This is a genomic window from Taklimakanibacter lacteus (assembly GCA_003576695.1).
Taxonomy (GTDB): Bacteria; Pseudomonadota; Alphaproteobacteria; order Rhizobiales; family Aestuariivirgaceae; genus Taklimakanibacter; species Taklimakanibacter lacteus.
Window position 1 is genome coordinate 1 of sequence record QOZQ01000006.1, and the last position, 114,014, is coordinate 114,014.

Below are 114,014 nucleotides of genomic sequence, written 5' to 3' on the forward strand. Positions count from 1 at the left end.
AAAAACGAAATTGCAAGCTTTTGAGGCCTCAACCCCCCAAAGCATGCAAACTCAATGCCGGCCTTCTTCCGAAAATCGAATCCCAATCAATGGCTTGGAAGTTCTTCACGGACGACTGCTGAATAAGTGCCGTCTGGGCAGCTCTGATCGCCTGGATAGAATTTAATAGGCCCCGGCTTTCGCCGGGGTGACGGTTCTAGCTTACGCGATTGCCCTTGAACAGGTCCGAGGCCTTCTCCGCCATGGCGATCGTCGGCGCATTGGTGTTGGACGAGACGAGGCGCGGCATGATCGATGAGTCGCACAGGCGCAGGCCTTCGACGCCATGCACCCGCAGCGTCGCGGGGTCGACCACCGCCATCTCATCGGTGCCCATCTTGCAGGTGCCGACCGGATGATAGGCCGAGCGCGCCACCTGGCGGGCGAAGGCTTCATGGTCGGCCTTGCTGCGGCACTCATCGCCCGGCAGATGCTCGCGCGCCACATATTTGCTGAAGGCGCGGGTGCGGCCGATCTCGCGGCTGATGCGGATCGCATCGACGGCGCGGTCGAGATCGTAAGCTTCGGCGAAGGAATTGGGATCGACCACCGGCGGATCGAGCGGATTGCTGCTTTGAAGCTCGACGAAGCCACGCGAACGCGGCCTTAAGTGATAGGAATTGAGCGTGGCGCCGTTGCCGCCGGGCACCGTGCCCACGCCCTCCTCGACGCCGGCGCCGGGGAGGAAATGGAATTGTAGATCGGGTGTCTTCTCGGCGCGGTCGCTCCACCAGAAAGCGCCACCCTCGACGAGACTTGAGGCGACGGGACCGGTTCGCGCCAGGAGATACTGCACCCCGGCAATCGCCTGCCAGTGCAGCTTCTTGTATTTGTCATAGGAGTGCGGGCCATTGAGCTGCCAGACGATGTCGCTCGCCATATGGTCCTGCAGATTGCGGCCGACGCCCGGCAGGTCCTGCTGGACGGTGATACCTTTGCTCTTGAGATGCGCCGCGGGACCGATGCCTGAGAGCATCAGCAGCTTGGGCGAGCCGATGGCCCCCGCCGTCACGATGACATCGCGCTCGGCCGCGATGATCGCCTCGCGCCCGTTCTCGATGATGGCGACGCCCTTGACGCGGCCCTTCTCGACGACGAGGCGGGTGATGAATTCATTGGTCTTGACGGTGAGATTGGCGCGGCCGAGCGCCGGCTTCAGATAGCCGACCGCGGCGCTGCAGCGGCGCGCCCGGCGGATCGTCATCTGATAGACATTGGCGCCTTCCTGATGGCCCGAATTGAAATCGGGATTGCGCGGCATGCCGAATTCGACGCAAGCCTCGACAAAGGCCTTGGTCATGGTGTTGGGCTCCTTCAGCGTCGACACGCCGAGCGGACCGCCCTTGCCATGCTCATCGCCATCGAGCCGGTCATTGTCTTCCGACTTCACGAAATAGGGCTTGAGTGCTGCCCATGACCAGCCCGCGCAGCCGTCCTCCTTCGCCCAGTGGTCGTAATCCTCAGGCGCGCCGCGCGTATAGACCTGGGCGTTGATCGAGCTGCCGCCGCCCAGCACGCGCGCTTGCGGATAGACCATCTGGCGCCCGCCGGCATGGCGCGCCGGCGCCGTCTTGTAGCCCCAGGTGAGCGGCCCGCCGGTCATCTTGAAGAAGCCGCAGGGCATATGGATATAGGGATTGCGGTCGGAGGGACCAGCTTCGAGCAGCAGCACTTTCGCATTCGCCATCTCGCTCAGGCGTGCCGCCATCACGCATCCCGCCGATCCGCCGCCGACGATCACATAGTCATACATGGGAGCCCATCACCTCCGCTTTGGCCAACAAGTAACCAAATGGTGCATTAATTGGCAAGAGGCATCAGCGCATCGGGCCGAAAAGTGCGAGCGGTTTTCGGATAACCCGATGCGCAAAAGAGCTAGAGGAAGCTGTAGGGATCGACGTCGATGGCAAGCCGGAGCGAGCCCTTGGGTTTCACCTCGGCAAGCCAGGCGCGCAGGAAGGCCTGGACATTGATGCCGCGCCGTGCCCGCACCAGATAGCGCCAGCGATAGAGGCCGCGCACCAGATGCATGGGCGCCGGCGCCGGCCCCAGGAGATGAACGCCCTCGCCATAGGGCGCCAGAGGCTGCAGCGACCGGGCGAAGCGTTCGGTCTCGAGCCCGTCGCGCCCCGATATGACGATGGCGGCGAGAAGACCATAGGGCGGGAGCTCGGCACCCTCGCGCAGGCGCTTCTCTTCGGCGAGGAACCCGTCGCGGTCGCCCTTGGCGAGCGCCTGCATCAGGGGATGCTCGGGCCTGTAGGTCTGGATCAGCGCGCGCCCTGGCTTCTCGCCGCGCCCGGCGCGCCCGGCCACTTGCGCCATCTGCGCCCAGCTGCGCTCGCCGGCGCGGGGATCGCCGGAATCGAGCGCCAGATCGGCATCGACGACGCCGACCAGGGTCAGATGCGGGAAGTGATGGCCCTTGGCGACGAGCTGCGTGCCGATGACGAGATTATGCACGCCCTCCGACACTTCGCGCAGCGCGTCCTTCAGCAAGGTTCCGCGCGCCAGATCGCTCGACAAGATGGTGAGGCGCGCCTCCGGAAAGCGCTGCGCCACTTCCTCCGCCAGTCTTTCGACGCCCGGCCCGCAGGGCACGAGCTTGCCTTGCGTCGCGCATTTGGGGCATTCGGGCGGGATCGGCGTGGTATGGCCGCAATGATGGCACATCAGCTGCTTGCGGAAGCGGTGCTCGACCAGCGATGCCGCGCAATTGGGGCAATCGATGCGATGGCCGCAGGCGCGGCACAGGGTCAGGGGCGCATAGCCGCGCCGGTTGAGGAAGAGCAGGGCCTGATCGCCGCTCGCCAATGTCTCGGCGACCGCCTGGGCCAGGGGTTCCGAAAGCCATGAGCCCGAAGGCGGCGCGCTGGCGCGCATGTCGATGATATGGCTCGGCGGCAATTCCGCCGCGCCATGGCGGGTATCGAGCCGCACATGGCCATAGCGCCCGCGCTCGGCATTGACGAGGCTTTCAAGCGACGGCGTGGCGGAGGAGAGAACGACCGGGAACTTGCCGAGCGCGCCATAGACGATCGCCATGTCGCGCGCATGATAGGGCACGCCGTCTTCCTGCTTGTAGGCGCCCTCATGCTCCTCATCGACGACGATGAGGCCGAGCCTGGCCCAGGGCAGGAACAGGGCCGAGCGCGCGCCGACGACGATCTTCGCATTCCCCTGTGCGACGCCGCGCCAGACGCGTTCGCGTTCGCGCGGGCGCATGCCGGAATGCCATTGCGCCGGCGGCGCGCCGAAGCGGCGCTCGACGCGTTCGATGAATTGCTGGGTGAGCGCGATCTCGGGCAGCAGCAGCAGCACTTGCTGCCCGCCGGCAAGTGCTGCCGCCATGGCCTCGAAATAGACTTCCGTCTTGCCGGAGCCGGTGACGCCGTCGAGCAGCTGGGTGCTGTGCCCGCGCCGCGCCACGCTGGCGCGCAGTTCCTTTGCCGCCTCTTCCTGTTCGCGCGACAGCGAGAGCTTGCCCGCCGCGGGATCGGGCGTGGCGAAGGCGCGATGCGGCGGCAAGGCGACGGCTTCCAGCGCGCCCGCTTTGGCAAGCGCCTTCACCACCGACGTTCCGACACCCGCGAGCTCAGCCAGCTCCGAGGCCTTCATGGCCGGACCTTCGCGCGCGATCTCGAGCACGCGGGCGCGCTGCGCCGTGAGCTTCTGCGGACGGATACGGCCGATGCGATAAGCGATCTCTGTCTTCGCATCACCGAAAGCGCCGGGCGCCCTGAGACAGAGGCGCAGCACATTGCCCAGGGGCTCGACATAGTAGTTCGCCACCCAGTCGATGAAGGCGCGATGCGTGTCGCTCAAGGGCGGCAGGTCGAATTTCTGCACGACCTCCCGCAAGGTCTTGCCGCCGCCATCGCCTTCGCTCAGGCGCCAGACACAACCGAGATAGGAGCGGGGCCCGAGCGGCACTTCCACATAGTCGCCAGGCTTCACCGACAGGCCGTGCGGCAGGGCATAGGTATAAGGGCCCTCGAGGGCCAGCGGCAGCAGCACATCGGCGGTTTTGGGGGAATCGGCGGACATTGCCGCAGACTTGCGCCACTTGTCGCCCAGGGACAAGCCCATGGCAGAAAGGTGACGTAACGCCTATATCACCGCTCATGAAACATGTGCCGCAAGCCCTGGACGAGCCGCTCTGGCGCGAGGTCGCTTATGCAGATCCGGCAGGCCTCCTCACGCGTTTCTCAGGGCTCAGGGACCTGACCTTCCTCGACAGCGCGATGCAGCAAGGCGAGCTTGGCCGCTATTCCTATCTCGCCGCCGATCCCTTCGAGACCTTCACGCTGGCGGATGGCGAAAGCGGCGGCGCCGCGCTGGCGCGGCTCGACCGCAGGCTTACGCGCTGGAAGCTCGAGCCGGTCGCGGGCCTGCCGCCCTTCCAGGGCGGCTTTGCCGGCTTCATCGCTTATGAACTCGCGCAGCTGCTCGAGCCGCAGATCAAGGCGCATACGCCGCCGCCCGATATCCCGCCCATCACGCTGCATGCCTATGACACGGTCATCGCCTTCGATCACCAGACGAGACGCTGCTGGATCATTTCGACCGGCTTTCCCGAGACTGATCCGCAAGAACGCATCGCGCGCGCCGAGCAGCGCATCGCCGAGTTCGAGGCCTTGATCCTCTCACCCTCCAAGGGCTCGCCCGGCCGTCATGTCATCGAATTCTGGCAGTCGAATTTCACGCGCTCCGATTACGAAGCGGCGATCCAGCGCACCATCGACTACATCCTGGCGGGCGACATCTTCCAGGCCAATATCTCGCAGCGCTTTTCCGCCGATATTCCGGCGGGCTTCGATCCCCTCGCCTTCTATCTCAATCTGCGTGCCCGCAACCCGGCCACCTTCGGCGCCTTTCTCGATTATGGCGGGGTTGCGATCGCCTCGAGCTCGCCCGAGCGTCTGATCAGCTTCGACGGCTCGCTGGCCGAAGCGCGCCCGATCAAGGGCACGAGGCGGCGCGATGCCGATGCCAATATCGATGCCGAGCTCAAGGCCGAGCTTCTCGCCAGCCGCAAGGACCGCGCCGAGAATGTGATGATCGTCGATCTCCTGCGCAACGACCTGTCGCGTGTCGCCGAGCCCGGCACGGTGCAGGTGCCGGTCCTGTGCGGGCTAGAGACCTATGCCTCGGTGCATCATTTGACCTCGGTCGTCACCGGGCGCCTCGCGCAAGGCCGGACGCGCGGCGATCTCATCGCCGCCTGTTTCCCGGGCGGCTCGATCACCGGCGCGCCCAAGATCCGCGCCCAGGAGATCATTGCCGAGATCGAGCAGCTGCCGCGCAACATCTATTGCGGCTCGATCGGATTCCTGAGCTTCTCAGGCTGCATGGATCTCAATATCGCCATCCGCACCGTTCTCTTCCATGCGGGCCAGGCGCATTTCCAGGGCGGCGGCGGCATCACCGCCAAATCGAATCCGGCGGATGAATATGAGGAGACGCTCGCCAAGGTGAACCGCATCGCCGAGAGCTTCGCATGATCCTCGTCATCGATAATTATGACAGCTTCGTCCACAATGTGACGCGCTATTTGCGCGAATTGGGCGCCGCGGCCGAGGTCAGGCGCAATGACGCCGTGAAGCCTGACGCCATTTCGGACAATGTGAAGGGCATCGTGATCTCGCCGGGTCCCTGCACGCCGCATGAAGCCGGTGTCTCGCTCGATACCGTGCGCAGATTCTCCGGCCGCATTCCCATTCTCGGCATCTGCCTCGGCCATCAATGCATCGGGGAGGCCTTTGGCGGCAAGGTGAAGCGCGCCAAACGCCCGATGCATGGCGAGGCCTCCGCCATTCGTCACGGCGGAAAGGGCGTGCTCGCGGGACTTCCCGATGGCTTCAATGCCGGGCGCTACCATTCGCTGATCGTCGAGCTCGACGGCGATGAGCCGCTCGCCGTCACCGCCCGTTCTGATGACGGCGAGATCATGGGGCTCGAGCACATATCGCATCCGACTTTCGGCGTGCAGTTTCATCCCGAATCGGTGCTGACCGAGCATGGCTACGACATCCTGCGCAACTTCCTCAAGGTGGCGCGATGACGGCGGTCGTCTGGTGCAACGGGACGCTCGTCGCGCAATTGCTCAGCCTCGATCCCACCGATCGCGGCTTGCTGCTGGGCGACGGCCTGTTCGAGACGCTCGCCGTCTTCAACCATATGCCGATCTGGCAGAGGGATCATCTCGCGCGCCTCGCGGCGGGCGCGGCGCTTCTGGGAATCGACTGCGATCTCTCCTTGATCGAGTCCGCTGTCGCCAGCGTGCTTGGTGAAGCCGCACATCCGCATGGCATCCTGCGCATCACGCTGACGCGAGGACCCGGCGTTCGCGGTCTCGCGGCGGACGGCAAGAGTCCCAGCCTTCTGGTCACGCTGGCGCCATGGAGCGCCGGAACGCTGTTCACACCGGTGAAGCTGACGACATCTCCCATCCGGCGCAATGAAACTTCGCCTGCCTCGCGCCTCAAGACCCTGTCCTATGCCGACAACATCCTCGCCGCGCGCGAGGCCGCCGCGGCCGGAGGCGACGATGCGCTTTTCCTCAACGGCAAAGGCGAAATCGCGGCAACCACCATCGCCAATCTCTTCATCCTGCGGAACGGCCGCCTCGCGACGCCGCCGGAGAGCGCCGGCATTCTGCCGGGCATTGCCCGCAAGACGCTCATGGCGCTGACGGACGCGGAAGAAAGACCGATCGCGCCCGCCGACCTGCTGCAGGCCGATGCGGTGTTCCTCACCAACAGCCTTCGTCTCGTAAGGCCGGTCCATGCTCTTGATGGCACGGCGCTCAATCGCGACGACGCGGCAGTTGCCCGGGTCTTCGAGAAACTGTGCCAATCGATTGCCGAAGAATCGGGCATCGATCCGCGCAAGGCCGATGCGCTTTGACCTTGTCAGGCCGGAGCATGGGGACTAGTTTGCCGCCGGAACCTGCAAGGACAACGTCATGAAATTCTTTGTCGACACTGCCGAAATCAAGGAAATCAAGGAACTCGCCGCCACCGGCCTTCTCGATGGCGTGACCACCAACCCCTCGCTCATCGCCAAATCCGGCCGCGATTTCAAAGAGGTGATTGCCGAGATCTGCAATGCGGTGGAAGGCCCGGTCTCAGCCGAGGTGACCGCCCTTGACGCCGACGGCATGATCACAGAGGGCAGGAAGCTCGCCAAGATCGCCAAGAATGTCGCCGTGAAAGTGCCGCTCACCCTCGACGGGCTGAAGGCCTGCCGCACGCTGAGCCAGGCCGGCACCATGGTGAATGTGACGCTGTGCTTCAGCGCCAACCAGGCGCTGCTCGCCGCCAAATCCGGCGCCACCTTCATCTCGCCCTTCATCGGCCGCCTCGACGACATCAATATCGACGGCATGGAGCTCATCCGCGAGATCCGCCAGATCTATGACAATTACGATTTCACCACCGAGATCCTGGCCGCCTCGATCCGCACGCCCAATCACGTGAAGGAAGCCGCTCTCATCGGCGCCGATGTGGCGACGGTTCCGCCCGCCGTGCTCAAGGGCCTGGCCAAGCACCCGCTGACCGACAAGGGCATCGAGTCCTTCATGGCCGACTGGAAGAAGACCGGCCAGTCGATCTGAGTCCCACACTCATTCGTCACCCCGGCGAAAGCCGGGGCCCCCTGACTAAAGTCAACCGGGCGGCACTGCCGGCGCTTCACCGATTTAATGGGTCCCGGCTTTCGCCGGGATGACGGTTGAGTGTGGAGAGGAGACTCTCCTCATCCATGTTATCGTAACCAATTGGGCGTTAGTCTCGGCCGCATGGCCGACTCGCCCGATCTTACCCAGTTCCACGCCGCGCCGGAAACGGCGAAGACCATTGCGGCGTGGCTCGCCTATTTCAAGACCGAGCGGCGCTCTTCGGCCCATACGATCGAGGCCTATGGCCGCGACATCATGCAGTTCATGGCCTTCCTCGCCGATCATCTGGGCGAGGCTCCGGCCATCGCCGACCTGGCTAACCTGACGCCGTCCGATTTCCGCGCTTTCATGGCGCGTCGGCGCAATAAAGGGAGCGGCAGCCGCACGCTGGCGCGCCAGCTCTCGGCCATCCGCAGCTATTTCCGTTTCCTCGAGCGCCGCAAGATCCTGAGCAACGCCGCCTTGAGCGTCTTGCGCGCGCCCAAGATTCCGCATGGCGTGCCGAAGCCCTTGACCTCGGCGGCGGCGCGCGATCTCGTCAAGGCTGATGCGCTGGCGGATACGGAAACGCCGCCCTGGGTCACCGCCCGCGATGCCGCCGTCCTCACTCTGCTCTATGGCTGCGGCCTGCGCATTTCGGAAGCGCTGGGCCTGACGCCGCATGGCGTGGGCCATGATCCACTGACCATTCTCGGCAAGGGCGGCAAGACCCGCATCGTTCCGGTTCTGCCGGTGGCGCGCCGGGCGATCGATGCCTATCTGAAGCTCTGCCCGTTCTCGCTCGATCCCAGGGCGCCGATGTTCCGGGGCGTGAAAGGCGGTCCGCTCAATGCCCGCAATATCCAGCTGCTGATCGCCAGATTGCGCGGCGCGCTGGGCCTGCCCGATATGGCGACGCCGCATGCTCTGCGCCACTCCTTCGCCAGCCACCTTCTCAGCTCCGGCGCCGATCTGCGCACCATCCAGGAATTGCTCGGCCATGCCTCGCTGTCGACGACGCAGGTCTATACCGAGATCAACACCCAGCATCTCCTCGAGCAATATGCCAAGGCGCATCCACGCGCCTAGAGCGCCGGACGCTCCGATGGAATCGGCCCGGCACTCTATCTCTTTGATTTGCGCATCGGATTATCCGAAAACCGCTTCGCACTTTTCGGTCCGATGCTCTAGACTCGCCCGACATAGCGAAAGACGAGATCGCTTTCATCCTGCCTCGGCGCGACATGGTCCAGGACGCCGCCCAGACGCTTCGCCACCGCGGCTGAGCGGACATTGCCGGGATCGACATAGCTGACAAGCGTGGCGAGCTTGAGCTCGTCGAACGCCCAGGCGAGCAGGGCCCTGGCCGCTTCGGTTATATAGCCGTGCCCTTCATAGTCCTCATAGAGCTGCCACCCCAGCTCGCGTTCGGGGAAAAGCGGTCCGTGATTTATTCCCACCTGGCCGATGCATTTGCCCGTCGAGCGCAGAGCGATCGCCAGCCCGCCATGGCCGGCCAGATGCCAAAGCGCAACCTCGTGGCAGAACAGGCCCCAGGCCACCGAAAGATCGAAGGGACCGCCCATATAGGTTGCGCGCGCAGATGCCATGAGCTTCGCATAGTCGCCGAAATCGTCGAGAAGGATCGGACGCAGCGTGAGGCGCTCCGTCGCGAGCGTGGGAGCCGTGCGCGGAATGGTAAGCTGATGCGATGCCATGGCCATAGGAAGCATGCTATGCGTGTCCGCGCAAGCTGGCCTGCTCCGCTCGCTTGTCCAGCGACAAAGGTCTTGTGGAACTCTTCCGTCAGGGGGGCTACGAAGTGACGCCCGTCAACTGATCTTCCCGCCATGCCCGTCACACCCGATCCCGTTTATTCCGACACCGAGCTCCCGAAACAAACCAATGTCGCCATCATCGGCGGCGGGATCATCGGCGTCTCGACCGCGCTCGAACTTGCCGAGCGTGGCATCGATGTGACGCTGATCGAGAAGGGCGTCATTGCCGGCGAGCAGTCGAGCCGCAATTGGGGCTGGTGCCGGCAGATGGGCCGCGATTCGCGCGAAATCCCGCTGATCCTGGTGGCGCTCGAGGCCTGGCGCGGCATGAATGCGAGGATCGGGGCTGAGACCGGCTTCCGCCAGTCGGGCATCATCTATCTCTGTGAGACCGATGAGGAGCTGGCGGCGCGCGAGGCTTGGTATGAGCGCAATGCCAGACCCTTCAATCTCGCCACCCGGATCGTCACGGGGGAAGAGGCGGCACAATTGCAGCCCGGCTCGACCCGGAAATGGAAGGGCGCGCTCTTCACCTCGGAAGATGGCCGCGCCGAGCCTTTCATGGCGGCTCCCGCCATCGCTCATGGCGCGCGCACCAAGGGTGCGAAGATCCTCACCCAATGCGCCGTGCGCGGGATTGAAAGCTCGGGCGGCAGGATATCGGCCGTCATGACCGAGAAGGGCCGCATCGCCTGCGACACGGTGGTGCTGGCGGGTGGCGCTTGGTCGCGCCGCTTCCTCGGCAATCTCGATATCCCCTTCCCGCAGCTCTCGGTGGTCAATTCGGTGATGCGCTCCGAGCCCATCGAGACGCCGCTCGAGCGTTCCTGCTCGGCCGGCAAGTTCGCCATCCGCAAGCGCCGTGACGGCGGCTATACGATCTCCCATCGCCATCTCTCGGTCGCCGACATCCTGCCCGACTCCTTTCGCCTCTTCCGCGAATTCCTGCCCGCCTTGAAAGTCGACTGGAGCGGCCTGCGCCTCAGATTCGGCAAGCGCTTCTTCGATGAAGCGCGCCTCAAGCGCCGCTGGGCGCTCGATGAGACATCGCCCTTCGAGGAGGTGCGCGTGCTGGATCCGGAGCCGGTTACGCCGATCCTCGATGAAGCGGCGGCGAGCCTGAAGGACTACTTCCCCGTCTTCCGCGACATGCAGATCGCCCAAAAATGGGCAGGTGTCATCGACGCAACGCCCGATGCCGTGCCGGTAATGTCGCCGATCGGCAAATTGCCGGGCCTCTATCTCGCTTCCGGCTTTTCGGGCCATGGCTTCGGCCTGGGCCCCGGCGCCGGCAAACTCATGGCCGATCTGGTCACCGGCGCGACGCCTTGCGTCGACCCCGAGCCCTTCCGCTACACGCGCTATTTCGACGGCACCAATCCCAGGCCGACGACAGGGCTTTGACGGGTACAGTGAGAATACAGGAAGCCTGAGCAGGAAAATCCAAAGCCGATCAGCGCGAACCTATGGTCAGTTCCTGGCCGAAGCGGTTCAAGCCGATGGCCCACGGTGCGAAAGCCTCCATCCTGAAGCCGGCCAGTTCCTCGACCGTGCTGATCGGCCGGCCGTTGATCGCGCGAATGATGTCTCCCGCCCTGAGGCCCAGCCGGCCGGCGGCCGAGCCGGCATTCACATTCAGAAGCACAACACCCGAAATGCCGCTGTCGACACCGATCTCTTCGGCCAGCGCCGGCGACAGGCTCGCCGCCTCTGCGCCACTGAGCGGGCTGAGGCCGGAGAGCCATCTGTCATTGCGCGGCGGAACATCCGGCGGCGCCTTCAACGCGACCAGGATTTCGATGGGCGCGCCTCTGCGAATGAGTCTCAGGCGAGCATTCGTGCCGACGAGCCGTGTCGCGATGCGGTACCGCAGAACCTGCGGATCATCTACCGCAAGGCCATCGACCGACAGGACGATATCCCCTGTTGCAATTCCGGCGGCGGCCGCCGGCCCTTCCTTGTAGAGACCCGTCACCAGCACCCCTTTCGCCGGAAGGCCGAGCATCGTGGCGGCCTGTGCCGGTACGGGACGTCCGGACAGCCCGATCCACGGTCGTATGAGCGGGCGGCGCTGCACGGCCGTCTCCACCACCATGCGGACCATATTGGCCGGAATCGCGAAACCCAAGCCTTGCGAGCCGCCCGTCGTCGAATAGATGGCGGTGCTGATGCCGATGAGCTTGCCGTCCATGGCAATCTGCGCCCCGCCCGAATTGCCCGGATTGATGGCGGCGTCCGTCTGGATGAAGAAACGGAAATCGCTGATTCCCACGCTGGTGCGGGCGAGCGCCGAAACGATGCCGCTCGTCACCGTCTGGCCCAGCCCGAAGGGATTGCCGATCACCAGCACCGGGTCACCCACCCTGACGAGATCGGAATCGCCGAATTCAAGACTGGGCAGCGTTTCGCCGCGCGTCGCGATCTTGAGGACAGCAAGGTCGGTGCGCTTGTCGGACAGGAGCACCTCGGCATTGAACACCCTGCCGTCGGCGAGCGCCGCGACAATGCCGTCAGCGGCCTCGACGACATGGTGGTTGGTGACGATGACGCCGTCCGAACGCACCATGACGCCGGAACCGAGTGAATTCTCGATGCGCTCGCGCCCATAGCCGAACAGCAGCGTGTCCCGGAACAGACGCCAGAAGGCAGAGCCGTCCAGCGACTGGGTGCGGGAGCGGACGATCTTCCGCGCATAGATATTGATGACTGCCGGCGCGGACTTCTCCACGAGGGCCGCAAATGATCGCGGAACGCCATCGTCCGCCGTTTCCTCGGCCGGAGAATCCTGGGGGAGCAGCAGAAAGGCAAGCAGGGCAAGCGTGACGACCGTCGTACCGCATCCACCGATCTTGTTGTTTTGCGGACCTGGCATCTAACGCCATGAAAAATACTGGGGCACGAGAACAAGCGCGATGATGATCCAGAACAGGGCGACCGACAGATATCCGGCGCTCTTGAACTGGGCGGTTATCCGCCGGTCGCCGGGAAAGTCCTTATCGTTGAAATTGCTGTAGATCTGATCCCACAGCTCCTTCAACGACCCGGCTTCGATCTGCTCGCATCTTTCGATGAAGGAGCGCTCGGTGTCGCCGCGCGGCCGCCGTCTGAGATAATCGCGATAGAAATCATAGCCGAGCGCCAGTTCAAGGAAGATGATCCGCGGATAGAGGGCGACGACACCGCGATCGATGCCCAGCACCACGCGATAGGCGAACCAGACGACAGCGCTCGCCGAGGCGCCGGCGGCGAACAGCATCGGCTGGCTGGACAGGCTCAGGCTGAGATTGAGCAGCAGCCAGAAATAGGCGAGCGCGAACGCATGGCCGAAAGCATACCAGAGATTATACGAACGGATCAGCGCCAGGCGCTGGTCATGGATGGCCTTATACTCCGCCTCGAGTGTATCGCGCCCGGGATTGGGTTGATCCGATCCAGGGGCGTTGCCCGGTTTTCGCGCCATTGTCGTGCTCTCCGCCGAACGGCTTCTTGGCCACCTGCTTCGGACACATCATGATACCGGGCGCCTGGATGGGCAAGCCGGCGGCGCGCCGTGAACCCGACCACTGATTTGGCTGGGCAACCCGCGAGATTCGCTCTAGGACTTCGCGCGTGTCCCTTCGGCGAGGCAGCTCTTCAGTTCCGCGATCGCTCCACCGATCCATTCCTCGGTCATCATTTCGAGCGGCACCGTGAAGGAGATCGCGATATTGACCTCGAAGGGATTGGCGCCCGGTAAAGGCAGGCCAAGCCCGCCTTCGCCGGGAAGGTAGTAACCCATATTGACGGCATATCCCCTTCGTCGGGCGTCCTCGATCTGCGCCGCAACGATCGACCGGTCGACGGGGCGAACCGAAGGATGGCTGACATAGCGCTCGGCATTGGCGTCGAGCAATTGCAGACAATCGGCTTCGGATTGCAGCGACATCAGGGCCAGGCTTCCGGCCGCCACGCCCATGGGTACACGTCCGCCTATCCCCATCGAGAATTGCCGCCGCGGCGAGCGGCTCACCATCTCGGCACAGACCGCATCGACACCGGCCTGCACCATCATATAGACCGTGTGGCCGCTGCGCCGGGCGAACTCGGTCATCCCGGCCCGGTATTTCAGAACGAGAGGATCGAGCCGCGCCTGGCTGCGCGCCAGAACCGAGATGGCCGGACCCAGCCGATAATGGCCGTGCTTGCCGGTCGTCTCGACGAAGCCCTTGTGCAGGAGCGAGGCGAGGCTCCTATGCACCGCGGGCTTCGCCCCTCCGATGCGCTGGGCGATGTCGGCCAGGCCGAAGCCTTCGGCACCGGCCTCACCCAGGACGAGCAGGATGTCGAGCGCCCGCACCGCATTCGACGAAAGGCTGGCAGCCACCGCCCAAGCTCCATATTCTGATAATTAGAATTATATGTCATTTCTGTTTCAAATAGAAGAATTTCTTGACACCCGCGTCATTTTTGTTTGTCATCAGAAGTTGAAGCCGGAAAAGCTGCCAGCCCGTCGGTCGATGGGACAAGGATCACTTCAGCCTTCCGCTTCGGTTGACGATGGTGATCGCGTAACCAGGGGGCACGTCATAATATCGTTCCTGATCAAGCGGCTGGGCTTTGCGGCATTTACGCTGTTTGCCGTCCTGACGCTCGTCTTCCTGATCGTCCGCATCCTGCCGGGCGATCCGGCGCTGGTCATTCTCGGCGACCAGGCGAGTCCCGAGAGCATCGCCGCCTTGCATCATCGCCTGGGCCTGGACCAGCCGATCCTCACCCAATATGGCCAGTTTCTGTGGAATGCCCTTCGCGGCGATCTCGGCAACTCGATGATCACCGGGCGTTCGATCTCGGTCGAGATCATGTCAGTGCTGCCCTACACGATCGAGCTCACCATCGCTTCACTGCTCTTGGGCGTGCTGCTGGGCGTGCCGGCCGGTGTGTGGGCCGCGGTCAAGCGCAACCAGATCCCGGACATCGCGCTCCGCCTCGTTTCGCTGATCGGGCTTTCGCTTCCCGCTTTCGTGGCGGCGATCATCCTCCTGATGATCTTCGCCATCTATCTGCGCTGGTTTCCGGTGATCAGCGCCGGGGGCGGCACGGATATTATCGATCGCCTGCGCCAGATGGCCCTGCCGACCCTCTCTCTGGCGCTGATCATGATGGCCTACATCACCCGCGTGACGCGCTCGGCCATGCTCGAAGTGCTCAATCAGGATTTCGTGCGCACGGCGCGCGCCAAGGGCGCGTCGCAATATGCCACCATCTGGCGCCATGCTCTGGGCAACAGCCTGATCCCGATCACCACCGTCGTCGGCCTCTATCTCGGCATCCTCATCGGCAATTCGGTGCTGACCGAGATCGTCTTCTCAAGGCCCGGCCTCGGCAAGCTGATCCTGACGGCCCTGACCCAGCGCGATTATACGCTGCTGCAGGGCATGATCGTCATCTACACGCTGATGGTCGTCGTCGTGAATCTCCTGACCGACCTGACCTATGGCTTCCTCGACCCCCGGGTCCAGTACAAATGACGGACGCCCTTTCCCCGACCGCGGAAAGAGCGGCATCGTCAAAATCCGCCTGGGCGGTTCTGCACCGGTTGAACATGACGACCTGGTTCGGCGTCGCGATTGTCGCGGCCCTCATCCTGGCGGCGATATTGGCACCACTCCTCGCCACCCATGATCCCGATGCGCAGAACATCATCATGTATCTGTCGCCGCCGGGGCCCGACAACATCCTGGGAACCGACCAGTTCGGCCGCGATATCTTTTCACGGTTGCTCTTTGGCGCGCGCTATTCGCTCACCATCGGCTTCCTGGCGATCGTCGTCGCCCTCATCATCGGCTCGCTGATCGGCATGGTGGCGGGCTATGCCGGCGGCAGGACGGACATCATCCTGATGCAGATCATGGATGTCGTGCTGGCCTTTCCCTCGCTGATCCTCGGACTGGCGCTGGTCGCCCTCATGGGCGCCACATTGACAAACATCGTCATCGCCATCGCCTTCACGGCCATCCCGGCCTTTGCGCGCATCGCCCGGGCCGGTGTCATGACCCAGCGCGACCGGGAATATGTCCAGGCCTGCCATGCCATGGGATTCTCCAATCCGCGCATCCTCTTCCGCCACATCCTGCCTTCCATCCTGCCCGAGATCATGGTCATGGCGTCGCTGTGGATGGCGACGGCGGTGCGCACCGAGGCATCGCTGGCCTTCATCGGCCTCGGCCTCGCGCCGCCGACGCCGACCTGGGGCGGCATGGTGCGCGAAGGCTTCGACAATATCCTGAGCTCGTTCCACCTGGCGCTGTTTCCGAGCCTCGCGATCCTGCTTCTGGTTCTCGCCCTCAATCTCATCGGCGACGGCCTGCGCGACGCCATCGATCCGCGCCTGAAGGATGCCAGCTGATGCGCGACGATGCTGCTCTTTCGGTCAAGGACCTGACGATCTCGCTCGGACGAAATCAAGTCGTGCATGGGCTGAGCTTCGAAATCCAGCCGGGCAAGACCCTGGCGCTGGTCGGCGAATCGGGCTCCGGCAAGAGCGTCACATCGCTGGCGATCATGCGGCTGCTGCCCGACCGCATCGGCCGCGCGCTTGGCTCCATAAGGCTCGGCAAGCAGGAGCTCCTGACCCTGCCCGAAGCGCAGATGCGCAAGGTCCGCGGCGGCCGCATCAGCATGATCTTCCAGGAGCCGATGACCTCGCTGAACCCGGTGCAGACGATCGGCACGCAGCTCGCGGAAGTGATCCGCATCCATCGCAGGCTCAAGGGCCAGGCGCTGCAGGAAGCTGTTCTCGACATGATGCGCAAGGTTCGCATTCCCGATCCGGAAGAGCGGGTGAAACAATATCCGCACACATTTTCCGGCGGCATGCGCCAGCGCGTGATGATCGCCATGGCGCTCGCCTGCAATCCCTCGCTCATCATCGCCGATGAGCCGACCACCGCCCTCGATGTGACGGTGCAGGCGCAGACGCTCGAGCTGCTCAAGGAGCTGCAGCGCGTCACGGGCACGGCCGTGCTGTTCATCACCCATGACATGGGCGTCGTCGCGGAAATGGCCGATGATGTCCTGGTGATGCGTGATGGCCGCGAGGTCGAGCATGGCTCGGTGCATGAGGTCTTCACCCGTCCGAAGTCGCCCTACACACGCAGCCTGATCGAGGCCGCCCCGAGCCTTGTCGGCAAGCTCGGCACCGACACGAAGGCTGCCGAACCTGTCGCCGAGCTGCCGATCGCTGCGGGCGTGGAGCCGCTGCTCGTCGTCCGCAACATGACCGTGCAGTTTCCGGTCCATGGCGGTCTCCTCGGGCGCGTGAAGGGGGCCGTCCATGCCGTCGAGGACGTCTCCTTCGCCATCGGCAAGGGTGAGACATTGGGGCTGGTCGGCGAATCGGGATCGGGGAAGTCGACCATCGGCAAAGCGATCATCAATCTGGCGCCGCTCCATTCCGGAAACATCGAGGTCGCCGGCCAGGCTGTCGACTACCGGGATCGCAAGAGCCTGGCCCTGCTGCGCCGCCATGTGCAGATGATCTTCCAGGACCCGTTCGGATCGCTCGATGCCCGCCAGACTATCGGCTCGGCGATCATGGAGCCCATGCGGGTCCACGGGCTCCAGACCGGCCGCGCCGCCGAGGAGCGCATGGAATGGCTGCTCGAACGTGTCGGCCTCGACCCGGCGCGCGCCTCGAGCCTGCCGCATGAATTTTCCGGCGGCCAGCGCCAGCGCATCTGCATTGCGCGCGCGCTCGCCATGTCGCCGCAACTCATCATCGCGGACGAGGCCGTGTCGGCGCTCGATGTCGCGATCAAGGGCCAGATCATCGAGCTCATGATCGACCTGCAGAAGGAGTTCGATGTCTCCTATCTCTTCATCAGCCATGACATAGCCGCGGTCGAACGCATCTGTGACCGCGTCGCGGTCATGTATTTCGGCGAGATCGTCGAGATCGGACCGCGCGACGATGTCATCGGCCGTCCGGGCCATCCCTATACGCGCCGGCTGCTCTCCGCCATTCCGATCACCCATCCCGACCAGCGCGCGACCGGAACGCGCCGCGCGCCGGATGCAGCGCCGCCCCGCAGCCCGCTCAAGCCCCTGGATTACAGGGCCCCGCCGGCGCGCTGGGCCCGAGCGTCGGATGGCCATTTCATCCGCGACGCCAGCTGAGCAGGAGAAATCCGAACGTGCATGCCATCACCAAGCTCGCCGAATTCGTCAGCCAGTATCCGGAAGGGAGGCTGCCGCAAAAAGCGCGCGATTTCATCTCCCAGCTGGTGCTCGACCTGATCGGTGCGGCGGCGGCGGGCCTCTCTTCACCGCTGGCGAGCGCCGCCCGGCAGGCCGCGCTTGATGTCTATGGCGGCGGTGATGCGCAAATCTGGCTGACCGACAAACGCTCGAGCACCATGGGTGCCGCCATGGCCAACAGCGCCGCCGCGAGCGCTCTCGACATCGACGACGGGCACCGGGGCGCCGCAGGCCACGCCGGCGCCGGTGTCATTCCGGCGGCACTGGCGGTCGGCCAGGCGCTGGGCGCCTCGGACGCGCAGATTCTCGATGCCATAGCGCTCGGCTATGAGATCGCCCTGCGTGTCGCCAGCGCCCGCCCCACCGCGACGATCGAGACCTATGCCAGCGGCCGCTGGGTCGGCTATGGCGCGGCGGCCGCGGCCGCGCGCCTGCTCGCGCTCGATCCCGTCCAGACGGCGCATGCCCTGGCCATCGCCGGCGCCGAGGGGCCGATCATGTTTCCGACCGGAACATCGAAGTTCCAGGGCAGCACCGTCAAGGAGGGCATTCCCCCCGCCGTCGTGGCGGGGCTGACCGCCGCCTATCGCGCCCGCGCCGGGGCGAGCGGACCGCTCGACCTTCTCGACAATGGCGAGCGCTATGATCGGCATCTCCTTCTGGGGCAGCTCGGCGATACATGGGAACTGCAGAAATGCTATCTGAAGCCCTATGCCTGCTGCCGCTACATGCATGCGGCGATCGACGGCATCCTGGCGCTGCGCCAGAACGGGCGTGAAATCCGCAAATTGCGCATCGAGACTTTCCCGCAAGGGCTCAGGCTTGCCAATGAGCGCCAGCCGCGCTCGCTCGAGGGCGGACAATACAGCTTCTATTTCAGCTGCGCGCTGGCGGCCCTGCACGGCGCCGCAGCACTTCAGCCGGTCGCGCGCGCCAGCCTCGCGGACGCCGATGTGCTCGGCCTCGCTTCGCGGATCGAGCTGGACGTCGCGCCCGATTTCGCTACTTCCTTTCCGGCCGGCACGCCGGCCAAAGTGATCCTCGACCAGGGCGACGGTCCGCAGGAGCTGATCGTTCTCCATGCGCTTGGCGATGTGGCGAACCCGATGAGCAGGGATGAGATCGCCCTGAAATTCCGCAATATCGGCAGAGAGCATCTGCATCCCGAATGGCAGGACGGGATCCTGGCCGCCATTGACGGGCTGGAGACCGGCGGCTTTCGCCCTTTGCTTTCCGCTTTGAACCTATCCGCACCGAGAAACTGAAATGGAGGAATTCATAATGTCTCATTCACGCCGCCTGATATTGGGAGCCGTGGCAGCACTCCTGGCCTGCACGGCCTTCACCGCATTGCCGGCCGAGGCTGCGAAGACGGAGCTGCGCGTCGGCGCCGCTTCGGCCGATGTCGGCAATCTCGATCCGCATTTCTCGTCGAGCACGTCGGATCGCACCATCGTCGCCTGGGTCTATGGCGCGCTCGTCCGCTTCGCGCCGGGCTCGACCGATCCTTCGACCATCGAGGGGGATCTGGCGGAGAGCTGGGAGGCCACCGACAACAATCTGGTCTGGACCTTCAAGCTGCGCAAAGGCGTGCAATGGCAGCATGGCTATGGCGAAGTGACGGCCGATGATGTCGTCTTCAGCCTGCAGAAATCGGCTGACGCCAAGCGCTCCGCCTATGCCAGCGATTATTCGGCGTTCAAGACCGTGGAAGCGGTCGATCCCTCTACGGTGCGCATCACCCTGTCGAACCAGGTGCCGAGCATGCTGGGCCTTCTCACCAACTATGCCGGCGGCTTCATCATCTGCAGGAAAGCCTATGAGGAGCGGGGCGAAGGCTTTACCCGGAATCCGGTCGGCTTCGGACCGTTCCAGCTCGAATCGACGGAGCCCGGCGTCGCCATCAATTTCAAGGCGCATGACGGCTATTTCCGCGGCAAGCCGAAGATCGAGAAGATCATCTATCGCTTCCTGAACGCCGCCGCCGGGCGCGACCTTGCTTTCGCCTCGGGCGAAGTGGACGTCGTCGCCGGCACCATCGATCAGCGCTGGTTGCAGCGCATGAAGGCGACGCCGGGCGCCATCGTCGACATTTTCGATCCGGCAGAGCTCAGCGTGCTGCATCTCAACCGCAACCAGAAGCCGTTCGACAACATAAAGGTCCGCCAGGCGATCGCCTATGCCGTCGATCCGGCGCAGATCGCGCAATTCCGTGGCGCCGAATTCACCCGCGTCTCGAAGTCGGTCATTCCCTCCAACAATCTGGGCCTCAATCCGGAGCCGGGCCTCTTGCCGCATGATCCGGCGAAGGCCAAGGCGCTGCTGGCCGAAGCGGGCTTTCCGGACGGCATCACCATCAAGATGATTTCGAGCCAGCTGCCGAGCTATGCCCAGACCGACCAGATCCTGCAGGCGCAACTGGCGAAGTCCGGCATCAAGCTCGATCTCCAGCCGGTCGAGCATGCGACCTGGCATCAGATGATCCGCAAGGACCTGAGCCCCATCGTCGATTATTCGGCGGCCCGCTTTCCCGTCGCCAACACCTATCTGACGCAATTCTACTACTCGAAAAGCGCAATAGGACAGCCCGGACAGGTGACCAATTTCAGCCATTGCGATGTCGCCGACAAGCAGATCGAGGCGGCGCGCACCGAAACCGACCCGAAGAAGCAGGTCGAGCTGTGGCAGGAGGCGCAGAAGCTGATCGTTGCCGATTTCTGCGCCGTTCCGCTGACCGAGACCGCGCAGGCCTGGGCGCGGACCGACAAGCTGGAATGGGGCTTCGATCTCAAGGGCTCCCTGTCGCTCGGGCCGCTGGTGACCGAGCAGGCCCATTTCAAGGATTGAGTGACACTTAAGGGATCGCGCGCCTGGCGCAATCCCGCTTTCTTTTTCAGGCGAACAGAGTGACCCGTCTTACCTATCCGAATTATTCCAACCACTGCGGCTGGAATGCCATGCTGCCGAAACGCAGGCCGCGCCCGGCTCTCAGCCGCGACACCACCGTCGATTTCGCCGTCATCGGAGCCGGATATACCGGCCTCGCCATTGCGCGACGGCTGCACGAACTCAATCCCGACGCCCGCATCGCCATTGTCGAGGCGACCACCATTGGCGAGGGCTCCTCGGCGCGCAATTCCGGTTTCACCAGCGCCCATGTGCTGCCGCGCACCGCTTCCATGGAGATGGCCGAGAAAGCCAGGATCCAATCGGCTTTCTTCAGCGAAGCCTTCGAGCAGCTGAAGCGCATCATCCGCGACAACAATATCGACTGCGACCTCCATCAGGTGGGATCGATCCGCGCCGCCGCCACGGAAGCGGGCGAAGCGTCGTTGCGGCGCGTCGTGGAAGTCGCCGTCGCCAACCAGATCCCGCACACCGTCTTGGGTCGTGAGGATATAAGCCGTCGCATCGGCTCGCCTTACTATCGCTTCGGAATCCACATCCAGGATACCTGGCTTCTCCAGCCGGCCGCGCTCATTCGCGGGCTGGCGGATGCTTTGCCGGCCTCGATCGAGTTCTATGAGGAAACCCCGGTCAAGCGGCTGAGACGGGAAGATGGCTGGCTGCTCGAAACTTCGGGCGGCGTGCTGCGCTGCAAGAGCCTGGCGCTCGCCAATAACGGGTTCATTCCGAAATTCGGCTATCTCAAGTCGCGCATGGCGACGATCTATACCTATGCCGCGGTGACCGAGGCGATCGGCGATGACCGTCTCGGCGAAATCGGCGAGGCGGAATCCTGGGGGCTGCTTCCGCCGCACCGGCTGGGCACCACTTTACGCCGCATCGGGCGCAACCGCGTCATGGTGCGCAGCCTCTATTCGCTCGAGTCCGAGATCGAGGAGAAGCGCGCGACGCGCGAGCTGCGCCGCCGCTTCGAGCGCCGCTGGCCGAAGCTCAGCGACGTTCAGTTCGAATATCTCTGGGGCGGCACCACTGCTTTCACCATGAATGGCTCGCCCTGGTGGGGCAAGCTCGATCAGGGGCTTTATGCGTCGGGCGGCTGCAATGGCAGCGGCATCACCAAGGGCACCATGCTCGGTGGCCATCTTGCCGAGCTGATGCTGGGAAAAGGCGATCACGACCGGATGATGAAAAGCATGGGCGGCGCCAGCTGGATCGCACCCGAACCTTTACGCTCGATCGGCTTCCAGATCGTCTCGGCGCTGGAAAGCCGCAAGGCCGGGCTGGAGATGTAGTCCGACCGGAACCGCTCTTCTCCACTCGATCACGCAGACCTTTGATCCAGCTGGATAATCAAAAATTACGTTACGGAAATATATTGCTTTCTTTCGGCAGCCGGCGCGCGCACAATGGCGCCAAGACGAGGCTTGCCATGAGCAGAACGCGTGTTCGTGTCGCCGTGATTGCCGTCTTGCTGGGGCTGGGACTGCCGGCCGCGGGCGCGGACAGTCTGGACAAACCCGGCATCGCCGTCGCCACCATCAATGCCGACACCGGACCAGGGCAAGCGCAAAACGCCTCGCGCGCCTTTTCCTTGCACACGGCCGCTCTCTACAACCGGCCCAAGGCAGTCAAGCTTCTGGTCGATCGCGGGATGCCGGTCGACCTGCGCAATGCCGATGGCCTGACGCCCCTGATGGTCGCTTCAGCCTTCGGCAATGTCGAGGTGGCGGAGATGCTCCTGGCGCTTGGTGCCGACCAGCGTATCCACAACGCGGCCGATGGCCATGCACCGATCCATATTGCCGCCATGGCGGGCCATGTCGGCATTGTGAAGGTGCTTCTCGACCGGGGCGGCGATATTGCTCTTCGCGCCAACCGCAACGGCGAAACGCCGCTCCATTATGCCGCCCTCTATGGCCGCATGAAGATGATCGATTTCCTGATCGCCAATGGTGCCGGCCTCGATGTCACGGACAAGTCGGGCCTCACCCCCTTGCAATATGCAAGACGGCGCCTGCAATCGAAGGCGGTGGACCGGCTGATCGAACAGGGCGCGCGCATCGATAGCTTGCATGATGCGGTGAAGGCCGGCGACGTCGCCCGCGTTGTCGAATTGCTGGCGAAGGGTGCCGATGTAAATGGCCTCGATCTGTCCGGCACGCCGTTGCATGCGGCGGCGGCGCAAGGCCAAGTCGGCATCGCGGTGATCCTCATCGATCGCGGCGCCGATCTCGAGGCGCCAGGCGAGCCCGTCAATGCCCGCCCCTTGCATACGGCGGTTCTCAACGACCAGCCGGCCATGGCGGCCCTGCTGATTGATCGCGGCGCCAAGGTCGATGCGCGCGATGGCGCCGGCATGACGCCGTTGATGACGGCCGCCAGCTTCGCTCATTCGGGCATGGCAAGATTGCTGCTGGCGCGTGGGGCGGATCCCAGGGCCGAAGACACCACCTGGCGCGACATGCCGATCCACTATGCCGCGTGTTCCGGTGATCTGGAAACGGTGAGACTGCTTCTCCATTATGGTGTCGACGTCAATGCGCAGGGCCGTGGCAACGGCACGACGCCGCTTCACTATGCGGCCGCGAAAGGTGATCCGCGGATGGTCGACCTCCTGATTGCCGCCGGCGCCCGCTTGAACGTTTCCGACAAGAGCGGATGGACTCCCCGCATTCAGGCGAGCAACAATCTCCACCCGGATGTCGCCGACAAGCTGCGTGATCTCGCCAACTTGAAGTGAATCAACAGCCGATGGTTCTCATCAGCCCCCCGGCATTCGAAAGCCCGGGAGTTACGAATGTATCGCCCGTCCGGCAACCGCCAGCGCGGCTTCCTTCACCGCTTCGGCGAGGGTGGGATGGGCGTGGCAGGTGCGCGCCAGGTCTTCCGCCGAGCCGCCGAATTCCATCAGCACCGCGACCTCATGGATGAGCTCGCCCGCCTGGGGTCCGAGAATATGGGCGCCCAGCACCCGGTCGGTCTTGGCATCGGCCAGGATCTTCACAAAGCCGTCGGTCGTCTGGTTGGCCTTGGCGCGGCCATTGGCCAGGAACAGGAATTTGCCGGCCTTGTAGTCGACACCCTGGGCTTTCAGCTCTTCTTCGGTCTTGCCGACCTGCGCCACTTCCGGCGTCGTATAGACGACGCTCGGGATCACATCATAATTCACATGTCCCGCCTGGCCGGCGAGAAGCTCGGCCAGCGCCACACCTTCGTCTTCGCCCTTATGCGCCAGCATGGGCCCCCGAATGACATCGCCGATCGCATAGATGCCGGGCACATTGGTCTCGAAATGCGGACCGACTTCCACGCGGCCCTTCGCATCGCGCTTGACGCCCGCTTCATCGAGGCCGAGACCGTTGGTGTAGGGAATACGCCCGATGGCGAGCAGCACCGCATCGGCATCGATCGTCTCTGATGCGCCGCCTGCCGCCGGCTCGACCGAGAGTTTCACCTTGTCCTTGGTCTTCTGCGCGGCTGTCACCTTGCTCGACAGCTTGAAGGTGAAGCCCTGTTTGGTGAGGAAGCGCTGGAAGGTCTTGGCCACTTCGAGATCCATACCGGGCAGGATGCGGTCGAGATATTCGACCACCGTGACCTTAGCGCCGAGCCTGGCCCAGACCGAGCCAAGCTCGAGCCCGATCACGCCGGCGCCGATCACCACCAGATTCTCCGGTACCTTCTCGAGCATCAGCGCCCCCGTCGAGGAGACGATCCGTTTTTCGTCGACCTCGACGCCCTTGAGGCCCGCCACATCGGACCCGGTGGCGATGACGATATTCTTGGTCTCGATGATGTCCTTGCCGTCAATCTGAACCTTGCCGGCGCTCAAGATCTTGGCGGTACCGCGGAACGGCGTGATCTTGTTCTTCTTGAACAGGAAGTCGATGCCCTTGGTATTGCCGTCGATCGCCTCCTGCTTGAATTTCATCATCTGGACGAGATCGAGCGACGGCGTGACGCCGATGCCCATCCTGGCGAAGGAATGCTTCGCCTCGCCGAAGAGCTCGGAGGCATGCAGCAATGCCTTGGAGGGAATGCAGCCGACATTGAGGCAGGTGCCGCCATGGGTGGCGCGCTTCTCGATCACCGCCACTTTCATGCCGAGCTGGGCGGCCCGGATGGCGCAGACATAGCCGGCAGGGCCGGTGCCGATGATGGTGACGTCGTAGGTGTCGGCCATTTTCAAAATGCCTTTCTGCGAACGTCCCTCGCCCTGAGGCGCGAACCCCTCATTTCCCCTTCTCCCGTCCGGAGGATGGGAGAAGGTGCCCAAAGGGCGGATGAGGGCTCTTTCTCGAAGTGAGCGACGCTTTCAAATGTATTTCGGGTTGCAGGCAAAGAGCCCTCACCCGGCCTTCGGCCACCCTCTCCCATTGCTGCGCAACGGGCGAGGGGGAAAACTTGGAGATGCTGAACGACGTTTCCCGATGTCATTACAGATCGAGCAGCGCGCGCTGCGGGTCTTCGAGGCCTTCCTTGACGCGCACCAGGAAGGTCACGGCTTCCTTGCCGTCGACGATGCGGTGGTCATAGGAAAGCGCCAGATACATCATCGGGCGGATCACCACCTGGCCGCCCAACGCCATCGGCCGTTCCTGGATCTTGTGCATGCCGAGAATGCCGGATTGCGGCGCATTGAGGATCGGCGTCGACATCAATGAGCCATAGACGCCGCCATTGGAGATGGTGAAGGTGCCGCCCTGCATCTCGGCGATCTGCAACTGCCCGTCGCGGGCGCGCTTGCCGAAATCATTGATCGTCTTCTCGATCGTGGCGAAGGACATCCGGTCGGCATCGCGCACCACCGGCACCACGAGGCCCTTCTCGGTGCCGACCGCGACACCGATATGGTAGTAGTTCTTGTAGACGAGGTCATCGCCGTCGATCTCGGCATTGACCGCCGGGATCTCCTTCAACGCATGGATGACCGCCTTCACGAAGAAGCTCATGAAGCCGAGCTTCACGCCATGCTTCTTCTCGAACACTTCCTTGTATTGATTGCGCAGCGCCATGACATGCGTCATGTCCACCTCGTTGAAGGTGGTGAGCATCGCCGCGGTGTTCTGTGCATCCTTGAGGCGGCGCGCGATGGTGAGGCGGAGCCTCGACATGCGCACCCGCTCCTCACGCTCGGCATCGGCCTGAGGCGAGGGCGCGCGGGGCACTGATGGAACCGGTGCGGCAGGTGGCGCTATCACCGGCGGCAACGCTGCCGGCTTGGCCGCCTGCTCCAGCACGTCGCCCTTGGTGAGCCGCCCGTCCTTGCCGGTGCCGGCAATCGCTGCCGGATCGAGCTTGTTCTCCTCGACGATCTTGCGCACGGCTGGCGACAGCGGCTTCGCTTCCACGGCAACAGCGGCTGGAGCTGCCGGTGCGGGCTCAGCCGGCTTGGCGGCCGGCTTCGCTTCCGCTTTCGGCGCTGCGGCGCCGGCCGCGCCTTCCTCGATGGCGCCGAGGAGCGCGCCGACATTCACGGTCTGGCCGGGCTGTGCCGCGATCGACGACAGCACGCCGCCTGCGGGCGCCGGCACTTCCACCGTCACCTTGTCGGTTTCGAGCTCGACCAGCGGCTCGTCCACCTTCACCGCATCGCCTTGCGCCTTGAACCATTTTCCGATCGTCGCTTCGGTGACCGATTCACCGAGCTGCGGCACGCGGATTTCCTTAGCCATGATCTATTTTTCCCCAAGCGCGTCTTCGAGAAACGCCTTCAATTGCTTCTGGTGCTTGCTCATCAGGCCGGTCGCGGTGGCGGCCGATGCCGCCCGTCCGGTGTAGCGCAGCCGCTTGTGCTGGCCGCCGATGAAGTCGATGGCGCGCTCGATGCCGGGCTGCACGAAGGTCCAGGCGCCCATATTCTGCGGCTCTTCCTGGCACCACACCATCTCGGCCTGCTTGAAGCGCCCGAGCTCCTGGATCAGCGCCTTGTGCGGCCACGGATAGAGCTGCTCCATGCGCAGCAGATAGACGTCCTTGAGCCCGCGCTTCTCGCGCTCCTCATAGAGATCGTAATAGACCTTGCCCGAGCAGATGACCACGCGGCGGATCTGATCGTCGGCAACGAGCGCACCCGTATATTGCGCATCGTCCCACAGGAGACGATGGAAATAGGTGTCGGTGCCCATCTCGGCGAGCGTCGAGACCACCCGCTTGTGGCGCAGCAGCGATTTCGGCGTCATCAGGATCAAGGGCTTGCGGATGTCGCGCTTGAGCTGGCGCCGCAATATGTGGAAGTAGTTGGCGGGCGTGGTGCAGTTCGCCACCTGCATATTGTCCTCGGCGCACATCTGCAGATAGCGCTCGAGCCGGGCCGAGGAATGTTCCGGCCCCTGCCCTTCATAGCCATGCGGCAGCAGGCAGACGAGGCCAGACATGCGCAGCCATTTGCGCTCGCCCGAGGAGAGGAACTGGTCGAACACCACTTGCGCGCCATTGGCGAAGTCGCCGAACTGCGCTTCCCACAGAACCAGCGTGTTGGGCTCGGCCAGCGAGTAGCCATATTCGAAGCCGAGCACCGCCTCTTCCGACAGCATCGAATTGATGACGTTGATCCTCACCGTCTGCTGCTTGACGAGATGGTTGAGCGGCGTGAAGCGCTTCTCGGTATCCTGGTCGACCAGCACCGCATGGCGCTGCGAGAAGGTGCCGCGCTGCACATCCTGGCCCGACAGCCGGACCGGGAAGCCTTCCTGCAGCAGCGTGCCGAAAGCCAGTTGCTCGGCCGTCGCCCAGTCGATGCCCTGGCCTTCCTCGATCGTCTTGCGCCGGGCCTCCAGCACGCGCTGCAAGGTGCGGTGCGGCTTGAAGCTCTTCGGCACCTTGGTGAGCTTGAGGCCGATCTCCTTGAGCTTGGTGAGATCATAGCCGGTCTGGCCGCGGCGCGGATCATCCGCATCCTTGGCATAGCTCAAATGTGCCCAGCGTCCGTCGAGCCAGTCGGCCTTGTTGGCCTTGTAGGATTCGGACGCCGAGAAATCATCGTCGAGCCGCCGGCGGTAGTCGGCCTTCATCGCCTCGAACTGGTCCGGCGTCAGCACGCCGGTATCGACGAGGCGCTTGCCATACAGCGACACCACCGTCTGATGCGCCGCGATCTTCTTGTACATCAGGGGCTGGGTGAAGGACGGCTCGTCCGATTCATTGTGCCCGAATCGGCGGTAGCAGAACATGTCGATGACCACCGGCTTCTTGAATTTCTGCCGGAACTCGGTGGCGATCTTGGCCGCGAACACCACCGCTTCCGGGTCATCGCCATTCACATGGAAGATCGGCGCCTCGATCATCTTGGCGACGTCGGAAGGATAGGGCGAGGAGCGCGCCCAGAGCGGGCTGGTGGTGAAGCCGATCTGGTTGTTGACGATGAAATGGATCGAGCCGCCGGAGCGGTGGCCCCTGAGCCCCGAGAGCCCGAAGCATTCCGCCACCACGCCCTGGCCGGCAAAGGCCGCATCGCCATGGATGAGGAGCGGCAGCACCGTGATGCGCTCCTTGTCGCCGCGCTGGTCCTGCTTGGCGCGCGCCTTGCCGAGCACCACCGGATCGACGATCTCGAGATGCGACGGATTGGCGGTGAGCGAGAGATGGACCGTATTGCCGTCGAAGGCGCGGTCGGACGAGGAGCCCAGGTGATATTTGACATCGCCCGAGCCTTCCACTTCATCGGGCGTCGATGAGCCGCCCTTGAACTCATGGAAGATCGCCGAGAACGGCTTCTTCATCAGATTGGCGAGCACATTGAGGCGGCCTCTATGCGCCATGCCGAGCACGATTTCCTGCATGCCGAGCTGGCCGCCGCGCTTCACGATCTGCTCGAGTGCCGGAATCATGGCTTCGCCGCCATCGAGGCCGAAGCGCTTGGTGCCGGTATATTTCACATTGAGGAAATGCTCGAAGCCTTCCGCCGCGATGAGCCGGTTGAGGATGGCGACCTTGCCTTCCGGCGTGAAGGTGATCTCCTTGTCCGGTCCCTCGATGCGCTCCTGGATCCAGGCCTTCTGCTCAGGGTCCGAGATATGCATGAACTCGACGCCAAGCGTGTTGCAATAAGTGCGCTGCAGGATGTCGACCATCTGCCGGATGGTCGCCTGCTCCAGGCCCAGCACCCTGTCGATGAAGATCGGCCGGTCGAGATCGGCCTCGGTGAAGCCGTAGGATTTAGGATCGAGCTCGGGCTGCGGCACCGGCTCGCGCAGGTGCAGCGGATCGAGATCGGCGGCGAGATGGCCGCGCATGCGATAGGCGCGGATCATCATCAGCGCGCGCACCGAATCCATCGTCGCCTTGCGCACTTCCTCGATGGAAAGCGCCTGGCCCTTGTCCTTGGCTTTCGCCGCGATCTTGGCGCCGACCTGGGCTTCCGCCGCGGGCCAGTTACCGTCGAAGGCGGAGATCAGCTCGCCATTCGGCGCCTGCGGCCAGTCGGCCCTTGCCCATGACGGGCCCTTGAGCTGCTTCTTCGCCGCATCCTTGTCGTCGGCCAGCGTGGCGAAGAACTGCCGCCAGGCCGGATCGACGGAGGCCGGATTGTCGAGATATCTGGTGTAGAGCTGCTCGATGAAATGGGCGTTGCCGCCATAGAGGAAGGAAGTCTGCTCGAAAGCCGTCGTCAGGTCAGTCTTGTTCATTTCGTTGGGAAACCGGGAACTCTGTCCGGCCCTCCTTATTTCAAGATAGAACTCATCACTTGCCTTTCAAGACACGCTTTAATGTCTTTCCAAGGGCGGCGGGTGAATCCGATATCGCGATGCCCGCGCGCTTCATCGCTTCAATCTTGGTTTCGGCCTTGCCCTTGCCGCCCGAAATGATGGCGCCGGCATGGCCCATGCGCCGTCCGGGCGGCGCGGTACGGCCGGCAATGAAGCCGGCCATGGGTTTCTTGATCTTCGATTTGCGGATGAATTCGGCGGCGTCTTCTTCGGCCGAGCCGCCGATCTCGCCGATCATGATGATCGATTCGGTCTTGGGATCGGCGAGGAACATCTCCAGCACATCGATGAACTCGGTGCCCTTCACCGGATCGCCGCCGATGCCGACGGCGGTCGTCTGGCCGAGGCCTTCCTGCGTCGTCTGGAACACCGCTTCATAAGTGAGGGTGCCGGAGCGCGACACGATGCCGACCGAGCCCTTCTTGAAGATATTGCCCGGCATGATGCCGATCTTGCATTCGCCGGGGGTCAGCACGCCCGGGCAATTGGGCCCGATGAGGCGCGATTTCGAGCCGGTGAGCGCCCGCTTGACCTTGACCATGTCCATCACCGGAATGCCTTCGGTGATGCAGATGATGAGCGGGATCTCCGCCTCGATCGCTTCCGAGATGGCATCAGCCGCGAAAGCGGGCGGCACATAGACGACGGTCGCATCCGCTCCCGTCGCATCGCGCGCTTCCGCCACCGTGTCGAAGACGGGAAGCCCGATATGAGTAGTGCCGCCTTTGCCCGGCGTCACGCCGCCCACCATCCTGGTGCCATAGGCGATGGCCTGCTCCGTATGGAAGGTGCCGTTATTGCCGGTGATGCCCTGGCAGATGACCTTGGTGTTCTTGCCGATCAGGATGGACATGTCAGGGAGCAACCTTTCGGGATTCGGGTTTCCGGCTGATCAGCCAGCCGACGAGAAGAATGATCGAAGAGATGAGCGAAGCGCCGATTATGGTGATGTCAAGCATAGCTCGGGCGATGATTCTCTCTCGGCACATGAACATTTCCAATTCTGGAAGGGTTTCGCAGTCAGGCTGAAATGACCGATAGACCATTTGACCGCAATAGAGCGCGATCATTGTAACCGCAACGCTCGACGCCACAATCCATCGAGATCGAGCATTCCAAGCGCCAATACCCACAGCCAGCGGAGCCCAGATGATGCTGGTCCAACTGGCTAGGAACATTGCGCCTGTGAGATGCTCCAACACGCTTATGCAATCTCCCTCATTTTCCCCTTCAACGCATAAGCGAGATAGGTCGACGCACCGATGACTGCGAAGAGGAAGAGGACGAACAACACACCCACCCTGTCGGACCAACCGATCATCTCGCTGATGCACAGATCGTCGCCACCGCAGGACGCAATATCCACCGTTCTGATCGACCCGGCGAGCCAACCGACCGCTATTGCCTCGAGCAGCGCAATTGCCGCGATCACTGGCCGGCCTCCCATCTTCATGCCGAGCCATGGCAGAGCCGCAAGACCCGAGATGAAAATAAGAAGATAGAGCGCCTGCATCAGATCATCCCTTCCCCACGGCTTTGACGATCTTCTGCGCCGCGTCGTCGAGATCATCGGCGGGGATCACATTGAGCTTGGAGTCGCGCAGGATCTGCTTGCCGAGCTCGACATTGGTGCCTTCGAGGCGCACGACCAGCGGCACTTTGAGGCCGACTTCCTTCACCGCCGCGACCACGCCCTCGGCAATGATGTCGCATTTCATGATGCCGCCGAAGATATTGACCAGGATGCCCTTCACCTTGGGATCGGCGGTGATGATCTTGAAGGCGGCCGCGACTTTTTCTTTCGACGCGCCGCCGCCGACATCGAGGAAGTTCGCCGGCTCGGCGCCATAGAGCTTGATGATGTCCATCGTCGCCATGGCGAGGCCGGCGCCGTTCACCATGCAGCCGATGGCACCATCGAGCGCCACATAGGACAGATCGAATTTCGACGCCTCGATCTCCTTGGGATCCTCTTCCGTGACATCGCGCAGTTCCTTGATATCGGGATGGCGGTCGAGCGCGTTGCTGTCGAAATTGATCTTGGCATCGAGGCAGAGAATGTCGCCCGCCTTGGTGACGATCAGCGGGTTGATCTCGAGCAGGCTCATATCCTTCTCGACGAAGGCGCGGTGCAGTTCGGTGACGAGCTTGGCGAGCTGCTTCTGCTGCGGCCCGCCGAGCGGCAGCTTCAGCGCCTTGGCGATGGCGCGCACGTGATGCGGGCAGATATTGGTGGCGGGATCGACCGAGACGGTGACGATCTTGTCAGGCGTGTCATGCGCCACCTTCTCGATATCCATGCCGCCTTCGGTCGAGACGATGAAAGCGAGCCTGGATGTCTCGCGGTCGACGAGAAGTGCCAGATAGAACTCCTTCTCGATGGCCGAGCCCTCTTCGATATAGAGGCGCTGCACCAGCTTGCCCGAAGGGCCGGTCTGATGGGTGACGAGCGTCGAGCCGAGGATGCGCCTGGCTTCATTGCGAACGTCATCGATGGATTTCACCACCTTGACGCCGCCTGCCTTGCCGCGCCCGCCAGCATGAATCTGCGCCTTCACCACCCAGACCGGTCCGCCCAAGGTCTCGGCGGCCTTCACGGCTTCATCCACCGTGAAGGCGGGGATGCCCTTGGCCACCGGCACGCCATAGGCCTTCAGAACCTGCTTGGCCTGGTATTCGTGAATGTTCATGCGGCCTCTCCCAACGTGTCGTGCCGGTATAACAGCGTCATCCCGGCGAAAGCCGGGACCCATTGAATGGAAGCAAGCGGGCGGTGATTGCCAGGCTTCACCGGTTCAGTGGATACCGGCTTTCGCCGGGATGACGGAATGTGGCTCCGATGACGATCCCGCATGTCGTTCACATCACGCCAAATCCGGCGCGATCTTCTTCGCCGCATCCATCAGCGCCTTCACCGAATCGACCGACTTGCGGAAGGCCGTCTTCTCTTCCGGATCGAGCTTGATCTCGACGATACGCTCGACGCCGCCCGAACCGATCACCACCGGCACGCCGACATAGAGATTGTCGACGCCATACTGGCCGGTGAGCTGCGCGGCGCAGGGCAGCACGCGCTTCTTGTCTTTCAGATAGGATTCCGCCATCGCGATCGCCGAGGTCGCCGGCGCGTAATAGGCCGAGCCGGTCTTGAGCAGGCCGACGATCTCGGCGCCGCCGTCACGGGTGCGTTGCACGATCTGATCGATGCGCTGCTGCGTCGTCCATTTCATCTGCACGAGATCGGGCACCGGAATGCCGGCCACCGTCGAATAGCGCGTCAGCGGCACCATCGTGTCGCCATGGCCGCCGAGCACGAAGGCGGTGACGTCCTCGACCGACACATTGAATTCCTCGGCAAGGAAATGACGGAAGCGCGATGAATCGAGCACGCCCGCCATGCCGATCACCTTGTTGGCCGGCAGGTTCGAATATTTCTGCAGCGCCCACACCATGACATCGAGCGGGTTGGTGATGCAGATGACGAAGGCCTTGGGCGCGTATTTGGCGATGCCGGCGCCGACCTGCGCCATCACCTTGAGATTGATCTCGAGCAGGTCGTCGCGGCTCATGCCGGGCTTGCGCGGCACGCCGGCCGTGACGATCACGACATCGGCGCCCTCGATGGCTTCATATTTATTGGTGCCGGACAGCTTGGCGTCGAAACCCTCGACCGGACCCGATTGCGCGATATCGAGCGATTTGCCCTGCGGCAGGCCCTCCGCGATGTCGAAGACCGTGATGTCGCCGAGTTCCTTCAAGGATGCGAGATGCGCGAGAGTCCCGCCGATCATGCCACCGCCGATCAGCGCAATTTTGTTTCGAGCCATTTGATTTTCCCTGTGACGTGCAGGTCAACGCGTATGGACGCGCGCCAATGCAGAAAGCGAGGGAAGCTGTACCTCGCAACACTGACACCTTCAAGCTTCATATGGGTTAAATCCTGACCAAAACGTCAAGTTTCGGCGATTTTTGCACCCCACCAGGAGGCAGACTGCATTTCCTGCAGCCGCGAGACCGTTCGCGCGAACTCCTTGACGTGATGGCCCCTGGGGTGGAGCTCCTCCGGCGGCCCGGCGGCGGAGGCGACGAGCCGCACATGCGCGTCATAGAGCGTGTCGATGAGGAGGATGAAGCGTTTGGACGGGTTGCGATAGGGGGGGGTCAGAATGGGGATGCGCTCGATGAACACCGTGCCGAAATTCCGGGCGATGGCGAGATAGTCCGGGGGGCCGAGCGGCGCCTCGCAGAGATCGGCGAAGCTGAAGCGCGCCGCGCCATGCGCCGCCTGCGGCACCGGGAGCGTGCGGCCGAGCACGTCGAGATTGCGCGTCTCGCCCTGCTCCGTGTCGGTGAGCTTCTGCCACAGATCCTGGAGCTTGCGGTCGGCGTCGCATCCCAGGGGATGGATGAAGGTTTCGTGTCCTTTTACCCGGCCGAGGCGATAGTCCATCGGGCTGTCGAGCGTCACCACATCGAGCTTCTCTTCGATGAGTTGGACGAAGGGCAAAAAGAGCTGGCGGTTGAGGCCGTCGGGATAGAGATCGGCGGGCTTCTGGTTGGAGGTCGTCACCACCACGCTACCCTCTGCGAGCAGGATCTCGAACAGGCGCCCGACGATCATCGCATCCGCAATGTCGGCGATCTGCATCTCATCGAGGCAGAGAAGGCGCGCTTCGCCGGCCACCGCCCTGGCCACGTCTTTCAAGGGATCCCTGGCATGGCGGCGCGCCGCATGCAGGCGCCGATGGATGTCCTGCATGAAGCCGTGGAAATGCACCCGCCGCTTCGGCGCGATGTCGGCCACCGCATGGAAGAGGTCCATCAGCATCGTCTTGCCGCGCCCGACCTCTCCCTGGATATAGACGCCCTTTGGCGCGCGCCCGTTTTTCGCGCCGATCAGGCGCCCGAAAAATCCGCCGGGCTGCGGGTCATAGTCGGCAAGCACCGAGGCCAGCGCATCGAGTCGGCGCGCCACTTGCGCCTGCGCTTCATCGGTGCGCAATTCGCCGGTCTCGACCTTGTTCTGGTAATCCGCCCACAACCCCATGCCGCCTTATGGCGTGCGGCGTCCTGAGGCGCAACAGGGACCTAGCTGCCGAGCCCGGCCACCGGCACCGGCACGGTCTCGTCCCAGGCTTCACCGGCCGCCATGATGCATGTCAGCCCTGCTTCATTGGTGACGACCATCGTCCAGGTGCCGTTGGTGGAAATATAGACTTCCATCATCGCCTTCTCATTGATGAGTCCGACGGCGCGCTGACGCTCCTGATATTTGGCGTTCAGCACCTTGATGACTTCATCATGTGGCGCGCAGTTCTGAGTCTGGGCTTCGACCGCCGTCACTGACAGCGTGCCGAACAGAAGGGCGCATGCAAGCCCGATGATCCTAGGCATTTTGTTCTCCAAACCTGCTCACCGGAGCAGGACAGGCTTCTGACCTGACTGCTAATGCGGAAGCGCAGGCGAAGGTTCCTCTTTGATCGCAAAGTCGATAATCCTGAAGGGAATCGCAAGCTTAGCCTTTGATGGGCATATCATTCATCGGCGATGCCTGAAGCGTGATCATAATTCATTAGACCTCGGGAGCGGCAGTCTCTAACGTCTCTATTCCCAGGCGAATCCGATTTCGCCCCATTGGCTTCCAGCGCCCGCTTGATCCCGGCAGACGTTGGTCACGACCGGGAAGCAACCTCCCACCGATGGAAATAGTGAGTGGTGCTGCGCGTGATCCCATCACCGATGGGAAACTGTTTCGCACCTTCCAGCCGGTCAGGAGCCTGCCTATGCCCGAGCCATCTCGCGATGCCCCTCTTGCGCCCAATTCGCGCCAGCTGATGAAGGATCTCGCCCCCTATCGCGAGCCCAATATCGCGCGCAGCCTGTTCGAGCTCTGCGTCACGCTCGTGCCGTTCCTGCTCATCTGGTTTGTGATCTGGGTCGCCGTGCGTGAAGGCTATTGGATCGGCTTGCTGCTGGCCGTGCCGGCGGCGGGCTTTCTGGTGCGGCTATTCCTGATCCAGCATGATTGCGGCCACGGCGCATTCTTCCGTCACCGGCCCAGCAATGACTGGGTCGGCCGCGTTCTTGGCGTGCTGACCCTGACGCCCTATGACTACTGGCGGCATTCGCATGCTCTGCACCATGCAACGTCCGGCAATCTCGATCATCGCGGCATCGGCGACATCGACACGCTGACCGTGGATGAGTTTCAGGCCCGCTCCCCCTGGCGCCGGCGTCTCTATCGCCTCTACCGGCACCCGCTGGTGATGTTCGGCATCGGTCCAGCCTATCTCTTCCTTTTGCGCCACCGGCTGCCGATGGGGCTGATGCGCGACGGCTGGCGGCCCTGGGTGAGCGCCATGGCGACGAATGTCGCAATCGCGCTCCTCATTGCCGCCGTCATCTGGCTGGTGGGTGTAGGACCGTTCCTGCTCGTTCATCTGCCGATCACGCTCATCGCGGCCTCGATCGGCGTCTGGCTGTTCTATGTCCAGCACCAGTTCGAGGAAACATTCTGGGACCATGACGCCGACTGGAGCTTCCATGATGCCGCGCTGCATGGCAGCTCGCATTATGATCTGCCGGTCGTGCTGCGCTGGTTCACCGCCAATATCGGCGTGCATCATGTGCATCATTTGTCGAGCCGGATCCCCTACTACCGGCTGCCGGAAGTGCTGCGCGACCGGCCGGAGCTCAAGGATGTCGGCCGTCTCACCTTGCTGGAGAGCCTGAGGTCGGTGCGACTGGTGCTCTGGGACAGGAAGAAACGCCGTCTCGTGTCGTTCAAGGAAGCGCTTGGCGCCGCCTGATCGCTTTACATCGAAAGTCTTGGCGCCCGATCAGATCCCGGTGCCCTGCGCCAGTGTGGGCGCCGAATCCCAGGAATGGCCGGCGGCGATGATGCAGCTCTTGCCGCTCTCGACCGTCACGATCATGGTCCAGGTACCCTTCTCCGACACGAAGAGCTCGGCGGCACCGTTGTTGGAGATGAGCCCGACCGCCTGGCGGGTCTCTTTGTATTTCGCCTTGAGCTGATCGATGATCTGCGCCCGCTCGCCGCACATGGCGAACTGGGCGGAAGCGATGGCGGGCGTGGCAAGGATAAAGCCGGCGGCGAGAAAGCTGCGCCGGAATGTGTTCGGCAACATGCAAACCTCCATCTCGGTCCGAGACGCCGTTTGGCCGGAGGTTTTTGCCGTGTCGGTCAGGCGGGCCCCGGAGCATCAAAAGGCGACGCTCCGCGTTAGACTCATCAGACTCGCACCCAATCCTTACCGGGGAATTAACGGCGCGTTCCAGCGGGGAACGCGCGCATCAGCCATCATAGCCCCGTGCTACGCAGGACTCCAGGAACCGCCACTGCGTTTACCAACAACAACCGTCCCCATTATTTTCTTCTTTTCAAATGAAAAAACCAATCCCGTGACTCGCTTTTTTAACCCCATCATAGAGTGCGAAAGCACGGCACACGCCAGAAAACGCCGACTGGGAGACAGTACGGCATTTACTACGTGTCCTCGCTCATTACCGGTTTTGGATGCAAATGCAGATTCAATGATAGGCCACCACTGACGTACATCTGTGCTCAAATTATCACCGTGGAGCAACTCGACAAGCGGCAGCAGCTTCGGTGGCTGACTAACGGTGAAATCAACGTGCACAGACACTTGGGTCAACGAGCAGACTCTAATGTCATCAGGATGCCAAAACTCACCGCTCCACAAACAATATCCACACTCCGACGGCCGACAAACACTGCCTCCAATAGCAGCAACAGCATACTCTTTAATGAAATTGGCCCCGGACACACTACTCGACACGAAGCGATCCTTAATGGCGACTCTTCCCGACTCTGCACAAACTTTTAGTTCCGTCGGAACAACCATCTGGCCAGTCACATCGCATCTCCGGAGAATCCCTGGAGCGACTAACTTTCCAGTTACGTCGCAGCGCACAGCTTCGTCAGGGAGGAGAGATTTGTTGCTGTATTCGCAATTTACAAACTCGCTCTTGTCACCTTTACGATCAGAAAGACTAGAGACTCTTTGCCTGTCAACACGATAGCGCCGACCGCTCACTTCGCTCACGTTAAGTTCATCTAAAAGAGCCGTAGTCGAAGTAAATTCGCACTGCCCACACTCTGAAGGTGCTGCCTTTCTACCGCTGACGGCAGATGTCTTGAGTAGATGTTTTAGAATGTGCTTCCCCGAAACAGCAGATACTTCAACTTCATCAATGAGGACCCTTTTCCCAGTAAGCACGCAGGGAACGACATATTCAGCAAGCGCCAGACGTTTGGAGTACTCGGACTGTACAAGTAGTTCTTTAAGGCATTTGCTGCCCGATATCTCACACCCAGCCAAACAGTCGATTGGTACGTTCCGCTTTGAATAAGCGCATTGACCTATACTTGGACTGTTCAAAATTTGCCCGCGCGAGGGTAGTATCGACAGCTTACTTTCATAAAGAAATCCGGTCCCAAGGCTGTAATTTACGGTAGTTTCCAGGCAGTGCTCAGTACGCCCTTCGAGTCCGACAATCGTCGCCTCCAATCGTGGAGTGTACTCATCTTCCAGCTTCTTGGCCTTCCGATTGTCGTTAATTGCGGCGGCAACTTCATCTGCCCTTCGCTCGACATAAAAACGTGAAAATTCTGCGATTGCTTCGTCAGCCTCAATGGCCGATTGCAAAGCGGTTTGGTTCAAACCCAGCTCGCCAAGATCGCCGATCTCGGACTTGAGTGCTGATGGTCGCTCATTCTTCGTAATGGAATGTTGCGCTGAATTGCATTCCGTTCTGATTAATCGTTCGTATGAATCATGCGCAACAAATGCTCTCGCTCGCACCAATGCTCGTCCCTCAAACGAGATTTTCGTAGAGATTATGGACGTGCCACGTGGAGCTCCCTCAAAAGTCGCCACCCATTGACGCGCCAGATGATCGGCTTTTTCCGGCAGTCCATCAACGTCGCTGATAACGCGATGAAGCGGCTGACTCGACAAGCGCGTTGCCAGCCTATCAAACGCGGGTGAGCCAGGGCGATAGTCGACAAAGCGAGTATCTGAAGGGGCCTCTGTGCCTTCTGCGAGAACGATGTCACTACGGCCTTCTACTCTAGCGAGAAAGCAACCGTCGGGTCTATCTGTAAGCGTCGCACCCAAATGCCTCAAACCCGCGAGCGCGAACTCCCGTGCCGTCATTATCCTTTCAAGTGCAGGAAGTGTTGGAGAGCGCGGACCAGTAACACCAACATCTCCCATATTCCCTAGGAGGGTATTGATCGTCTTTTCTTGCTCAATGAGAGTGGATCTCGCCTTCTCTATACTTTGAAGTTCCCGTTGCGTAGATAACTCAACATTTTGGCCAGCGAGTGAGGCCATCACAAGTTTGCGAATTTTTTCCTCAAAACTCTCATTCTCGCCTTCATCGTCAATCCCCGCCGTTTCCAGCAGTGCCTCGATATCCCCAATCGCATGTGAAGCCAATTGCAGTTTTTCCATTAAACGGCCAACGATAAATTCATCGAAGGTACCGGCAAGCACCAGGTTGTAGATTGAGACAGATCTATGAACTGAGCCCAAGCGCTGAATGCGACCGACCCTTTGCTCAACAATCATTGGATTCCAAGGCAGATCAAAGTTGACCAAGACATTGGCCGCTTGAAGATTCACGCCTTCGGCACCAGCCTCTGTGGAAACAATCGCGTTTATTTCAGGAGGAGTAGTTCTGAATTTCCTCAATGTCTCCTGATTTCGATGACCCGACTGTCCATTAATGGTTTCGACATTTACTCCCTGGGCCTTTAGCAAGCTCTCTATGCTGGTTTGCGTTTCACGACTTGTAGTAAAAATCACAAGCCGCCAATCGCTCGGACGCTCGCGCCGTACATGGTTTACAAGCTCTGCCAAACCATCAAGCTTTGCAAAGCTCTTCATCGATTGAATGATTTTCCTTGTACCCACCGCAAGTGAAGGAGGGGCAGTCTTGTTTCTGGCCATGCTTTCCACGAAGGAGAGCAGAGCGTAAGGACTACTAGTAAATGCTTTCAATATTCCAATCTGGGCGAGTGCATTGAGGTCCAGGATCGAATTCGCAACGAAATTCAGCAGCTCCATTTCAGCTTCGGTCGGAGCGATCGGATGTAGCAATACCTGGCGCTCTGGAAAGATTAGGTGTGCGTCACCTCTCCTGATGCGCGACATATAACTGTAGACTATGGATCTAAATTGATCCTTTGCTTCTGGCTTCAAATGACGCGCGCCTGTTGCGGCGTCGGCAATATAGTTCCTCTTGAACAATCCTGGCGTACCGAAGGGATTCTCGTGCCCTCTTGCCGTGGATAACAAATCCACAAGGGAATAAAGATCCCACAATCGGTTCTGAATTGGAGTTGCTGTGAGCATCAGTACGTATTTGAAGAAGCGGTCCCTTAAGACCTGAATCATCATTTGCGCAATTTTGGGAGGATTGTCGACACCGTGCAAATTTCTAAGCTTGTGCGCTTCATCGAGGACGAGCATCTGAAATCGGTCTTGCGGCACCTTTTTCAAATGCAATCGGGCCGAGTTGTACGTTGTAATTACCGCATATCTGTCATCTTTAAGTTCAGCAGAAATGAGCTCTCCCCCTACTGCAATGACAGACGGAATGCCAAACTTCGTCTCGAGTTCCTCTTTCCACTGAGGTCCAAGAATCTTCGGGCATATGACGAGGAGATGCGCCACCCGCTTCCGGGCCATAAGCTCACTTGTGATGAGGCCCGCGCTGATGGTCTTACCCAAACCAACATCATCTGCGAGCAAAGTAACAGGTAGCCTACGGCAAAACGTAATTAGATTGGTAACCTGGTGTTCGTATGGCTCAACCAGATCTCGCCACTTAGTTTCGGATTTTAGATCGTCACGATTGTCGATGACGATTGGATCATCGAGCGACCACTCCAATGCCGCCCGATAGAGATCGTATGCGTCGGCAGTGGAAGCACGACGCATAGGGAGAAAGCGCAAGGGCTGGCTGACGTAGTCCGGCAAGTGGCTTTATCACAGGTTAGAATATCTTGGGGAATCTCCTTGGAACCGACAGTATCCTGTCCCTGGGTAAGTTGCAAACAAGAGACCAGTATCCCTGAGCAATCGTCCGAGCACATTCAGATGCGCTGGCGACGCTTCAGCCTGCGCGCATTGGCCCTGACGCGCCGCTGAACCGGCCGTATCGCCGCTTTGGTGATCTCCTGCCCTGCCGTTCCCGCCGAGATGCGCTGCCCACCGGCGAACCTCATCCATGTCGTAAGCGCGGACAGGGCAGCGGCATTCATGCCTACCGCCACCGCCATCTGCTTCTCGACGATCATCCGAACCGCCTCCGCACGCCGCGCCGGCGTCGGCGAGAACGTCATCGCCCATAGCATAGGCAGCCTGAAGCTCAGCACTTGTGCGGCAGCAATGGCGTTCTCGATATTCTTCATGCTTAGCGCATCGTCGGGATGGAGAACTGCGCGCCTTCCTTGATGCCGGAGGGCCAGCGCGAAGTCACCGTCTTGGTGCGGGTATAGAAGCGCACCGCGTCGGGGCCGTGCTGGTTGAGATCGCCGAAGGCCGAACGCTTCCAGCCGCCGAAAGTGTGATAGGCGAGCGGCACCGGGATCGGCACGTTGATGCCGATCATGCCGACCTGGACGCGCGAGGCAAAATCGCGCGCCGCATCGCCGTCGCGCGTGAAGATGGCGACGCCATTGCCATATTCATGGTCATTGGCAAGCTCGAGGCCTTCCTCATAGGTCTTGGCGCGCACCACCGAGAGCACCGGACCGAAGATCTCTTCCTTGTAGATGCGCATGTCCTTGGTGACATTGTCGAACAGCGAGCCGCCGAGGAAGAAGCCGTTCTCATAGCCCTGCATCTTGAAGCCGCGGCCATCCACCTTGAGCTTGGCGCCTTCCTGGATGCCGAGATCGATATAGGACTTCACCTTGTCGAGATGCATCTTGGTGACGAGCGGGCCGTAATCAGCCTCGCGGTCCGTCGACAGGCCGACCTTCAGCTTCTCGACGCGCGGGATGAGCTTGTCGACCAGCGCATTGGCGGTGGCCTCGCCGACCGGCACCGCGACCGAGATGGCCATGCAGCGCTCGCCCGCCGAGCCATAGCCCGCACCGATCAGCGCATCGACGGCCTTGTCCATGTCGGCATCGGGCATCACGATCATGTGGTTCTTGGCGCCGCCGAAGCATTGCACGCGCTTGCCATTGGCGGTGCCGCGCGAATAGACATAATGCGCGATGGGCGTCGAGCCGACGAAGCCGATAGCCGCGATGTCGGGATCATCGAGCACCGCATCGACCGCTTCCTTGTCGCCATTGACGACATTGAGGATGCCGGGCGGCAGGCCCGCTTCGATGAAGAGCTCGGCGAGGCGCATCGGGCAGGACGGATCGCGCTCGGACGGCTTCAGGATGAAGGCATTGCCGCAGGCGATCGCCGGGGCCGCCTTCCACAAGGGGATCATCGCCGGGAAATTGAACGGCGTGATGCCGGCGGCGATGCCGACCGGCTGGCGCATCGAATACATGTCGATGCCGGGGCCGGCGCCATCGGTGAACTCGCCCTTCAGCAGATGCGGGATGCCGGTGCAGAACTCCGCCACTTCGAGACCGCGCTGCAGATCGCCCAAGGCATCGGGGATCGTCTTGCCATGCTCCATCGAGATGAGGAGCGCCAGCTCCTCGCGATGCTGGTTGGCAAGCTCGAGGAACTTCATCATCACGCGCGCCCGCACCTGCGGGTTCTTCGCCGCCCAGGCCGGCTGCGCCGACTTGGCATTGAGCACCGCCTCATGCAGCTCCGCCTTGGAGGCGAGCGCCACTTTCGCCTGCAGCTCGCCGGTATTCGGATCGAAGATGTCGCCGAACCGGCCCGACTTGCCCTCGACCCGCTTGCCGCCGATGAAATGTCCGATTGTCCTGGTCATGAAAATCCTCCCGTGGCCGATGGCCGTCTCGATGATGGCTCTATAAACGCCTTGCTCTCCGAAAACATGCGCCAAATTGCCGTGACAGGGCCAACCAGGCTGATGGGCTTTTCATCATGCACTGCACAAAAAATCTCCTTGATTTTGATGCAATGCAGCATAATTCTTGTCATGTTCGCGATGGACAGTCCGGCCGGAGAGCAGTCGAAGGCTTGAGACTTTTATTCAACATGCAGAAGACCTTACGCAAATTATGGATCGGCGATCTGGGGGCCTTGCGGGCCCATCTCAAACGCCTTGACCCTGAGGCAAGACGCCTGCGCTTCGGCGGCGTCACCACCGACCATTTCATCGATGCCTATGTCGACACCGCCTTCCGGCTCGACGCCACCATCTTCGCCGTCTTCATCGACGGCGAGATCAGGGGCTCTGCCGAATTGCGCAGCATCTTCGGCGGCGCCTCGCCCGATGCCGAGGCGGCTTTCGCGGTCGAAAAGGACTGGCAGGACCAGGGGCTGGGCAGCGAGCTGATGGACCGCATCCTCACTTCGGCGCAGAACCGCGGCATTGCCCGTCTCCATATGATCTGCCTCAGCGAGAATGCGCGCATGCGCCATATCGCCGGAAAGTTCGGCGCCCGCCTCACCTTTGCCGAAGGCGAGGTTACGGGCGAGATGACGCCCGCGCAACCAACCCCTTTGTCCCTGCTCGATGAGCTGGTCCATGACGCGCAGGGCTTCGTCACTGCGGTCTTCGACTGGCGGCGCTGATGTCCCGCGCTCATTACTGGTCGTCGATCCGCTCACGCACTCCCGAGCAGGAGCGCATACGCCTGCGCTGGATCGGAAATCCCTACCCGCCGGATATTGTCCTCACTTGTCGGGAATACCGATGCCCGGAACCCAGGCATAGCCTTCATGGTCGAGGATGACGCATTCGCGAAGCCCATGCGGCTTGTCGATCGCGCCGGCGAGAACCGTCCAGCCGCCAGCCCGCGCCCGGGCTTCGGCTTCATCGGGCGGGCAGCCATAGAGCCTGAGCTCGATGCCGGCGCCACGGCCTTCCATACCCTGGACGAGGCCCAGCACCGCATTGCCGCGATAGGTCCGGTCGTGATGCAGCATCCACACGCTGTCACCGAACCGGATGGCGGCGAAATCATCATCGGCATGCAGGATGGTGGCGCCCAATACGTCCCTGGCGAAGCGCACGCCTTCGTTTACATCGCGCATCAGGAGATTGACGCCGAGCCCCGGACGGAATGACCGGCCAAGCTCCGGCGCCGGCATGAAGCTGTCCTTCTCCGCCATGGGCTAGGCCCGCTTCAGCACGAGTTCCTGCCGCTTCTCCTCGTCCCACAGCAAGGTGCAGGGCACGATCTCGTCGGGAGTCCGCACCCCGGCGCGGCGCATGGCGAGGAGGAATAGGACGGCGGCATCGCTCACCACATCGGTCAGATCGGCCGAGCCGATATTGTCCTCGAGCACCGAGGCGAGACGCGCGCCGGCGAGCCTGCTCATATCGGCAAGGGCTGCGGCCGGCAGATGCACCGCGGTCTCCCAGCTCTCGGCCAGATCGCCCTGCGCGATCTCGGCCAGCAGCCGGTCATCGATCATCAGGGGCAGGTTGCCGCGCGCCCTTATGGCCCTGACCTCGCGATCTGGGCTGTCCTTGGCCGGGCAGGTCAAGGTGAAGGCCGGAGCTTCAGGCAGGGCGGTCGGCATGGCACGGCGCTTTCGAGACGATTGCTCGCGCAAGTGTGCGCTTGCGACCTTGAAAAGGCGTTAACCACGCCGCTCCTCCCCGGAGCGCCCGAGCACCGCATGCACGCGCCTCCGGTGCATGACGTCGCCGGGCCCGATGGCAAATTCAAAGGCAAGTTCTTCGACCGATATCTCCATCAAGCCGGATTTTCGAATGAGACTCCTGACCTCCGCCAGCGATCGAAACTCCCCCGGCCGCCCCTGACCGTCGCCTTTGGCGCGTTCGAGACGATCCAGCGTCGCTCCGGCTGATTCCGAAAGGGTGAGCCGTCCTTCCGCCAAAGCCTGTCGGGCCGCGGCATTCGCGGCTGTGCGCTTGCGCATTTCACCCTTTGACTCCGCTCCATCATCATCGAGCAATATGCGGTTGGACAGGATGAGGCGGCCCCCGGGCGCAAGCCAATTTCCGATCCGCCGCAGCAGGGTCGCCTGAGCTTCATGCGGAATGAATCTGAACACGCTGTGGGTGACGATCAGATCGGCGGCGCATGGTGCCACAGCCGAAAGCAGGTCACCCGCCTGCGCCGCGAAATCGAGCCCATGTCGCGCCGCGAACTCGGCGCAGATCAGAAGCGGCGTCGTGCAGCGATCGAGCACGGTGAACCGGCAGCGCCCGAGAATGCCGGCGCCGAGCGTCGCTGCCGCATGCGCGCAAGTGGCGAGCATGGCCGTATCGGCCGCCCCGGCGATGACGATCTCGATCGTCCGGTCGGACTGCACGGCCTTCTCGGCGATGAGCCTCGATGCGAGCCGGATGAGCTCCGGCCGGTCGAAGAGCTTGCGCGGACCGGCATACCGATGGAGCGCGCTGCGGATATGATAGTCGGCGCAGCCGTCGCAATGAAGCGGCGCCAGCGCACTGAAGCGCGCCGCATTGTGGGCCAGATCCTCGCCGCAGTGGACCGGATCGAGCAGCGAGGGGTCGCCGGATATCGCTGAATTGCTCATGGTTGCGATTGACTATGCCGCGAAGTAAGACAGTGTCCAGTGGGCAGAACAAGGGGTGAGACCATGAACCGGATATTGGCGCTTACGGCCTCTTTGATCCTGCTGGCTCTCGGGTCGATTCAGCAGGCCGGCGCTCAAAGCAATCTCTTCGACGGCAAGACCATCACCTATATCGTGGCGACCAAGCCGGGCGGCGGCTACGACACGATGGGGCGGCTGGTCGCGCGCTTTCTGGAGAAGCATCTTCCCGGCTCACGCGTCATCGTGAAGAATGTGCCGGGGGCGGCTCATCTCATCGGCGCCAAGATGATCAATAGCGCCGATGCCGACGGCCTGACCATCGGCACCTTCAACACCGGCCTCATCTCCTGGCAGCTGACCGCCACCGAGACAGATGGCCTCGATCTCGCCAGGATGAGCTGGATCGGCAAGGCCGCGAGCGAGAAGCGCGTCCTCGTCGTCTCGGCCAAGTCCGGCCTCAACAGTCTTGATGATCTGCGCAAGCCCGATCACAAGGTCAAGATGGCGGCGTCCGGCAAGGGCGCCGCTTCCTATCAGGAGACCCGCATGTTGACCCGCGCCTTCGGTCTCAACCTCGAAATCATCCCGGGCTATGAGGGAACCGAGGCCGAGCTCGCCATGCTGCGCGGCGAGATCGAGGCCTATGTCGGATCGGAGAGCTCGCTCAAGCCCTTCATCGCCAATGGCAACGGCAAGATCATCCTCGAGATCGGCGGCCAGGCGGATTCGCCAAATCCGCAGGCAAGCGCCCATGCCAGGGACGACACCGCGAAAGCCATTATCGACTTCATCGCCACACAAGCGCAACTGTCGCGCCTGACCGCCGGCCCGCCCGGCATTCCGGCCGATCAGCTGAAAGCGCTGCGTGAGGCCTATATGGCCGCGCTGGCAGATCCCGAGCTTGTGGCGGAAGCGGAAAAACTCGAACTGCCGATCGCGCCCGCTTCCGGCGATGCCGTCGCCGAACGTGTCCGCGCCGCCTTCGATCAGCCGCCTGCGACCTTGGCGCTGCTCAAGGAGCTGCTGCAGGAAGAATGAGCGGCCGGATCGCAGGTGATGCGGCCTCACCCTCTCCCCGCTTCAGCGGGGAGAGGGCCAAGAGGCTCGCCTGATGCTTGACAGCTCGCTCTCCTCGCTCTTCGGCATCCTCTTCTCACCTCATATGATGATGCTGATGACGCTGGGCGTCCTGGTCGGGCTGTTCTTCGGCATCATGCCGGGACTCGGCGGCAAGCTCGGCATCATTTTCCTCATTCCCTTCGTCTTCGGCATGGACCCGATCCCGGGCGCCGTCTTTCTGCTCGCCATGCATTCGGTCGTCCACACATCGGGCGCCATTCCCAGCATCCTGTTCGGCATTCCGGGCACCGGCCCCGATGCCGCCACCATCGTCGATGGCTATCCGATGACGCGGAAGGGCGAAGCCGGCCGCGCGTTGGGCGCCACGCTCTGCGCCTCCGGCATCGGCGGCGTGATCGGTGCTGTGTTCCTCAGCCTTCTATTGCCCTCTGTCGAGCCGATCGTATTGGCCTTCAGCCCGGCCGAGTTCTTCCTCCTCGCCGTGCTCGGCATCACCTTCATCGCCGCCTTGAGCGGCGACAGCCTGGTGAAGGGCCTGATCGTCGGCCTGTTCGGCCTCATCATCGCAACCGTCGGGCTCGATCCGGTGAGCGGCCAGGATCGCTACACTTTTGGCCAGCTCTTCCTGTGGGACGGCATCGACCCCGTCACCGCCGTCATCGCCATCTTCGCCATCCCCGAAATGGTAGCGCTCGCACTGCGTGGCAATCTTACCGCGGGGAGGAGCGAGACGAGCTACAGCATGAGCGATGTGGTAAGGGGCTGTATCGACGTCTTCCGCCACTGGTTTCTCACCTTGCGCACCTCGCTCATCGGCGCCTTCATCGGCCTCATCCCGGGGCTTGGCGGCGATGTCGCCTCATGGCTCTGCTATGGCCATGCGGTGCAATCGTCGAAGACCCCCGAACGCTTCGGCAAGGGCGCCGTCGAAGGCGTCATCGCGCCCGAGACCGCCAACAATTCCAAGGAAGGCGGCGCCCTGCTGCCGACCCTCTATTTCGGCATTCCCGGCAGCTCCGGCATGGCGATCCTGCTCGGCGCCTTCGTCATGCTGGGCATTCAGCCCGGTCCCGGCTTCGCCGCCGGCAAGAGCGACGTCGTCTGGGCGCTGATCTGGACGCTCGCCATCGCCAATATCCTCGCCGTCCTGCTACTGCTCGCGATGGCGCCCTGGCTCAGCCGCATCGCCGGCCTGCGCACCGGACTTCTCATTCCCTTCGTCATCGCCTTGTCGCTGCTCGGCTCCTATCTGGGCGCCGGCGCCTGGCAGAATTTCATGCTCTTCCTCGGGCTCGGCGCGCTCGGCTGGCTGTTCAAGAAATATGACTGGCCGCGACCGCCTTTCGTGATCGGCATCGTGCTGGGGCCCATCGCCGAAAACTCTTTCCACAAGGCGATGGCGCTGTGGGGACCAGCTTTCCTCCTGCGCCCCCTTTCGCTCGTGCTGCTCGCGATCATCGCCGCGACACTCGTCCTCTACATCATACGCGCGCGGCGCGAGGCGGTCGCTACATGAAAATGAACGGGCGCATCGTGACGAGCCTGGTGATGACACTGGTCTTCACGCTCTTCGTCATCCAGGCCCTCTCCTTCAGGCATGAGGCCGCGGTGATGCCGCTGCTGGTCGGATTGCCTGGCCTTGTCCTGAGCCTCGTCCAGCTCTTCATCGAAATGAGAGCAAGCGCCGCTCGGGCCGATGATCCCCCGGTCGCCTCCACCCGCGAAGTGACGATCATGCTGTGGATCACGGGCTTCACGCTGGGCGTTATCGGCTTCGGTTTCGTCCTCGGCGCTCCCTTGCTGCTTGCCGCCTATCTCTATTTTGTCGCCGCCGAGCGCCTCCCCGTGGCGGCGCTGGGCGGCCTGCTGTGCCTCGCAGTAATGGCAGGACTCGAGCGCCTGCTGAATATCCCGCTTTTTGAAGGCCTCGCTTTTCACTATCTTTTTTGATCACAAGGCGAACATGACCGACAGCAAGACAGAAACGATCCGCAAGCAGGCGATCGCCCTGCACCGGGCGGGCAATGTCGCGGAAGCGGTCGTCCAATATCGCGCCCTCCTGGAGCAGCGCCCGAAGGATGCCGAGATCCTGGGCTTTCTGGGCCTCGCCCAGTTCCAGCTCGGCCGCGAAGAGGAGGCTCTCGCCGGCTGGCGGTCCAGCCTTGCCGGATCAGCGTCCGCGCAAGTGAAGCTCCGCACCCTTGCCGGTGCCCTGACGGCGCTCAAGGCGAGGCCATCGCCAGCAGTTGCGCGGTTCCTGTCCACTGTCGCCGTCCCTGTCTGGCCGAGAAACGCGCCTGCCGATCTCTCCGACAAGCACATGATCATCACGCTGGCCCGCGGCCTCGTCACGGCAAAGCGCCCGGATGAGGCCGCTGCCCTGCTCAACAGCACCTTTCCCGGTTTGCTTGCCGACAGGGATTTCACCAAGGCGGCCATGGCGATCCTGATCGATGCCGGCCACGCCGCGCGAGTGGCGGAAATCCTGCGCCCGCTGACCGCCGATGCCGCTGCCCCGGATGGCGGCCTCCTGATCGCTCACGCCGCGGCGGCTCACCTGACCGGACAGGGCGAAGAGGCCGCCCAGCTGATCCGCCGCGCCGTCGAAGCCGTGCCGGTACATCTCACCGACAAGGTGCCGGGCCAGCTCCTGCTGGTCGGCGTCATCAACCAGGCGCCACAGAAGCTCGAAAGAGCGGCGAGCGCTATCTATCTGCACTTTGCCCGGAACACACCCGGCAGCCTCGCCTTCAAGCACAATGACCAGTATCGCTTTCTCTCGGTCTTCCCCGAAGCGAGCTCGGCGCCGCGCGCGCTTGCCGCAATGCCGAGGCCGGACGTCTTTCTCAACAACTGGGTGAATGCCGAACGCCTCTCGACACCGCGAATGCTCGATTTCATTGCCGGCTTCGCCGACAGCCTCGGGCTCCCCGTCATCAACCATCCGCGCAAGGCGGCCCAGACGACGCGCCAGCTCAATGCCGATCGGCTCGCCGGCATAGAAGGTCTCGTCGTTCCGCCCGTCATCCGCTTCACCAATGACTTGAGCAGGATCGATGAGGGCGTGCGTGTCATTGGCGAGAAGATCGGCTTTCCGCTCATCATCCGCGGTCCCTTCGCCCAGAAGGGTATCGGCGCCGAGAGAATCGACACACCGGCGGAACTCGCCCGCCACCTCGCCGGTCAGCCACAGATGCAGCTCTATGCCATCCGCTATGTCCACAACCCCGTGGCGGGGCGGGCCTTTCGCAAGATCAGGGCAGCGGTCATCGGCGAAGAGGTCTTCATCACCCATGTGCATTTCGGACCGGCCTGGAATGTCCATCACGAGCGCGACAGCGAGAAGATCGCGGCCTTCGATCCGGATGGCGCGATCAGGGCCGAGGCCCGGCGCATGACCCTGATGCCCGAGGAGGCTTTGGGCCGGCCGGCCATGATGGCGCTGCACGAGATCCGCCGCCGCATCCCGCTCGAATTCTATGGCATCGACTTCGACCTGCTGCCCGATGGCCGCGTGCTGTTCTTCGAGGCCAATGCGGCGATGAATCTGTCCCTGTCCGACCGGCCCGGGCTTGAAAAGACTCGCACGGCCATGCGCGAGGCGGTGCGCCGGCTGTTCCTGAGCCGGGCCAAGCCGTAGCAATATGCCGGAGCAAATCCTTATCGCCAAGGTCTTCAACTTTGGCGGGATATGCTCTACGGCCTGATGATGGCGATACCCGTGCCGGCGAATTTGTCCATCGCCATCAGCGCCTCCGGCGCCTCGGCGAGGCTGATCGTCCTGCCGATCAGTTTTTCCGGCGCGAGCTTGCCCCTGAGGATCATCTCCATCATCGCCGGGTAGCGATGCGCCTGCATGCCGTGGCTGCCGCGGATCTCGATCTCATGCGCGATCACCTTGTCCATGGGTATGGCGGCGCTCGCATGATCGCCGAGCATCAGTCCTACCTGCACATGCCGGCCGCGCCGTCTCAGACACGCGATCGAGTTGAAGCAGGTCTTTGGCGAGCCCAGCGCATCCAGCGACACATGGGCGCCGCCCTTCGTCAGCTCGCGGATCGCCGCCACGACATCCTGGGTCTGCGACGCGTCGATGCCGGCCACGGCGCCACAGTCCCGAGCCAGCGCGAGCTTCTCCGGTGCCAGATCGACGGCGATGACATTGGCGCCCATGGCTGATGCGATCATGATCGCCGAGAGGCCGACACCGCCCGCGCCATGCACCGCGACCCATTCGCCGGGCGCGACGCGCGCCTGATCGACAATGGCGCGGAAGGAAGTGACGAACCGGCAGCCAAGGCTGGCGGCTGTGGCGAAATCGAGCGCCTCCGGCAGCCTGATCAGGTTGATATCGGCGAAATCAATCGCGACATAATCGGCGAAAGAGCCCCAGGCGGTGAAGCCCGGCTGGAATTGCCGCTCGCAGACCTGGTGGTTGCCGCTGGCGCATTCGGGACAGGTGCCGCAACCACCGACAAAGGGCACGGTCACCCGATCGCCCTGCCGCCAGCGCGAGACCTGGCGTCCGGTGGCGACGATGACGCCGGCCAGCTCATGGCCCGGCACATGCGGCAGCCTGATATCGGGATCATGCCCCATCCAGCCATGCCAGTCGCTGCGGCACAGGCCGGTCGCCTCGACTTTGATGACCACACTGTGAGGACCAGGGGTGGGATCGGGAACGTCGGTGAGAACGGGCGGCTGCCCGAAGGCTTCGTAATAGACGGCTTTCATGAGGTGCACTCTCGATGCATGCGGTGACGATAGAAATGAGATTACCAGCGTACCCTCATCCGTCATCCCGGCGAAAGCCGGGACCCCCTGACTAGAATTAACCGGGCGGCGCTGCTCGCATCGATGAATTTAATGGGTCCCGGCTTCCGCCGGGATGACGAAATAGGGAATCACGATACCAGATCGTCGAGCACCACGCCGCGGAAGGGCTTCACCGCCTTCAACACGATATAGGAGCTCAGGTTTCCCACTTTCGGCCCGAGCTTCAGGAGCTCGTCCGACAGCATCTGGTAGGAGCCGATATCGGGGCAGATGAAGCGCACCAGATAGTCGATGGTGCCCGAAAGCTTGGTGCATTCGACCACATGGCGCATGCCGGCGACCATCTTCTCGAAATCATTGAAGTCGTCGAGCCCGTGGCTGTTGAGCGTGACGGCGGCGATGACATCGACATGCCGACACACTTTATTGAGGTCGATCTGCGCCTGGTACACAGAGATGATGCCGGCGCGCTCCAGCCTCTTGACGCGCTGCAAACAAGGACTTGGCGACAGGCCGACGGCATCGGCCAGCTCCTGGTTGGTGATGCGGGCATCGGTCTGCAGCTTGGCCAGGATTTTCAGATCCAGGTGATCGAGCTTCACCGAGGCATCGCTGTCTTTCATGGGTCTTCCCTCATCCGGCAGTCTGGCATTTCCAGGCCGACCCTGTCGAGTGGCGCAGCAGAAACCGCTTCGCGCCTGCCATGGGCCGACAGCTTCGCTTGCCGTCAGGGCCAACAACGGCAGCACATTTCGGGCGTTTGGCGCTAAAAGCACGGGCCAAGACCAAGAGCGCCGAAAGCGCCTCAATCATGAAACCGGCCGCACTCCACATGGCGCGCCGGTTTGCCTCTTTGGGGATGTGGGAGGAACGCACATGTCAGAACAGCATACTTTGGGCACCCGTCTTCTGCGCAAGAAGCCCGTCGAGAAGCTCATCAGCGAGACGGCCGGCGCCGATCCCGAGCATGGCCATCTGAGCCGCTCGATCACGCCCTTCCAGCTGACCATGTTCGGCGTCGGCGCCACTATCGGCACCGGCATCTTCTTCGTTCTCTCCCAGACGGTGCCGACCGCCGGTCCCGCCGTCATCATCTCCTTCATCATGGCGGGCGTCGTCGCCGGACTGACCGCGCTCTGCTATGCCGAAATGGCCTCGATGATCCCGGTCTCGGGCTCATCCTACTCCTATGCCTATGCGACATTGGGCGAGATCGTCGCCTATTTCGTCGGCGCCTGTCTCCTGCTCGAATATGGCATCTCGGCTTCCGCCGTCGCTATCGGCTGGAGCGGCTATCTGAACAAGCTGTTCGAGATCCTCTTCGGATCGGGACTGCCGGCCTGGCTCTCCGCCGCCCCGATCGTGGCCGACGGCTATGAGCTTTCGATCGGCGGTGACGGCTATCTCAATCTGCCGGCCGCCATACTGGTCTTCCTGTGCTGCCTGCTGCTCATCCGCGGCTCGCGGGAGTCGGCAAGGGCGAATGCGGTCATGGTGGTGGTCAAGATGGCCGTGCTCGTGCTCTTCATCGCCATCGCCGCGACCGGCTTCACCGCGGGCAATTTCCAGCCCTTCGCGCCCCAGGGCTTCGCCGGCATCAGTGCCGCGGCCGGCACGATCTTCTTCACCTATGTCGGCCTCGATGCGGTCTCGACCGCAGGCGAGGAAGTGCAGAATCCCAAGCGCAATTTGCCGATTGCCATCATCGCCGCCCTCGTCATCGTGACGAGCCTTTATATTCTGACCGCGCTGACCGCCATCGGCGTGCAAGCGCCCGCCGCCTTCGAGGGCCAGGAAGCGGGTCTCGCCACCATCTTGCAGAATGTCACCGGCTCCAACTGGCCCGCTTTCGTGCTGGCGGCGGGGGCTGTGATCTCGGTGTTCAGCGTGACGCTGGTCGTGCTCTATGGCCAGACCCGCATCCTCTTCGCCATGTCGCGTGACGGCCTGCTCCCCGAGCTGTTCCACCGCGTCAATCCGCGCACTCTGTCGCCGGTCGCCAACACGATCGTGGTCGCCCTCTTTGTCGGCGCCATCGCCGCCTTTGTACCCGATGCGATTTTGTGGGACCTGACCAGCCTCGGCACGCTCACCGCCTTCATCGTCGTCTCGGCTGGCGTCATCATCCTGCGCCAGACGAGGCCCGATATGCAGCGCGGCTTCAAGGTGCCGTTCTATCCAGTGCTGCCCATCCTCAGCATCCTGACCTCGCTCTATCTCATCTGGAATCTCAACCCGCGCACCTTCGAGCTGTTTGCCGTCTGGCTCGTCTTCGCCGCCATCTTCTACTTCCTCTACAGCGTGAAGAAATCCAGGCTCGAGCCCAAGGCTCGCGTCACCAAATCCTAACCCGCGAAAGGGCAAAGCCATGAAATATCTGGTTGCCTATTCGGCCGACCGCGGCGGGCAGGAAGCGCTCGCTTTGGGCATGATGCTGTCGCGCCGCGACAGGGCGAAGATGGTCGTCTGCCTCATCCTGCCGAAGACCTGGGGCTATCCCTCGATGGCCCGCGTCGATGCGGAATATGCTGCCTTCCTCGAGAAGCATGCCGACAAGGCGATGAGCAAGGCGAAGGCGCTCGCCGGCGGCAAGCTGAACGCGCAGTTCATCACCAGGAGCGCCGCCTCGGCCGAGCAGGGCCTCATCTCGACCGCCGATGATCTCGGCGCCGACATGATCGTGCTCGGCTCGTCGCGCGGCGCATCGGCGGGCAAGTTTCTCGAAGGCAGCGTCACCCGCCATCTCCTGCATCTTTCCAAGCTGCCGGTGGCGCTGGCCCCGCGCGGCTTCGATCCCGGGCCCAAGACGGTGCTCTCGCGACTGACCTGCGCCTATGCCGCGACCCGCAAATCACGTGAGACGGTCGATTACTGCGTGGGCTTCAGCCGCAAATACAAGGTGCCGCTGCGCCTCGCCACTTTCGTGGTGCGCGACAAGCAGATGTATCCGACGGGTGCGGGCTACAAGGTCGAGAATCTCGTCGCCAATCAGTGGAAGGGCCAGGCAGTCGCCGCACAGAAGGCGCTGCTCGCCGAGCTTGGCGGCGATCTGCCGGTCAAGACGGCGATCGGCGATGGCGCCAACTGGAAGGACGCGCTGCAATCGGTGGGCTGGAAGCCGGGCGAGGTCATGGTGGTGGGCTCGGGCCGCGTCGGCCCCCTGGCCCAGGTCTTCCTCGGCTCGAACGGCAACCGCATCATCCGCAGCGCGCCGGTGCCGATGATCGTCGTGCCGCGCCACGCCCATGTGGATTTCTCCGATGACGAGGCCTGAGATGACTTGCGGGACCGATCCGGGCAGGGTGGGCGGCTCAATTCTTTAGGGAGGCACACGTGCCCACTTGCGGTGAACATCTCGTCAAGCTGCTTGAAGCCTATGGCGTCGAGACCATCTTCGGCATTCCGGGCGTCCACACCGTTGAGCTCTATCGCGGCCTCGAGGCGACGAATATCCGCCATGTGACGCCCCGCCATGAGCAAGGGGCGGGCTTCATGGCCGATGGCTATGCGCGGAGCTGCGGCAAGCCGGGCGTGTGCTTCATCATCACCGGCCCCGGCATGACCAATATCGCGACCGCCATGGGCCAGGCCTATGCCGATTCGATCCCCATGCTGGTGATCTCGAGCGTCAACGACACCTCCCATCTCGGCATGGGCCAGGGCCGCCTGCATGAACTGCCCTCGCAGCGCAATCTCATCGCTGGCGTCGCCGCCTTCAGCCATACGCTTCTCTATCCGGGCCAGCTGCCGGAAGTGCTGGCGCGCGCTTTTGCCGTCTTCACCAGTGCGAGGCCGAGGCCCGTCCATATCGAGATTCCGCTCGATGTCATCACCGCCCGGATGGAGGGGCCGGCCAAAGCCTGGACTTTGCCCTCGCGCCCGGCACCCGACCCGACGCTGATCGCCGAAGCGGCGAAGCTGCTCGCCGCCGCGAAATCGCCGCTCATCATTGCCGGCGGCGGCGCCTGCGATGCGGCACAGGGCCTGCAGAAACTCGCTGAGAAACTCGACGCGCCGGTCTTCACCACCATCAATGGCAAGGGCGTGCTGCCGCCCGGCCACAGTCTGGCATTGGCCGGCAATCTCGGCATGGAGGTGGCCCAGGATGAGCTTGCCCAGAGCGACGTCGTCCTCGCCATCGGCACGGAATTCGGCGAGACCGAAATGTATCCCGAGGCGCGCCCGATCCATATCAAGGGCAAGCTGATCCGTATCGACATCGATCCCTTGCAGCTGGTCAACCAGCTGCAAGCCGACATCGCCCTCTTTGCCGACAGTGCGCTGGCGGTTCAGGCGCTGAATGACGCGCTGGGCAAGCATGACGCGAAGGGCGGCAAGGGCGAGGCACGCGCCGCCGCATTGCGCAGGAAGGTCGTCGCGGGTCTCTGGCCCGCCTGCACGATCCACGGCCGCCTCCTCGCGGCGATCACCAGGGCATTGCCCGATGTCGTCATTGCCGGCGACCAGACCGAGCCGGTCTATGCCGCCAACCAGACTTATGAGGCGCCACGGCCCCGCTCCTATTTCAATTCGAGCACCGGCTATGGGACTCTGGGCTATGGCCTGCCGGCTGCCATTGGCGCCAAGCTCGGCCAGCCGGCGCGCCCATCCGTCTGCCTGATTGGCGATGGCGGCCTGCAATTCTCGCTGCCCGAGCTAGCCTCCGCCGTCGAGGCGCAAGTGCCGGTCGCCGTGGTGATCTGGAACAACACCGGCTATGGCGAGATCAAGGCCTATATGCGCGACCGCCAGATCCCCGAGATCGGCGTCGACATCTACACGCCCGATTTCGTCACCATCGCCAAGGGCCTCGGCTGCGAGGCCGCGCGCCCCGCCGATATGGCGACGCTGCATGACGAGCTCGTCAAATCGGCGAAGCGCAAGGTGCCGACCATCATCGAGATCAGGTCGGGCGAGAGCCTGGCGCGCGAGCTTGGCCGCTGATGCGCGACCGGCTCTATATAGGGGGCGAATGGCGCCCGCCGGTGAAGGGCGGGAAGATTCCGGTCTTCAATCCCTATAGCGAGCAGGTCATTCACCATGTCGCCGCCGGGACCCCTGAGGATGTCGACCTTGCGGTCGCTGCCGCCAAGGCCGCCTTCCCCGCCTGGCGTCAGACCTCGGGCTCGGTGCGCGGCATGTTCCTGAAAGCCATCGCCGCCAAGGTGCGCGCGCGCAAGGACGAGCTGGCCCGCCTGTCGTCGCTCAACAATGGCAAGCCCCTCGCCGAGGCTTTGATCGACATGCAGGATGTCGCCTCGTCCTTCGACTATTATGGCGAGCTTGCCGCCGATCTCGACCGCGAGAGGGACTGCACGGTCGAAGTGCCGGACAGCGCCTATCGCGCCACGATGCGGCGCGAGCCTCTGGGCGTTGCCGGCCTCATCGTGCCGTGGAATTTTCCGCTGGTGACCACCTCCTGGAAAGTGGCGCCGGCGCTCGCCGCCGGCTGCACCGTGGTGCTGAAGCCCTCCGAGGTGACGCCGATCGTCGAACTGGAGCTTGGCGCGATTGCCGACGAAGTGGGCCTGCCCAGGGGCGTGCTCAATCTCGTCACCGGCCTCGGTCCCGATGTCGGTGCCCCGCTCACCACCCATAAGGACGTCGCCAAGGTCTCTTTCACCGGCAGCAATGGCGTCGGCTCCCGGGTGATGGCGGCCGCCTCGCAAGGCCCCAAGGCGGTGAGCCTGGAGCTTGGCGGCAAATCGCCGATCGTCGTCTTCGCCGATGCAGATCTCGATATCGCCACGAATTGCGTGGTGAACGGCATCTTCTTCAATGCCGGCCAGATGTGCTCGGCGACATCCAGGCTGCTGGTCGAGGAATCGATCGCGCCCAGGCTCATCGAGCGGGTGATTGCCGCGGCGAAAGCGCTGAAGCCGGGCGATCCGCTCAGCTCCGCAACGACCTTGGGTCCTCTCACCAGCAAGGCCCAATATGACAAGGTCCTGTCCTATATCGCCAGGGGCAAGGCCGAGGGCCTCTCTCTCCTTCTGGGTGGCGGCAGGCCGGAAGGGCTCGAGACCGGCTGGTTCATCGCTCCCACCCTCTTTGGCGATGTCCCGGTCTCGAGTCCTCTCTGGCGCGAGGAGATTTTCGGCCCGGTCCTGTGCATGCGGACCTTCGCCAGCGAAGCAGAGGCGATCGAGCTGGCCAATGACAGCGACTTCGGCCTCGTCGCCACGGTGGTGACGCGCGACAGGGAAAAGAGCGAACGGGTCGCCGATGCGATCGAGGCGGGCCTCGTCTGGATCAACAGCCCGCAAGTGATCTTCGTCGAAACCTCCTGGGGCGGCTTCAAGGCAAGCGGCATCGGCCGCGAGCTCGGGCCCTGGGGTCTCGATGCCTATCTGGAAGTGAAGCACAAAGCGCGCCGGCTCATGCCCGCCGCCTGAAAGGGGAAATAATGCAGACGGTCAGGAACGTCTCGGATTTGCGCAATGTCATGCACCGCAACGAGCAGCCGATCTATTTCATCTCGGCCACCAACTTCAACCTGCTCGGCATCGACCAGTGGGTGCGCAATCTCAAATTCATCTCCTATATCGATTGCTTCGACGGCCGCCATCCCAATGTCTTCGTGCCTTCGAAGCAGGCGCATGATGAATTCGAATCCATCGAGGACATCAACAACCACATGCTGCAGCACAAGGACGTCATCGACCATGTGAAGAAGCGGGGCGGCAAGGCCGCCGCCACCTTCCTGATGTTCGACGAGGAGACCGAGGGCCTGTGCGACGAGCTCGGCATCGATGTGTGGTTCCCGCAAGCGAAGCTCAGGCAGCGCTGCGACAACAAGATGGAGACGGTGCGCATCGGCAACAAGGCGGGTGTCGCCTCGGTGCCGAACGCGCTCGCCAAGGCATCGAGCTATGACGAGCTGATCAAGGCCGCCGACAAGGCCAGGATCGGCCGCGACCTCGTGGTGCAGAGCGCCTTCGGCGATTCCGGCCATACCACTTTCTTCATCGCCAATGAGCAGGACTTCAACCGTCATGCCAGGGACATCACGGGCGAGAAGGAAGTGAAGATCATGAAGCGGATCAAGTGCCGCGGCGCCACGATGGAGGCTTGCGCCACGAAATCCGGCACGCTGGTCGGCCCGCTTCTGACCGAAGTCGTGGGCCGCAAGGAACTGACCCCCTATAAGGGCGGCTGGTGCGGCAATGAGATATTCCCCGGCGCCTTCACCGAGAAGGTGCGCAACAAGGCGCGCGACATGGCCTTCCGCTTCGGCAACCGGCTGATCAAGGAAGGCTATCGCGGCTATTTCGATCTCGACTTCCTGATCGATGAGACGGATGGCGAGGTCTATCTGGGCGAGCTCAATCCGCGCATCTGCGGCGCCTCCTCGATGACCAACCACGCCGCCTTCGCCTATGCCGATGCGCCGCTCTTCCTGTTCCATCTCCTCGAATTCTCCGGCCTCAAATACAAGATCGATGTCGAGGAGCTGAATGCGCGCTGGGCAAAAAGGGAGTTCATCGATTCCTGGTCGCAGCTCGTCATCAAGGCGACCGACGAAGTGGTTGACATCGTGACCCATGCGCCGCCGACCGGCGTCTACCGCATGGCGAGCGACGGCTCGGTCTCCTATGACCGCTTCGACTATAACCGCCAGGCGATCGAGTCCGAGCGCGAGGCCTTCTTCCTGCGCATCACCGGCCCCGGCGATTATCGCTATGAGGGCGCCGATCTCGGCATCCTCATCACCCGCGGCCGGGTGATGAGCGATGATTTCGATCTCAACGACCGGGCGCGCGACTGGATCAAGGGCATCAAGAAGCTCTATGCGGCGAAACCCCTGACCGAAGTGCAGCGCGAGGAAGCGCCGGCGCCGGGATCGTTCAAGATTTTGTAGAAACGACTTCCCTCTCTCCAGTGCGTAGCATGAGAGAGGAAAAATAGATGGTGTTGAGTTGAACGGATGAACATCGTCTTCGAAGCGATAGCGGAGGACCGGCCGGGGCCGAAATGGCGGGCAATCTATGACCGTCATTGGCACGCCTATAGCCGCTGGTTCATGCGCGACGGCATGAAGGCGCGGCCGACCTATCTCGCGAGCCTGCGCGCCATCCGCCGCCATATGCCGGAACTGGTGCCGGCCTATGAAGCGGTCGCCGAAGCGGCCGGCGGCGGCGATCTCGAAGCCCGCTTCCTGGCCATGTGGTGCCCGCCCATGTATGTCGGCGGCTGCTCGCAAGCGATCCTGACCGGCGCCGAACCCGCCATCATCCGCAATTACGATTACAGCCCCAAGCTTCTCGAAGGCACATGGCTTGCCTCGCGCCTCGCCGGCAAGCGCGTCATCGCCATGGTCGACTGCCTGTGGGGCGTGCTCGACGGCATCAATGAGGACGGGCTTGCGGCCTCGCTCGCCTTCGGCGGACGCACCGCGGTCGCCGATGGTTTCGGCATCCCGATCGTGATGCGCTATCTGCTGGAATTCGCCTCGACTGTCGCCGAAGCCGTGACGATCCTCAGGCGCGTGCCGGTCCATATGTCCTATACGGTTTCCCTTCTCGACCGCGCAGGGCATCACGCCACGGTCTTCGTGGCGCCCGACCGGCCGACCGAGATCGTCGACAGGCGCATCGCCACCAATCATCAGCACGAAGTGGAATGGCCGCGCCATGCGACGGCGACGCGCTCGCTGGAGCGTGCCGAAAGCCTCGATCAATCCCTGGCCGATAATCCCGATACGGAAACGATGCTGAAGGCTTTCCTGCGTCCGCCCGCCTATCAGACTTCTTACGGCCGGGGCTACGGTACGCTCTACACGGCGATCTACCGGCCCGAGGATCGTTCCGCCGAACTCATCTGGCCGGCGGCGCGCTGGCGCCAGTCCTGCGCCAGCTTCGCCGAGGGTGCGCGCACCATCCTGTTCGCTGAAGGCAATGCGCCGCCCCGGGTCAGGCCGGCCAAGGGCGTCGCCATTCGTGGAGGCATCCTATGAAAGTGCTGGTGCTGGGCGGCGGCGTGGTCGGCGTGGCGGCGGCTTATTATCTGGGCCGCGACGGACATGAGGTCGAGGTCATCGAACGCCGCGACAAGCTCGCTGCCGAGACGAGCTATGGCAATGCCGGTCTTGTCTCGCCGGGCGATTCCTATGCCTGGGCCTCGCCCGCCGCCCTTTCCGTCTTCATCAAGTCGCTCTACCGGCCCGATCTCGGCATCAAGGTGAAGCCCAGCCTCGATCTTCATTTCATCGCCTGGACCTTCAGGTTCCTGTTCGAATGCACCCATGCGCGCGCTCATATAAACACGCTACGCAAGTTCAGACTGGCGCTCTATTCCAGGACCTGCATCAATGCGATCTCGGCCGATACGAAGCTCGACTATGATGCCGGGGGCAAGGGCATTCTCTATTTCTACCGCAGCCAGCAGAGCCTCGATGCCGGCGCCCAGCATATGAAGATCCTCTCCGACAACGGCCTGACGCTGGAAGTCATCGGCCGCGAGCGGATGGTGGAGCTGGAGCCGGGTCTCAAATCCGCAGCGCCCGAGATCGCCGGCGCGCTTTATTCGCCTCTCGACCAGACGGGCGACTCCTGCAAATTCTCCCGTAACCTCGCGCGATGGTGCGAGCGGAATCTCTCGATGCGCGTTCACTATGGCACGACAGTCAGCGCGATCGAGACGGACGGTGACCGCGTCACCGGCATCATAACCGACAAGGGCCGGATCGCCAGTGACGCCATCGTCGTGGCGCTCGGTCCCGAGACGCCGCTCCTCACCCGCAAGATCGGTGTCAATGTCCCGATCTATCCGGTCAAAGGCTATTCGGCCACCATTGCGCTCCCCGACCCGTCGCTGGGTCCCACCATGGGCGGCGTCGATGAGGATCGGTTGATCGCCTATTCGAGGCTCGGCGACCGCTTGCGCGTCGCGAGCACGGCGGAATTCGCAGGCTACGATCGAAGCCACAAGCCCGCCGACTTCAAGCGCCTTCTCGCCACGGCGAGCGACCTCTTCCCCGGCTGTGTCGATCCGGCGAAGGCCGAATACTGGGCCGGACTTCGGCCGATGACGCCCACTTCCGTGCCGATGCTGGGACGCGCCCGCTACCGCAATCTGTTCCTCGATTGCGGCCATGGCCATGTCGGCTGGACAATGGCGGCGGGCTCGGGAAAATTCGTCGCCGATCTGGTCGCGGGCCGCGCGCCTGAGATTGACACGGACGGCCTCCTTTATGTGAACTAGCTGTCATGCCCGGCCCGCAAGTCACCATCGACCTCGAGAAGATCGAAGCGAATACCCGCACCGTCGTCTCCTGGTGCAAAGCCTCAGGCATCTCGATCTTCGGCGTCACCAAGGGCTCCTGCGGCATGCCGCAAGTGGCGCGCGCCATGCTGCGCGGCGGCGTCAGGGGACTGGGCGAATCGCGGCTGGAAAACATAAGGCGCCTGCGCGGGGCCGGCATCGATGCGCCGGTGATGCTGCTGCGCAGTCCGCCTCTGTCGCTGATCGACGAGGTTATCCGCACCGTCGATATCAGCCTCAATTCCGAGCTGGCCATCATCGCCGAATTGTCGCGCGTCGCCGAACGCATGGGCCGCATCCACGACATCATCCTGATGATCGATCTGGGCGACCTGCGCGAAGGCATCCTGCCTACCGATCTCATCCCGACCATCGAGCGGATTCTCGAAATGCCCGGCATCCGCATTGCCGGCCTCGGCACCAACCTCACCTGTTTCGGCGCCATCATCCCGACCGAGGTCAATCTCGGCCAGCTCGCCGATCTGGCCGGGACGGCGCAACAGCGCTTCGGGCTCGATCTCGCTTATATTTCGGGCGGCAATTCGAGCTCGCTCCCGCTGTTGCTCTCCGGCAATATGCCCAAGGGCATCAATCATCTGCGCATCGGCGAGGCCATCCTGCAGGGCGGGCGCGACACCTTCCTCGACCAGCCGCGCCAGGAGCTCGACCGCGACGTTTTTCTTCTTTCCGGCGAATTGCTGGAAGTGAAGATGAAGCCGTCCATGCCGATCGGCATTTCGGGCGTCGATGCCTTTGGCGGGCGCCCGGTCTTCCAGGATATCGGCGAGCGGCTGCGCGGCATCGTCAATATCGGCCGCGAGGATGCCAATATCGAAGGCCTGTTGCCAGTGAAGCAAGGCGTCACGGTGCTCGGCGCCTCGAGCGATCATCTCATCCTCGACGTCACCGATGCCCGGCCTGTGCCCGAGGTCGGCGACAGAGTGAATTTCCGCATGAGCTATGGCGCGCTGCTTGCCGCCATGACTTCGGAATATGTGGAGAAGCTGCCCATGTATGACCGCAACACCCAAAACCCGGCCGCCCGCGTGAGCATCTTCGCCGAGAAGAATGTGGCCGCGGCGCTGCGCAAGCATACGCTCGACGGTAGGCTCGCCAATATCGGCTATGAGGTGGATCTGACGCCCAGGGTCACGGTGGATGAGATTTCCGCTTCACTTGACCGGCGCGCCCGGCCATTGATCTTCGGCGCCGATCATCGCGCCAGCTTCACCGCGATGAGCGCCGTGGCCGCGACGCTCGATGCTTTCGGACTTCTGTGGTTCGACGCGATGGCGAGCGTCCTGCCGCAGCAGGACGGCAGCGAATCGGTTCTCTACCGCGCCTTGGGCCTCGGGCCCGGCACCGGCGCGCTGACGCCGAAACTGTCGCCCGAGAATGTGGTGCTGATCGGCCTGCGCGAGACGGCGCCGGAAGAAGTCGAGATCCTGAAGACGTCACGCGTCAAGATCTTCACCATTGCCGATATCGATGCGCTTGGCATGCGCGAGGTGATCCGCCAGGCGGTACAGATCGCTTCCGCCGGCATGCAGGGCTTCCATGTCAGCTACAATCCCGCAGTGACCGACATTCCGGGCTATTTGCCGGGAACCGGCGGCATCACCGTGCGCGAGACGCATCAGGCAATGGAGGCCATCCACCAGAGCAAGTCCATGCGCGCCATGGACATCACCGGTCTCGACGCGGAGGCGGACCCCCGTTTCGCCTCGATGATCGTCCATTTCGCGCTGTCTGCTTTTGGAAAGCGGATATTGTAACATCCCTCCGGCTTTCGCCGGGATGACGGATTGGGGGAGCGTGCGCTTGTCGGGAACACACTCACTCCGGCACGTGGCACACGGCTTCGATATTGTTGCCGTCGAGATCGAGCACGAAGGCGCCATAATAGTCCGGGTGGTAATGCGGCCTGAGGCCCGGCCCACCATTGTCGCGTGCGCCGGCGGCGATCGCCGCGCGGTAGAATTCCTCGACCGTCTTGCGCGATGAGGCGACGAAGGCGACATGCTGGCCGCCTTTCGGCTTGTCGCCGGTGCCGATCCAGAAATAGGGCTTGCCATTCTCGCCAAAGCCGGCCGCATGGATGTCCTCCCCCGCCATTTCCGGCGTGACCTCCATGATGACGCTGACGCCAAGCGGCTTCAGGGCCTTCTCGTAGAAGGCCTTCGCTTTCTCGTAGTCCGCAACCGAGAAACCGACATGATCCAGCATGCTTGCCTCCTGTCATCCGGAATTCTTCACGCCAATCGTATAGCTCGCCTGCAGCACGCCGCCCTCGAGCTTCTCGACATCGAAAATATAGGACGCGGCCTCGCGGGCCGAGAACACGCCATCATCGCCATTCATCGTATCGCGACCGGACCTTTCACGATAATCGGGATGGCCGGCGAAGATGATGTCGCTCAGCGCATCATCGAAAAGGAGCTGGGTGATCAGAAGCTCCTGCCCGCCGACGAGGATGCGCAGGTGAATATGCACGGTGCGGCCCGAATACCAGCCCGGATAGATGCTGAGGAAACTCACGATCCCATCCGCATCGGTGATCTGCCGGCCGCGCAGGAAGCTTTGCGCCTGGGCCGTCGCCTCTGCGGCATTGCACATGCGTGCGGCCTGTCCGGAATAGACGCCCTTCGCATTCACATGCCAGATCTCGACATCGGCATTCTCGATCGGCTTGCAGGTCTCTGCCTCGACGATGCGCAGGCTGAGGCGCGCCGGCAACCCTGCGACACCTTCCGTCACATCCTTCCGGACCGGCACATCGCTGGTGTGACAAGGCCCCAGGGTCTTGGCAAGGCTCGCGACGCATTGCGGTTGGCTGCGGAAGATCGGCGGCGGCAATTCCACCGGCAGGCCGGCCGTGCCGCCGGCACGGAAATCCGCCGCTTTCCAGTCGAAGCTGCGTGTCGAGACAGGCTCGCCCGATGCATGCCGGCCGAAGGACAGGAAGGCAGCCCCCGCCCCGCCAATCAGCGCGGCACCACCCAGCACGATCATCCGCCTTTTCACGATCTCATTCCGGCAGGACTGCGCCGGGCTTGGCCAGCGACTTGAGCTTGGTCATCGCGAATTCGCATTCATAGGGCCCTTCCGCATAGGAGCCGATGGAATAGGCATCGAAAGTGACGACCGCCTTGTCCGCCCAGAAACTCCAGCTGTCCAGCGACTTCAGGTGATCGACGATGGTCGCCTCCGAATAGTTCGGATCGTCCTCAGGCTTGAAGTCCAGGTCGTCATTCCTGTCCTTCTTCTGCGCGAAGATCTGCGTGACGCAATCGGCCTTGAGCGCCGCCTGGCCCTTGGTGTCGAAGAGATCGCTCGCCTTGAGCGCGACGCCCTTGCCGAGATCGATATTGATCGACGACGTGCCGCCATTGCCATGGGCGCCGCCGGCATTCACCCAGGCATCGATCTTGGCCGATAGCAGCTTGGGCGAGGCATAGGTGATCGTCATTGCCGCAAAGGCGGCGTAGGGCACTTCGTCGCCTACGGCTTCCTTGAGTCGCTTCAAGGGCGCGCTTTTTTCGATCTTTCTCACTTCGGCATTGAATAGCCTTTCGCCGGGCGAACTTGCCTTGGCAAACCGGGCCAGCGTGTAATCGACGTCATAGTGATGCTGATCACCATCCTGCTGGATGAAGGAAGCCACCATTGTCGAGCTCGCGCCCGGCCCGCTTTCCGGCGCTGCTGAAAGCAACCGATATCGTTCCTCGGTCGCGGTCAGGATACAACTTGTAAGCTCCGTTCCTTGCTGATAGCCACAATTGTCTTCGCGGCTCTTCACCCATTTTCGCTGCGAGGCCACAAGATCCTTGCGACCATCGCCGTCGAGCACGTTACGCAGCGCTGCATAGAAAGTCCCCATCGCATCATCTGCCGCCTTGAGCTTTGGATCGGCGCAGATCGCCTTTTCGACCACGCTTTGAGCTTTGCCGCAATCGAACGCGACCGCCGGCAGGGCGCCAGCCATGAGCGTGAAGCCGGCGATCGCAGATTTTCCGAAAGACTGCATGATCTCTCTCATTTCCCTGGTCTCGGATCGATCGGCGTGATCGGACCCAGACCCAGCACATCTTCCAGCAGCTTTGCGGCGGCAAGCAGGCGGGCCTCGCCCCGGCACGGTCCCGCGATCTGGATGCCGACCGGCAGGTTTTCGCGCGTGAAGCCGGCCGGGATCGAAATCGCCGGCGATGCCACATTGGTGAAGGCATAGACGATGGCGAGCCATTCGACATAGTTGGAGAATTTGTGGCCGTCACATTCGGCGACATAGCGCTGCTCGACCGGGAAGGGCGCCACGATGGTGGCCGGGCACAGGATGAGATCATAGCGTGTGAAGAACTCACGCGCCCGCGCGAACATCAGCCCGCGCTGCATTTCGGCGCGCGCGATCTCGGTCCCCGTAAGCTTGAGCCCCTTCTCGATATTCCAGATGACATCGGGCTTCAGCTTGTCGCGATGATTCTCATAGAGCGTCTTGAGGCCCGTGGCGAAGGAGAGCGCCCGCAGCACCTGGAAACATTCATGCGCCTCGCGAAAATCGGGATGCGCCGCCTCGACAATGACCCCGGCATCGGCAAGCTTGTGGGCGGCGCGCTCCACGATATCCGCCACTTCCGGATCGACCGGCGTAATGCCGAGATCGCGGCTGAAGGCGACGCGCTTCGGCTGTGGTCCGGACTGGGCCGCGGCAAGGTAAGAAACATCTTCGCGCGGCAGCGACAGGGGATCGGCCGGATGAGCGCCCACCATCGCATCGAACAAGAGAGCAAGGTCTTCGACATTGCGCGCCATTGGCCCTTCGACACCAAGCGTACCGTCGATCTTGCCATAGACGCTCATCGCCACCCGTCCGGGCGACGGGCGCATGCCGACCACGCCGCAGAAGCTCGCCGGATTGCGCAGGGAGCCGCCCATATCCGAGCCATGCGCCAGCCAGGCCATGCCGGTCGCCAATGATGCCGCCGCGCCGCCCGATGACCCCGCCGCCGAGCGCGACAGGTTCCAGGGATTGAGGGTGCGCCCGAACACTTCGTTGAAGGTATTGGCGCCGGCCCCGAATTCGGGCGTGTTCGACATCGCATAGACGACGCCGCCCTGGGCTTCCAGATTCTCAACGAGGATGTCCGACACTTTCGGAACATGATGGGCGAAGATCGGCGACCCTTGCGTCGAGCGTACGCCCGCCACGTCATTCAGGTCCTTGATCGGGATGGGAAGCCCGGCAAGCGGGCCACGTTCGCTGACCGGCTTCTGCATCAAGGCCTTGGCGTGATCGCGCGCCCGCTCGAAGCACAAGGTCGGCAGGGCATTGACCGCCTTGTCGACCTCCCCGATGCGCGTTTCCAGCGCATCGAGGCAGTCGAAGGGCGTGATGTCCTGATTGCGCAATCGTCTGACGATTTCGCGGGCATTCAAAGAGATAAGGTCAGCCATGACACCTCCGGGATGCCGGATTGAATCCATTTGCCGCCCAGGGGTCAATGGAGGTAGAACGCCGCAGCATTCCTGAGGAGACCAGAACATGAACGTGAAGGCATCGGCCAAGGGCCTCAATGAAGCGTGGGTCGAGCGGCGCGCCAAGGCGGTTTCGCGCGGCGTCGGCATGGCCGCCCCCATCATCGCGGCGCGCGCGGAAGATTCCGAATTGTGGGACATCGAGGGCCGCCGCTATATCGACTTCGGCGGCGGCATCGCTGTGCTCAATACCGGCCATCGCCATCCGGCCGTGATGAAGCGCGTCCAGGAGCAGCTCAACGCCTTCACCCATACCTGCTTCATGGTGGCGCCCTATGCGCCCTTCATCGAGCTGGCCGAAAAGCTCAATGCCGTGGCGCCGATCTCGGGCGACAAGAAGAGCCTGTTCGTGACCACGGGCGCCGAGGCGGTCGAGAACGCCATCAAGATCGCCCGTGCCCATACCGGGCGCAGCGATGTCATCTGCTTCCAGGGCAGCTTCCATGGCCGCACGCTCCTCACCATGGCGATGACCGGCAAGGTCGTCCCCTACAAGACCAGGTTCGGTCCCTTCCCGGGCGGCGTGTGGCATGTGCCTTTCCCGGTCGCCCATAAGGGTGTGACGGTCGAGGATTCGATCCATGCCATCGAATGGCTGTTCAAGGCCGATGTCGAGCCCGCGCGGGTCGCGGCCATCGTCATCGAGCCGGTGCAGGGCGAAGGCGGCTTCTATATCGCGCCCAAGGAATTGATGAAGGCCCTGCGCAAGATCTGCGACGAGCATGGCATCGTCCTCATCGCCGACGAGATCCAGTCGGGCTTCGGGCGCACCGGCAAATGGTTCGCCATGGAGCATATGGGTGTCGAGCCCGATCTGGTGACGGTGGCCAAGTCGCTCGCCGGCGGTTTCCCGCTGTCAGGCGTCGTCGGCCGCGCCAAGATCATGGACGCGCCGGATCCGGGCGGCCTCGGCGGCACCTATGCCGGCAACCCGGTCGCCTGCGCGGCCGCCTTGGGCGTCTTCGATGCCTTTGAGCAGGACAAGCTGCTGGAGAAGGCGGAGAAGCAGGGCAAGCTCATGGTCGAGCGCCTGAAGGCGATCAAGGCCAAGGGCAAGGGCATGCCGATGGGCGATATCCGCGCACTCGGTGCCATGTGCGCCTTCGAGGTCGTCACCGAGCGCGACGGCAACAAGCCGGATGCGGCGGGCGCCAAGGCGCTGGTGGCGAAATGCCTCGAGCGCGGCCTGCTGATCCTGAGCTGCGGCGTCTATGGCGACACGATCCGCCTCCTGACCCCGCTCACCGCCTCGGAAGCCATCCTCAAGGAAGGCCTCGACATCCTCGAATCCGCCATTTTGGGGAACTAGCGAGAGCTGCGAGCCAGCGCGCTTCCCGAAAGGGGAATCGCGCCGAATCAAACCTGGAGCAAATCCTTATCGCCAATGTCTTCAACTTTGGCGGGATTTGCTCTGGGCGACGGATTAACCTGCCGTCACCCGTCTTGGTCTCAAGCAGCTTCGGGAGACTTTCATGCATCGCCGCCTGTTCCTGTCCGCGCTGGCTTCCGGCCTGACGGCCGCGGCCTTTCCCGGCATGGCGGAGGCCGCGAAGCAGAACCGCCAGCGCTATCAAGGCGCCGAGCAGGTCTGGTTCGACAGCTATGAGCAGCCGGGCACGATCATCGTCGACACCGGCAAGCGCGCGCTCTTCTATATCCTCAGCGACAGCGAGGCGATCCGCTATGGCGTCGCCGTCGGCAAGGACGGCTTCTCCTGGGCTGGCATCGCCCAGATCGGCCGCAAGACCGAATGGCCGCGCTGGACGCCGCCCGCCTCCATGATCAAGCGCCGGCCCGAGCTCGCCAAATTCGCCAATGGCATGCCGGGCGGCCGTCCGGACAATCCCTTGGGCGCCCGCGCCCTCTATCTCTTCGCCAATGGCCGCGACACGCTGTTCCGCATCCATGGCACCAACGAGCCGCAATCAATCGGCACCGCCGCCTCCTCGGGCTGCATCCGCATGCTGAACGAAGAAGTCACCGAGCTCTATGACCGGGTCCATATCGGCACCAAGGTGATCGTGCTATAATTCGGCGTAATCCGGGAGCATGACGCTGGAAGATACCGGCATTCCACGTGGGCCTATCGATCCGGCGACACTGAAGCCGGAGCAGATCAGGCATATTCGCCGCAAGGTCCGGGGCATTCTTTTCGGCATGATTCTCAAGACCGCACCGCTGCTCAGCCTTCTCCTCGCCAGCTTGCGTATCGGACTTCTCGCCGCAATCCCGATCTATCTCGGCATTCGTCTCGTCTGTCTCTATGGCCAGGTGAAACGGGAGGACGTTACGATGTCGCGCAAGCGCGTGGCGGTCGAACTCGTGGCATTCCTGTTAGGTGGTATCTCTCTCGCAACATGGGATCCAATTTGGTTCAAACTCGAAATCACATTGATTGCTGTCCTGGCTGGTGCAGCTTGGATCGCATCCGGACTATCGCCCCTGGCTGATACCGAACCGTTTCCACCAGCAAGCATAATTGGAGAGAAACCGGCGCGCGCGATGAGATACTTTTTCATCGCCAGCCTTGCTGGAGCTCCGGTTCTGAACCTCTGGCTGGCCCTCCAATCTTCCGACACCACGTGGCTTCTGTTCCGCACTGTGATCTTCTTTCTCTGGATTGCCACCTTCGCGATGCTGGGCACTTGGCTCGCGGCTAGGAGGGCCGAACAAACAGCAAGCTAGCGCCAAAACCCTGCGGCGCTGCGCCTCAGTGGGACAAGCAGGCGGACCGCGCCACATTAAGAGCCATGGCCAGAACCGACTGGACGCCGCAGCCCGCCCCCGATCTGCCGGATGGCCTCTTGCTGTTCGACGGTTATTGCCATGTCTGCTCTGGGGCCGTGCATTTCCTGCTGGCCCGCGACCGCACCGGTATCTTCGCCTATGTGCCCTGCCAGTCGCCCTGGGGCAATGAGCTCATGGCGCGTTTCGGCATCGATCGCGATTTCGCCGAGAGCTTCGCCTTTGTCGACAAGGGCATGATGCTGTTCAAATCGGATGCGGCGATCACCGCCTTGCGTCGGCTGCCCTATTGGCGCTGGGCCGGCATTGCCTGGCTGCTGCCGCGTTTCATCCGTGATCCCCTCTACGATCTCCTGGCGCGCAACCGCCACAACTGGTTTGGCAAGCGCGACCAGTGCCTGGCGCTACCACAAGGAGTCAAAGCGCGGTTCTTCACCGAGGCGCCTTGATCAGTCGAACACAGCCACGACCCTTCTGCGCGTGAGCAGGGTCCCAGGCGTAGTCCCCATCTCTCTTGCGATGATCTCCGTTGAACAGCGGGCCCGTCTCCACCAGCAGATCGCGCAAATCGTCTGCCGAGGTGAGCGCTCCGGGCTGCGCGCGATGACATGGGCGATTCGCGGCCTTCGCCGTAAAGTGCCGGTGGCGTCATCTGCTGGGCCATGCTGTCATCATGTTTGAGACACTGCTCCAGGTTCAGCCTTTCGAGGGACTGGTCATGATCCTTGTGCTGTAGTTGAATGCCTCATGTCCGAATTCAGCGAGAAATCTGCAAACACGCGCGACGCCACCCTTGCGCATCACAAATCGGGCGATCTCGCCGCGGCAATCTCCGGCTACAACCTCCTCTTGAAGGACAATCCGGACGATGCCGACAGTCTCGGTCTTCTCGCTTTGGCGTTGCACCAGGCGGGCCAGCCCGAGGCCGCCCGCAACACATGGCTGACCAGTCTCGCCTGTCCTGCCGATATCTCAATTCGCCTGCGCAACTTCAACAATCTTGTCGCAGCGATCATAGCGGCGGGCAGCCCGCCGGACGCCGTTGCCTGGCAGGCGATCGATATGCCTATTTGGCCCGCGGCACGCACGCCGGCCAGGGCGGAGCTGGAGATGATCATTTCGGCGGCGCGTGGCCTCATCAAGCTTGGTCGGCGCGAGGATGCCTTGCGGCTCATCGAAAGCGCCGGCAAATTCGCCGGTGGCGACCTCGATCTGGCACGAAACTTCGCCGAGCTGTGGATCGCGGCCGGCACGCCCGACCGGGCGCATCGATTTCTTTCCGACAGTGTCGCCGCTGAGCCCGGCCGCAGCGGAGAGCTGCTGCTGGCCAAAGCCGCTGCGGCCCACGCGGCCGGTTTGCCGGCAGAAGCGGCAAGGCTGACCAGAGCCGCCGCTGCGGCGCTTCCGGTCCATATGACGCCGGCTCAGCCGAGCCAGAAGTTCTTGATCGGCGCCATCAATCCGGCACCGGTGGTCGTGACAGCGATCATGTCCCCGCAGCTTTTCCACTTTTCCGGCAACTCGCCGGCGAGCCTGGCGTGGAAATCGAGTGCCGTCTATCGGTTCTGGTCGGTGTTTCCGGAAGCGCCTGACGCCGCCGCCGCGGTGGCCAGGCTGCCACGGCCGGATCTCATACTGAACAACTGGGTCAATGCCGAGCGGCTATCGACGCCACAGACCCTGGATCTCGTTGCGGACTTCGCCGATCGGCTGGGCTTGCCGGTGCTCAATCATCCGCGCAAGGCGGCATTGACGACACGCCAGCGCAATGCCGAGCGCCTGTCGGGTATCCCGGGTCTCCTTGTTCCACGCGTCGCGCGCTTCCGCAATGAACCTGAAAGACGCCAGCATCTTGTGCGTTCCATTGCAGAGACAATCGGATTTCCCGCCATCATCAGGGATCCATTCATGCAAATGGGCAAGGAGGCCGCGAAGATCGATTCGGCACAGGAACTCGCCACTCATCTCGCCGATAGCGCCGCGAAAGAACTCTATGCCATCCAGTTCATCAGCAATCCGCTTGCAGGCAGGCTCTTCCGCAAGATTCGCGCCGCCGTCTTCGGTGATGAAGTCATCATTTCGCATGTCCATTTCGGCGGGCGCTGGAATGTGCACAGGGAGCGCGATGCGGCTCGCATGGCCGAGCTCGCCGTCCCCGCCGCGGAGGAGGCATTGGCGCAATCGATCCTGTTCAAGCCCGACGAGACTCTCGGCAGGACGGCCATCGCTGCTCTGCAGTCCATCAGGCAGCGTATTCCGCTCGACTTCTATGGAATCGACTTCGATGTCCTGAGCGACGGCAGGCTGGTGTTCTTCGAGGCCAATGCCGCCATGAATATCCACATAGCGGGCCGCAGGAGCAAAAGCCTGGAAGAGATCCGCGCGCGGATGCGCGAGGCATTCCACCGTCTCCTTAAACAGAACACGAGCCGCCCGGCGGGGGAAACGTGATGGAACAAAAAGGCCCCTTACGGGGCCTTTATCGCAAGACTACGCTGTCTCAGAAGTGAAAGTCGATGCCGACCCGGGCGACAAAGATATCATCCAGCTCCACGAAGTCCGTCTCCTCGGAATCATGTGTCAGGCCGCTCGCATCTTCCTTGTCGTCGAAAATGTAGTAGAGCGCTTCCGCTCTGATGCTCCAGTGCTCATCAAACGCATATGCGACACCGCCGCCGACAACGCCGCCAAAATCATCGAGGTCGATATCACCGAACTCGGAAGGATCGGTGTCGTCGACGTGATCGTTCACGTAATAATTCGTGTCCGTCCAGGCGGCACCGGCCGTCAGATAGACAAGAACATTGTCGAAAGCCAAGCCTGCCCTGGCGCGGACGCTCGCGAGATAATCAGTGTCGAATGAAACGAGCTCCGGAGTACCGTTGATCAGCTCATCTTCCCAGCTGACGAAGGACACATCGGCCTCAATGCCAACGACGATATCGCCCATCTGGTAGTTGTAGCCAAGCTGGGCGCCGCCGAGGATGTCATCATCATCCAAATCGAATGTGCCGCCCTCATCGTCAATGAAGTCCTCGCCGTCTTCGCCGGTATATTTGCCATTGAGATTGATCCAGCCATAGCCGACATGGCCGCCGATATAAAAGCCAGTCCAGTCATGCACATAAGGCTGCTCGGTGACGTCGGCCGCCGTGGCTGCCCCGGTCAGCGCCGTCGTTGCAGCAAAAGCCAGCGTTATCAAGGATATACGACTAAATTTCATGACGTCCCCGCCCGATTGACCGTGAATCTCGACCCCGAGTAAAATCTCTCACGAATCGCCGGTATAGGCTATGACATTTTTGCAACACACGCTCGAATTCAGCTTCCTTGGGTACTTATTTGCTTAGAGGCAGGATGGGATCAAACCTGCATTCCTGAACAGTCGGTAATATCGGCCGGCCTTCAGGAAACTGGATATAAGATATTGAAGAATAGCCTTATTTCTTCCTGCCCCAGGCCTGGAAGATACGCGGCATGGAGACGATCGTGTCGGGGCGCTGTGAAAAGTCCGCAAGATCGCGGCTGAGCGCTGCGATGTCGTGCGGACTGGCCAGTCCTTCGGCGAGGAGGCCTTCGGTGATGGCCTCGGTGGTCAGCTTGGCGACGAGCTTCGCCCCACCCTGGCGCGAGAAGGGCTGGACAATAGTCGTTTCCACCTTGTCGAAGCCGGCCTTCTCCAGAAGCAGGCCGAGGCGTCTGCCAATGAGCGGGTCGCCACCGCGCCGCCGCGACAGCGCAATGTAGAAATCGGCATAGGCGGTGACGGCCGGACATTCGGGAAAGGAAAAATGTCCGGCGATATCGATGTCCTCCACCAGGATCATGCCGCCCGGTTTGAGCGCCGCCATCGCCTGATCGAGCAGCGCTGCGGGGGCATGCAGATGGGTGAGGATGAAGCGGGCATAGACAAGGTCGGCATCCTTGACCGGCCAGGTCTTGGTGACATCGACCACGTCGAAACGGACATGGTCGAGATCCTGCGCTTTGGCATCGGCGCGCGCCCAGGCGATTTTCTCCTGATCGAGATCGATACCTGCCGCATGGCCATTCGGGCCGACGCGCCGTGCCAGGGAAAAGGTGACATCTCCGCCCCCGCAGCCGACATCGACCACCGTGCATCCGCTCAAGTCTCCGGCCCGGTCCAGATGCTGCTCTGTTGTCGGCGACAGCACGCCCGACAGGACCTTGAGACGGGCACGCCCCACCTCACCGCCCTTGATCGGATAGGATTTCAAGGCTTCGCTCGTCATGCCGCTTCTCCCTTGCGACACAGCGCGCATTCCGGCGAAATGGGATCACTTCGCCGAAAAGGCGGGATTTGCTCCAAATACGCTACACCTGCTTCTGGTAATCCTTCACATCGGCGAAGGCAATCTTGGGCCAGCGCTCCTGCTCATACTGCAACAGGAACTGGCTGCCGGCCAGGAACACCGGCGCCTGGTCGAGATCATGCGCCATGCCCGAGCGGTTGGCTTCGATGAAGCGCTCGAGCTCGGCCGCATCATCGCTCGAGATCCACCGGCAGACCGAGAAGCGCGGCGTCTCATAGGCGATCGGCAGGCCATATTCGCTCTGCAGCCGCTCGGCCAGCACGTCGAGCTGCAAGGCGCCGACGACGCCCACCATCGCATTCGATCCGTCATAGGGCAGGAAGAGCTGCACCACGCCTTCTTCTGCCATCTGCTGCAGGGCTTCGCGCAGCTTCTTCGCCTTCATCGCATCCTGCAATTTGATGCGGCGCAGGATTTCCGGCGCGAAGCTCGGCACGCCGCGGAACACCAGGTCCTCGCCCTCGGTGAGCGTGTCGCCGATGCGCAAGGTGCCGTGATTGGGAATGCCCACCACATCGCCGGCATAGGCTTCATCCGCCACCGAGCGGTCCTGGGCGAAGAAGAATTGCGGAGCGGAGAGCGATATCGGCTTGCCGGTGCGCACCAGCTTCGCCTTCATGCCGCGCTGCAATTTGCCGGAACAGACGCGCAGGAAGGCGATGCGGTCGCGGTGGTTGGGATCCATATTGGCCTGGATCTTGAATACGAAGCCCGACATTTTGGGCTCGCTCGCTTCCACCATGCGGCTTTGCGCCTGCTGGTTGCGCGGCGACGGCGCATAGCGTCCAAGCCCGTTGATGAGATCGCGCACGCCGTAATTGCGCAGCGCCGAGCCCCAGAAGACAGGGGTGAGATGGCCCTCGCGGAACGAAGTCAGGTCGAACGGCTTGGACGCATCGCGCGCCAGCAGCACTTCATCCTGGAAGTGTTTCGCCTCATCCGTCGGCAGAAGCGCAGCGATCTTCGCGTCATCGGGTCCGCTGAGCGGCGTCGCGGTCTCCTCCGAATCGAGGCCGCGCATCGCGTTGCCGAGAAGATCATAGGTGCCGGCGAAGCTGCGCCCGCGCCCGACCGGCCAGGTCATCGGCGTGACATCGAGCGCCAGCGTCTTCTCGATCTCGTCCAGAAGCTCGAAGGGATCGCGCGATTCGCGGTCCATCTTGTTGATGAAGGTGACGATCGGGATGTCGCGCAGACGGCAGACCTCGAACAGCTTGCGGGTGCGCGCCTCGATGCCCTTGGCGGCATCGATCACCATGATGGCCGAATCGACCGCGGTGAGGGTGCGGTAGGTGTCCTCGGAGAAGTCGGCATGGCCCGGCGTGTCGAGCAGATTGAAGACATGCCCGCCATATTCGAAGGTCATCACCGAGGTGACGACCGAAATGCCGCGCTGGCGCTCGATCGCCATCCAGTCGGACCGGGTCGAGATGCGGTTCTTCTTGGCCTTGACCTCGCCCGCGAGCTGGATCGCCCCGCCGAACAGCAGGAACTTCTCGGTCAAGGTCGTCTTGCCGGCGTCCGGATGAGAGATGACCGCGAAAGTGCGCCGCCGCGCCACTTCGGCAGCGGCCGATGTTTGCATGATGTTCATGATTTTGGGCTCTGGTCGGGGGGTCTAGCACCTCAGACCTGCCATGCCAACCCTGCGCCCTAGGGATCATTGCGGTGCAGCATCGTACGGGTTAAAAGGCGGAGCTAGCTGAGACCAAATACGACCAATGGCTGAAACACATACCGACCAGCGGCCTTTGTCGCCGCACCTGCAGATCTACCGGCCGATGCTGACCATGATGATGTCGATCGTGCATCGCATCACCGGCATGGCTCTTTATTTCGGCATCATCCTCCTCGTCTGGTGGCTGATGGCGGCCGCCATTTCGGCGGAATATTTCGCCCTGACCCAGAGCGTTTTCGGTCACTGGCTGGGCAAGATCGTGCTCTTCGGCTTCACCTGGGCGCTCTTGCATCACATGCTGGGCGGCCTGCGCCACCTGCTATGGGACACCGGCCACGGCTTCAAGCTTAACCTCGTCGAATGGCTGGCGCGCCTCAACCTCGCATTGTCGATCATCCTGACGCTGGCCCTGTGGATCGGCGTCTATTGGGTGAGGGGCACGTTATGAAGACCCCTCTCGGCACAGTTTTCGGCCTGGGCTCCGCCAGGACGGGCACCGAACATTGGTGGCTGCAGCGCGTCACGGCCATCGCCAATATCCCGCTCGTTCTTTTTCTCATCGCCTTCATCCTCTGGCACCTCGGCGCCGACCGCGCCACCTTGATGGCAAGCGTCAAGCACCCGCTGATCGCCATCGCGCTCGCTCTGTCGTTCCTGTCGATCCTCTGGCACATGCGGCTCGGCATGCAGGTGGTCATCGAGGACTATGTGCATGGCCGCTGGCGTATCGTCTGCCTGCTCGTCAATGCCTTCTTCACCATCGCTCTGGGCGTCGCCGCCCTCTATGCGATCCTCTCTCTAAGCTTCGGAGCCTGATGCGATGGCCGTCGCGCCCAAGAATAATGGAGCCACCGCGCCCAAGAGCTTCACCATCGGCGACCGCGCCTATCCCATCATCGATCACAGTTTCGATGTCGTCGTCGTCGGCGCCGGCGGCTCGGGCCTGCGGGCGGCGCTCGGCGCCTCGCAATCGGGCCTCAAGACCGCCTGCATCACCAAGGTGTTTCCCACCCGCTCGCATACGGTGGCCGCTCAGGGCGGCATCGCCGCCTCGCTCGGCAATATGGGGCACGATGACTGGCGCTGGCACATGTATGACACGGTCAAGGGGTCCGACTGGCTGGGCGACCAGGACGCCATCGAATATCTCTGCCGCAACGCGCCGGTCGCCGTCTATGAGCTCGAGCATTTCGGCATGCCCTTCTCGCGCACCGAGGACGGCAAGATCTATCAGCGCCCCTTTGGCGGCATGATGATGAATTTCGGCGAGGGCCCGCCGGTGCAGCGCACCTGCGCCGTCGCCGACCGCACCGGCCATGCCATGCTGCACACGCTCTATGGCCAGTCGCTGCGCTATTCGACCGAGTTCTTCGTCGAATATTTCGCCCTCGACCTCATCATGCAGGATGGCCAGTGCCGCGGCGTGATGGCGTTCTCCCTCGAAGACGGCTCGCTGCATCGCTTCCGCGCCCACCGCACGATTCTGGCGACCGGCGGCTATGGCCGCACCTATTTCTCGGCAACCTCCGCCCACACCTGCACCGGTGACGGCAATGCCATGGTGCTGCGCGCCGGGCTTCCCTTGCAGGATATGGAGTTCGTGCAATTCCATCCGACCGGCGTCTATGGCGCCGGTGTCCTCATCACCGAGGGCGCGCGCGGCGAGGGCGGCTATCTCACCAATTCCGAAGGCGAGCGTTTCATGGAGCGCTATGCGCCCTCCGCCAAGGATCTCGCCTCGCGCGATGTCGTCTCGCGCTCGATGACCATCGAGATCCGCGAGGGCCGCGGCGTCGGACCCGAGAAGGATCACATCCATCTCCATCTCGAGCATCTCGATCCCAAGATCCTGGAAGAACGCCTGCCCGGCATCTCGGAATCGGCGAAGATCTTCTCCAATGTCGATGTGACGCGCGATCCGATCCCGATCGTGCCGACGGCGCATTACAATATGGGCGGCGTGCCCACCAATTATCATGGCCAGGCGCTGGCCGGCGACGGCAAGGATCCCGAGAAGGTGGTGCCCGGCCTTTATGCAGTCGGCGAGGCGGCCTGCGTTTCCGTCCACGGCGCCAATCGCCTGGGGTCAAACTCGCTCATCGATCTCGTCGTCTTCGGCCGCGCTGCGGCGCTCAAATGCGCCGAGGAGATCGAGCCCGGCATGCCGCATGCCGAATTGCCCAAGGGCGCCGGCGAAGCCTCGGTCGCGCGGCTCGATCGCTACCGCTTCGCCAAGGGCGCAACGCCGACGGCACAGTTGCGGGGCCGCATGCAGCGCGCCATGCAGAACAATTGTGCGGTTTTCCGCACCGGCGAGGTGCTGAAGGAAGGTGTCAGGCTCATCGGCGAGGTGTGGCAGGCGAGCGACGACATCAAGGTCTCCGACCGCTCGCTGATCTGGAACTCCGACCTCGTCGAGACGCTCGAATATGACAATCTCATCACGCAGGCGGCGGTGACGATCGAAGGCGCGCTCGCCCGCAAGGAAAGCCGCGGCGCCCATGCGCGCGAAGATTTCCCCAATCGCGACGACAAGGCCTGGATGAAGCACACGCTGTCCTGGGCCGACGATGAAAAGCGCAAGGTGAAGCTCGCCTATCGCCCGGTGCATGACTACACGCTCTCCAACGACATCGCCTATATCAAGCCGAAGGCGCGGGTTTATTAGGAACAGAAGATAGATGGTTGCCTTCACTCTTCCCCAGAATTCCAAGATCGACGCCGGCAAGACCTGGCCGGCCCCGCATAAGGGCGACCTCAAGGAATTCCGCATCTATCGCTGGTCGCCGGACGATCACCGCAATCCGCGCATCGACACCTACCAGGTCGATCTCAAATCCTGCGGACCGATGGTCCTGGATGCGCTCATCAAGATCAAGAACGAGCAGGATGCGACGCTCACTTTCCGCCGCTCCTGCCGCGAAGGCATTTGCGGCTCCTGCGCCATGAATATCGACGGCACCAACACGCTGGCCTGTCTCAAGGCGATCGAGGATGTAAGGGGTCCGGTCAAGATCTATCCGCTGCCGCATATGCCGGTGGTGAAAGACCTGGTGCCGGACATGACCCACTTCTATGCCCAGCACCGCTCGATCGAGCCCTGGCTCAAGACCACGACGCCGACGCCGCAGGCCGAATGGAAGCAGTCGCGCCCCGACCGCGCCAAGCTCGACGGGCTCTATGAATGCATCCTCTGCGCCTGCTGCTCGACCTCATGTCCGAGCTACTGGTGGAACGGCGATCGTTATCTGGGACCCGCCATCCTGCTCCAGGCCTATCGCTGGCTGATCGACAGCCGCGACGAAGCAACAGGCGAGCGCCTCGACAATCTCGAAGACCCGTTCCGGCTCTATCGCTGCCACACGATCATGAACTGCGCCAAGGCGTGCCCGAAGCATCTGAATCCGGCAAAGGCGATCGCCGAGATCAAGAAGATGATGGTCGAGAGAAGGCTGTAGCGCCCCCTCCAATAAACGTCATCCCGGCGAAAGCCGGGACCCCTTGAATAAGCGCAATCTGGGCGGCGCTGCCCGCAGGGAAAGAATCTAATGGATCCCGGCTTTCGCCGGGATGACGGATCGGGGTAAGGCCTTCACACCTGCCCCTTATACTTGCTCACCTTCAGCGCCAGCGCCGAAAGCCCCACCGTCAGCACCAGCAATATGGTCGCGATCGCGTTGATCGAGGGATCGAGCGTGGTGCGCATCTTGCCCCAGACGAAGGTCGAGATCGTGTTGCCGCCGCCAATGGTGAAGGAAGCGATGATGAAATCATCGAGCGAGATGGCGGCGCTGACCAGGGCCGCGCCGACGAGAGCGCTGGCGATCTGCGGCAAGGTGACGAGCCGGAAGGCCGCGAGCCGCGTGGCGCCGAGATCGCGCGCCGCATCGACGGTCGCCTGATCGAAGCGCGCAAGCCGCGCCATGACGATCAGGATGACGAAGGGCTGGGCGACGAGGATATGACCCAGCACCACGACCGGCAGGCCCAGGCCGAGGCCGAGGCCCCGCACGAACAGCACGACGATGGCGATGGCGACGACGAGCGGCGGCAGCAGCACCGGCAGGGCCAGGGCCGCGAGCACGGCGCGCGTGGCGCCGGGCGTCACCTTCATGAGCCCGATCGCCGCCAGCATGCCGGTCAGAGTGGCGAGGATGGCGGTGGAGAATGCCGCGCTGAGGCTGGTCCAGAAGGCGGAATGGAAGCCCGTGTCGGCCACGAGCTTGCCGTACCAGTCGAGCGTGAAGCCCCCCATCGGGAAGCCGATCAGCGCATTGGCGCCGAAGGAGAACACGACGACGAGCGCGATCGGCCCCAGCATGAAGAGCAGAAAGAGCCCCAGGATGACGCGCCAGATCATGACACGGCTCCCGCCGGACGTCGCATCATGCGGCCGCCAAGGGCCGCCAGGGCTGCGATCAGGACAAGGCAGGCGAAGAGAAGCCCGAAGGACAATGCCGATCCGGCCGGCCAGTTGAAGTTCGTGGAAAATTCCAGAAGCACGAACTGGCCCAGCATGCTGCCCGACGTGCCGCCGAGCAGCATCGGCGTCACATAATCGCCGGCCGCCAGCAGGAAGCAGAAGGCGAAGGCCGAGAACAGGCCGGGGAGCGTCTGCGGGATGACAATGCGGGTGATAACTTGCGCGCCCGAGGCGCCGAGGTCCCGCGCCGCCTCGATCGTCGCCTCCGAGACATTCCGCAAGGAGGCATAGATGGGCAGGATGGCGAAGGGCAGGAGGAAATGGACGAGCGCCACGACCACAGCACCCCGGCTATAGATCAGGAAAGCGAGCGGCTCGTCGGTGAGGCCGAGCCACATCAGCGCCTGGTTCAGAAGCCCATCGGCGCCGAGGATCGATTTCCAGGCATAGATCTTGACCAGATAGCCGCCGAACAAGGTGATGAGCGTGGCGACCAGCAGCAGATCGCCGAAGCGCCCGGCCTTGAAGCGCGCCGCATAGGCGAAGACGAAGCCGAGCGCGGTGCACAGAAGCCCGACCAGGAGCCCGACGAGAAGCGTATAAAGGGTGAGATCGCCATATACGGTGAGAAAGCGCTGCCAGGCGGCAAACGAGAAATCGGGCTGCAATCTGAAATTCTTCACCGACCAGAAGCTCACCGCGAAGAGCAGCAGGATCGGGATGGCGAAGACGAAAGCGAGGACCGCGAGCGCCGGGACCATGAACAGGTTGAAATGGCGTGTCATGGCGCGTCGATCACTTGCTGGTCCTTAGCGTCCCAGCCGACATTGACGTTCGCACCCGGGCGAAAGTGCTCACCGGCATTGGCGTCGCTCGACCGCAGGATCAGCATCTCGCCCGATGGCAATTTCAGCGACACTTTGAGCGATGACCCGAAGAACACCGCATCGGTGACGACCGCTGGAATACCGCCAAACCGGACCTCTACGCGTTCCGGCCGCACCACCACACGCACCGGTCCGTCGGCGCCCTTGCTGTCGAATTCCAGTCCCGCTTTCAGCCTGACGCGCCCCTTGCGCCGCTCGCCGGCGAGGATCGTCGTCTCGCCGACGAAATCGGCGACGAACAGGGTCGCAGGATGCAGGTAGATGCGATCCGGGCTGCCGATCTGCTCGACCTTGCCCTCATTCATCACCGCGACCAGATTGGCGAGCGCGAAGGCCTCGCTCTGGTCGTGGGTGACGAAGATGAAGGTGCCACCGATCTCCTGGTGGATGCGGCGCAGCTCTTCCTGCATCTGGTGGCGCAGCTTGAGATCGAGCGCCGCCAGCGGCTCATCGAGGAGGAGCACCTTGGGCCGCATGATGAGGGCGCGGGCGAGCGCCACGCGCTGCTGCTGGCCACCCGACAGCCGGTCGATGCTGCGCTCGCCGAAGGTCTCGAGCCGCACCAGGCGCAGCGCTTCCTGAGTGCGTTCGGCGATTTCCGCGCGCGGCCGCTTCTGCAGAGCAAGGCCGAAAGCGACATTCTCGGCAACCGTCAGATGCGGGAACAGGCCATAGCTCTGGAACACCATATTGGTCGGGCGCTTCTCCGGTCCGAGCCGCGTGACATCCTGGCCCGCGATGGCGATCTTACCCGCCGAAGGCTCGATGAAGCCCGCGATCATGCGCAGGAGCGTTGACTTGCCGCAGCCCGAAGGCCCCAGAATGGCGCAGAAATCGCCCGCCGCCACATCGAGATCGAGCGGAGCGACCGCCGTGACCGGACCGAAGGATTTGGAGACGCCGGAGAGCTTGAGGAGAGGGGCTGTAGCGGACGTCATGACTTGCGCCACGCTAACCCCCCCCCCTTGCGGGGAGGGTCGACGCGGAGCGTCGGGGTGGGGGTCGGGTGGTGTTAATCATGAGCATCTGCATTGTTGAAACATCCACCCCCATCCGGCGCTTCGCGCCACCTTCCCCGCGACGGGGAAGGATGAACGCGATTGGGGGAGATATTCAACTACGCCTTCAGGAAGCGCTGATATTCTTCCATGACCTGCGCATGGGTGACGAAATCGCCTTCCGCCTCGATCGGCCAGAACGGATAGAAGCGCGCTTTCTCGAAGAGCTTCGGCAGGTTGTCATACTGATAGATCTTCTTGTTCTTCTCATCGACCAGGGGCAGCGCCGCCTTGGTGATGACGGCTTGAGTCAGCGCATCGGCGATCTGCTTCTGGCCCTCGGCCGAGATCGACTGGCCGAGCAGCTTGTAGGCGAGGTCGCGGTTGGGGGCGCCCTTGGGGATGGCGAGCGTGTCCATGAACACCATGGCGCCCTCTTCCGGCACGACGAAATCGAGGGCCTTGTTCTTGGCGGCGGCGAAACCGACCATGGCATCCCAGCCGATGGCCGAGGTCACCACTTCGCCGCGCGCGAAGAGATCGACCGCTTCGCCATAGGATGCCGAGAAGGTACGCGCATGCTCCTTCTTGATCTTGATCAGGAAGTCGATGGTCTTCTTGAGCTCGTCCATGGTGAGGCGGGTCGCCACCTTGGCGCCGGTCACGATCGGCGACCAGGTGGCGATGAGGCCGGTCATGTCGTCGACCATCGCGACTTTGCCCTTGACGTCGTCCTTCAACGCATCCTTCCACGAGGTGGGCTTGGACGTTGCGGCCGGATCATAGACCATCGACAGGGAGCCCCAGGTGAACGGCACCGCATAGAGCTTGCCGTCTTTCCGGATCGTATCGACATTGAGGAATTCCGGGAAGATGTCGGCGATGCCCGAAACCTTGCTCTCATCGATCGGCTCGATCAGGTCGGCGGCGATGAGGATCGGGATATGGCCGTAATAGATGGTGATGAAATCGATCTGGCCGGCGCCGCCCGCCTGCAGCCTGGTGATGATCTCTTCATTGGTGTTGATATAGGTCGTCGCCAGCGCGATGCCGTTGTCCTTGAGGAACGAGCCGAGCTTCAGGGGCTCGTCATAGCCCTGCCAGCCGAGCCAGTTCACGGTTGTGTCGGCGTGAGCGGGAAGCCCGCCCAGAGCGAGCGCGCCGGAGGCAGCCGCCATTGCCGTCATGAACTGACGGCGGTCCATGTTCAGAAGGCGGGTGAGATCGTCCTTATGGATACCCATCGCATTTCTCCCTGAGCTTCTTGCTTCTCAATAATCCGGCGCGACGCCGAAAATCACTTTCGCAGGCCCATCCGACGTGTTGAAGAACGCATGCCTGACGCCGCCCGGAATGAAGGCGGCATCGCCGGCATTGAGTTCCCACCAGTTCGGCGTCTCGCCGGGCAGATAGATGTTGCTGCGCCCTTCGAGATTGTAGATCACCTTGTCGCCCTTGTGGCTGATGAATTCACACTCCTGTCCGGCGTAAAGGTCAATAATACCGACGGTCAGTTTTTCGTTCGCGCAGACGAGCCCGACCCGCATCGGCCGCTCCTCGCCCACGATCTCGTACATATATTCGCCCGGACGAACGAGCGTTGCGCGCTGCGCCATGTTGGGCTTCACCGGCGGAAAGGCGCCCAAAGCCTCGCGCTGGTTGAGCCTGATCGTCTCGAGCCACGGCTGCTTCGCCGCATAGGCCTCGACCGCGTCCAGCGTGCGCGGCGTCAGGCATTCGAGGATATGCGAGGTCTCCGAGCCGAAATTATAGCCCCAGTGCCAGGTATCGGGCGGGAAATAGAGCGTGTCTCCCTTCCTCAGCACATGCACCTCGCCGGTTTCCGGGCAGTGGAAGGTGAACTCGCCTTTCAGGCAGTGATAGGTCTCGGCGCAATTGTAATAGGTCTTGAAGTCGGGCGAGTTGCCGAAGCGCGAGCCGACCGTCATCTCGAAGCTCATCATGTGGATCTTGGGGCTGGAGCCGTAGATCCAGTCCGACACATAGCGCGCCTTCTCATCGCCCCACAGGAAGCGCGGCACATCCTGCGCCTTGATCAGGGTCGCCCTGTCATAGGAGATGCCTTCAGGGCCTTGCGGCTTGAGCTTGGTCTTCTGGTTCATGGCGGGTCCATGCGAGAAGACGCGCCGCAACCTTGGCCTTCATGGCGGGATCGAAGCGCATCAGGTTGAAATTCTCCGAAAGCCACAAGCCGTCGACCGCGAGCCGGATGATCGTCGCCAGCACCGGATCGAGCCCGTCCTTCTCGACATCGGCCTGGGTGCGCGCCCCTTGCTCCTGCACCGGCCCGAGCTTCTCGGGGAAGGACAGGAGGGCCGTGGTGATGGACGAGCAGAGATTGTCGAAGCCCGCCCCGGTGAGCGGGGTCATGCCGAGGCTCGCTTTGACATAGGCGCGGGTGTAGCGGCCCTTTGCGTCGGGATCATCGGCGCCCGCCTCGCTGAGCGCGTCGTCGAACCAGGCGATCGAGCGCTCGATCATCGCCGCGGCGAGCTCTTCCTTGGAACGGAAATGATAGAGCAGCCCGCCTTTGGAGATACCCGACTGGGCGGCAACGGCATCGAGGGTGAGATTGCGGACACCATCGCGGGTGACGACCGCTTCGGCGGCGTCGAGAAGCTGGGAGCGCGTGTCGCGGGCAGCCTGGATTGACATAGAGTTACTGTACCGTCCGGACGGTTTGTGTCAACCCAACTCTTCATCCCGTCTTGCAGGCCGGCCGAATCGGCTGGATAAAGACGCAAGGTAAACGGGGGCTGCAATGCATATTCTCATCGCTTTGGCGGGCATAATCGGTGCTATCGGCGTCTGGTACTGGCGCTTCAAGGCGGCCAAGGAAACGGCCGATGAAGTCACCGACATGGCCGGCCGCGCCTGGGGCAAGTGGAAGCGCTATAAATTCCGCAAGAAGGCCGAAGCTTCGCCGGTCGAAGCGGTCGACGACCCGGTGGCGGCGGGCGTCATCATGATGATGGCGGTGGCGGCGGAGGAGCATCCGCTGACGGAGGCCGCCGAGACGGTGATCCGCGACCAGATCGTCAAGACCATGGGCATCGCCGACCCGACCGAGCTCATGGTGTTCGGCAAATGGGTCGCGGGCCATGTCGAGGACGCCAACAACGTGTCGCTGCGCTATGCGAAATTATGGGCGCGCGATCTTTCCATGAGCGAGAGACAGGACCTCGTTCAGATGGTGCGCCGCGCCGCGGCCGCCGATGGCGAGGTCACGGCCCGCCAGCAGCTCAAGATCGCCAAGCTCGCGGAGCGTCTGGGACTGAAATGACGCTGGCAACGCTTCGCACCAGCTTCAGCCGGCCGGAAAGCGAGGTCATATGCTGCTATCTTGCGAGCGCCGGCATTCCGGCTTTGCCCGGCGAGCGCCATCACGCCACCTGCAACAGCGATTACCTGGTCGCGCAGCAGGGAATCCACATCCAGGTTCCGGAGGCCTTTCTTGATGAGGCGCGCTCCTTGCTGAGCGCATCGACAGAAGCACCGCAATTGTCGGAGAGCCGCGCTTTTGCCAGGCACTATGTGGCCAATGCGCTTGCTCTTCTTGCCCTTCTCTTCACTTTGGCAGGCCTGGGCTTCGGCTATTTTCCCTATTGGCTGCGCTCGCAAAGGAATGCAGCCACGACCATCGAGCGCGGCGTCTCGGACTAGCCGACGACGCGCCAGCTGCCGTCGCGCATCTCGCAGGCCGTGCCTTCGATCAGCTCGGGCTCGCCATCGACCCAGATCGTATGCTCGAAATCGCGGCACATGCGGTCATCATCGTCGCGATAGGAACGGCGCGGGCGGAAGCGGCCGCGATGGCCGGTATCCGGATTGTCCCAGGAGGCTTCGCGGCCGGTCTCGAAGGAACGCTGCGCCGCGTAGTAAGCGCGCTCGCGGTCATTGTCGTCGAGATTGCGCCCGACCGCACCACCGACGACGGCGCCCAGCGCCGCGCCCAGAATGGTGGCCGCCGCGCGACCCTTGCCATGGCCGACCGTATTGCCGAGAAGGCCGCCCGCGACACCGCCGATGACGGCGCCACCGGTTTCCTTCGGTCCCGCATTCTGGGCACAGCCGGCAAGCAGCAGGCCCAGGACGGCAACGGCGACGACAGACTTGGATTGCATTGGACTTCCCCAGCATTCTAAACACTTCACGTGGAGCGCTTCCTTGTCGCGAAAGTCGAGCAACTTTCGCGGGAAGCGCTCTGACCTCATCCCCTGAGGCGCACGCATATCTGTTAGGGTCGTGCGGTGGCGGCAAAAGGGGCGAAATGTGGTAAGTATTGGGCATAATTAGGCAAAGTTAACCAAATGTCACTGAGCGACCTCCCCACTTTGATGGCGGCCCAAGGCTTCACCGAGCGCGAGGAACCGATCTCGCTGTTCGAGGAATGGCTGAAGGATGCCGGCAAGACCGAGCCCAATGATCCGAACGGCATGGCGCTCGCCACCGTCGATGAGGAAGGCCTGCCCAATGTCCGCATGGTGCTCCTCAAGGCGGTCGATGGCCGGGGCTTCGTCTTCTACACGAATTACGAAAGCCAGAAGGGCCATGAGCTCTTGTCGGCGAAGAAGGCGGCGCTCTGCTTCCACTGGAAATCGCTGCGCCGCCAGGTCAGGGTGAGAGGTCCGGTCGAAACGGTGAGCGATGCCGAGGCCGATGCCTATTTCGCCTCGCGCCCGCGCGACAGCCGCATCGGCGCCTGGGCCTCGCAGCAATCGCGCCCGCTGAAAGGCCGCTTCGAGCTCGAAGCCGCGGTCGCCATGTATGGCGCCCGCTATGCGATCGGCGAGGTGCCGCGCCCGCCCTACTGGTCGGGCTTCCGCCTGCGCCCGGTCTCCATCGAATTCTGGCATGACCGGCCATTCCGCCTGCATGATCGCGTCGTCTTCCGGCGCGAGACGCCCGATGGCAGCTGGAGCAAAACCCGGCTATATCCTTGAGCCTTGCGGAAGCAGGTTTCGCAAGCGATCCGAAAGAGAGCATGACCACTTCCCCCGAGAGTGAACGCAAGACCTTGATCTTGACCGGTGCGTCGCGCGGCATCGGCCATGCGACGGCGAAGCGCTTCTCGACCGCCGGCTGGCGCGCGATCACCGTGTCGCGCCATCCCTTTCCTGAAAATTGTCCCTGGGATGCAGGACCGGACGACCATATCCAGGTCGATCTCGCCGATCCCGCCGCCACCATCGAAGCCATCGGCCAGATCAAGGAGCGTCTCAAGGCGCAGGGCTCGCGCCTGCATGCGCTGATCAACAACGCCGCCATCTCGCCCAAGAAGCCGGGCGGTGCCCGGCTCAACTCGATCGAGACCGACGAGACGGACTGGAAGACCGTCTTCCAGGTCAATTTCTTTGCGCCGATCATGCTCGCCCGCGGCCTCATCGACGAATTGGCGCGCGCCAGGGGCGCCGTCGTCAATGTCACCTCGATCGCGGGCTCGCGCGTCCATCCCTTCGCCGGCGCGGCCTATGCGACATCGAAGGCGGCACTTGCCGCGCTGACGCGCGAGATGGCCGCCGATTTCGGTCCCTTCGGCGTGCGCGTCAACGCCATCTCGCCGGGCGAGATCGAGACCTCGATCCTCTCTCCCGGCACCGAGAAGATCGTCGCCCAGATACCCATGCACCGTCTCGGCCAGCCCGAGGAAGTGGCGAAGGCGATCTATTTCCTGTGCACCGATGCGTCGAGCTATGTGACCGGTGCCGAGCTTCACATCAATGGCGGGCAACATGTCTGACACCACCCGGCACATCAAACACAATGCCTTGCGGCCGGAAACCATCGCCGCCCACACGCTGAAATCAACCGACGAAGCGACCGGCGCGGTCGCACCGCCGCTCTATACGTCATCGACCTATGCGCGCGACCAGAGCTACACGCCGAAGCTCAGGGAAAATTATGTCCGCAACGGTAATCCCACTCTGTGGCAGGCCGAGCAGACGATCGCCGCCCTCGAGCAGGGCGAGGAAGCGCTGCTCTTTGCCTCCGGCATGGCGGCGATCACCACGCTTCTCGAGACAGTGCCGCAAGGCGGCCATGTGGCGGCCCCCGATGTCATGTATTACGGCACGCGCGACTGGCTGAAGCGGCTCGAGGCCAAGGGCCGCATCACGCTCACTCTGTTCGATGCCGTCAAGCCCGAAGCTCTCGCGGGGGCCGTGCAGAAGGGCAAGACCGATCTCCTGTGGATCGAGACGCCGCTCAACCCGACCTGGGACGTGATCGACATCGCGGCGGCCGCGAAGACCGCCCATGCGGCGGGCGCCATCCTCGCCGTCGATGCGACGGCAAGTGCCGCCGTCACCACCCAGCCGCTGCTGCTCGGCGCCGACATCGTCTTCCATTCGGCGACCAAATATCTCAACGGCCATTCCGATGTGCTGGCCGGCGCCCTTATCACCCGCAAGCTCGATCAGCGCTGGCAGGAGATCGGCATGTTGCGCACCAAGATCGGGGCGCCGCTGGCGCCTTTCGAAAGCTGGCTCCTCATCCGCGGCCTGCGCACGCTGTTCGTGCGCTATCGCCAGGCCTCGCAGAATGCGCTCGCTTTGGCGCGCCATTTCGAGAAGCACCCGAAGATCGAGCGCGCGCTCTATCCGGGCCTCGCCTCGCATCGGGGCCATGACATCGCCAGGCGCCAGATGACCGACGGCTTCGGCGGCATGCTCTCGCTCCTGGTCAAGGGCGGCGCCACGGACGCGGTCAGGGTCTGCACCCGCCTCAAGGTGATCGTGCCGGCCACATCGCTCGGCGGCGTCGAGAGCCTGGCCGAGCACCGCAAGACGGTGGAAGGCCCGGCAAGCCCGGTTCCCGACAATCTCATCCGTCTGTCGATCGGCATCGAGCATGTCGACGATCTCATAGCAGACATCGAGCAGGCGCTGGGCTGACACCTACCCATTCTGTATCGTCATCCCGGCGAAAGTGTCGGACACTCCTAATCCGTCATCCCGGCGAAAGCCGGGACCCCCTGACTAGAATCAACTGGGCGCTGCCGCTCGTTGTGGTGAGATGGAGTCGATCTCGCCCGGCGAAGCCGGCCCAAATCATTCGGAGAAGCACGCACCGCGCCGCCCCGATTGCCCTTATTCAGGGGGCCCCGGCTTTCGCCGGGGTGACGGATGAAAGGATCCGCCACTGGTATCACACCCCACCCCTCCCCATATGCTGGGACGGAGAACTCTCATGCTTGATCTGGATGAACAGGGCGCAGCCCTGCCGGAGGTCACCCACCAGGCGACCGACGGCGAAATACTCGACGCTTATTCAACGGCGGTGACGGGCGCGGTCGACAAGGCCGGACCGTCCGTCGTCCATATTGCGGTGAAGAACGGCCAGGGCCGCCAAGGCGGCGGCTCGGGCTTCGTCGTCGCCTCCGACGGCCTCATCTTCACCAACAGCCATGTCGTCAATGGCGCCAGATCCATCATGGTCGGCTTGGCCGACGGCCAGCGCGCCGCCGCCCGCCTCATCGGCGAGGATCCCGACAGCGACATCGCCGTCATCCGTACCGATGAGAACCTGGCCGCACCGCCGCTCGCCTTGCATGACTCGAAGACGATCAAGCGCGGCCAGCTTGCCATCGCCATCGGCAATCCGCTCGGCTTCGAGCAGACGGTGACGACCGGCGTCATCAGCGCCATCGGCCGTTCCTTGCGCGCCTCGACCGGCCGCCTCATCGATGACGTGATCCAGACCGACGCCGCGCTCAATCCCGGCAATTCCGGCGGACCGCTGGTCGATTCGAAGGGCCGCGTGATCGGCGTCAACACCGCCGTCATCCTCGGCGCCCAGGGCATCTGCTTCTCGGTCGCCAGCAACACGGCGCTCTATGTGCTGACCCAGATCCTGCAGCATGGCCGCGTGCGCCGTGCCGCCATCGGCATCGAGGGCCAGCAGAGCGTGGTGCCGCGCCACATCGCGCGCCATGCCGGCGTCACCCAGGAGATGGGTGTGCGCGTGATGAAGGTCATCGAGAAGAGCCCCGCCGATGACGGCGGCATCAAATCGGGCGACCTCGTCATCGCCATCGACGGCCATGCCGTCGCGGGCATCGATGACTTGCTGCGGCTCCTCAATCACGAGCGCGTCGGCCATGAGACGCGGGTGACCATCCTGCGCCGCGGTGAGTTGCGCGAGCGCTTCATTGTGCCGGTGGAGCGCCGCTGAAGCATCGGCCGGAAAAGCTCGTGGCCGGGTCTAACCCGGCCATCCCGGTCTTCGGACAAGCGCAATGTGCAAGGATCCTATTTCTTGCGCGCGAAGGCACGGCGGTGCAGTTCATGCACTTCGTCCTCGAATTCCGGCACCGGCCCTTCGACCTTCACGAAGGGCGCCACATCTTGAATGGGCAACGGCCGGACCGGGGAGTCGCCCGTAGCGCCCAGTTCGGCCCGCCATTGCCTGAGCTGGCGCGACGATACCGCATAGACGATGCGGCCGAGCCCGACCCAGCCATGCGCGGCCGCGCACATCGGACAATGCTCACCCGATGTGTAGACGGTGGCCCCGGCGCGCTCGGCCGGCGTCATATGAGTAGCGGCCCAGCGGGCGAGATCGAATTCGGGATGGCGCGTCGCATCGCCTTTCCCTTCGCGATTGCGGTCCTCGGCCAGCACCTTGCCGTCGCCCGAGACCAGCACTGAGCCGAACGGATCATCGCCCGCCTCCAGCGCCATGCGCGCCAGCTCTACTGCGCGGCGCATATGCTTGTGATCGGCCTCGCTCAGCATCAGTAAAGCTTGGTCTTGTAATCTTCCTGGATCTCGGCCTCGACCTTGTCGGATTCCTCCAGGTCGACCTCGCAGGCGCGCGCCTGCTCCATCACCATATGGGCGAGACCCGGCAGGAAGCCGCGATCCACATGTGATTTCTGAACCCACAGGCTGGAGCGGCGGAACGCCTTGGCGCAATGGAAGAAGACTTCCTCCACATGCACGCGGATGCCGAGCTTGGGCGGCCTGCCATTGACGGCGGCCGGCGCCAGCTCCGCCGGATCATCGATGATCTCGGCCTTGCCATTGACCCTGAGCGTGTCGTCGATGCCGGGAATGATGAACAGGATGCCGACCTGCGGATTGGCGATGATGTTGGACATCGTATCGACCCGGTTGTTGCCGGGCCGGTCGGGGATGATGATGGTGTTGTCATCGACGACCCGCACGAAGCCCGGCGGGTCGCCGCGCGGCGACACATCGGCATTTCCGTTCTCATCCGCCGTGCCGATGCACAGGAAGGGCGAGCGCTCGATATAGGTGCGCGCATATTTATCGATGCGCCGGAGCGTCTTCTTGGCGGCGAGCTCGCCGGGCTCACCCATCCTGGCTCTCAGAACGCTTTTTTCCTTGATCCGGCTCATCGCCTTTCCCTCCAATTATCCGTTGCGCAGATTCTCCTTGAGCACGCGCTCCTCGAGAATGCGGAAGCCCTTGTCGACGATGTCGAACATCTCGTTGATCTCGGCCTCGGTGATGATGAGCGGCGGGCAGAAGGCGACCGAATCGCCCATCGAGCGCACGATGAGGCCCTGCTCCTGCAGGATATCGGCGGCGATGGCGCCCACACCCTTCTTCGGATCGAAGGGCCGCTTCGTCTTCTTGTCGGCGACGAGCTCGATGGCGCCGATCAGACCCTTGGCGCGGGTCTCGCCGACGAGGGGATGATCGCTGAAGCCCGCGATGCGCTTCTCGAATGTATGCGCCACCTTGCGCACATGCTCGACCGTCTTGTCGCGCTGATAGATCTCGATCGTCTTGAGCGCCACCGCGCAGCCGACCGGATGCGCCGTATAGGTGTAGCCATGGCCGAACGTGCCGATCTTGCGGCTCTCTTCCAGCATCGCCTGGTAAAGCTCTTCCTCGATGGTGATGGCGCCCATCGGGAAATAGGCGGAGGTGATCGCCTTCGCCATCGAGATCGATGAGGGCTTCATGCCCATGGTGGTGGTGCCGAACCAGTTGCCGGTACGCCCGAAGCCGCAGATCACTTCGTCCGCGATGATGCGCACGTCATATTTGGCGAGCACCGCATTGATCTTGGGGAAATAGCTGGCCGGCGGGATGATGACGCCGCCCGCCCCCATGATCGGCTCGGCGATGAAGGCCGCGACCGTGTCGGGGCCTTCCTTCTGGATCAGGTCGTCGAGATCCTTCGCCATGCGGTCGGTAAACTGGTCTTCCGTTTCACCGGCTTCACCATAGCGGTAGTAATGCGGGCAGGACGTGTGCAGCACATTGGCGATCGGCAGGTCGAAATCGGCATGCACCCAGGGCAAACCGGTGAGCGAGGCGGACGCGATGGTGACGCCGTGATAGGCGCGCTGGCGCGAGATGATCTTTTTCTTTTTCGGCCGCCCCTTGGCATTGTTCATATACCAGGTGAGCTTGATCTGCATGTCGTTGGCTTCCGAGCCAGAGCCGCCGAACAGCACCTTGGAGGCGGGGCAAGGTGCTATCTCCTTCAGCTTCTCGGAGAGCTCGATCGCCGCATCATGCGACTTGCCTGAGAAGATCGACGTGTAGGAGAGCTTGCGCATCGACTGCGCCGCCGCTTCCACCAGCTCCTCATTGCCGTAGCCGAGCGCCGTGCACCACAGGCCGGCCAGCCCCTCGATATAGCGCTTGCCCTTGTCGTCATAGAGATGGATGCCGCGCCCCTCATTGAGGATGAGGGGTCCGGTCTCGCGCAGCCGGGCCAGATTCGTATAGGGGTGGATGACCGTCTCGATGTCGCGGACGGCCATATTCGACAGAGGGGACATGGGGATACCTTAGAGTAAGCGTGGAAAGGCCGAGCGGCCCGGGAAGAGTGGCGGCACTCTGCCACGCTCTCCCCGGGTTCCGCAATGGCAGTAGCCGTATGGCTGACGCGCATTCCGGCGAAGGACAATCACTTCGCCGGAAAGGGTTCGCGCCAGATCAATATATTGGAGCAAGTCCTCATCGCCAAAGCCTTCAACTTTGGCGGGATTTGCTCAGGCCTGGTGCTTGTTCTGCCGGTTGGCGATAAGGTCATCGACCACCGCCGGATCGGCCAGGGTCGATGTATCGCCCAGATTGGAGAACTCGTCCTCGGCGATCTTGCGCAGGATGCGCCGCATGATCTTGCCGGAACGTGTCTTGGGCAGGCCCGGCGAGAATTGCAGGAGGTCGGGTGAGGCGATCGGGCCGATCTCCTTGCGCACATGGCTGACGAGCTCCTTGCGCAGGTCATCCGAGCCCTTCTCGCCCGACATCAGTGTCACATAGCAATAGATGCCGGTGCCCTTGATGTCATGCGGATAGCCGACGACGGCCGCTTCCGAAACCTTGGGATGCGAGACGAGCGCAGACTCCACTTCCGCGGTGCCGAGCCGGTGGCCCGACACGTTGAGCACGTCATCGACGCGGCCGGTGATCCAGTAATAGCCGTCATCGTCGCGCCGGCAGCCGTCACCGGTGAAATACATGCCCTTATAGGCCGAGAAATAGGTCTGCACGAAGCGGTCGTGATCGCCATAGACGGTGCGCATCTGGCCTGGCCAGGATTCGAGAATGACGAGATTGCCGGAGGCAGCGCCCTTCAGGATCGTGCCCTTGTCGTCGACCAGCGCCGGCTGGCAACCGAAGAAGGGCCGCGTCGCCGATCCCGGCTTGAGCTTGGTGGCGCCGGGCAACGGCGTGATCAGGATGCCACCGGTCTCGGTCTGCCACCAGGTGTCGACGATCGGACAGCGGTCGTCGCCGACCACGCGGTGATACCATTCCCAGGCTTCCGGATTGATCGGCTCGCCGACGGTGCCGAGAAGCCTGAGCGACTTGCGCGAGGTGCGTTGGACCAGAGCTTCACCCGCCCCCATCAGCGCGCGGATGGCGGTGGGCGCCGTATAGAAGATGTTGACCTTGTGCTTGTCGATCACTTCCCAGAAGCGCGACGCGGTCGGGTAGTTGGGCACGCCTTCGAACATCAGCGTGGTGGCGCCGTTGGCGAGCGGGCCATAGACGATATAGGAATGGCCGGTCACCCAGCCCACATCCGCCGTGCACCAGTAGATGTCGCCGTCATGATAGTCGAAGACATATTGATGGGTGATCGAGGCATAGACGAGATAGCCGGCGGTCGTGTGCAGAACGCCCTTGGGCTTGCCGGTCGAGCCTGACGTATAGAGGATGAACAGCGGATCCTCCGCCTTCATCTTCTCCGGCTTGCATTCGGCCGGCACCTTCGCCGCCTCCTCGTGATACCAATAGTCGCGGCCTTCCTGCATCGCCACGCTCCCGCCGGTGCGGCGCACCACGAGAACCTTCTCGTCGCCGCCGCATTTCTTGAGCGCCTCGTCGGTATTCACTTTGAGCGGGATCTTCCTGCCGCCGCGCAGGCCCTCATCCGCGGTGACGATGAATTTGGATCTGGCATCGTTGATGCGCCCGGCAAGCGAATCGGGCGAGAAGCCGCCGAACACTACCGAATGCACCGCCCCGATCCTGGTGCAGGCCAGCATCGCATAGGCCGCCTCCGGGATCATCGGCATGTAGATGGTGACGCAGTCGCCCTTCTTGACGCCCTGCGCCTTCAGCACATTGGCGAAGCGGCAGACATTCTCATAGAGCTCGCGATAGGTGATCTTCTTGTCGTAATAGGGATCATCGCCTTCCCAGATGATCGCCGTCTGGTTGGCCCGCTTCTTCAGGTGCCGGTCGATGCAGTTGACCGAGACATTGGTGATGCCGTCCTCGAACCATTTGATCGAGACATTGTCATGGGCGAAGCTGGTATTCTTGATCTTCTTCGGCGCCTTGAACCAATCGATCCGCTTGGCATGTTTCGCCCAGAACTTGTCGGGCGCAGAGATCGACTCCGCATACATCTTCTTGTACTGGGCATCGCTCACCAAAGCCCGCTTTTTCCATGGGGCCGGAACCGGATAGACCTTCTCGGACATAAGCAAATCCTCCCTCTCATGCCGCGTTTGGGCGAGTATTATGTTGGCCGCAGTCCTATCCTGCAATCCGACAACTGTCTAAGAAAATCAGCCCCGCGCCTCCCACATGCCTGTCCATCTCCTCTGGTTCATCATCCTCGGCTGCTTCTGGGGGCTCACCCCCTCATTCTACAAGCTCATGGGCGAGGCAGGCCTGCCGATCTCCCATATCATCGTCTATACCGGCGTCATCGTCGGCGCAGCACTCGGCATTGTCCCGCTGCTCAAGGGCCGCTTCACGCTGAGCCGCGAGGTCCTTTTCTACGGCCTCGGCTGCGCCGCGCTCCTCAATGTGCCCTTCGGCATGAGCCTGTACTTCTCGCGCCAGGTGCCGGCCACCGAATATGCGCTCATCGTCTCGACCGCACCCTTCTGGAACTACCTTCTGGCGCTGGCCACGCGGCGCGAGATCGCCAATCGCCGCCGCCTCCTCGCCCTGATGGCGGGCTTCGCATCGAGCGCGGTCATCATCATGTCGGGCGGCGCCCAGGTGGAAGGCGGCTTGTCGTGGTGGCTGATCAGCGCCTTTTCCGTGCCCATCGTCTACAGCGCCTATAACTGGTTCGCCGGCGCCTATTGGCCGAAGAATGCCGACATCATGATGGTGGGCGCGGCCGAATCCGTCTTCTCCGGCCTCCTCGCCATTCCCTTCATGCTCGTTCTGGCGCCGCCCTGGAACGACGCCGCACCACCGCTCTTTGCCTATTGGACGGCGCTTGCCGCTTCGATCCTGTGGATCATCGAGCGCATCGCCTTCTTCACCCTCATCCGCGAGAAGGGCGCGGTCTATACGATCCAGGCGGTCTATGTCTCGACCCCCGCGGCGGTGCTGTGGGCGATCCTCATCTTCGGCAAGCCGGCCAATCCGTGGATCTGGCTGAGCCTCGCCATACTCATGCTGGCGCTGTGGCTCAACAACAGCCAGCGCCGCGTCGCCCTCTGATCGGCCAGTCGGCAGCCAAGGCGCCCCATCTTTACAAAAGAGTTGATATCATCCTATATCAGATGATGCCGACTTTCCCCGAGGTGCCCTTCGCGACCACCTTGTTCATTCGCGACCATTGCCTCTGCCTGCATCTCCAGCGCGCCACCCGCATTGTGGCGCGCCGCTTCGACGACGCCTTGCGCCCGCTCGATCTGACCAATGGCCAGTTTTCGCTGCTGATCTCGCTCAACCGGCCGGGACCGGCGCGGCTCGGCTCGGTCGCCGATCTGCTCGGCATGGACCGCACCACGCTCACCGCGGCGCTGAAGGCGCTGGAGCGCCGCGGCCTCGTCAGGATCGCGATCGATCCCGAGGACCGCCGCGGCCGCCTGCTCACCCTGACCAGGGCCGGCAAGGTGCTGATCGCGAAAGCGGTGCCCATCTGGAAGGACACCCATGGCGACATCGAGGCCGAGCTCCGCAAGGAAGCCCCCGATCTGCTGCGCGGCGATCTTCTGGCTTTGGCAAAGACGGTTTGTGAGCGGCCTACAGCCGCCACACCGCGGTGCGCTTGATCTCGGCATCCTCGAGCTCGCGCGTCACCGGCACATTGTAGTCGATCACGTGCTGGAGCGATGATTTCGGCAGGTAGGAGCGGCCGGGATCGCCGATCAGGATATGCGCGCCTGCGCACTTCGCTTCCCCGAGCCAGGCATGGACGCGCTCCGCCAGCGCCTTCTCGTAGAAGAGATCGCCGACCAGGATGACGTCGAAGGATGCCGCTTGGCCGAGCAGCAGATCTTCGTCGGTGATGGTGATCCCGACATCGTTCAATCGCGCATTGAGCCGCGCCGCGGCGCAGGCGAAGCTGTCGATATCGGCGGCCATCACGCTGTCAGCCCCGGCCTTCTTCGCCGCGATGGCGACAAGCCCCGATCCGGTGGCGAGATCGAGCACGCGCCTCCCCCGAACGATTTCGGCATGATCCAGCACATAGCGCGCCAGCGCCTGGCCGCCGGCCCAGGCGAACGCCCAGAAGGGCGGCGGCAGGCCGATCTCGCCCAGCTCCTCTTCCGTCTTCTGCCAGATCGGCACCGCCTCATGGGCGAGATAGAGCGTCACCTCGGGCACCAATGGCGGCGTCAGCACGCTGGTATTCCGGCGGATGAAGTCCGTATGATCGATGATCTTCAGCAAACTAAATAAACTCCCGGATCACGCTCGCGCCAGCCGCTCCCCAACTCGTCATGGCCGCCCCTTGAGGCGGCCATCCAGCCCCTCCATGCAACAGCTGTGTGGCGTCGAGGCTGGATGGCCGGGTCGAGGCCCGGCCATGACGAGTTAAGAGAGGGCGACTCGCCTACTTCTTCACGCCGCCGAGGCTGAGCACGATCTTCCACTCCTCGGCGCTCACCGGCTGCACCGACAGACGCGAATTATTGACCAGCACCATGTCCTTGAGGCGCTTGTCGGCCTTGCACTGCGCCAGCGTCACCGGCTTCGGCACATCCTCGACAGCGCGGATGTCGACGCATTCCCAAGGGCCCTCCTTGGCGCTCGAATCGGGATGCGCCAGCTTCGCCACCTCGACGATCCCGACGATCGCCTTGCTCTCTCCCGAATGATAGAAGAAGCCTTTGTCGCCGAGCTTCATCTCCTTCATGTTCTTGCGCGCCTGGAAATTGCGCACGCCGGTCCATTCCTCGCCAGCCTTGCCTTTCGCCTTCTGCTGCTCCCACGACCAGGTTTCGGGCTCGGATTTGAACAACCAATAGGCCATCACTTCACCTCCGGATTCTTGAGGCCCCATTTCCAGGCGCGGATCTCGACCGCCGCGAACAGGCCGGCTTTCGCGTAAGGATCGTTCTTGGCGATCGTCTCGGCCGCCGCCCTGTCCTTCGCCTCGACGATGACGAGCGAGCCGATCGGGCTTCCGGCCTCGTCGGTAAAAGGTCCCGCCGCCTTCAGCGCATCGCCCAGGCCGTTGAGATACTCGATATGGACCAGGCGCTCCTTCATGCGCAGCTCCAGCGCATTGGGCTTGTCGGTGCAGATGAAAGCATAGAGCATGTTCTATCCTCTGTGGAATTCAGGGTTGACGGGCCGGGCCAGAAGCCTGGCGATTTCTTCCTCGGGATTCGATCCGCCGTCAACAACCGCATGGACGGCGGCCGAGATCGGCATGTCGATATTCTGCTCATGAGCGAGGCGCGCGACGATCTTCGCGGTGGCGATGCCTTCGACCGTGCCTTTGGCTTCGCTGAGCGCCTGGTCCAGGCTCTTGCCCTGGCCCAGCGCCAGGCCAAGCGAGAAATTGCGCGACTGCCGGCTGGAGCAGGTGAGCAACAGGTCGCCGAGGCCGGAAAGACCGGTCAGCGTCTCGGGCCGCCCGCCCAGCGCCTTGCCGAAACGCGTCAGCTCGCTGAAAGCGCGCGTGGTGAGCGCGGCGCGGGCGCTGTCGCCGAGCTCCTTGCCGGCGGCGATGCCGCAGGCGATGGCCAGCACATTCTTCACCGCACCGCCCAGCGCCACGCCGCGCAGGTCATCCGACGGATAGATGCGGAAAGTCTTGAGACTGAGCGCGCCCGCCCATTCTTTCGCCGTCCTGAGATCGGGGCCGGCGAGCGTCACCGCCGTCGGCAGCCCATGCGCGACATCGAGCGCGAAGCTCGGCCCCGACAGGATGAGCGGCGCGCAGGCAGGCAGGGCTTGCGTCAGGACTTCGTTCATCAGGAGGCCGCTTCCGGCCTCGATGCCCTTCGCGCACAGGATGACGGGAACGTCGAGGCTGGCGAACTGCGCCAGCACCTGGCGCAGATGCTGCGCCGGCACCACCGCCAGCACCGCATCGCAGGGTTCGAGGTCCTTCGGCTTGGCCGTGGCGCGCACCGTCTTGCCGAAGCTGATGCCGTGCAGGCGCGACCACAGCGCGTGCTTGCTGTTGATCTCCTCCGCCGTTTCGGGGCGCCGCGCCCAGACGATGACCTCATGCCCGGCGCGTTCGGCGACCGAAGCGAGCGCCATGCCCCAGGCGCCGGCGCCGATGATGCCGATGCGGCTCATGCCTTCACCCCCGCGCCGGTCAACCGCTTCGCGTCGGGATCGAGCGGCCAGCGGGCGCGCGCCGGAGCGTCGAGCGGATCGGCAAGCCCGAGGGCCAGACGTTCGGCGCCGGCCCAGGCCACCATGGCGGCATTGTCCGTACACAGATGAGCAGGCGGCACCAGAAGCGCGAAACCCGACCGCGCCGCGACCGACTCGAAGGTCCGCCGCAAGGTCTGGTTGGCGGCGACGCCGCCCGCCACCACCAGCACCGGTTGGCGCACATCCGGGAACTCGTTCTTGAAGAGCCGCAGCGCCCGGCCCAGCCGGTCGCGCATCGTGTCGGCGACCGCCGCTTCGAAACCGGCGCAGATATCGGCGATGTCGGCGGACGACAGCGGCCGCAGATCCTCCACCGTCTCGCGGATCGCGGTCTTGAGGCCGGAAAAGGAGAAGTGGCAGCCCTCGCGGCCCTTGAGCGGGCGCGGGAAATCGAACCTTCTGGGATTGCCCTGGCGCGCCAGGATCTCGACTTGCGGGCCGCCCGGATAGGGCAACCCTAAGAGCTTCGCCGTCTTGTCGAAAGCCTCGCCCAAGGCGTCGTCGATGGTGGTGCCGATGCGCCGGTAGCGCCCCACCCCTTCGACGATCTGCACCTGCGTATGGCCGCCCGAAATGAGGAGCAGCAGATAGGGGAAGTCGAGCCGGCCCAGCAGCCGTGGCGTCAGCGCATGGGCCTCGAGATGGTTGATGGCCGCGAGCGGCTTGTCCTTGGCGAGCGCCAGCGCCTTGGCGGTGGTGAGGCCGACCAGGAGGCCGCCGATCAGCCCCGGCCCCGCCGTGGCGGCGATACCGTCCACCTCATCGAGCTTGAGCCCGGCCTCGGCGAGGGCCCTGCCGATCAGCCGGTCGAGATGGCTCGCATGGGCGCGGGCCGCGATTTCCGGCACCACGCCGCCATAGGGCGCATGGTCCTTGATCTGGGAAAGGACGATATTGGCCAGGATCTCGCCTGACCCGTCGGCATGCCGGCGCACCAGGGCCGCCGCGGTCTCATCGCAGGAGGTTTCGATGCCGAGAATGGTCAGGTCCGGTGCGGCCATGAATGCCCATGACGTGTGGTGCGTAAGAGATTAAGAGGAGCCGTGATCTAGCATCCCCTGGAGAAGACTTGCAAACGCCGAGACTGAAGATTGGAACCCGCGGCTCGCGCCTGGCTTTGGCCCAGGCCGAGGAGACGCGCCAGCGCCTGTGCGCCGCCCATGGTTTCGCATTGGCCGAGATCGAGATCGTCGCCATCACCACCACCGGCGATCGCATCCGCGACCGGCCGCTGAACGAGATCGGCGGCAAGGGCCTGTTCACCAAGGAGATCGAGGAGGCGCTGCTCTCGGGCGCGGTCGACCTTGCCGTCCATTCGATGAAGGACATGCCGGCGCGATTGCCCGCGCAGTTGGCGATCGCCGGCTTGCTGCCGCGCGAAGACGCACGCGACGCGCTCATCAGCCCTTCCTGCTCGCGCATCCGTGATCTGGCTCAAGGCTGCACCGTGGGCTCGGCCTCGGTGCGGCGTACCGCGCAATTGAAGCGGCTCCGGCCCGATATCCAGGTGGTCAATTTGCGCGGCAATGTCGAGACCAGGCTTGCCAAGCTCGACCGCGGCGAAGTGGCGGCGACTTTCCTCGCTTGCGCCGGCCTCAATCGCTTGGGCCTCGCCCACCGCATCACCGCCCCGGTGCCGGAAGAGGAGATGCTGCCCGCCGTGGCGCAGGGCGCCATCGGCATCGAGATCCGCGATGATGACCGGCGCATGCACGACCTGCTCGCCGCCATCAATGATGCGCCGACCGAGATCGCGGTCGCTTGCGAGCGTGCCTTTCTCGAAAGCCTCGATGGCTCCTGCCGCACGCCGATCGCCGGCCATGCGATCATCAGGGATGGAAGGCTGGAATTCCGCGGCGAGGCACTCACGCTTGACGGCAAGATGAGCTTCACCGCCGAAAGATCGGGCGCCGTTGGCGATGCCGCGCGCCTCGGCCACGACGCCGGCGAAGAGGTGAAGGCCAAGGGCGGGGACAATCTGCGGCATCTCGGGTGAGGCATGCGCACTGAATCCCATCCGGCGCCACGCGCTACTCTTTACGATAGTCGAACACACACATTGCAGAAGGATGGCTGCTTACCCTCGCCCCGCTTCAGCGGGGAGAGGGAGGGACCCATTGCGAAGCAATGGGAGGGTGAGGGGCTTCCCGGACGAATGGGTTCGACACTTCGATCAAGCAGCAACGTAGTCCTGCACCGCCGATTGCCCCTCACCCTTCCCACCGCTGCGCGGCGGGCCCCTACCCTCTCCCCGCTGCGCTTCGCTTGCAGGGCGAGGGTAAAAAGGCTCGCCCGCGAGATGTGCGACGGGTGGGGCTGACATGCGTCTCCTCGTCACCCGACCTCCCGAAGATGCCGAGGCGCTGAAAGCGAAGCTCGAAAGCCTCGGCCATCGCGTGATCCTCTCGCCCTTGCTCGCCATCGTGCCGCGCGCCGACATCTCGATCCCGGTTGCGGACTATCAGTCGGTCGCACTCACCAGCGCCAATGCGGTGCGCTGCCTTACGGGCACGTCGCATCTGGCGAGGCTCCGCCATCTGCCGGTGCTGGCGGTCGGCCCGCAATCGGCGCTCGCCGCGCACCGGGCGGGTTTCACCCGGGTCACCGAAGCGGGCGGCGATGGCGTAGGCCTTGCACGCCACATCATCGATACCGCAAGACCAGCCGCCGGTCCCGTGCTCTATCTCTCAGGCCGCGACACCGCGAGCGACTTCACCGGACTCCTCGAACGCGCCGGTTTCTCGGTCAGGCGTGTCGTCCTCTACGAAGCGCGCGCAGCCGATCGACTGGCCCCCGGCGCGGCCGGTGCCGAAGGCGTGCTCCTCTATTCGCCGCGCTCGGCAAGGCTGTGGCTCGACCTCGCACAACGGCATGACATTAAGGCGAAGGCCATGCTGCATTATTGCCTGTCGCCCAATATTGCCGCGATTTTGCCCGATGGTTTTGTCACACGGGTCGCCGCGCGGCCGACGGAAGAGTCTCTTCTGGAAATCGTTGGTCGTGCGGCCTAGCATGAAAACAACCAAGATTCGGCGAAAGCAAAACGGGTTCCGATGAGCAACATCGAAAACGACTCGCAAGGCTCGAAAGCCAGAAGCCCCGTCATCGATCTCGAGGCGGAGGACATCTCTCCCGCAGCCGATACCGGCGACGCCAATGCGACCGTCGAGACGGAAGCGCCGAAGGAAGAGTCGGCACCGCCACCGCAGCCTGAGAAATCGCAGCTCTGGACCCGCAACCGCATTCTTGGCCTCGGCGCCGTGATCGCAGCCATGCTCGGCGCCTGGCTCTACCGCGAATTCGGCGCCGATTTCTGGCCGCCCTCTTCCGTCTCGGCCCTCGAGCAAAGGCTCGGCTCGCTCGAAGCCGCAAACCGCACGCTCAATGACCAGCTCGTCGCCCTGAGCGGCACCTTCGATACGCTGAAGGGCGAGACCGCGAAGCTCGCCAGCGATGCGGTCGACAAGGCAAGCGGTCTTGAAACCCGTCTCGCCGATATGGAGAGGGCGCTCGCCGACCTTCGCCAATCGATTGCCGGCCTGAACTCCACGCCGACGGGGACCGCCGATCCGGCCGCCCTTGCCGATCTCACCAGGCGCATCGAGACGCTGGAGCAGGCGGTCGCTTCCTTGCGCGACGGCGGCACCACGCCGCCTCCCACGACCACCGGCGGCGGCCAGGATTTCTCCGAGCTGTCGCAAGCGCTGTCCGATCTCAAGGCCAAATTCGCAGGTGGCGTTCCCTATAAGGAAGAGCTCGACCGCATCGCCGTCTATGTGCCGCAGAACAGCGATCTCGCGGATCTCGGCCCCCATGCCGCTTCGGGCATCGCCAATGCGCAGGCCCTGGCCGCGGCACTGGAAGCGCTGGGCCCGGGCCTTGCCGGATCGGGCGGCGGCACGGAAAGTACCGGGGATGCCGGCGGCTTCTGGGCCTGGGTCGGCACGGTGGTGAAGGTGCGCGATCTCAACACGCTCGATTGGGCCGATCTGGCGCGCGCCGCCGCGGTCGACGCCAAGGCCGGTGATCTCAAATCCGCCATCCAGCGCCTCGAGGAGCCGGGCGGCGAATTGCCGCCGCAGGTCGCCGAATGGCGTGACCGGGCGCGCCTGCGCCTGAAGCTCGAAGGCGCCATGGCGCAGCTCTCGGCCGCGGTCACCGCCATCATCACGGGCAAATCATGATCAGGCTTCTGGTCCGCTTTCTTCTCCTCGCCGCCGCCGCCGCGGGCTTCGCCTGGATCGCCGACCGGCCGGGCACCATCGTCATCCGCTGGCTCAACCGCGAGATCGAGACCTCGGTGCTGGCGGGTCTCGCCGGCCTCATTTTCGCGGTGCTGGCGCTGTGGTTCCTGTTCTCTTTGCTGCGCCGGCTGATCGGCACGCCGGGCGCCATTGGCGGCTATATGCGTTTCCGCAAAGCGCGCCGCGGCTATGAGAGCCTGTCGCGCGGCATCATCGCCGCGGGCGCCGGCGACGGGCAGAACGCGCATCGCTTCGCCGCCATCGCCGCCAAGAATCTCACCGATGAGCCTCTGCTCAAGCTGCTCGAAGTGCAGGCGGCCCAGCTCAAGGGCGACCGCGGCAAGGTGCGGCGCGGCTTCGAGGAGATGCTGAAAGTTCCCGAGACCAAGGCGCTGGGCCTGCGCGGCCTGTTCGCCGAAGCGCGCCAGTCGGGCGATCTCGCCGCGGCGCGCGGTTTCGCCGAGGAAGCGCTCAAGCTCAACCCGGCGCTGGGCTGGGCGTCCTCGGCCATGCTCGCCATCCAGTCCCAGGCGCGCGATTGGGATTCAGCGCTGGTGACACTCGAGACCCAGCGCAAGACCGGCCAGCAGGCGCCCGAGCGCGCGAAGCGCATGAAAGCCGTGCTGCTCGCCGCCAAGGCGCTGGCCGCCGAGACGCGCGATCCCAAATCGGCGCTCGACTGGGCGCTCGAGGCGCATAAGCTCGATCCTGCTCTGGTACCGGCCGCCGCCGTCGCAGCCAGGCTTTATGCCGGCCAGGGCGCCTTGCGCCGCGTATGGCGCGTCATCAGCAAGGCCTGGGAATCAGCCCCCCATCCCGATCTCGCCGAGGCCTATGCCTATGCCCGCCTCACCGATGCGCCGGGCGACCGCCATGACCGGGTGCGCCGCCTGATCGGCTCTTTTGCCGGCGGTGCGGAGGGCGCCTATGCGCTGGGCCGCTCCGCCGCCCAGGCGCGCCAGTGGGACGAGGCGGTGAAGGCGCTGCAGCCTTTGACCGCGGGAGATCCCCAGGCGCGCGTCTGTGCGCTGATGGCCGAGATCGAGGAAGGCCGCGGCGACAAGGGCCGCGCGCGCGAGTGGCTGGCCCGCGCGGTGAGGGCCCCCAGCGATCCCATGTGGGTGATCGATGGCGCGGCCTCGCCCTACTGGACGCCGGTATCGCCGGTGACGGGCGAGATCGCCTTTGCCGAATGGAAAGCGCCTTTCGACCAGCTGCCGCGCCAGGCGGCCCAACCGGCTGAAGTGGAACCCGAAACCGAAGAGGCCGAGTTCCCGCCAGCCCCTTTGCCGCCCCCTGCCGCCGCGGTTCCGCCGCCAGTGCCGGAACCTTCGCCGCCACCCCCGGCGCCCGCGCCCAAGGCCGGCCGGGGAAAGCCCCGCATCGTCCAGCCGGTCCGCCCGCCGGACGATCCGGGCCAGCCCGACGACGACCCCGACCAGCCCGGCCGGACCGTCTCCGCCAATGGTTGAAATCGCCGGACGAACCCTGTATCAGTCCGCCCATTCCACAAGGCGGGGCCGCCTTAGCTCAGTCGGTAGAGCGGCGCATTCGTAATGCGTAGGTCAGGTGTTCGAGTCACCTAGGCGGCACCATTCCTCACATAAAATCAAACAGATACTCCACCCGCCAGATGCAGTCGCATGGCTCGCACGCGGAGAAGTCGCGCGCAGGCCGAGCTTAGCGTATCGTGACGGGTCAGCAGTCTTATTTTGAATTGACGTTGGAAGTTTGGTTCCTTGGGGCGCTCCGGCAAGGAGGGATGGCAATGAGGTCCATAGATCGTCGCGACGCAATAATGTTCGGCGCGGCATTCTGCGCTCCGGCAGCTCTGCTACCCGATTCCGCGAATGCCGAGATGTATGCAAGACATGCGGGTTTCGAAATCTTGCCGGGCGTGAGGCGGATCGACTTGGGTAGATGGCCGGCCGCATTGCCCGACTATAAAGCCATTGTGATAACCGACTATGTCGTGGCGCCTGGCGCAGGCTCTCCGTCGGAGAAAATTAGACACGATACGATCTATCACATCCTCGAAGGGGAATTTCGCGTCAAGAGTGGCAAGGAGTTCATGGTCACCGCTGGTGGTCTCTTTGTCTGTGTCAGGGGCGAGTCGAAGGAAGATACGAACACTGGCCAAATCGATGCGGTAATGCGTGTCATCACTCTGAAGACACGATAGAGCGCGTCTTGCAAGACCAAGATTATCTCTCTGTTTTCGCCGAAGTCCGCGCGTGGCCACCAGACAGGCGGACAAGTGATTGCCAGAGCGGAAAGCTCGCACGCCCCGTGCATCCGTCATCCACATCGGGAAAACGGTACCAGCAGCAAGCAAAATCGTAATTTCCCCGAGCCCGGCCGTCCCATACAAGACCGGGACATTTGCAGGCGCGTCGACAGGATGACTGAGACGCCGCAACACGGGATCAGGCATGCCGGTGGAAAAAGTCGAGACGCTCGTGATCGGGGCCGGTCAGGCCGGTCTGGCGATGAGCGGACATCTGAGCGATCGCAGGGCGCCGCATCTCGTCGTCGAGAAGCATCGGATCGCCGAACACTGGCGCTCGGCACGGTGGGACTCGCTCGTCGCCAACGGCCCGGCCTGGCATGATCGGTTTCCCAACATGGAATTTGCCGATGTCGGTCCCGACGCCTTCGCGCCCAAGGAAAAGGTGGCGGACTATTTCGTCGCCTATGCCGAAAAGATCTCGGCCCCCGTCCGTTGCGGCGTCGAGGTCAAGGTCCTTCGCAAGGCCGAAGATGGTTCCGGTTTCCATGCCGAGACGGCATCCGGCCTGATCGAAGCCAGGCATGTCGTGCTCGCGACCGGGCCCTTTCAACGTCCGATCATCCCCGCCTTCGTCCCGCCGGACGAAGGGATCATGCAGATCCACTCCAACGCCTATCGCAACCCCCGGCAATTGCCTGAAGGGGCGGTGCTTGTGGTCGGCGCCGGATCGTCCGGCGTCCAGATCGCGGAGGAACTGCAGCGCGCCGGAAAGAAAGTCTTCCTGAGCGTTGGTCCGCACAACAAGCCGCCGCGGCGCTATCGCGGAAAGGACTTCGTCTGGTGGCTCGGCGTGCTGGGCATGTGGGACGCGAGAACCCCTCACCCCTCCATGGAACATACGACCATTGCGGTGAGCGGTGCGCATGGTGGCCGCACCGTCGACTTCCGCCAACTTGCGGCGGACGGGATGACATTGCTCGGCCGGGCGGAGGCGTTCAGGGACGGCGCCATGCATTTCGCCCCCGATCTCAAGCGGAATATTCACCGCGGTGACGCCGATTACCTTTCGGTCCTCGACGCCGCGGATGCCTATGCCAGCAAGGAAGGGCTGAATCTGCCGGAGGAACCCGATGCCCGCAGGATCGGGCCGGACCCGCAATGCGTCGTCGATCCCGTGCTGCGGCTGAACCTGAAGCACACCAGGATCACCTCGATCGTCTGGGCGACTGGCTATGCCCTCGACTTCAGCTGGGTGAAGATCGACGCTTTCGATGAAAAAGGCCGCCCCAAGCATGACCGCGGCGTTTCGACCGTGCCCGGCCTCTATTTCCTAGGCCTGCCCTGGCTGTCGCGAAGGGCGTCATCCTTCATCTGGGGCGTCTGGCACGATGCCAGGTATCTGGCGGATCACATCGCGGCGGCGCAGGCCGGCTGACACGGGCGTCTGGCTCACGGCATTTCCTTCAATATCGCCATCACCACCGCTGCCGAGTTCTTCGACGCCAGCCCCATGAAGGTCATCATCTCATTGGCGCCCTCGCCGCCGCCGGCGAGGTCGGACAGGCTGCGCACCGCCAGGAACGGAACGCCATTGGCAAAGGTCACCTGCGCGACGGCAGCACTTTCCATGTCGAGCACCTTGGCCTGGAAGGTCGCCAGCACATAGTCGCGGAACTTGGCATTGTCGACAAAGGCCTGGCCCGACACGCCATTGCCGCCGACGACGATCCTGGGCTTGTGGATGAGGCATTTGTTCGCCTCGACGCAGTCTGTGAGATCGATCCTGGCCGCAACCCTAAGGGCGGCGGCAAGCAGCGCGGGATCACTCGGGAACCAGAAGCGGCTTTCGGCAGCCATGTCCTTGCGCGTGACCTCGACGCGCCGCGGCATCATCATGCCATAGCCGGCATACTCGCTTTTCTCCATCCAGGGCGGGATGGCGAAGCCGGAAGTGGTCTCGCGCGCGAAAACCGATTCGAGATACTGGCCCCATTGATCGGCGATGACGACATCGCCGATATGAAGGGCGGGATCGACGCCGCCGGCAATGCCCGAGAACAGGACCGAGGTGACGGTGAAGCGGTCGAGGCCGATCTGGGTGTTCATGGCCGCATTGACCATGCTGATGCCGCTCAGGAACAGGACGACATCCTTGCCGGCAAGCCTGCCGGTGAGATAGGAGCGGCCATTGACCTTATATTCCTTGGGCTCGACGAGCTCGGCCTTGAGGGACGTCCATTCCGGCTCGAAGGCCGACACGACCGCGATTCGCGGCGTCGGATCGAGGAGGCCTGTTGCTGAGACTCTTTGAGCCAGACCGAGCAGCAGCAGCACCGTCAGCACCGCGACAACGCGGCAACGCGGCCAAACCTGTTTTTTCATGACGACCCCCTCGCAATCAGCTTGCCTGACCCCTTTACCATCAGATCAGGGAGCTGTTGCTTTACATCGGGAATGGGAAGATTTGGAGAGTGGGCACGGCGCGCCAAACCCTGGGAGGCATCACTGGCGACGATCCGCCTGGCAATGCAGATGCAGAAACGGTCATATCCGATGCTGCTGGCAGCCACCTTGCTTGCCGTGGCCGCGTCCGGCCCGCGCGCGGCACAGGCGACGACGGCCAATATCGGCTGGCGCCCCGGCGGTGATCTCTACACCTACATAGCCGAAGCCTTCGACATGCTGAACAGCGGCAAGTCCTATCGCGTGACGGGCGATCAATATTCGGCCGCCGCGATGCAGGTGGTCTATCTCGAGAACCACATGCCGCGGCGTATCTGCGCCACCCGCAACGCCAGGCTCAATTTCCATCTGGGCTACGACAAGGAGACCAGATCGAAGATAAAGAAGCTCGATCCGGTCTGGGTCGCCTTCATCGGACGCAACAATCTGCGACGCCTGGGCAAGCTTCCCGAATACCGCAAGGGCTTCAAGACGGTCAGGGCCAGCGACTATCTCGGCCTGTGCAAATAGCGATTGGCTGACGGAAGCTTTTGCAAGCGGGCTTCGCGCCTTCTACCATCGGTTCATGAAGATAAGGTCCCTCGCCCCATCCGACTGGGAACTGAAGCGCCGCTTGCGCCTCGCCGCGCTCACGGACAGCCCGCAGGCCTTCGGCAGCAGCTATGAGCGCGAAGCCGGTTATACAGAGACGGATTGGCGCCTCTGGCCGGCGAACGGCGTGTTCTTCGCCGCCTTCGCCGACGATGAACGCGCGCTTGGAATCGCAGCCGGCTATCGGGAGCCATCAAGCCCGGCGGTCGCGCGCCTGATCAGCATGTGGGTGGCGCCTGAGGCACGCCGGCTGGGCGTGGCGGCCCAACTGACCGCCTCCGTCGTCGCATGGACCAGGGAGCAAGACGCCGAATGGCTCGAGCTCGAAGTCGCTCCCGGCAATGACGCGGCGATGCAGGCCTATCTGCGCAGTGGCTTTGTCCTCACCGGCCGCACGCCTTCGCGCGCCTGCGGTGCCGTTCTCGAATTGATGCTGTCCACGGGATGAGTCCGCACTCCATGAGCAACGCCAAACGGCCTGCGCTGAAGTGATCTGTCCGCATCGGCCAGTTGATAAGCGGTCACCTGGGTTTCGCCGGGCGTAGTTCCTCAATTGCCCTGGACTGCCAGATTCTGGTTGATGTCGACATTCGCCGCGCCACCGTCCTCGAGCAGGCTGGTCCAGAAGGCGAGGATCTTGTTCAGCCTCTCGATCGGCAGGGGCGCGCGCTCCGCCGTGCCGCCGCGACCGACGCCGAAGACATGCACTTTGGCGCCGCGCAATTGCGGCAGCAGCCGGTTGTCGTTGACGCGCTTGAGCAGGTCGGCATTGGGCAGCATGAGAAACTCGCCGCCCGGCATGAAAGGCGAGTTCTCGATCAGGTCGGTGAACAGGAACACTTCCGCTTCCTTGGGCGCCGCCAGCTCCTCGCGCGACACCAGCGCCAGGGTCGTCACGATGTCGGAGAATTCGAGCTCGGTGAAATTGTCCAGACGCGCCCGCGTCTTGTCGCGGATCTCGGCGATGAGAACGCGCTTGTGGTTGAGGATCAGCCCGCCGGTGCAGTCCGACAGCAGATCCTCCCAGAAGCCCTTGGGCGGACAATAGGGCATGCATCTGTCGACCAGCCGTTCCGAATGCGTAGCGCTGTCGCCGATGGTGCGGATGATGATGCGGTCGCCGCCTTTGATATCTCCGACGATGCGCTGCAGCCCGTCGACGAGCGTGGTTTTGTCCTGCGCGTCATAGGGCGTCGTCACATCGAGAAAGAGCAGGATGTTCTTGCCTTCGGCCGAACAATAACGTTGCCAGTCGATGCTCTGCGCCTGTGCCGGAGCGAAGGTGAAGACGCCGAGGAACAGGAAGAGCAAAGCGGATAGACGGATATGCAAACGCACGGCCTTTCACTTCGTCATCTGAGCGGCCGGATATTGACGCCCTTCGTCACCTCGCTGGGCGGCAGGCGCGAGCCCGCGAGCTGCGAGGCCACGTCGTTGCTTTCCGCCTCGTCGGCCAGCGTGTCGAGGCTGTCGAGCACGAACTGATCCCACTCGTCGAGCGGATAGCCGAGCAGCGTCTTCATCTCGATGATCTTGTTGTTGGCATCGGCGAAATTGCGGCTGGCGCCCGCGAGGTCGGGCGTGAATTTGCGGATCGCCTTGCCGCGCGACTGCGTGTATTTGCCCTGGATCTTGCTCAACCGCTTCGTCGCCTTCCTGAGCGCGATCTCCGAATGATCGAAATCCTTGTCGGGATCGTGGCTGAAGAAGCCAAGCAGCATGGCAATGAGCGCGCCGCCGAAATTGACGGTGAACAATATGAGCGCGCTCACATCGCCGAAGGCGGCGAACAGGCTCGCCAGGAAGCCATGCTGGCTGACTTGCCCGCCGATATCGCTGAACAGCCCGCCGATGCCGGGGTCGGCCGCACCGGCCGAGTAACGCGCCCGCCCGATGGTGAGGATCGAGATCAGGATCGCCAGCGCCACGACCGATAGAAGGGCGATGATGAGATTGGACCACACCACGCGGCGGCGATATTCCGACCACACCTGGCGGATGCAGCGCCCGCACAGATGCGCCAGCAGCAGCAGCAGGATGGCGAAGGCCGTCGAAACGACATAGGAGGTGAGGTTCGAGCCCTGGATCGCATAGTCGAACAGGAACTTGTTGACGGGCGCTTCGAGGATGGCGAGGCCGAGCGCCAGAAGCCAGAACACCCAGGACGCCATGCCGATATTGTTGATCGGCCGGCGCACCACCGCCTGCAGGCGGTCGAACTGCTGGTCGTGGCGCTCGAAATCGCGCAAGGCGGCCGAATAAGCCTCCGAGCGCGGACCATGATCCATGTCGAGCGTGGCGATCTCGTTCTTGCGCTCGTTCAGCAGCTTGACATATTCGGAATGATGTTTCTGGCGCGCGCCCATCCACTTGGCGAGCTCCTCGCGCGGATCGGCCGTGCGTCCCCTTGCCTGCAGCAGGGCCATGTCTCCCTCCCCTCGGTGCCGGACCCGGGAATCCGGCCGCACGATGATCAAAGCGCTAAATGCCTGTGACGGCAATAGAAACTTTGTAGGGTCAAGGTAAAGGCGCGGGAATCCGGCGGCCCGGCGTGACTTTTTACGGCACGGGAACCCGCCGCCTGACCGGGCGTTATGCCGATACTCTCACTTTGGTTCACGTGTCGGGACCCGTCTTTGCCGGTTTCGGAAGGGCGGGTCCTGTTGCAGGAGCGCGGCAAAACGGGTCTGAAAGGATCGCCTGGCCGCCTTTTGCCGGCATGGGCGCCGGCCCATCATAGCAGGCAAGCCGGCTCTCGGCCGCTCCAATGATCTGGCAATCCGCCATGCTCACTTTGGGTGGCTCTTTGATCTTCAGGGGCGGGCGATTTCTGGTCCTGCGAAGGGTTCGGCATGCGTAAAGCGCGTGTAAGACCGTGTTCCCGGACCCGTAACCTTCCCGTGATCGAGAGGTCATGGACGAAAGCTTGCAAATGTTTAAGATGAGACCCGTAGCCCGGCCAAGGGGATGGCCGGCAAGAGGGAGAAGTCCATGCGCCTGAGGCTCATCGCCGCCGTTGCCATGATCATCTGTGCAGCGAGCGCCGGCAATGCCCTTACCGCGAAGAACCTTTTGATCGTCATCAACAAGTCGAGCCAGAAGATGACGGTCTCGGTCGATGGCGAGAAGACTTACACCTGGCTGGTCTCGACCGGCGCCTCCGGCTACTCGACGCCGAGCGGAAGCTTCCGGCCCTTCCGGATGGAGCGCGATCACTTCTCCAAGGAATGGGACGACGCGCCGATGCCGCATTCCATCTTCTTCACCATGGAAGGCCATGCGATCCATGGCAGCCCTTACACCAAGCGGCTCGGCACCCGTGCCTCGCATGGCTGTGTGCGCCTGGCGCCTGCCAATGCCGCCAAGCTGTTCAGCCTGGTTCAGAAGACGGGCATGAAGAACACCCGCGTCGTGGTGAGGGGCGGCTTTGACTTCGGCTTCTCCGACGATTTCGCCAGCGCCTTGCCGCGCAAGCCCAAATGGTCGAAGCGGCGCAATCCTTTCGCCGACCTGTTCGACTGAGCGGGGCGCGCAGCGGCGGCGATGATCGAGCCCTCTGCCCATCCGCTCCATCGCCAAGCTTGATGGATATTGTCTGATGATTGGGACAGGGGCCTGCGCCCGTGGTCTAGTGATGATGCGCCCGAGCTGTCCTATAGTCCCGACATGACGCAAAAAACACGGGATGAGGGCTGATGGCTTGGCTGATCGCCGCGATCGTATTCCTGGTTCCGCTCATCTTCTTCCCGCGTGCGGCCGGCTACATCCTGCTCGCGGCGGCCGTGATTCTGGGGGGCTGGGCCATCTATGAGTGGATGGACAATACCCGCACGCTGGCGGAGGAGGAGAAAGTGACCATTGCAGCAACTTTCGACCCTGTCACCTGCGCCGCAGTGACCCCGGTCCTAACCAGGACCAGCAATGGCAGTGACTGGGAAGTGCTTTCTGTCCGTTTCGACATCGCCGTCAAGCGGCGCGGATATAGCAATGAAATCGGGAGGTTATCTCGCCTCCTCGACGATCAGCCGATGCCGCCGGGGGCCCGCACGCAATATTGTTACGCGCTGCCCACCCTTATTCCGCCGATTGACCCTGCGGAACTCGAATTTACCGTTCCCGTCAAATTTGTAACTTTTAAGTGAAATCTTTCTTTGGTTATGAGAAATATCCAAAACATTTGAATCCGGTGATGCTTTCTGCAAGTATCTGACCGGGGGTCGGCTGGGTGGGATAATGCTGAGCTCTCGAAAGAAGAAACCAGTGAACAAAATCAAAGGTGCCCGCGTCGGGTCACCCGTTACATTTGCTTGGGCTGCCGTTGCCGGTGAACTCAAGTCGGCACGGCTTTCAAAGAAGCTGACCATACGTGATCTTGCCAGTGAAGTCGGCTGCGATCACACGGTCATCTTCCGGCTCGAGCGATCGACGCCGGTTGCCGTCGAACATCTGCTCTCTTTGCTGCTGTGGCTGGGGCGCGAGCCATTCCAGTTCACCGCGGTTGAACGCAAGTTCAAGTCCAAGCTGGCACCGAGCATCGTCAAGAAGATTGCCGGCAAGGCTGGAAAGCAGGGGAAGTCCGGACGGCGCTGAAATGAACGAGCCGCAGTCCCATCCGTGCGTCATCGTCGGGTTGGGGTCTGGGGCTCGTTTGGATTATGTCGCACGTCGTGTCAGGGTCGGCGATCCCGTCGAGCTGGACCTTGCGCCTACGCGCTATGATCCGCTCACCGTCGCTGCCTATCACCAGGACCATCTGATCGGCTATGTCGCCCCTGGCTGGCGCTGGGTTGCGCATTCGCTTGAGCAGGGCATTCGCTACGCGGTCACCGTGACCGGCTTCGAATACGACACCCGCGACGAACTCTCGCGCATAGCGATCGGCATCACTGTCCTGCCGGACGAGCCTGTCGAAGAGCCCGGGAGGATGGCAGCCCCGGTCGGCAGGCCGCCTTCGCCGCCCGCACCCGGCACCGCGCCCTGGGCGCCGCTGATCATCCATGCGCCACGGCCGCGCTGGCCGATCGCCATTCCGCTGGCGCTGCTCGCCGCCGGCCTGGCTGCCGGCGCCTGGCTGTTGATGGAACGGGGCCTCTTGCCCCAACTCGGTCGGTTTGCCGGGGGCCCGTGAGCCTGCCTCACGCTGGGGCGCATCCCGGCGTGAGCTCACATCACCTGGGCTTCAAAACATGAAAGCCCTCACCTTACGGCAAGGGCTTTCGCGGGGTTCGGATCCGGGGGCAATGTCACCGTCCCCATACCAATTCTACACCAGAGTGTGACAGTTTGTAACGTGAATATAATTCATCATAAACCGGTCCATGCCGCTCCATAATCTATAGCATATCGCCCATTATTGGACGGCAATCCGATATCCACTTTTCCTGCCCTGACGCTTGCCTCCCCTTCATCAGAGGGCACCTCATCTGCTATCGGGGCTGATGGACATCCGCCAGCTTTCCTATCTATCCGCTCTCGCGCGGGAAAAGCACTTCACCCGCGCCGCCCAGGCCTGCAACATTTCGCAGCCGACGCTGTCCGGGCGCATCCGCCAGCTCGAGCAGGAACTGGGCGTGCCGATCGTCGAGCGCGGCCAGCGTTTCCATGGCCTCACCCCGGAAGGCGAGAGGGTGCTCAAATGGGCTCACACCATCCTCGACAACTGGCAGGCGATGCAGCAGGAGCTGGCCTCCATCA

At 63.1% G+C, this 114,014-nt stretch carries 109 protein-coding genes and 1 tRNA gene (1 of these 110 running past the window's edge); 59 read left to right on the forward strand and 51 right to left on the reverse strand.

Features of this window, described 5'->3' with window-relative positions; all coding sequences use genetic code 11:
• Window positions 1-196: 196 nt before the first annotated feature.
• Both DT068_RS12930 and DT068_RS12935 read right to left on the reverse strand, forming a co-directional pair.
• Complete coding sequence (locus DT068_RS12930) at window positions 197-1,792, reverse strand: GMC family oxidoreductase (protein WP_119390274.1); 1,596 nt, start codon at window positions 1,790-1,792, stop codon at window positions 197-199.
• Between the two features lie 122 nt (window positions 1,793-1,914).
• Window positions 1,915-4,086, reverse strand: a complete 2,172-nt coding sequence (locus tag DT068_RS12935; RefSeq protein WP_119390622.1) for a primosomal protein N' — start codon at window positions 4,084-4,086, stop codon at window positions 1,915-1,917.
• An 86-nt stretch (window positions 4,087-4,172) separates the two neighbouring features.
• Here DT068_RS12935 and pabB point away from each other — a divergent pair, with 86 nt between their 5' ends.
• The 5 genes from pabB to DT068_RS12960 all read left to right on the forward strand — a co-directional run bounded on the left by pabB (window position 4,173) and on the right by DT068_RS12960 (window position 8,788).
• On the forward strand, window positions 4,173-5,543 hold the full coding sequence (gene pabB, locus DT068_RS12940) for an aminodeoxychorismate synthase component I (RefSeq protein ID WP_162914172.1): 1,371 nt from the start codon (window positions 4,173-4,175) through the stop codon (window positions 5,541-5,543).
• On the forward strand, window positions 5,540-6,103 hold the full coding sequence (locus DT068_RS12945) for an anthranilate synthase component II (protein WP_119390276.1): 564 nt from the start codon (window positions 5,540-5,542) through the stop codon (window positions 6,101-6,103). Before pabB ends, DT068_RS12945 begins: the two co-directional genes overlap by 4 nt.
• Window positions 6,100-6,948 carry an aminotransferase class IV gene (locus tag DT068_RS12950; RefSeq protein ID WP_119390277.1) on the forward strand — a complete coding sequence of 283 codons (849 nt, stop codon included), beginning with the start codon at window positions 6,100-6,102 and terminating at the stop codon, window positions 6,946-6,948. Before DT068_RS12945 ends, DT068_RS12950 begins: the two co-directional genes overlap by 4 nt.
• Window positions 6,949-7,006: 58 nt before the next feature.
• Complete coding sequence (gene fsa, locus DT068_RS12955) at window positions 7,007-7,657, forward strand: fructose-6-phosphate aldolase (RefSeq protein WP_119390278.1); 651 nt, start codon at window positions 7,007-7,009, stop codon at window positions 7,655-7,657.
• 183 nt (window positions 7,658-7,840) lie between these two features.
• Window positions 7,841-8,788, forward strand: coding sequence for a tyrosine recombinase XerC (locus DT068_RS12960; protein WP_119390623.1), 948 nt, complete (start codon window positions 7,841-7,843; stop codon window positions 8,786-8,788).
• Window positions 8,789-8,886: 98 nt separating this feature from the next.
• On the opposite strand, the gene DT068_RS12965 is transcribed toward DT068_RS12960, so the two are convergent.
• Window positions 8,887-9,423: a GNAT family N-acetyltransferase gene (locus DT068_RS12965; RefSeq protein WP_368904703.1), complete on the reverse strand. Its 537-nt coding sequence runs from the start codon at window positions 9,421-9,423 to the stop codon at window positions 8,887-8,889.
• A 126-nt stretch (window positions 9,424-9,549) separates the two neighbouring features.
• Here DT068_RS12965 and DT068_RS12970 point away from each other — a divergent pair, with 126 nt between their 5' ends.
• The gene (locus DT068_RS12970) at window positions 9,550-10,881 is read left to right on the forward strand and encodes an NAD(P)/FAD-dependent oxidoreductase (protein WP_119390279.1); all 1,332 of its coding nucleotides are present in this window, start codon (window positions 9,550-9,552) and stop codon (window positions 10,879-10,881) included.
• Between the two features lie 49 nt (window positions 10,882-10,930).
• Here the strand turns inward: DT068_RS12970 and DT068_RS12975 are convergent, their stop codons facing one another.
• The 3 genes from DT068_RS12975 to DT068_RS12985 form a co-directional block, all read right to left on the reverse strand.
• A complete protein-coding gene (locus DT068_RS12975) occupies window positions 10,931-12,349 on the reverse strand; it encodes a trypsin-like peptidase domain-containing protein (protein WP_119390280.1) in 1,419 nt (472 codons plus the stop codon).
• Entirely contained in the window at window positions 12,350-12,937 is a 588-nt protein-coding gene (locus DT068_RS12980; RefSeq protein ID WP_119390281.1) for a hypothetical protein, read from the reverse strand.
• A gap of 135 nt (window positions 12,938-13,072) precedes the next feature.
• A complete protein-coding gene (locus tag DT068_RS12985; RefSeq protein ID WP_119390282.1) occupies window positions 13,073-13,840 on the reverse strand; it encodes an IclR family transcriptional regulator in 768 nt (255 codons plus the stop codon).
• A 202-nt stretch (window positions 13,841-14,042) separates the two neighbouring features.
• On the opposite strand from DT068_RS12985, the gene DT068_RS12990 reads away from it, so the two are divergent.
• The 7 genes from DT068_RS12990 to DT068_RS13020 all read left to right on the forward strand — a co-directional run bounded on the left by DT068_RS12990 (window position 14,043) and on the right by DT068_RS13020 (window position 23,359).
• Window positions 14,043-14,984, forward strand: a complete 942-nt coding sequence (locus DT068_RS12990; RefSeq protein ID WP_119390625.1) for an ABC transporter permease — start codon at window positions 14,043-14,045, stop codon at window positions 14,982-14,984.
• The gene (locus DT068_RS12995) at window positions 14,981-15,862 is read left to right on the forward strand and encodes an ABC transporter permease (protein WP_119390283.1); all 882 of its coding nucleotides are present in this window, start codon (window positions 14,981-14,983) and stop codon (window positions 15,860-15,862) included. The genes DT068_RS12990 and DT068_RS12995 overlap by 4 nt, the downstream gene beginning before the upstream one ends.
• Window positions 15,862-17,631: an ABC transporter ATP-binding protein gene (locus tag DT068_RS13000; RefSeq protein ID WP_119390284.1), complete on the forward strand. Its 1,770-nt coding sequence runs from the start codon at window positions 15,862-15,864 to the stop codon at window positions 17,629-17,631. Before DT068_RS12995 ends, DT068_RS13000 begins: the two co-directional genes overlap by 1 nt.
• Before the next feature lie 17 nt (window positions 17,632-17,648).
• Window positions 17,649-18,977, forward strand: a complete 1,329-nt coding sequence (locus DT068_RS13005) for an MmgE/PrpD family protein (RefSeq protein ID WP_119390285.1) — start codon at window positions 17,649-17,651, stop codon at window positions 18,975-18,977.
• 16 nt (window positions 18,978-18,993) lie between these two features.
• The gene (locus tag DT068_RS13010) at window positions 18,994-20,559 is read left to right on the forward strand and encodes an ABC transporter substrate-binding protein (protein ID WP_119390626.1); all 1,566 of its coding nucleotides are present in this window, start codon (window positions 18,994-18,996) and stop codon (window positions 20,557-20,559) included.
• Window positions 20,560-20,618: 59 nt separating this feature from the next.
• Window positions 20,619-21,911, forward strand: a complete 1,293-nt coding sequence (locus tag DT068_RS13015) for an NAD(P)/FAD-dependent oxidoreductase (protein ID WP_119390286.1) — start codon at window positions 20,619-20,621, stop codon at window positions 21,909-21,911.
• Window positions 21,912-22,048: 137 nt separating this feature from the next.
• Window positions 22,049-23,359, forward strand: a complete 1,311-nt coding sequence (locus DT068_RS13020) for an ankyrin repeat domain-containing protein (protein ID WP_162914173.1) — start codon at window positions 22,049-22,051, stop codon at window positions 23,357-23,359.
• A 51-nt stretch (window positions 23,360-23,410) separates the two neighbouring features.
• On the opposite strand, the gene lpdA is transcribed toward DT068_RS13020, so the two are convergent.
• The 10 genes from lpdA to DT068_RS13070 all read right to left on the reverse strand — a co-directional run bounded on the left by lpdA (window position 23,411) and on the right by DT068_RS13070 (window position 34,721).
• On the reverse strand, window positions 23,411-24,802 hold the full coding sequence (gene lpdA, locus DT068_RS13025; protein WP_119390288.1) for a dihydrolipoyl dehydrogenase: 1,392 nt from the start codon (window positions 24,800-24,802) through the stop codon (window positions 23,411-23,413).
• Between the two features lie 253 nt (window positions 24,803-25,055).
• Window positions 25,056-26,294 (reverse strand): 2-oxoglutarate dehydrogenase complex dihydrolipoyllysine-residue succinyltransferase, encoded by a 1,239-nt coding sequence (gene odhB, locus DT068_RS13030; RefSeq protein ID WP_119390289.1) that lies wholly within the window; start codon window positions 26,292-26,294, stop codon window positions 25,056-25,058.
• Window positions 26,295-26,297: 3 nt separating this feature from the next.
• A complete protein-coding gene (locus DT068_RS13035) occupies window positions 26,298-29,246 on the reverse strand; it encodes a 2-oxoglutarate dehydrogenase E1 component (protein ID WP_119390290.1) in 2,949 nt (982 codons plus the stop codon).
• Between the two features lie 55 nt (window positions 29,247-29,301).
• On the reverse strand, window positions 29,302-30,180 hold the full coding sequence (gene sucD, locus DT068_RS13040; protein ID WP_119390291.1) for a succinate--CoA ligase subunit alpha: 879 nt from the start codon (window positions 30,178-30,180) through the stop codon (window positions 29,302-29,304).
• A gap of 1 nt (window position 30,181) precedes the next feature.
• Window positions 30,182-30,397, reverse strand: a complete 216-nt coding sequence (locus tag DT068_RS28005; RefSeq protein WP_162914174.1) for a hypothetical protein — start codon at window positions 30,395-30,397, stop codon at window positions 30,182-30,184.
• Between the two features lie 134 nt (window positions 30,398-30,531).
• Entirely contained in the window at window positions 30,532-30,840 is a 309-nt protein-coding gene (locus DT068_RS13050) for a hypothetical protein (RefSeq protein WP_119390293.1), read from the reverse strand.
• A 4-nt stretch (window positions 30,841-30,844) separates the two neighbouring features.
• Window positions 30,845-32,017: an ADP-forming succinate--CoA ligase subunit beta gene (sucC, locus tag DT068_RS13055; RefSeq protein WP_119390294.1), complete on the reverse strand. Its 1,173-nt coding sequence runs from the start codon at window positions 32,015-32,017 to the stop codon at window positions 30,845-30,847.
• Between the two features lie 174 nt (window positions 32,018-32,191).
• A complete protein-coding gene (gene mdh, locus DT068_RS13060; protein ID WP_119390295.1) occupies window positions 32,192-33,154 on the reverse strand; it encodes a malate dehydrogenase in 963 nt (320 codons plus the stop codon).
• Window positions 33,155-33,279: 125 nt separating this feature from the next.
• Window positions 33,280-34,374 carry a cell division protein ZapE gene (zapE, locus tag DT068_RS13065; RefSeq protein WP_119390296.1) on the reverse strand — a complete coding sequence of 365 codons (1,095 nt, stop codon included), beginning with the start codon at window positions 34,372-34,374 and terminating at the stop codon, window positions 33,280-33,282.
• A 41-nt stretch (window positions 34,375-34,415) separates the two neighbouring features.
• Window positions 34,416-34,721, reverse strand: coding sequence for a hypothetical protein (locus tag DT068_RS13070; RefSeq protein WP_119390297.1), 306 nt, complete (start codon window positions 34,719-34,721; stop codon window positions 34,416-34,418).
• Between the two features lie 389 nt (window positions 34,722-35,110).
• Here DT068_RS13070 and DT068_RS13075 point away from each other — a divergent pair, with 389 nt between their 5' ends.
• Entirely contained in the window at window positions 35,111-36,136 is a 1,026-nt protein-coding gene (locus DT068_RS13075) for a fatty acid desaturase (RefSeq protein WP_119390298.1), read from the forward strand.
• 30 nt (window positions 36,137-36,166) lie between these two features.
• Here DT068_RS13075 and DT068_RS13080 read toward each other — a convergent pair whose 3' ends face one another.
• From DT068_RS13080 to DT068_RS13095, 4 genes are all read right to left on the reverse strand, one after another.
• Entirely contained in the window at window positions 36,167-36,475 is a 309-nt protein-coding gene (locus DT068_RS13080) for a hypothetical protein (RefSeq protein WP_119390299.1), read from the reverse strand.
• 186 nt (window positions 36,476-36,661) lie between these two features.
• On the reverse strand, window positions 36,662-40,357 hold the full coding sequence (locus tag DT068_RS13085; RefSeq protein ID WP_119390300.1) for a DEAD/DEAH box helicase: 3,696 nt from the start codon (window positions 40,355-40,357) through the stop codon (window positions 36,662-36,664).
• 116 nt (window positions 40,358-40,473) lie between these two features.
• Window positions 40,474-40,791 carry a hypothetical protein gene (locus DT068_RS13090; protein WP_119390301.1) on the reverse strand — a complete coding sequence of 106 codons (318 nt, stop codon included), beginning with the start codon at window positions 40,789-40,791 and terminating at the stop codon, window positions 40,474-40,476.
• A gap of 2 nt (window positions 40,792-40,793) precedes the next feature.
• Window positions 40,794-42,293: a CoA-acylating methylmalonate-semialdehyde dehydrogenase gene (locus DT068_RS13095; RefSeq protein WP_119390627.1), complete on the reverse strand. Its 1,500-nt coding sequence runs from the start codon at window positions 42,291-42,293 to the stop codon at window positions 40,794-40,796.
• A gap of 12 nt (window positions 42,294-42,305) precedes the next feature.
• Here DT068_RS13095 and DT068_RS28010 point away from each other — a divergent pair, with 12 nt between their 5' ends.
• Together DT068_RS28010 and DT068_RS13100 are read left to right on the forward strand one after the other, a co-directional pair.
• Window positions 42,306-42,509 carry a hypothetical protein gene (locus DT068_RS28010; RefSeq protein WP_162914175.1) on the forward strand — a complete coding sequence of 68 codons (204 nt, stop codon included), beginning with the start codon at window positions 42,306-42,308 and terminating at the stop codon, window positions 42,507-42,509.
• A complete protein-coding gene (locus DT068_RS13100) occupies window positions 42,506-43,063 on the forward strand; it encodes a GNAT family N-acetyltransferase (protein ID WP_368904704.1) in 558 nt (185 codons plus the stop codon). Before DT068_RS28010 ends, DT068_RS13100 begins: the two co-directional genes overlap by 4 nt.
• Before the next feature lie 102 nt (window positions 43,064-43,165).
• On the opposite strand, the gene DT068_RS13105 is transcribed toward DT068_RS13100, so the two are convergent.
• The 3 genes from DT068_RS13105 to DT068_RS13115 are packed head-to-tail and all read right to left on the reverse strand — an operon-like array spanning window position 43,166 to window position 45,004.
• A complete protein-coding gene (locus tag DT068_RS13105) occupies window positions 43,166-43,603 on the reverse strand; it encodes a VOC family protein (protein WP_368904705.1) in 438 nt (145 codons plus the stop codon).
• Between the two features lie 3 nt (window positions 43,604-43,606).
• Window positions 43,607-44,017 carry an amidohydrolase family protein gene (locus tag DT068_RS13110; RefSeq protein WP_119390303.1) on the reverse strand — a complete coding sequence of 137 codons (411 nt, stop codon included), beginning with the start codon at window positions 44,015-44,017 and terminating at the stop codon, window positions 43,607-43,609.
• Between the two features lie 60 nt (window positions 44,018-44,077).
• Window positions 44,078-45,004: a class I SAM-dependent methyltransferase gene (locus DT068_RS13115; protein ID WP_119390304.1), complete on the reverse strand. Its 927-nt coding sequence runs from the start codon at window positions 45,002-45,004 to the stop codon at window positions 44,078-44,080.
• Window positions 45,005-45,067: 63 nt separating this feature from the next.
• Between DT068_RS13115 and DT068_RS13120 the strand changes: the two genes are divergently transcribed.
• The 4 genes from DT068_RS13120 to DT068_RS13135 all read left to right on the forward strand — a co-directional run bounded on the left by DT068_RS13120 (window position 45,068) and on the right by DT068_RS13135 (window position 49,745).
• Entirely contained in the window at window positions 45,068-46,063 is a 996-nt protein-coding gene (locus DT068_RS13120) for a Bug family tripartite tricarboxylate transporter substrate binding protein (protein ID WP_119390305.1), read from the forward strand.
• Window positions 46,064-46,136: 73 nt separating this feature from the next.
• Window positions 46,137-47,621, forward strand: a complete 1,485-nt coding sequence (locus DT068_RS13125; RefSeq protein WP_119390306.1) for a tripartite tricarboxylate transporter permease — start codon at window positions 46,137-46,139, stop codon at window positions 47,619-47,621.
• A complete protein-coding gene (locus DT068_RS13130) occupies window positions 47,618-48,055 on the forward strand; it encodes a hypothetical protein (RefSeq protein WP_162914177.1) in 438 nt (145 codons plus the stop codon). The genes DT068_RS13125 and DT068_RS13130 overlap by 4 nt, the downstream gene beginning before the upstream one ends.
• Before the next feature lie 13 nt (window positions 48,056-48,068).
• The gene (locus DT068_RS13135; protein ID WP_119390308.1) at window positions 48,069-49,745 is read left to right on the forward strand and encodes a hypothetical protein; all 1,677 of its coding nucleotides are present in this window, start codon (window positions 48,069-48,071) and stop codon (window positions 49,743-49,745) included.
• Window positions 49,746-49,801: 56 nt separating this feature from the next.
• On the opposite strand, the gene DT068_RS13140 is transcribed toward DT068_RS13135, so the two are convergent.
• Both DT068_RS13140 and DT068_RS13145 read right to left on the reverse strand, forming a co-directional pair.
• Complete coding sequence (locus DT068_RS13140; RefSeq protein WP_119390309.1) at window positions 49,802-50,839, reverse strand: zinc-dependent alcohol dehydrogenase family protein; 1,038 nt, start codon at window positions 50,837-50,839, stop codon at window positions 49,802-49,804.
• 170 nt (window positions 50,840-51,009) lie between these two features.
• Window positions 51,010-51,504, reverse strand: coding sequence for an Lrp/AsnC family transcriptional regulator (locus DT068_RS13145; protein ID WP_119390310.1), 495 nt, complete (start codon window positions 51,502-51,504; stop codon window positions 51,010-51,012).
• A gap of 253 nt (window positions 51,505-51,757) precedes the next feature.
• On the opposite strand from DT068_RS13145, the gene DT068_RS13150 reads away from it, so the two are divergent.
• The 8 genes from DT068_RS13150 to DT068_RS13185 all read left to right on the forward strand — a co-directional run bounded on the left by DT068_RS13150 (window position 51,758) and on the right by DT068_RS13185 (window position 62,919).
• A complete protein-coding gene (locus tag DT068_RS13150) occupies window positions 51,758-53,230 on the forward strand; it encodes an amino acid permease (protein ID WP_119390311.1) in 1,473 nt (490 codons plus the stop codon).
• A 19-nt stretch (window positions 53,231-53,249) separates the two neighbouring features.
• Window positions 53,250-54,155, forward strand: a complete 906-nt coding sequence (locus tag DT068_RS13155; protein WP_119390312.1) for a universal stress protein — start codon at window positions 53,250-53,252, stop codon at window positions 54,153-54,155.
• Window positions 54,156-54,214: 59 nt separating this feature from the next.
• Window positions 54,215-55,825, forward strand: a complete 1,611-nt coding sequence (locus DT068_RS13160) for a 5-guanidino-2-oxopentanoate decarboxylase (protein WP_119390313.1) — start codon at window positions 54,215-54,217, stop codon at window positions 55,823-55,825.
• Window positions 55,825-57,276 (forward strand): aldehyde dehydrogenase family protein, encoded by a 1,452-nt coding sequence (locus DT068_RS13165; protein WP_119390314.1) that lies wholly within the window; start codon window positions 55,825-55,827, stop codon window positions 57,274-57,276. Before DT068_RS13160 ends, DT068_RS13165 begins: the two co-directional genes overlap by 1 nt.
• Before the next feature lie 11 nt (window positions 57,277-57,287).
• The gene (locus DT068_RS13170) at window positions 57,288-58,742 is read left to right on the forward strand and encodes a biotin carboxylase (protein WP_119390315.1); all 1,455 of its coding nucleotides are present in this window, start codon (window positions 57,288-57,290) and stop codon (window positions 58,740-58,742) included.
• A gap of 66 nt (window positions 58,743-58,808) precedes the next feature.
• On the forward strand, window positions 58,809-59,837 hold the full coding sequence (locus DT068_RS13175; protein ID WP_119390316.1) for a C45 family autoproteolytic acyltransferase/hydrolase: 1,029 nt from the start codon (window positions 58,809-58,811) through the stop codon (window positions 59,835-59,837).
• On the forward strand, window positions 59,834-61,084 hold the full coding sequence (locus tag DT068_RS13180; RefSeq protein ID WP_119390317.1) for a D-amino acid dehydrogenase: 1,251 nt from the start codon (window positions 59,834-59,836) through the stop codon (window positions 61,082-61,084). The genes DT068_RS13175 and DT068_RS13180 overlap by 4 nt, the downstream gene beginning before the upstream one ends.
• Window positions 61,085-61,089: 5 nt before the next feature.
• Window positions 61,090-62,919 (forward strand): alanine racemase, encoded by a 1,830-nt coding sequence (locus DT068_RS13185; protein WP_119390318.1) that lies wholly within the window; start codon window positions 61,090-61,092, stop codon window positions 62,917-62,919.
• A 61-nt stretch (window positions 62,920-62,980) separates the two neighbouring features.
• On the opposite strand, the gene DT068_RS13190 is transcribed toward DT068_RS13185, so the two are convergent.
• From DT068_RS13190 to DT068_RS13205, 4 genes are read right to left on the reverse strand one after another with little or no spacing between them, the layout of a single operon-like run.
• Window positions 62,981-63,370, reverse strand: a complete 390-nt coding sequence (locus DT068_RS13190; RefSeq protein WP_119390319.1) for a VOC family protein — start codon at window positions 63,368-63,370, stop codon at window positions 62,981-62,983.
• Between the two features lie 12 nt (window positions 63,371-63,382).
• Complete coding sequence (locus tag DT068_RS13195; RefSeq protein ID WP_162914178.1) at window positions 63,383-64,168, reverse strand: intradiol ring-cleavage dioxygenase; 786 nt, start codon at window positions 64,166-64,168, stop codon at window positions 63,383-63,385.
• A 4-nt stretch (window positions 64,169-64,172) separates the two neighbouring features.
• On the reverse strand, window positions 64,173-65,171 hold the full coding sequence (locus tag DT068_RS13200) for a lysozyme inhibitor LprI family protein (RefSeq protein ID WP_162914179.1): 999 nt from the start codon (window positions 65,169-65,171) through the stop codon (window positions 64,173-64,175).
• An 8-nt stretch (window positions 65,172-65,179) separates the two neighbouring features.
• The gene (locus DT068_RS13205) at window positions 65,180-66,595 is read right to left on the reverse strand and encodes an amidase (RefSeq protein WP_119390322.1); all 1,416 of its coding nucleotides are present in this window, start codon (window positions 66,593-66,595) and stop codon (window positions 65,180-65,182) included.
• Between the two features lie 88 nt (window positions 66,596-66,683).
• Between DT068_RS13205 and gabT the strand changes: the two genes are divergently transcribed.
• From gabT to DT068_RS13230, 5 genes are all read left to right on the forward strand, one after another.
• Window positions 66,684-67,985, forward strand: a complete 1,302-nt coding sequence (gene gabT, locus DT068_RS13210; protein ID WP_119390323.1) for a 4-aminobutyrate--2-oxoglutarate transaminase — start codon at window positions 66,684-66,686, stop codon at window positions 67,983-67,985.
• Window positions 67,986-68,148: 163 nt separating this feature from the next.
• Window positions 68,149-68,706 (forward strand): L,D-transpeptidase, encoded by a 558-nt coding sequence (locus DT068_RS13215; RefSeq protein WP_119390324.1) that lies wholly within the window; start codon window positions 68,149-68,151, stop codon window positions 68,704-68,706.
• A gap of 19 nt (window positions 68,707-68,725) precedes the next feature.
• Window positions 68,726-69,361, forward strand: coding sequence for a hypothetical protein (locus DT068_RS13220; protein ID WP_119390325.1), 636 nt, complete (start codon window positions 68,726-68,728; stop codon window positions 69,359-69,361).
• 65 nt (window positions 69,362-69,426) lie between these two features.
• Window positions 69,427-69,870 (forward strand): thiol-disulfide oxidoreductase DCC family protein, encoded by a 444-nt coding sequence (locus DT068_RS13225; RefSeq protein WP_119390326.1) that lies wholly within the window; start codon window positions 69,427-69,429, stop codon window positions 69,868-69,870.
• A 298-nt stretch (window positions 69,871-70,168) separates the two neighbouring features.
• Complete coding sequence (locus DT068_RS13230) at window positions 70,169-71,872, forward strand: hypothetical protein (RefSeq protein ID WP_119390327.1); 1,704 nt, start codon at window positions 70,169-70,171, stop codon at window positions 71,870-71,872.
• Between the two features lie 49 nt (window positions 71,873-71,921).
• Here DT068_RS13230 and DT068_RS13235 read toward each other — a convergent pair whose 3' ends face one another.
• The 3 genes from DT068_RS13235 to DT068_RS13245 all read right to left on the reverse strand — a co-directional run bounded on the left by DT068_RS13235 (window position 71,922) and on the right by DT068_RS13245 (window position 75,349).
• Complete coding sequence (locus DT068_RS13235; protein ID WP_119390328.1) at window positions 71,922-72,644, reverse strand: outer membrane protein; 723 nt, start codon at window positions 72,642-72,644, stop codon at window positions 71,922-71,924.
• Window positions 72,645-72,861: 217 nt separating this feature from the next.
• On the reverse strand, window positions 72,862-73,674 hold the full coding sequence (locus DT068_RS13240) for a class I SAM-dependent methyltransferase (protein WP_162914180.1): 813 nt from the start codon (window positions 73,672-73,674) through the stop codon (window positions 72,862-72,864).
• A gap of 82 nt (window positions 73,675-73,756) precedes the next feature.
• On the reverse strand, window positions 73,757-75,349 hold the full coding sequence (locus tag DT068_RS13245) for a peptide chain release factor 3 (RefSeq protein WP_119390330.1): 1,593 nt from the start codon (window positions 75,347-75,349) through the stop codon (window positions 73,757-73,759).
• A gap of 127 nt (window positions 75,350-75,476) precedes the next feature.
• On the opposite strand from DT068_RS13245, the gene sdhC reads away from it, so the two are divergent.
• The 4 genes from sdhC to DT068_RS13265 are packed head-to-tail and all read left to right on the forward strand — an operon-like array spanning window position 75,477 to window position 78,891.
• Window positions 75,477-75,881 (forward strand): succinate dehydrogenase, cytochrome b556 subunit, encoded by a 405-nt coding sequence (sdhC, locus tag DT068_RS13250; protein WP_119390331.1) that lies wholly within the window; start codon window positions 75,477-75,479, stop codon window positions 75,879-75,881.
• Window positions 75,878-76,249 carry a succinate dehydrogenase, hydrophobic membrane anchor protein gene (sdhD, locus tag DT068_RS13255; RefSeq protein ID WP_119390332.1) on the forward strand — a complete coding sequence of 124 codons (372 nt, stop codon included), beginning with the start codon at window positions 75,878-75,880 and terminating at the stop codon, window positions 76,247-76,249. Before sdhC ends, sdhD begins: the two co-directional genes overlap by 4 nt.
• Before the next feature lie 4 nt (window positions 76,250-76,253).
• Entirely contained in the window at window positions 76,254-78,101 is a 1,848-nt protein-coding gene (gene sdhA, locus DT068_RS13260; protein ID WP_119390333.1) for a succinate dehydrogenase flavoprotein subunit, read from the forward strand.
• A 13-nt stretch (window positions 78,102-78,114) separates the two neighbouring features.
• Entirely contained in the window at window positions 78,115-78,891 is a 777-nt protein-coding gene (locus DT068_RS13265; RefSeq protein ID WP_119390334.1) for a succinate dehydrogenase iron-sulfur subunit, read from the forward strand.
• A 134-nt stretch (window positions 78,892-79,025) separates the two neighbouring features.
• Here DT068_RS13265 and DT068_RS13270 read toward each other — a convergent pair whose 3' ends face one another.
• The 6 genes from DT068_RS13270 to DT068_RS13295 all read right to left on the reverse strand — a co-directional run bounded on the left by DT068_RS13270 (window position 79,026) and on the right by DT068_RS13295 (window position 84,417).
• Window positions 79,026-79,793 (reverse strand): ABC transporter permease, encoded by a 768-nt coding sequence (locus DT068_RS13270; protein ID WP_119390335.1) that lies wholly within the window; start codon window positions 79,791-79,793, stop codon window positions 79,026-79,028.
• On the reverse strand, window positions 79,790-80,641 hold the full coding sequence (locus tag DT068_RS13275; protein WP_119390336.1) for an ABC transporter permease: 852 nt from the start codon (window positions 80,639-80,641) through the stop codon (window positions 79,790-79,792). Before DT068_RS13275 ends, DT068_RS13270 begins: the two co-directional genes overlap by 4 nt.
• Window positions 80,638-81,681: an ABC transporter ATP-binding protein gene (locus DT068_RS13280; RefSeq protein ID WP_119390337.1), complete on the reverse strand. Its 1,044-nt coding sequence runs from the start codon at window positions 81,679-81,681 to the stop codon at window positions 80,638-80,640. Before DT068_RS13280 ends, DT068_RS13275 begins: the two co-directional genes overlap by 4 nt.
• Window positions 81,682-81,860: 179 nt before the next feature.
• A complete protein-coding gene (locus DT068_RS13285; protein ID WP_119390338.1) occupies window positions 81,861-82,985 on the reverse strand; it encodes an ABC transporter substrate-binding protein in 1,125 nt (374 codons plus the stop codon).
• Window positions 82,986-83,012: 27 nt separating this feature from the next.
• Window positions 83,013-83,864, reverse strand: coding sequence for a cupin domain-containing protein (locus DT068_RS13290; protein ID WP_119390339.1), 852 nt, complete (start codon window positions 83,862-83,864; stop codon window positions 83,013-83,015).
• The gene (locus DT068_RS13295) at window positions 83,827-84,417 is read right to left on the reverse strand and encodes a TetR/AcrR family transcriptional regulator (RefSeq protein ID WP_119390340.1); all 591 of its coding nucleotides are present in this window, start codon (window positions 84,415-84,417) and stop codon (window positions 83,827-83,829) included. Before DT068_RS13295 ends, DT068_RS13290 begins: the two co-directional genes overlap by 38 nt.
• Window positions 84,418-84,523: 106 nt before the next feature.
• On the opposite strand from DT068_RS13295, the gene DT068_RS13300 reads away from it, so the two are divergent.
• Window positions 84,524-85,045: a hypothetical protein gene (locus DT068_RS13300; protein ID WP_119390341.1), complete on the forward strand. Its 522-nt coding sequence runs from the start codon at window positions 84,524-84,526 to the stop codon at window positions 85,043-85,045.
• Window positions 85,042-85,425, forward strand: coding sequence for a hypothetical protein (locus DT068_RS13305; RefSeq protein ID WP_119390342.1), 384 nt, complete (start codon window positions 85,042-85,044; stop codon window positions 85,423-85,425). Before DT068_RS13300 ends, DT068_RS13305 begins: the two co-directional genes overlap by 4 nt.
• Here the strand turns inward: DT068_RS13305 and DT068_RS13310 are convergent.
• Window positions 85,422-85,886 (reverse strand): RT0821/Lpp0805 family surface protein, encoded by a 465-nt coding sequence (locus DT068_RS13310; RefSeq protein WP_162914181.1) that lies wholly within the window; start codon window positions 85,884-85,886, stop codon window positions 85,422-85,424. The genes DT068_RS13305 and DT068_RS13310 overlap by 4 nt on opposite strands.
• A gap of 213 nt (window positions 85,887-86,099) precedes the next feature.
• Between DT068_RS13310 and pdxH the strand changes: the two genes are divergently transcribed.
• The 4 genes from pdxH to DT068_RS13330 all read left to right on the forward strand — a co-directional run bounded on the left by pdxH (window position 86,100) and on the right by DT068_RS13330 (window position 89,934).
• On the forward strand, window positions 86,100-86,705 hold the full coding sequence (pdxH, locus tag DT068_RS13315; protein WP_438816433.1) for a pyridoxamine 5'-phosphate oxidase: 606 nt from the start codon (window positions 86,100-86,102) through the stop codon (window positions 86,703-86,705).
• 41 nt (window positions 86,706-86,746) lie between these two features.
• Window positions 86,747-87,502, forward strand: a complete 756-nt coding sequence (locus tag DT068_RS13320) for an SDR family NAD(P)-dependent oxidoreductase (RefSeq protein ID WP_119390630.1) — start codon at window positions 86,747-86,749, stop codon at window positions 87,500-87,502.
• Window positions 87,495-88,655, forward strand: a complete 1,161-nt coding sequence (locus tag DT068_RS13325) for a trans-sulfuration enzyme family protein (RefSeq protein WP_119390631.1) — start codon at window positions 87,495-87,497, stop codon at window positions 88,653-88,655. The genes DT068_RS13320 and DT068_RS13325 overlap by 8 nt, the downstream gene beginning before the upstream one ends.
• Before the next feature lie 295 nt (window positions 88,656-88,950).
• Window positions 88,951-89,934 carry a S1C family serine protease gene (locus DT068_RS13330; RefSeq protein WP_119390344.1) on the forward strand — a complete coding sequence of 328 codons (984 nt, stop codon included), beginning with the start codon at window positions 88,951-88,953 and terminating at the stop codon, window positions 89,932-89,934.
• A gap of 77 nt (window positions 89,935-90,011) precedes the next feature.
• On the opposite strand, the gene DT068_RS13335 is transcribed toward DT068_RS13330, so the two are convergent.
• From DT068_RS13335 to acs, 4 genes are all read right to left on the reverse strand, one after another.
• Window positions 90,012-90,497: a nucleoside deaminase gene (locus DT068_RS13335; protein ID WP_119390345.1), complete on the reverse strand. Its 486-nt coding sequence runs from the start codon at window positions 90,495-90,497 to the stop codon at window positions 90,012-90,014.
• Entirely contained in the window at window positions 90,497-91,123 is a 627-nt protein-coding gene (locus DT068_RS13340; RefSeq protein ID WP_119390632.1) for a pyridoxamine 5'-phosphate oxidase family protein, read from the reverse strand. The genes DT068_RS13335 and DT068_RS13340 overlap by 1 nt, the downstream gene beginning before the upstream one ends.
• Window positions 91,124-91,138: 15 nt before the next feature.
• On the reverse strand, window positions 91,139-92,524 hold the full coding sequence (locus DT068_RS13345; protein WP_119390346.1) for an aminotransferase: 1,386 nt from the start codon (window positions 92,522-92,524) through the stop codon (window positions 91,139-91,141).
• A 213-nt stretch (window positions 92,525-92,737) separates the two neighbouring features.
• Complete coding sequence (acs, locus tag DT068_RS13350) at window positions 92,738-94,684, reverse strand: acetate--CoA ligase (protein WP_119390347.1); 1,947 nt, start codon at window positions 94,682-94,684, stop codon at window positions 92,738-92,740.
• Between the two features lie 106 nt (window positions 94,685-94,790).
• Between acs and DT068_RS13355 the strand changes: the two genes are divergently transcribed.
• Entirely contained in the window at window positions 94,791-95,666 is an 876-nt protein-coding gene (locus tag DT068_RS13355) for a DMT family transporter (protein WP_119390348.1), read from the forward strand.
• A gap of 65 nt (window positions 95,667-95,731) precedes the next feature.
• On the forward strand, window positions 95,732-96,223 hold the full coding sequence (locus DT068_RS13360; RefSeq protein WP_119390633.1) for a MarR family winged helix-turn-helix transcriptional regulator: 492 nt from the start codon (window positions 95,732-95,734) through the stop codon (window positions 96,221-96,223).
• Here DT068_RS13360 and DT068_RS13365 read toward each other — a convergent pair.
• From DT068_RS13365 to tsaD, 5 genes are all read right to left on the reverse strand, one after another.
• Window positions 96,195-96,842 (reverse strand): class I SAM-dependent methyltransferase, encoded by a 648-nt coding sequence (locus tag DT068_RS13365; RefSeq protein WP_438816434.1) that lies wholly within the window; start codon window positions 96,840-96,842, stop codon window positions 96,195-96,197. The two genes, DT068_RS13360 and DT068_RS13365, sit on opposite strands and share 29 nt — an antisense overlap.
• A gap of 166 nt (window positions 96,843-97,008) precedes the next feature.
• Window positions 97,009-97,428 carry an EVE domain-containing protein gene (locus DT068_RS13370; RefSeq protein ID WP_119390350.1) on the reverse strand — a complete coding sequence of 140 codons (420 nt, stop codon included), beginning with the start codon at window positions 97,426-97,428 and terminating at the stop codon, window positions 97,009-97,011.
• Window positions 97,428-97,718 (reverse strand): YciI family protein, encoded by a 291-nt coding sequence (locus DT068_RS13375; protein ID WP_119390351.1) that lies wholly within the window; start codon window positions 97,716-97,718, stop codon window positions 97,428-97,430. Before DT068_RS13375 ends, DT068_RS13370 begins: the two co-directional genes overlap by 1 nt.
• A 3-nt stretch (window positions 97,719-97,721) precedes the next feature.
• Window positions 97,722-98,711: an NAD(P)H-dependent glycerol-3-phosphate dehydrogenase gene (locus DT068_RS13380; RefSeq protein WP_119390352.1), complete on the reverse strand. Its 990-nt coding sequence runs from the start codon at window positions 98,709-98,711 to the stop codon at window positions 97,722-97,724.
• Window positions 98,708-99,778: a tRNA (adenosine(37)-N6)-threonylcarbamoyltransferase complex transferase subunit TsaD gene (gene tsaD / locus DT068_RS13385; protein ID WP_119390634.1), complete on the reverse strand. Its 1,071-nt coding sequence runs from the start codon at window positions 99,776-99,778 to the stop codon at window positions 98,708-98,710. Before tsaD ends, DT068_RS13380 begins: the two co-directional genes overlap by 4 nt.
• A gap of 83 nt (window positions 99,779-99,861) precedes the next feature.
• Here tsaD and hemC point away from each other — a divergent pair, with 83 nt between their 5' ends.
• From hemC to DT068_RS13420, 7 genes are all read left to right on the forward strand, one after another.
• A complete protein-coding gene (hemC, locus tag DT068_RS13390; RefSeq protein ID WP_119390353.1) occupies window positions 99,862-100,788 on the forward strand; it encodes a hydroxymethylbilane synthase in 927 nt (308 codons plus the stop codon).
• A gap of 325 nt (window positions 100,789-101,113) precedes the next feature.
• A complete protein-coding gene (locus DT068_RS13395) occupies window positions 101,114-101,803 on the forward strand; it encodes a uroporphyrinogen-III synthase (protein WP_119390354.1) in 690 nt (229 codons plus the stop codon).
• 42 nt (window positions 101,804-101,845) lie between these two features.
• Window positions 101,846-102,976, forward strand: a complete 1,131-nt coding sequence (locus tag DT068_RS13400) for a hypothetical protein (protein ID WP_119390355.1) — start codon at window positions 101,846-101,848, stop codon at window positions 102,974-102,976.
• Window positions 102,973-104,508: a heme biosynthesis protein HemY gene (locus DT068_RS13405; RefSeq protein WP_119390356.1), complete on the forward strand. Its 1,536-nt coding sequence runs from the start codon at window positions 102,973-102,975 to the stop codon at window positions 104,506-104,508. Before DT068_RS13400 ends, DT068_RS13405 begins: the two co-directional genes overlap by 4 nt.
• Window positions 104,509-104,555: 47 nt before the next feature.
• A tRNA-Thr gene (locus DT068_RS13410) sits at window positions 104,556-104,631 on the forward strand.
• A 173-nt stretch (window positions 104,632-104,804) separates the two neighbouring features.
• A complete protein-coding gene (locus DT068_RS13415; RefSeq protein ID WP_162914183.1) occupies window positions 104,805-105,218 on the forward strand; it encodes a cupin domain-containing protein in 414 nt (137 codons plus the stop codon).
• Between the two features lie 250 nt (window positions 105,219-105,468).
• On the forward strand, window positions 105,469-106,701 hold the full coding sequence (locus DT068_RS13420; protein ID WP_119390358.1) for a flavin-containing monooxygenase: 1,233 nt from the start codon (window positions 105,469-105,471) through the stop codon (window positions 106,699-106,701).
• A gap of 14 nt (window positions 106,702-106,715) precedes the next feature.
• Here DT068_RS13420 and DT068_RS13425 read toward each other — a convergent pair whose 3' ends face one another.
• On the reverse strand, window positions 106,716-107,648 hold the full coding sequence (locus tag DT068_RS13425; RefSeq protein ID WP_119390359.1) for a 5'-methylthioadenosine/S-adenosylhomocysteine nucleosidase: 933 nt from the start codon (window positions 107,646-107,648) through the stop codon (window positions 106,716-106,718).
• 150 nt (window positions 107,649-107,798) lie between these two features.
• Here DT068_RS13425 and DT068_RS13430 point away from each other — a divergent pair, with 150 nt between their 5' ends.
• Both DT068_RS13430 and DT068_RS13435 read left to right on the forward strand, forming a co-directional pair.
• Entirely contained in the window at window positions 107,799-108,239 is a 441-nt protein-coding gene (locus DT068_RS13430) for a hypothetical protein (protein WP_162914184.1), read from the forward strand.
• Window positions 108,240-108,294: 55 nt separating this feature from the next.
• Complete coding sequence (locus DT068_RS13435; RefSeq protein ID WP_119390361.1) at window positions 108,295-108,768, forward strand: GNAT family N-acetyltransferase; 474 nt, start codon at window positions 108,295-108,297, stop codon at window positions 108,766-108,768.
• 101 nt (window positions 108,769-108,869) lie between these two features.
• On the opposite strand, the gene DT068_RS13440 is transcribed toward DT068_RS13435, so the two are convergent.
• On the reverse strand, window positions 108,870-109,658 hold the full coding sequence (locus DT068_RS13440) for a hypothetical protein (protein ID WP_162914185.1): 789 nt from the start codon (window positions 109,656-109,658) through the stop codon (window positions 108,870-108,872).
• A 14-nt stretch (window positions 109,659-109,672) separates the two neighbouring features.
• Window positions 109,673-110,746: a hypothetical protein gene (locus DT068_RS13445; RefSeq protein ID WP_119390363.1), complete on the reverse strand. Its 1,074-nt coding sequence runs from the start codon at window positions 110,744-110,746 to the stop codon at window positions 109,673-109,675.
• Between the two features lie 565 nt (window positions 110,747-111,311).
• Here DT068_RS13445 and DT068_RS13450 point away from each other — a divergent pair.
• The 5 genes from DT068_RS13450 to DT068_RS13470 all read left to right on the forward strand — a co-directional run.
• Complete coding sequence (locus DT068_RS13450) at window positions 111,312-111,842, forward strand: L,D-transpeptidase (RefSeq protein ID WP_119390635.1); 531 nt, start codon at window positions 111,312-111,314, stop codon at window positions 111,840-111,842.
• A gap of 173 nt (window positions 111,843-112,015) precedes the next feature.
• Window positions 112,016-112,462, forward strand: coding sequence for a hypothetical protein (locus DT068_RS13455; RefSeq protein ID WP_119390364.1), 447 nt, complete (start codon window positions 112,016-112,018; stop codon window positions 112,460-112,462).
• Window positions 112,463-112,580: 118 nt separating this feature from the next.
• Complete coding sequence (locus tag DT068_RS13460; protein WP_119390365.1) at window positions 112,581-112,910, forward strand: helix-turn-helix transcriptional regulator; 330 nt, start codon at window positions 112,581-112,583, stop codon at window positions 112,908-112,910.
• A 58-nt stretch (window positions 112,911-112,968) separates the two neighbouring features.
• Window positions 112,969-113,448 carry a hypothetical protein gene (locus DT068_RS13465; RefSeq protein WP_119390366.1) on the forward strand — a complete coding sequence of 160 codons (480 nt, stop codon included), beginning with the start codon at window positions 112,969-112,971 and terminating at the stop codon, window positions 113,446-113,448.
• Between the two features lie 310 nt (window positions 113,449-113,758).
• A protein-coding gene (locus DT068_RS13470) for a LysR family transcriptional regulator (protein ID WP_119390367.1) crosses the window boundary here: on the forward strand, window positions 113,759-114,014 show its start. The gene runs 674 nt beyond the window's last position; the window shows 256 of its 930 coding nt (coding positions 1-256); its start codon is at window positions 113,759-113,761; the stop codon falls past the right edge of the window.

Bases quoted from the DNA above. Each gene is read 5' to 3' on its own strand.
- DT068_RS12945 (WP_119390276.1), top strand. From the start codon at position 5,540: ATGATCCTCGTCATCGATAATTATGACAGCTTCGTCCACAATGTGACG.
- DT068_RS13405 (WP_119390356.1), top strand. From the start codon at position 102,973: ATGATCAGGCTTCTGGTCCGCTTTCTTCTCCTCGCCGCCGCCGCCGCG.
- DT068_RS13375 (WP_119390351.1), bottom strand. From the start codon at position 97,718: ATGCTCTATGCTTTCATCTGCACCGACAAGCCCAATGCGCTGGAGCTG.
- DT068_RS13370 (WP_119390350.1), bottom strand. From the start codon at position 97,428: ATGGCCTATTGGTTGTTCAAATCCGAGCCCGAAACCTGGTCGTGGGAG.
- DT068_RS13165 (WP_119390314.1), top strand. From the start codon at position 55,825: ATGCGCGACCGGCTCTATATAGGGGGCGAATGGCGCCCGCCGGTGAAG.
- DT068_RS13420 (WP_119390358.1), top strand. From the start codon at position 105,469: ATGCCGGTGGAAAAAGTCGAGACGCTCGTGATCGGGGCCGGTCAGGCC.
- DT068_RS13285 (WP_119390338.1), bottom strand. From the start codon at position 82,985: ATGGGTATCCATAAGGACGATCTCACCCGCCTTCTGAACATGGACCGC.
- zapE (WP_119390296.1), bottom strand. From the start codon at position 34,374: ATGGGGTTGTGGGCGGATTACCAGAACAAGGTCGAGACCGGCGAATTG.
- DT068_RS13070 (WP_119390297.1), bottom strand. From the start codon at position 34,721: ATGCCTAGGATCATCGGGCTTGCATGCGCCCTTCTGTTCGGCACGCTG.
- DT068_RS13235 (WP_119390328.1), bottom strand. From the start codon at position 72,644: ATGAAATTTAGTCGTATATCCTTGATAACGCTGGCTTTTGCTGCAACG.
- DT068_RS13415 (WP_162914183.1), top strand. From the start codon at position 104,805: ATGAGGTCCATAGATCGTCGCGACGCAATAATGTTCGGCGCGGCATTC.
- DT068_RS13035 (WP_119390290.1), bottom strand. From the start codon at position 29,246: ATGAACAAGACTGACCTGACGACGGCTTTCGAGCAGACTTCCTTCCTC.
- DT068_RS13300 (WP_119390341.1), top strand. From the start codon at position 84,524: ATGCATATTCTCATCGCTTTGGCGGGCATAATCGGTGCTATCGGCGTC.
- DT068_RS13310 (WP_162914181.1), bottom strand. From the start codon at position 85,886: ATGCAATCCAAGTCTGTCGTCGCCGTTGCCGTCCTGGGCCTGCTGCTT.
- DT068_RS13305 (WP_119390342.1), top strand. From the start codon at position 85,042: ATGACGCTGGCAACGCTTCGCACCAGCTTCAGCCGGCCGGAAAGCGAG.
- DT068_RS13325 (WP_119390631.1), top strand. From the start codon at position 87,495: ATGTCTGACACCACCCGGCACATCAAACACAATGCCTTGCGGCCGGAA.
- DT068_RS13450 (WP_119390635.1), top strand. From the start codon at position 111,312: ATGCGCCTGAGGCTCATCGCCGCCGTTGCCATGATCATCTGTGCAGCG.
- pdxH (WP_438816433.1), top strand. From the start codon at position 86,100: ATGGCGGCCCAAGGCTTCACCGAGCGCGAGGAACCGATCTCGCTGTTC.
- mdh (WP_119390295.1), bottom strand. From the start codon at position 33,154: ATGGCTCGAAACAAAATTGCGCTGATCGGCGGTGGCATGATCGGCGGG.
- DT068_RS13010 (WP_119390626.1), top strand. From the start codon at position 18,994: ATGTCTCATTCACGCCGCCTGATATTGGGAGCCGTGGCAGCACTCCTG.
- fsa (WP_119390278.1), top strand. From the start codon at position 7,007: ATGAAATTCTTTGTCGACACTGCCGAAATCAAGGAAATCAAGGAACTC.
- DT068_RS12970 (WP_119390279.1), top strand. From the start codon at position 9,550: ATGCCCGTCACACCCGATCCCGTTTATTCCGACACCGAGCTCCCGAAA.
- DT068_RS12930 (WP_119390274.1), bottom strand. From the start codon at position 1,792: ATGTATGACTATGTGATCGTCGGCGGCGGATCGGCGGGATGCGTGATG.
- DT068_RS13280 (WP_119390337.1), bottom strand. From the start codon at position 81,681: ATGACGTCCGCTACAGCCCCTCTCCTCAAGCTCTCCGGCGTCTCCAAA.
- DT068_RS13150 (WP_119390311.1), top strand. From the start codon at position 51,758: ATGTCAGAACAGCATACTTTGGGCACCCGTCTTCTGCGCAAGAAGCCC.
- gabT (WP_119390323.1), top strand. From the start codon at position 66,684: ATGAACGTGAAGGCATCGGCCAAGGGCCTCAATGAAGCGTGGGTCGAG.
- DT068_RS13175 (WP_119390316.1), top strand. From the start codon at position 58,809: ATGAACATCGTCTTCGAAGCGATAGCGGAGGACCGGCCGGGGCCGAAA.
- DT068_RS13230 (WP_119390327.1), top strand. From the start codon at position 70,169: ATGTCCGAATTCAGCGAGAAATCTGCAAACACGCGCGACGCCACCCTT.
- DT068_RS13320 (WP_119390630.1), top strand. From the start codon at position 86,747: ATGACCACTTCCCCCGAGAGTGAACGCAAGACCTTGATCTTGACCGGT.
- DT068_RS12950 (WP_119390277.1), top strand. From the start codon at position 6,100: ATGACGGCGGTCGTCTGGTGCAACGGGACGCTCGTCGCGCAATTGCTC.
- DT068_RS13115 (WP_119390304.1), bottom strand. From the start codon at position 45,004: ATGAGCAATTCAGCGATATCCGGCGACCCCTCGCTGCTCGATCCGGTC.
- DT068_RS13245 (WP_119390330.1), bottom strand. From the start codon at position 75,349: ATGAACATCATGCAAACATCGGCCGCTGCCGAAGTGGCGCGGCGGCGC.
- DT068_RS13200 (WP_162914179.1), bottom strand. From the start codon at position 65,171: ATGCAGTCTTTCGGAAAATCTGCGATCGCCGGCTTCACGCTCATGGCT.
- DT068_RS13345 (WP_119390346.1), bottom strand. From the start codon at position 92,524: ATGTCCCCTCTGTCGAATATGGCCGTCCGCGACATCGAGACGGTCATC.
- lpdA (WP_119390288.1), bottom strand. From the start codon at position 24,802: ATGGCCGACACCTACGACGTCACCATCATCGGCACCGGCCCTGCCGGC.
- DT068_RS13190 (WP_119390319.1), bottom strand. From the start codon at position 63,370: ATGCTGGATCATGTCGGTTTCTCGGTTGCGGACTACGAGAAAGCGAAG.
- DT068_RS13170 (WP_119390315.1), top strand. From the start codon at position 57,288: ATGCAGACGGTCAGGAACGTCTCGGATTTGCGCAATGTCATGCACCGC.
- DT068_RS13335 (WP_119390345.1), bottom strand. From the start codon at position 90,497: ATGCTGAGCGAGGCCGATCACAAGCATATGCGCCGCGCAGTAGAGCTG.
- DT068_RS13180 (WP_119390317.1), top strand. From the start codon at position 59,834: ATGAAAGTGCTGGTGCTGGGCGGCGGCGTGGTCGGCGTGGCGGCGGCT.
- DT068_RS12975 (WP_119390280.1), bottom strand. From the start codon at position 12,349: ATGCCAGGTCCGCAAAACAACAAGATCGGTGGATGCGGTACGACGGTC.
- DT068_RS13360 (WP_119390633.1), top strand. From the start codon at position 95,732: ATGCCGACTTTCCCCGAGGTGCCCTTCGCGACCACCTTGTTCATTCGC.
- DT068_RS13140 (WP_119390309.1), bottom strand. From the start codon at position 50,839: ATGAAAGCCGTCTATTACGAAGCCTTCGGGCAGCCGCCCGTTCTCACC.
- DT068_RS13400 (WP_119390355.1), top strand. From the start codon at position 101,846: ATGAGCAACATCGAAAACGACTCGCAAGGCTCGAAAGCCAGAAGCCCC.
- sdhD (WP_119390332.1), top strand. From the start codon at position 75,878: ATGAAGACCCCTCTCGGCACAGTTTTCGGCCTGGGCTCCGCCAGGACG.
- DT068_RS13225 (WP_119390326.1), top strand. From the start codon at position 69,427: ATGGCCAGAACCGACTGGACGCCGCAGCCCGCCCCCGATCTGCCGGAT.
- DT068_RS12965 (WP_368904703.1), bottom strand. From the start codon at position 9,423: ATGGCCATGGCATCGCATCAGCTTACCATTCCGCGCACGGCTCCCACG.
- DT068_RS13205 (WP_119390322.1), bottom strand. From the start codon at position 66,595: ATGGCTGACCTTATCTCTTTGAATGCCCGCGAAATCGTCAGACGATTG.
- DT068_RS13330 (WP_119390344.1), top strand. From the start codon at position 88,951: ATGCTTGATCTGGATGAACAGGGCGCAGCCCTGCCGGAGGTCACCCAC.
- DT068_RS13080 (WP_119390299.1), bottom strand. From the start codon at position 36,475: ATGTTGCCGAACACATTCCGGCGCAGCTTTCTCGCCGCCGGCTTTATC.
- DT068_RS13290 (WP_119390339.1), bottom strand. From the start codon at position 83,864: ATGAACCAGAAGACCAAGCTCAAGCCGCAAGGCCCTGAAGGCATCTCC.
- DT068_RS13240 (WP_162914180.1), bottom strand. From the start codon at position 73,674: ATGACGAGCGAAGCCTTGAAATCCTATCCGATCAAGGGCGGTGAGGTG.
- DT068_RS13130 (WP_162914177.1), top strand. From the start codon at position 47,618: ATGAAAATGAACGGGCGCATCGTGACGAGCCTGGTGATGACACTGGTC.
- DT068_RS28005 (WP_162914174.1), bottom strand. From the start codon at position 30,397: ATGATCGCGCTCTATTGCGGTCAAATGGTCTATCGGTCATTTCAGCCT.
- DT068_RS13215 (WP_119390324.1), top strand. From the start codon at position 68,149: ATGCATCGCCGCCTGTTCCTGTCCGCGCTGGCTTCCGGCCTGACGGCC.
- DT068_RS13275 (WP_119390336.1), bottom strand. From the start codon at position 80,641: ATGACACGCCATTTCAACCTGTTCATGGTCCCGGCGCTCGCGGTCCTC.
- DT068_RS13135 (WP_119390308.1), top strand. From the start codon at position 48,069: ATGACCGACAGCAAGACAGAAACGATCCGCAAGCAGGCGATCGCCCTG.
- DT068_RS13220 (WP_119390325.1), top strand. From the start codon at position 68,726: ATGACGCTGGAAGATACCGGCATTCCACGTGGGCCTATCGATCCGGCG.
- DT068_RS13445 (WP_119390363.1), bottom strand. From the start codon at position 110,746: ATGGCCCTGCTGCAGGCAAGGGGACGCACGGCCGATCCGCGCGAGGAG.
- sdhA (WP_119390333.1), top strand. From the start codon at position 76,254: ATGGCCGTCGCGCCCAAGAATAATGGAGCCACCGCGCCCAAGAGCTTC.
- DT068_RS13435 (WP_119390361.1), top strand. From the start codon at position 108,295: ATGAAGATAAGGTCCCTCGCCCCATCCGACTGGGAACTGAAGCGCCGC.
- sucD (WP_119390291.1), bottom strand. From the start codon at position 30,180: ATGTCCATCCTGATCGGCAAGAACACCAAGGTCATCTGCCAGGGCATC.
- DT068_RS13295 (WP_119390340.1), bottom strand. From the start codon at position 84,417: ATGTCAATCCAGGCTGCCCGCGACACGCGCTCCCAGCTTCTCGACGCC.
- DT068_RS13380 (WP_119390352.1), bottom strand. From the start codon at position 98,711: ATGAGCCGCATCGGCATCATCGGCGCCGGCGCCTGGGGCATGGCGCTC.
- sdhC (WP_119390331.1), top strand. From the start codon at position 75,477: ATGGCTGAAACACATACCGACCAGCGGCCTTTGTCGCCGCACCTGCAG.
- DT068_RS13355 (WP_119390348.1), top strand. From the start codon at position 94,791: ATGCCTGTCCATCTCCTCTGGTTCATCATCCTCGGCTGCTTCTGGGGG.
- DT068_RS13340 (WP_119390632.1), bottom strand. From the start codon at position 91,123: ATGAGCCGGATCAAGGAAAAAAGCGTTCTGAGAGCCAGGATGGGTGAG.
- DT068_RS13110 (WP_119390303.1), bottom strand. From the start codon at position 44,017: ATGCCGACCGCCCTGCCTGAAGCTCCGGCCTTCACCTTGACCTGCCCG.
- DT068_RS13125 (WP_119390306.1), top strand. From the start codon at position 46,137: ATGCTTGACAGCTCGCTCTCCTCGCTCTTCGGCATCCTCTTCTCACCT.
- DT068_RS12935 (WP_119390622.1), bottom strand. From the start codon at position 4,086: ATGTCCGCCGATTCCCCCAAAACCGCCGATGTGCTGCTGCCGCTGGCC.
- DT068_RS13430 (WP_162914184.1), top strand. From the start codon at position 107,799: ATGCAGAAACGGTCATATCCGATGCTGCTGGCAGCCACCTTGCTTGCC.
- DT068_RS13155 (WP_119390312.1), top strand. From the start codon at position 53,250: ATGAAATATCTGGTTGCCTATTCGGCCGACCGCGGCGGGCAGGAAGCG.
- DT068_RS13455 (WP_119390364.1), top strand. From the start codon at position 112,016: ATGGCTTGGCTGATCGCCGCGATCGTATTCCTGGTTCCGCTCATCTTC.
- DT068_RS12960 (WP_119390623.1), top strand. From the start codon at position 7,841: ATGGCCGACTCGCCCGATCTTACCCAGTTCCACGCCGCGCCGGAAACG.
- DT068_RS13105 (WP_368904705.1), bottom strand. From the start codon at position 43,603: ATGGCGGAGAAGGACAGCTTCATGCCGGCGCCGGAGCTTGGCCGGTCA.
- DT068_RS13395 (WP_119390354.1), top strand. From the start codon at position 101,114: ATGCGTCTCCTCGTCACCCGACCTCCCGAAGATGCCGAGGCGCTGAAA.
- sucC (WP_119390294.1), bottom strand. From the start codon at position 32,017: ATGAACATTCACGAATACCAGGCCAAGCAGGTTCTGAAGGCCTATGGC.
- acs (WP_119390347.1), bottom strand. From the start codon at position 94,684: ATGTCCGAGAAGGTCTATCCGGTTCCGGCCCCATGGAAAAAGCGGGCT.
- DT068_RS12980 (WP_119390281.1), bottom strand. From the start codon at position 12,937: ATGGCGCGAAAACCGGGCAACGCCCCTGGATCGGATCAACCCAATCCC.
- DT068_RS13185 (WP_119390318.1), top strand. From the start codon at position 61,090: ATGCCCGGCCCGCAAGTCACCATCGACCTCGAGAAGATCGAAGCGAAT.
- odhB (WP_119390289.1), bottom strand. From the start codon at position 26,294: ATGGCTAAGGAAATCCGCGTGCCGCAGCTCGGTGAATCGGTCACCGAA.
- DT068_RS13270 (WP_119390335.1), bottom strand. From the start codon at position 79,793: ATGATCTGGCGCGTCATCCTGGGGCTCTTTCTGCTCTTCATGCTGGGG.
- DT068_RS12995 (WP_119390283.1), top strand. From the start codon at position 14,981: ATGACGGACGCCCTTTCCCCGACCGCGGAAAGAGCGGCATCGTCAAAA.
- DT068_RS13145 (WP_119390310.1), bottom strand. From the start codon at position 51,504: ATGAAAGACAGCGATGCCTCGGTGAAGCTCGATCACCTGGATCTGAAA.
- DT068_RS13075 (WP_119390298.1), top strand. From the start codon at position 35,111: ATGCCCGAGCCATCTCGCGATGCCCCTCTTGCGCCCAATTCGCGCCAG.
- DT068_RS13050 (WP_119390293.1), bottom strand. From the start codon at position 30,840: ATGCAGGCGCTCTATCTTCTTATTTTCATCTCGGGTCTTGCGGCTCTG.
- DT068_RS13120 (WP_119390305.1), top strand. From the start codon at position 45,068: ATGAACCGGATATTGGCGCTTACGGCCTCTTTGATCCTGCTGGCTCTC.
- DT068_RS13095 (WP_119390627.1), bottom strand. From the start codon at position 42,293: ATGACCAGGACAATCGGACATTTCATCGGCGGCAAGCGGGTCGAGGGC.
- DT068_RS13425 (WP_119390359.1), bottom strand. From the start codon at position 107,648: ATGAAAAAACAGGTTTGGCCGCGTTGCCGCGTTGTCGCGGTGCTGACG.
- DT068_RS13090 (WP_119390301.1), bottom strand. From the start codon at position 40,791: ATGAAGAATATCGAGAACGCCATTGCTGCCGCACAAGTGCTGAGCTTC.
- DT068_RS13000 (WP_119390284.1), top strand. From the start codon at position 15,862: ATGCGCGACGATGCTGCTCTTTCGGTCAAGGACCTGACGATCTCGCTC.
- DT068_RS13020 (WP_162914173.1), top strand. From the start codon at position 22,049: ATGAGCAGAACGCGTGTTCGTGTCGCCGTGATTGCCGTCTTGCTGGGG.
- DT068_RS13265 (WP_119390334.1), top strand. From the start codon at position 78,115: ATGGTTGCCTTCACTCTTCCCCAGAATTCCAAGATCGACGCCGGCAAG.